Origin of the sequence: Shewanella sp. 10N.286.52.B9, assembly GCF_002873635.1 — a bacterium.
Taxonomy (GTDB): domain Bacteria; phylum Pseudomonadota; class Gammaproteobacteria; order Enterobacterales; family Shewanellaceae; genus Shewanella.
Map to the genome: position 1 here is coordinate 1 of NZ_MCTY01000157.1, position 80,830 is coordinate 80,830.

67 protein-coding genes and 1 pseudogene are annotated in these 80,830 nt (G+C 42.7%); 29 read left to right on the forward strand and 39 right to left on the reverse strand.

Annotated elements, in window-relative coordinates; all coding sequences use genetic code 11:
* The first annotated feature begins 205 nt into the window (after positions 1–205).
* Both BCU91_RS08290 and BCU91_RS08295 read left to right on the forward strand, forming a co-directional pair.
* The gene (locus BCU91_RS08290; protein ID WP_102531268.1) at positions 206–2,059 is read left to right on the forward strand and encodes a hypothetical protein; all 1,854 of its coding nucleotides are present in this window, start codon (positions 206–208) and stop codon (positions 2,057–2,059) included.
* A gap of 52 nt (positions 2,060–2,111) precedes the next feature.
* Positions 2,112–3,587 (forward strand): OmpA family protein, encoded by a 1,476-nt coding sequence (locus BCU91_RS08295; RefSeq protein WP_102531269.1) that lies wholly within the window; start codon positions 2,112–2,114, stop codon positions 3,585–3,587.
* Between the two features lie 351 nt (positions 3,588–3,938).
* Here BCU91_RS08295 and BCU91_RS08300 read toward each other — a convergent pair whose 3' ends face one another.
* The 3 genes from BCU91_RS08300 to pyrC form a co-directional block, all read right to left on the reverse strand.
* A complete protein-coding gene (locus tag BCU91_RS08300; RefSeq protein WP_102531270.1) occupies positions 3,939–5,444 on the reverse strand; it encodes an OmpA family protein in 1,506 nt (501 codons plus the stop codon).
* Between the two features lie 201 nt (positions 5,445–5,645).
* On the reverse strand, positions 5,646–6,089 hold the full coding sequence (locus BCU91_RS08305; protein WP_102531271.1) for a hypothetical protein: 444 nt from the start codon (positions 6,087–6,089) through the stop codon (positions 5,646–5,648).
* A gap of 266 nt (positions 6,090–6,355) precedes the next feature.
* Positions 6,356–7,393 (reverse strand): dihydroorotase, encoded by a 1,038-nt coding sequence (gene pyrC / locus BCU91_RS08310; RefSeq protein WP_102531272.1) that lies wholly within the window; start codon positions 7,391–7,393, stop codon positions 6,356–6,358.
* A gap of 346 nt (positions 7,394–7,739) precedes the next feature.
* Between pyrC and BCU91_RS08315 the strand changes: the two are divergent.
* The 3 genes and pseudogenes from BCU91_RS08315 (at position 7,740) to BCU91_RS08325 (ending at position 10,449) form a co-directional block, all read left to right on the forward strand.
* Positions 7,740–8,801 (forward strand): annotated as a pseudogene (locus BCU91_RS08315) (PQQ-dependent sugar dehydrogenase).
* 225 nt (positions 8,802–9,026) lie between these two features.
* On the forward strand, positions 9,027–9,986 hold the full coding sequence (locus tag BCU91_RS08320) for a hypothetical protein (RefSeq protein WP_206747621.1): 960 nt from the start codon (positions 9,027–9,029) through the stop codon (positions 9,984–9,986).
* Positions 9,976–10,449, forward strand: coding sequence for a hypothetical protein (locus tag BCU91_RS08325; RefSeq protein ID WP_102531274.1), 474 nt, complete (start codon positions 9,976–9,978; stop codon positions 10,447–10,449). Before BCU91_RS08320 ends, BCU91_RS08325 begins: the two co-directional genes overlap by 11 nt.
* A gap of 837 nt (positions 10,450–11,286) precedes the next feature.
* On the opposite strand, the gene lysS is transcribed toward BCU91_RS08325, so the two are convergent.
* Positions 11,287–12,789, reverse strand: coding sequence for a lysine--tRNA ligase (gene lysS, locus BCU91_RS08330; protein WP_102435746.1), 1,503 nt, complete (start codon positions 12,787–12,789; stop codon positions 11,287–11,289).
* 12 nt (positions 12,790–12,801) lie between these two features.
* Positions 12,802–13,900 (reverse strand): peptide chain release factor 2 gene (prfB, locus tag BCU91_RS08335; protein WP_198589352.1). Its coding sequence is split into 2 segments (ribosomal slippage): positions 12,802–13,824 and positions 13,826–13,900, totalling 1,098 coding nucleotides; the frame shifts between segments, so codons are not numbered across the junction.
* Between prfB and BCU91_RS08340 the strand changes: the two genes are divergently transcribed.
* Both BCU91_RS08340 and fdhF read left to right on the forward strand, forming a co-directional pair.
* Entirely contained in the window at positions 13,899–14,090 is a 192-nt protein-coding gene (locus tag BCU91_RS08340) for a hypothetical protein (protein WP_102435742.1), read from the forward strand. The two genes, prfB and BCU91_RS08340, sit on opposite strands and share 2 nt — an antisense overlap.
* Before the next feature lie 435 nt (positions 14,091–14,525).
* Positions 14,526–18,758: a formate dehydrogenase subunit alpha gene (gene fdhF / locus BCU91_RS08345; RefSeq protein WP_102531275.1), complete on the forward strand. Its 4,233-nt coding sequence runs from the start codon at positions 14,526–14,528 to the stop codon at positions 18,756–18,758.
* A 102-nt stretch (positions 18,759–18,860) separates the two neighbouring features.
* On the opposite strand, the gene chrA is transcribed toward fdhF, so the two are convergent.
* The gene (chrA, locus tag BCU91_RS08350; RefSeq protein WP_102531276.1) at positions 18,861–20,012 is read right to left on the reverse strand and encodes a chromate efflux transporter; all 1,152 of its coding nucleotides are present in this window, start codon (positions 20,010–20,012) and stop codon (positions 18,861–18,863) included.
* A 241-nt stretch (positions 20,013–20,253) separates the two neighbouring features.
* On the reverse strand, positions 20,254–20,691 hold the full coding sequence (locus BCU91_RS08355) for a MarR family transcriptional regulator (RefSeq protein ID WP_241901103.1): 438 nt from the start codon (positions 20,689–20,691) through the stop codon (positions 20,254–20,256).
* A 275-nt stretch (positions 20,692–20,966) separates the two neighbouring features.
* On the opposite strand from BCU91_RS08355, the gene BCU91_RS08360 reads away from it, so the two are divergent.
* The gene (locus BCU91_RS08360) at positions 20,967–21,152 is read left to right on the forward strand and encodes a cytoplasmic protein (RefSeq protein WP_076543161.1); all 186 of its coding nucleotides are present in this window, start codon (positions 20,967–20,969) and stop codon (positions 21,150–21,152) included.
* A gap of 112 nt (positions 21,153–21,264) precedes the next feature.
* Entirely contained in the window at positions 21,265–21,981 is a 717-nt protein-coding gene (locus BCU91_RS08365; RefSeq protein ID WP_102435734.1) for an MliC family protein, read from the forward strand.
* 83 nt (positions 21,982–22,064) lie between these two features.
* Here the strand turns inward: BCU91_RS08365 and BCU91_RS08370 are convergent, their stop codons facing one another.
* Together BCU91_RS08370 and BCU91_RS08375 are read right to left on the reverse strand one after the other, a co-directional pair.
* A complete protein-coding gene (locus tag BCU91_RS08370) occupies positions 22,065–22,451 on the reverse strand; it encodes an RNA polymerase subunit sigma (RefSeq protein ID WP_076543163.1) in 387 nt (128 codons plus the stop codon).
* Between the two features lie 130 nt (positions 22,452–22,581).
* Positions 22,582–23,280: a DUF3581 domain-containing protein gene (locus BCU91_RS08375; protein WP_102475926.1), complete on the reverse strand. Its 699-nt coding sequence runs from the start codon at positions 23,278–23,280 to the stop codon at positions 22,582–22,584.
* 312 nt (positions 23,281–23,592) lie between these two features.
* On the opposite strand from BCU91_RS08375, the gene BCU91_RS08380 reads away from it, so the two are divergent.
* Positions 23,593–25,782 carry a TonB-dependent receptor gene (locus tag BCU91_RS08380; RefSeq protein WP_102531277.1) on the forward strand — a complete coding sequence of 730 codons (2,190 nt, stop codon included), beginning with the start codon at positions 23,593–23,595 and terminating at the stop codon, positions 25,780–25,782.
* A gap of 164 nt (positions 25,783–25,946) precedes the next feature.
* On the opposite strand, the gene mrcB is transcribed toward BCU91_RS08380, so the two are convergent.
* From mrcB to BCU91_RS08395, 3 genes are all read right to left on the reverse strand, one after another.
* On the reverse strand, positions 25,947–28,190 hold the full coding sequence (gene mrcB, locus BCU91_RS08385) for a penicillin-binding protein 1B (protein WP_102475942.1): 2,244 nt from the start codon (positions 28,188–28,190) through the stop codon (positions 25,947–25,949).
* A 227-nt stretch (positions 28,191–28,417) separates the two neighbouring features.
* Positions 28,418–31,027 (reverse strand): ATP-dependent helicase HrpB, encoded by a 2,610-nt coding sequence (gene hrpB / locus BCU91_RS08390; protein ID WP_102531278.1) that lies wholly within the window; start codon positions 31,025–31,027, stop codon positions 28,418–28,420.
* Between the two features lie 159 nt (positions 31,028–31,186).
* Positions 31,187–33,427, reverse strand: coding sequence for an EAL domain-containing protein (locus BCU91_RS08395; protein WP_241904055.1), 2,241 nt, complete (start codon positions 33,425–33,427; stop codon positions 31,187–31,189).
* A gap of 199 nt (positions 33,428–33,626) precedes the next feature.
* Here BCU91_RS08395 and thpR point away from each other — a divergent pair, with 199 nt between their 5' ends.
* Entirely contained in the window at positions 33,627–34,178 is a 552-nt protein-coding gene (thpR, locus tag BCU91_RS08400) for an RNA 2',3'-cyclic phosphodiesterase (RefSeq protein ID WP_157936280.1), read from the forward strand.
* A gap of 68 nt (positions 34,179–34,246) precedes the next feature.
* Here the strand turns inward: thpR and pepB are convergent, their stop codons facing one another.
* Entirely contained in the window at positions 34,247–35,521 is a 1,275-nt protein-coding gene (gene pepB, locus BCU91_RS08405; RefSeq protein ID WP_102531280.1) for an aminopeptidase PepB, read from the reverse strand.
* 142 nt (positions 35,522–35,663) lie between these two features.
* On the opposite strand from pepB, the gene sfsA reads away from it, so the two are divergent.
* The 8 genes from sfsA to BCU91_RS08445 all read left to right on the forward strand — a co-directional run bounded on the left by sfsA (position 35,664) and on the right by BCU91_RS08445 (position 43,033).
* Complete coding sequence (gene sfsA / locus BCU91_RS08410; protein ID WP_102435722.1) at positions 35,664–36,368, forward strand: DNA/RNA nuclease SfsA; 705 nt, start codon at positions 35,664–35,666, stop codon at positions 36,366–36,368.
* 118 nt (positions 36,369–36,486) lie between these two features.
* Positions 36,487–36,930: an RNA polymerase-binding protein DksA gene (gene dksA / locus BCU91_RS08415; protein WP_102435720.1), complete on the forward strand. Its 444-nt coding sequence runs from the start codon at positions 36,487–36,489 to the stop codon at positions 36,928–36,930.
* 201 nt (positions 36,931–37,131) lie between these two features.
* Positions 37,132–38,010 carry a tRNA glutamyl-Q(34) synthetase GluQRS gene (gluQRS, locus tag BCU91_RS08420; protein ID WP_102435718.1) on the forward strand — a complete coding sequence of 293 codons (879 nt, stop codon included), beginning with the start codon at positions 37,132–37,134 and terminating at the stop codon, positions 38,008–38,010.
* 167 nt (positions 38,011–38,177) lie between these two features.
* Complete coding sequence (locus tag BCU91_RS08425; protein WP_241903440.1) at positions 38,178–39,515, forward strand: polynucleotide adenylyltransferase PcnB; 1,338 nt, start codon at positions 38,178–38,180, stop codon at positions 39,513–39,515.
* Between the two features lie 2 nt (positions 39,516–39,517).
* Positions 39,518–40,048 (forward strand): 2-amino-4-hydroxy-6-hydroxymethyldihydropteridine diphosphokinase, encoded by a 531-nt coding sequence (gene folK / locus BCU91_RS08430; RefSeq protein ID WP_102435714.1) that lies wholly within the window; start codon positions 39,518–39,520, stop codon positions 40,046–40,048.
* Positions 40,049–40,114: 66 nt separating this feature from the next.
* Positions 40,115–40,909, forward strand: a complete 795-nt coding sequence (gene panB / locus BCU91_RS08435; RefSeq protein WP_102435750.1) for a 3-methyl-2-oxobutanoate hydroxymethyltransferase — start codon at positions 40,115–40,117, stop codon at positions 40,907–40,909.
* 111 nt (positions 40,910–41,020) lie between these two features.
* Positions 41,021–41,866 carry a pantoate--beta-alanine ligase gene (gene panC, locus BCU91_RS08440; RefSeq protein WP_102475920.1) on the forward strand — a complete coding sequence of 282 codons (846 nt, stop codon included), beginning with the start codon at positions 41,021–41,023 and terminating at the stop codon, positions 41,864–41,866.
* Between the two features lie 630 nt (positions 41,867–42,496).
* On the forward strand, positions 42,497–43,033 hold the full coding sequence (locus BCU91_RS08445; RefSeq protein ID WP_102475919.1) for a DUF4124 domain-containing protein: 537 nt from the start codon (positions 42,497–42,499) through the stop codon (positions 43,031–43,033).
* A gap of 151 nt (positions 43,034–43,184) precedes the next feature.
* On the opposite strand, the gene BCU91_RS08450 is transcribed toward BCU91_RS08445, so the two are convergent.
* The gene (locus BCU91_RS08450) at positions 43,185–43,382 is read right to left on the reverse strand and encodes a YheV family putative zinc ribbon protein (RefSeq protein WP_198589351.1); all 198 of its coding nucleotides are present in this window, start codon (positions 43,380–43,382) and stop codon (positions 43,185–43,187) included.
* Positions 43,383–43,546: 164 nt separating this feature from the next.
* On the opposite strand from BCU91_RS08450, the gene BCU91_RS08455 reads away from it, so the two are divergent.
* Both BCU91_RS08455 and BCU91_RS08460 read left to right on the forward strand, forming a co-directional pair.
* On the forward strand, positions 43,547–45,457 hold the full coding sequence (locus tag BCU91_RS08455) for an ABC transporter ATP-binding protein (protein WP_102531281.1): 1,911 nt from the start codon (positions 43,547–43,549) through the stop codon (positions 45,455–45,457).
* 31 nt (positions 45,458–45,488) lie between these two features.
* A complete protein-coding gene (locus tag BCU91_RS08460) occupies positions 45,489–45,938 on the forward strand; it encodes a TIGR02444 family protein (protein WP_241901101.1) in 450 nt (149 codons plus the stop codon).
* 31 nt (positions 45,939–45,969) lie between these two features.
* Here the strand turns inward: BCU91_RS08460 and BCU91_RS08465 are convergent, their stop codons facing one another.
* Complete coding sequence (locus BCU91_RS08465) at positions 45,970–47,565, reverse strand: GMC family oxidoreductase (RefSeq protein WP_102531282.1); 1,596 nt, start codon at positions 47,563–47,565, stop codon at positions 45,970–45,972.
* Positions 47,566–47,600: 35 nt separating this feature from the next.
* Positions 47,601–48,101: a TAT leader-containing periplasmic protein gene (locus BCU91_RS08470; RefSeq protein ID WP_102531283.1), complete on the reverse strand. Its 501-nt coding sequence runs from the start codon at positions 48,099–48,101 to the stop codon at positions 47,601–47,603.
* A gap of 98 nt (positions 48,102–48,199) precedes the next feature.
* Here BCU91_RS08470 and BCU91_RS08475 point away from each other — a divergent pair, with 98 nt between their 5' ends.
* The 3 genes from BCU91_RS08475 (at position 48,200) to BCU91_RS08485 (ending at position 50,488) form a co-directional block, all read left to right on the forward strand.
* Positions 48,200–49,162: a hydrolase gene (locus BCU91_RS08475; protein WP_102531284.1), complete on the forward strand. Its 963-nt coding sequence runs from the start codon at positions 48,200–48,202 to the stop codon at positions 49,160–49,162.
* 2 nt (positions 49,163–49,164) lie between these two features.
* Positions 49,165–49,431, forward strand: a complete 267-nt coding sequence (locus tag BCU91_RS08480; RefSeq protein WP_102439914.1) for a YheU family protein — start codon at positions 49,165–49,167, stop codon at positions 49,429–49,431.
* 148 nt (positions 49,432–49,579) lie between these two features.
* Positions 49,580–50,488 (forward strand): phosphoribulokinase, encoded by a 909-nt coding sequence (locus tag BCU91_RS08485; RefSeq protein WP_102531285.1) that lies wholly within the window; start codon positions 49,580–49,582, stop codon positions 50,486–50,488.
* Between the two features lie 284 nt (positions 50,489–50,772).
* On the opposite strand, the gene BCU91_RS08490 is transcribed toward BCU91_RS08485, so the two are convergent.
* Entirely contained in the window at positions 50,773–51,204 is a 432-nt protein-coding gene (locus tag BCU91_RS08490) for a hypothetical protein (protein ID WP_102475916.1), read from the reverse strand.
* A 134-nt stretch (positions 51,205–51,338) separates the two neighbouring features.
* A complete protein-coding gene (locus BCU91_RS08495; RefSeq protein ID WP_102439961.1) occupies positions 51,339–52,130 on the reverse strand; it encodes a tetratricopeptide repeat protein in 792 nt (263 codons plus the stop codon).
* Positions 52,131–52,505: 375 nt separating this feature from the next.
* On the opposite strand from BCU91_RS08495, the gene crp reads away from it, so the two are divergent.
* The 4 genes from crp (at position 52,506) to BCU91_RS08515 (ending at position 55,582) form a co-directional block, all read left to right on the forward strand.
* The gene (crp, locus tag BCU91_RS08500) at positions 52,506–53,141 is read left to right on the forward strand and encodes a cAMP-activated global transcriptional regulator CRP (RefSeq protein WP_076538973.1); all 636 of its coding nucleotides are present in this window, start codon (positions 52,506–52,508) and stop codon (positions 53,139–53,141) included.
* Positions 53,142–53,227: 86 nt separating this feature from the next.
* The gene (locus BCU91_RS08505) at positions 53,228–53,572 is read left to right on the forward strand and encodes a hypothetical protein (protein WP_076538976.1); all 345 of its coding nucleotides are present in this window, start codon (positions 53,228–53,230) and stop codon (positions 53,570–53,572) included.
* Positions 53,553–54,227, forward strand: coding sequence for a response regulator transcription factor (locus tag BCU91_RS08510; RefSeq protein ID WP_102439917.1), 675 nt, complete (start codon positions 53,553–53,555; stop codon positions 54,225–54,227). The genes BCU91_RS08505 and BCU91_RS08510 overlap by 20 nt, the downstream gene beginning before the upstream one ends.
* Entirely contained in the window at positions 54,224–55,582 is a 1,359-nt protein-coding gene (locus tag BCU91_RS08515) for an ATP-binding protein (protein ID WP_102475915.1), read from the forward strand. Before BCU91_RS08510 ends, BCU91_RS08515 begins: the two co-directional genes overlap by 4 nt.
* Before the next feature lie 120 nt (positions 55,583–55,702).
* Here the strand turns inward: BCU91_RS08515 and BCU91_RS08520 are convergent, their stop codons facing one another.
* From BCU91_RS08520 to BCU91_RS08550, 7 genes are all read right to left on the reverse strand, one after another.
* Complete coding sequence (locus BCU91_RS08520) at positions 55,703–56,503, reverse strand: DUF1338 domain-containing protein (RefSeq protein WP_102531286.1); 801 nt, start codon at positions 56,501–56,503, stop codon at positions 55,703–55,705.
* A gap of 66 nt (positions 56,504–56,569) precedes the next feature.
* Positions 56,570–58,030 carry a succinylglutamate-semialdehyde dehydrogenase gene (gene astD, locus BCU91_RS08525; protein WP_102531287.1) on the reverse strand — a complete coding sequence of 487 codons (1,461 nt, stop codon included), beginning with the start codon at positions 58,028–58,030 and terminating at the stop codon, positions 56,570–56,572.
* 10 nt (positions 58,031–58,040) lie between these two features.
* Positions 58,041–59,060, reverse strand: coding sequence for an arginine N-succinyltransferase (gene astA, locus BCU91_RS08530; RefSeq protein WP_102439921.1), 1,020 nt, complete (start codon positions 59,058–59,060; stop codon positions 58,041–58,043).
* Between the two features lie 110 nt (positions 59,061–59,170).
* Positions 59,171–60,388 carry an aspartate aminotransferase family protein gene (locus BCU91_RS08535; RefSeq protein ID WP_102439922.1) on the reverse strand — a complete coding sequence of 406 codons (1,218 nt, stop codon included), beginning with the start codon at positions 60,386–60,388 and terminating at the stop codon, positions 59,171–59,173.
* 338 nt (positions 60,389–60,726) lie between these two features.
* Positions 60,727–61,869, reverse strand: coding sequence for an HDOD domain-containing protein (locus BCU91_RS08540; protein WP_102439923.1), 1,143 nt, complete (start codon positions 61,867–61,869; stop codon positions 60,727–60,729).
* A 125-nt stretch (positions 61,870–61,994) separates the two neighbouring features.
* Positions 61,995–64,481, reverse strand: a complete 2,487-nt coding sequence (locus BCU91_RS08545; RefSeq protein WP_102531288.1) for a prolyl oligopeptidase family serine peptidase — start codon at positions 64,479–64,481, stop codon at positions 61,995–61,997.
* A 233-nt stretch (positions 64,482–64,714) separates the two neighbouring features.
* Positions 64,715–65,284, reverse strand: a complete 570-nt coding sequence (locus tag BCU91_RS08550; protein WP_102475911.1) for an aminodeoxychorismate/anthranilate synthase component II — start codon at positions 65,282–65,284, stop codon at positions 64,715–64,717.
* Positions 65,285–65,490: 206 nt separating this feature from the next.
* On the opposite strand from BCU91_RS08550, the gene BCU91_RS08555 reads away from it, so the two are divergent.
* Positions 65,491–66,774 (forward strand): hypothetical protein, encoded by a 1,284-nt coding sequence (locus tag BCU91_RS08555; RefSeq protein WP_102531289.1) that lies wholly within the window; start codon positions 65,491–65,493, stop codon positions 66,772–66,774.
* A gap of 157 nt (positions 66,775–66,931) precedes the next feature.
* On the opposite strand, the gene BCU91_RS08560 is transcribed toward BCU91_RS08555, so the two are convergent.
* The 14 genes from BCU91_RS08560 to BCU91_RS08625 form a co-directional block, all read right to left on the reverse strand.
* Positions 66,932–67,420 (reverse strand): ClpXP protease specificity-enhancing factor, encoded by a 489-nt coding sequence (locus BCU91_RS08560; protein ID WP_102439927.1) that lies wholly within the window; start codon positions 67,418–67,420, stop codon positions 66,932–66,934.
* Positions 67,420–68,049 carry a stringent starvation protein SspA gene (sspA, locus tag BCU91_RS08565; RefSeq protein WP_102531290.1) on the reverse strand — a complete coding sequence of 210 codons (630 nt, stop codon included), beginning with the start codon at positions 68,047–68,049 and terminating at the stop codon, positions 67,420–67,422. The genes BCU91_RS08560 and sspA overlap by 1 nt, the downstream gene beginning before the upstream one ends.
* A 93-nt stretch (positions 68,050–68,142) precedes the next feature.
* Complete coding sequence (locus BCU91_RS08570; RefSeq protein WP_102439928.1) at positions 68,143–68,847, reverse strand: cytochrome c1; 705 nt, start codon at positions 68,845–68,847, stop codon at positions 68,143–68,145.
* Positions 68,847–70,061 (reverse strand): cytochrome bc complex cytochrome b subunit, encoded by a 1,215-nt coding sequence (locus BCU91_RS08575; protein WP_102439929.1) that lies wholly within the window; start codon positions 70,059–70,061, stop codon positions 68,847–68,849. Before BCU91_RS08575 ends, BCU91_RS08570 begins: the two co-directional genes overlap by 1 nt.
* Positions 70,061–70,651, reverse strand: a complete 591-nt coding sequence (gene petA / locus BCU91_RS08580) for a ubiquinol-cytochrome c reductase iron-sulfur subunit (RefSeq protein ID WP_076539021.1) — start codon at positions 70,649–70,651, stop codon at positions 70,061–70,063. Before petA ends, BCU91_RS08575 begins: the two co-directional genes overlap by 1 nt.
* A gap of 415 nt (positions 70,652–71,066) precedes the next feature.
* Entirely contained in the window at positions 71,067–71,957 is an 891-nt protein-coding gene (gene hflC, locus BCU91_RS08585) for a protease modulator HflC (protein WP_102439930.1), read from the reverse strand.
* A gap of 3 nt (positions 71,958–71,960) precedes the next feature.
* Positions 71,961–73,112, reverse strand: coding sequence for an FtsH protease activity modulator HflK (gene hflK, locus BCU91_RS08590; RefSeq protein WP_102439931.1), 1,152 nt, complete (start codon positions 73,110–73,112; stop codon positions 71,961–71,963).
* Positions 73,113–73,145: 33 nt separating this feature from the next.
* The gene (gene hflX, locus BCU91_RS08595) at positions 73,146–74,465 is read right to left on the reverse strand and encodes a ribosome rescue GTPase HflX (RefSeq protein WP_102520637.1); all 1,320 of its coding nucleotides are present in this window, start codon (positions 74,463–74,465) and stop codon (positions 73,146–73,148) included.
* A gap of 19 nt (positions 74,466–74,484) precedes the next feature.
* Entirely contained in the window at positions 74,485–74,751 is a 267-nt protein-coding gene (gene hfq, locus BCU91_RS08600) for an RNA chaperone Hfq (protein WP_102439933.1), read from the reverse strand.
* Positions 74,752–74,847: 96 nt separating this feature from the next.
* Positions 74,848–75,774 carry a tRNA (adenosine(37)-N6)-dimethylallyltransferase MiaA gene (gene miaA, locus BCU91_RS08605; protein WP_102475908.1) on the reverse strand — a complete coding sequence of 309 codons (927 nt, stop codon included), beginning with the start codon at positions 75,772–75,774 and terminating at the stop codon, positions 74,848–74,850.
* Position 75,775: 1 nt separating this feature from the next.
* Positions 75,776–77,701 (reverse strand): DNA mismatch repair endonuclease MutL, encoded by a 1,926-nt coding sequence (mutL, locus tag BCU91_RS08610; protein ID WP_102439935.1) that lies wholly within the window; start codon positions 77,699–77,701, stop codon positions 75,776–75,778.
* 3 nt (positions 77,702–77,704) lie between these two features.
* Positions 77,705–79,009: an N-acetylmuramoyl-L-alanine amidase gene (locus tag BCU91_RS08615; protein ID WP_102531293.1), complete on the reverse strand. Its 1,305-nt coding sequence runs from the start codon at positions 79,007–79,009 to the stop codon at positions 77,705–77,707.
* Between the two features lie 78 nt (positions 79,010–79,087).
* Positions 79,088–79,549 (reverse strand): tRNA (adenosine(37)-N6)-threonylcarbamoyltransferase complex ATPase subunit type 1 TsaE, encoded by a 462-nt coding sequence (gene tsaE / locus BCU91_RS08620; RefSeq protein ID WP_102439936.1) that lies wholly within the window; start codon positions 79,547–79,549, stop codon positions 79,088–79,090.
* A gap of 168 nt (positions 79,550–79,717) precedes the next feature.
* Positions 79,718–80,173, reverse strand: a complete 456-nt coding sequence (locus tag BCU91_RS08625; RefSeq protein WP_102439937.1) for a hypothetical protein — start codon at positions 80,171–80,173, stop codon at positions 79,718–79,720.
* Positions 80,174–80,830: the final 657 nt, after the last annotated feature.

Below are 80,830 nucleotides of genomic sequence, written 5' to 3' on the forward strand. Positions count from 1 at the left end.
CAAAATTAGTTACAGTCTCAATAAAAACAATTATCATTAAGGATGTATTTTATAAAGTGATACATCCTTTATAATTAGGTCGTTTCACGTTGAATCTATTAAAATTTTACAGTGATACTTTTATCTTTATTTAGGCTAGTTTATTTATGGATAATTATGTTTAAATGCCCACTCAGTTAACCTCAATGCTTTGTAAGGACACAAAATGCATTCAAAAAGTATTATTTCTGTTTTAGTTACTGCTTCATTATTATTGGGTTGTGGTTCATCAGATTCTGATAGCCCTGAACCCACTACACCTGAAGTGACTCCTCCTGATACTTCAACGCCACCAGATACCACCACACCTCCTGAAGTTACAGAATACGACCACCAAGTGACTGGTTTGGCAGTATTTCAAGGTGCATTAGCTGGTGCAGACATCTGTGTAGATTTAAATTTGAATCGAACATGTGATAGTAATGAACCCATCACAACAACGGATGTCGATGGTAATTACCAAGTCGATTGGACAAGTGAAGAGGAAAGCCCAGAATACTATCTATTAGCAGATTGGATAGCCGCTCCAAATAGTAATAACCCAGCACAAGCGATTAAACTGAATTTTAAGAATGCTATTGAAGTTCAAAATATCAATCGTGTTATTTCTCCAGATGGCCAAGGTCAATTAATCGCTTTGCCTGAACACAGCGGGGCCATTAATTCATTAACTAATATTCAATTCTCTAGAATGTTAGAAATGACTGATTTAGGCTTAGCAGAAAGTAAAATCAACTCCCTAATGAGTGAGCTCAGTGTTTTACTTGCTGCGGTATATAAACAAGATGCATTAAACCCATATCAGGTGACAGTAGCTAATTCTCAGTCTGATGATTTTTTAGCTGCTGATGCGTTTCATCGTTACTTGGACGAAGTGATTGCAGGACAAGTGCCAGAGTTATTAGCACTAGAAAATATTTTAGGAATTAGTTATTCCGACCTTCAATTAATGCTTCAAGAGAGCAACTTAACTTTAGAAGAATTCATTGCGTTAGATCCTCTTGCTGCAAGAATTATTATTAGTAATGCCGCTATATACCTAGGTTATACTGACACTCCTATTGATAAGCGCATTATGGGCCAAGTGGATTGGGATATTGTGCTAGACAATCTACTGAACGAATCAGGTTTTAAACATACATTCTCGCTTCAATCTAATGTTGATTTTTCAAGTTTCAGTTTGCTCAATAAAAGCCTTGATAAAAGACTTGCTGGGTTTGTAATGAATGATCAAGTTTCAGGCTTTGAGTTTTCCTTTTCATCCGATTCAGGTAATGAAATAACCACTAAATGTTGGAATAATGAAGTTAACACTTGGCTTGAGCCTGATGAAATACCTGAAGGGTATGAACGACCGACTCCTTATGCCGACGGCAATCAATATGTTCTCCATTACTCAGGAACGACTACACCAATTAACTTCCACTTTAGTAAGTATTTTACCGCTGATAATGAGTGGGACAATGTTTTAGACACAACAGCCAGTGCATTGACACTAAATCAGCTGACGTGGCCAGAAACTTTATACAGAGTAAAGATGGAACAAACTGAAGATGTTATTTGTCGCCGCACTGACGGAAATGATCAAAGTTTTGCTATGCCTGAATACAGTTCTACAGACGATATCAGTACTACCGATATCGTGATGGCTTTTTTCAGCTCTGAATACCCTGATTTAACAGATATAGATAATGAAAATAAAACCTTTACGACTAAAGATTATCAAGGTGAATTAACTGCATCTTATCAATGGAAAATAATCACTAGTCCAAATGATAAAGATATGATTGAAGTCGTTAAAGTACCACTTGTAGTTGGCGCTCCGGCTATTATGGAAAGTACATATTATCTATTAGAAAACACCGCTGAGGAGCAGCTTGCTATTGAAGTGAGTTTTTATCCAGCGACTTCTGAAGAGTCTTTAAATGCTCCGTTAATCGTCACCTATGATGAGGAAACATATGAATTTACCGACGCTTTATATCAACATCTTTTAGGATTAATGAGCACACAACCATAATCCTTTAACAAACGCCCGCATGAAGTGGGCGTTATTTCAATGGACGATAAACATGATTTTCCTTTCTTCTCAAGTCACAAAATTAGCTGTAAAAACCTTCCCTATGACACTTTTTGTGGTCATGCTATCTGTCTCCAATCCTTTATTAGCAAAAATTAAAGCGCCACTATTTAATCCACCTGAAGAGGTAAAAAAAACGGAAAGTTTAGTCCGTAACTACAGTCCTTATTCGTTGATTAATCAAACGGTGAAGTCGATTAACGCTTTACCAGTAGAAGGCAGATTGACACGAATTAATTATCGCTTAGACCCGAAATTTACATCTCATAATTTACACAATAATTATCTTGAACAAATTAAGGGCTTAGGTGGTGAGATCATTTTTAGCTGCATTAATAACGCCTGTGGCAAAGAGTCGAAACTTAAGAACTTTATTAAGCCAATTGACAATGTCGGTGGTCGTAACCCTGCCTTAACCACCACAAAAATAACACTTGAAAGCCGTGATGTGTACGTATCGATATACATCAGTGACAGGAAAAAAGCCACTAATATTCAATTAGATATCATTGAAGTTATTGATGAGCCCTTAGATATAATTGCTATTGATAAAGACTATCTAAAAGCTGAAGTGAGCGAAATTACCGTAAAGGATAACAGTAGCAAGGATGAAAGAGGCGCAAGTGATCATCCTATGCTCACTCGAATTCCTGGGGCTTACATTCAAGACTATAAAACCTTTCAATTTGGCCAAACCACTGTCGCTTCTAAAAAAGTCGGAAAGAAATTCACCACAGAAGTCATTGAAGGGAAAATTACCGATATTGCTTATCGATTACCTCGTAGCTATTCAGAATACGAAGTGGATGCAAACTATCAAGCTGCACTTAACAAGCTAGGGTTTATCGAGACTTTTAGCTGTATTGCAAAAGAATGTGGAACCGATAGCAAGTTCCAAAGACACTTCAATGCACTCGCCACAAACGGCACCACAGAAAGCCAATTCTATCGCCTCTATTCACTAAAAAAACCAACAGGCAATGTGTATGTGATGACGTACGTAATTGGTTTTATTAAGGGCCTTTCGAGCGAATTACGGATCATTGAAGAAAATACATTAAACACTGAACGCTTAACCATTGATTTAGATGGCCTAACAGACAAAATAGCGCAAACAGGCCATGTTGCGCTTGATGGCCTATTGTTTGAATTCGACAGTGACAAGCTGATGCCAGAGGCAATGGAGGTTGTAAAAGTGGTTGCAGAGTATCTTACAAATCACCCTAAACAAGGTTTCTATGTTGTTGGCCACACTGACGATCAAGGCGGGCAAAGTTATAATAAAGCGCTGTCAGAAAAACGCGCCAAAGCGGTTAGGAATACATTAATAAACAACTTTAATATTAAGCCTTCGCAAGTTGAATCAGCAGGGCTTGGTGAATATGCGCCTGTTGCTAGCAATATGAATGATGCTGGTAAAACACAAAATCGCCGAGTCGAGCTGGTGCTGAGATCAGATAGTAAATAAGCTCTATACCCATGTTACCTCAAGATGCTTTGTCAGGCACAAGCTCGGATAACAATGCAAGGCGTAAGCTGAGGTAATTGTTATTCACTTTTCAAAGCTTACAACGTAGCAGTGGTTTTCGAGCTTGCGCCCCGTAGGGCAAGTCAAATAGCACCAATCTGCGTTGTTATAAAATATCGATGTAGAAAACTATACTTCAATTTTATGCCTAGCATCTTGGCACTATTTGCCTTGCTGACTTTGCATTTTGAAGTATCATGGGTATATATTAAATCGCAGGATTACAGACACAAAAAACCAGCATCTCTGCTGGTTTTTTATTTAATACGCAAACAAACTTTATCGCCTCATTTATTGAAGCACTAGCTCAACTCGTCTATTTTCAGCTTTATTAGCGTCACTGCTGTTGGCTATTTTCGGTGATACAGGGCCTATACCAATCGGAGTAAGCCTTGATTTGTCGACCTTCAACTTGATTAATTCTTCGATAACGGTTTGAGCTCGCGCTTTGGATAATTGAGTATTAATCTCGTAACTACCCACATTATCGGTATGACCAACCACATAGAAACGTTGCTGTGGGTGTTGTGCTAAATACTGGGTAATGGCCGTTAGTGAGGCTTTAGATGAAGCCAGCAACTTCGCCTGATTAAAGTCAAAATTAAGCCCATGTAATACCACTCGACCTTTTTGTGTGATTTCGTCATTCAAATACTCTGGATCTATGGTCACTTTAGCCGTATTCATCTCACTTTTTTCAACAATATCGACGACAATTTTATTAATACCATTACTGGTTAGCGCACCTTCTATAGCCACCAATAAGAAGATGGGATTACTCGAAGTGGCTAACTTGGCGCTAATAAACCTAAAGTCACTATCAGAATCATTATTTGTTTCTACAGGATTAAAACGGTATTGATTAGCCTCTGAGCTATATAAGTCATCAAGTAACGCATTACCACAAGCTGCCAAGTTGCAGGTGTATAAAATTTCAAAGTCAGCCGCTTTTAGCGCCGATAAATAGTTTTGATAAATCTGCAGTGTTGACTGGCTATTACTTAAGTTATAACCGATGGTTGTGCCTTTGCCTTCAACGGTAATAACTGGGGCAACTTGGTTAACTGCCACCCCTGTTGGGATAAACACTTTTTCAAATTCACGTTGTCGATAGTCAGTAATATAAGCCCCTTGATAACGGCTTATTACAGGATGGTCTTGACTGCCATCAATATCCTCTTTCTCCGCACGTAAAGGAGTTTGAACTGCTGAAATTGTTATATTGCTGTTGACTGTCACTTGGTCTAACAGTAATGCTTCAGGCTCAATGATTGTCTGCTCAATACCGATTATCCCGTCGTAGACATTAGTAATAATCCATTGATAATAAATATCACCTTTATCAGTGGCTCGCTTAGCCACTAAAAATCGAGTCTCATCATCATTATCATCTGCAATTAAACTATTGTAATTAGCCCAACTCTGCCAATAAAAATCCAATGGTTGATAACCGCAGAGTTTATCAACACAATCAATCAATAATTCAGCGCCTAACTTTTCGATCACTTGCTTATAGTTTAGGCCAACTTCAAGGGGTGATTTATTTCCTTCCAGCCTATAGCCATGAGCGGTTATCTTGCCAATGACTTCAATCAACTCAGTATCTTCGGTGCCAGGCACTACATTGACGGGGACTAATATTTTTTGGTAATGAATAACCCCAGTATTCTTGATCGTTGCGCCTTCAAATCGTGACACTGCAGGGTGATCTTCTTTAGAAGCATAGGCTTGTTGGGCACCCAAAATAGCCAAAGAGCTGATAAAAAAGATTATCCCTCTTAAAATCGTTGAAAACATTATTACATCCTTGTGGTTAAATAAAATCGAGTGTATCTCGATGATTATATTTATTATTTAGTGTTTACTTTAAGCTTTATTTACAATTTAAAGGAGAATTGTGATGCTATATATATCCATGATACTTCAAGATGCAAAGTCAGCAATAAGACACCTTAATCACTGAATATAATCCCTCTATATAAACAATTAAGATACTTATTAATACACAGCAAAATGTTCAGGTTCTTGGGCGATGCACCAATCCCAGGCAGCATGGGCCACAACAGAATCATCACTGCTTTTATCACCGTCAGCTAAATCTGCCATTTCAAACGCCATATCCATTATCTTTTGATTAATCACATCTCTAAAATCACCATTATCCATGGGATGAAAATCAAGGATGATATTTCGGATAAATTCAGGTCTTTCTTTATTTATTTGAACCCCTACAGCCATTTGATCAGTATTTCGAGCCATCGTTCCACATACATCGAATTGGGTGCTTTTATTAAGTAGCATCTCATCATCACTGTTTTGTAACAGCTCTAGATATATATTATTGTCATAATCCCATGGCGGTTTTTCAGCCGCTATACTTTGAGCGAAAAAAAATAGTGAGACAAACACTAAAGAGGATTTGAAGTTAAATGGTATTTTCATTGGAATAAGTTTCTCTATTTTTAATTAATATTTTTGCTACGACATCTGGTGCTGCAGTTACTATTAAAATCACAATGTTAACCGCATATTCTCCTTATATTTAGTGCCTTAGCAATTATCAAAAAGAGTGTAAACTATTGTTAAAAAACAACAATAACACCTTTTATAACTACTTCACTCCGACATAATTTAATAGTCACAATTTAATGCAGACACAAAAAAACCAGCATCTCTGCTGGTTTTTTTATTGGACAAGAAAAAAAGCATTAAGCTGTTTTCACTTTCCAGTTAACCGTTTCACCGGCAAAGAAAGGCACGATTGGGTTCTGATTTGGCAAGATGATTTGCTCAGGAACAACCCACTCTTCTTTAACTAAAGTCACTGTACCTGTATTGCGCGGCAGGCCATAAAAGTCTGCACCATGTAAGCTGGCAAAGCCTTCTAACTTATCTAACGCACCTAAGTCATCAAATACTTGGGCGTAAAGCTCTAATGCAGACCATGCGCTGTAACAACCCGCACAGCCACAGGCTGACTCTTTACGGTGTTTTTCATGGGGCGCTGAATCTGTGCCTAAAAAGAACTTACTTGAACCCGTTGCCACAGCCGCTTGCAATGCTTGCTGATGAATATTGCGCTTCAGCACCGGTAAGCAAAAGTTATGTGGACGTACGCCGCCAACCAATAAGTCATTACGGTTTAACAATAAATGCTGCGGGGTAATCGTTGCTGCAATATTGCTTGGCGCTGATGCCACAAACTCAGCAGCATCTTTAGTGGTGATATGTTCAAACACGATTTTAAGCGTTGGCATGGCTTCAACAATGCGCGCCATATAGCGATCGATAAACTCTTTTTCGCGATCAAAAATATCAATGTGCGATTCAGTCACTTCACCATGCACCAGCAATAACATGCCTTGCTCTGCCATCACTTCAAAGATTGGAAATAATGCATCTAATGCTTTAACTGCAGCATCAGAGTTAGTGGTGGCTCCTGCTGGGTATAATTTTGCTGCAACAACGCCTGCCGTTTTGGCATCAATGATGTCTTGCGCAGTGGTATTGTTGGTCAAAAATAGCGTCATTAATGGCTCGAACGAGCTACCTTGCGGGCGCGCAGCTAAAATGCGCTCACGGTAAGCTGACACCATAGCTGCATCGGTAACAGGCGGTACTAGGTTAGGCATCACAATCGCACGTTGGAATAAACGCGCAGTGGCAGGTACGGTTTCAGCTAGCATATCTCCATCACGGAAATGTAAGTGCCAATCGTCCGGCGTAGTAATTGTCAGTTGCGTCATTGTGAGCCCTTAATATCAATAGCAATAATTTGGCGCTATTGTGCCTGAAAAGGGCTTTTTTTGATAGGTGCTAAACTTAAACGCTGACTTTGCTACAGCAAAAAATATAGCGGCAATTACAATGATAAATTGCCGCGCAAAACGGGGAAATAGCCCCAACAAGCAGCACATCCAACTGAGGTTAAGCTGTCGTTTCAACTCAAGTGCATTAGCAAGTATGATAACCACTCAGCATTAGTCGCCACGGCATAATCAATAAAAAACTAACAAGGACATGTTTGTGATCAAATCCATTCCCCTATTCTTAGGGCAGCAGCTAAAACACACTGCGGCCATATCATCAGCGATGCTGGTATCCCTTAGCGTAAATGCGCTGCCGATAGAAAAGATTAAGCTACCACCCAATTTTACTATCGAGGTGTATGCCGATAATGTCGAAAACGCCCGTCAAATGGCGTTAGGCGATAACGGCACCTTGTTTGTCGGTAGCCGCCGCGCGGGCAACCTCTATGCGCTAATTGATAGCAATAATGACATGAAAGCTGACAAACAAATTGTATTAGCCAAGGACTTATTTATGCCATCAGGCATCGCTTTTCATGATGGCAGTTTGTATGTGGCTGAAGTGGATAAAATCTGGCGCTATAGTGATATCGAAAAACACTTACCTGATGTGCCAAAACCTGAGCTGGTTTACGATAAGTTGCCCAATAAAGCGCATCACGGCTGGAAGTTCATCAAATTTGGCCCAGATGGCAAATTATATATCCCAGTGGGTGCGCCCTGTAATGTCTGCGAAAGCGAACTGCCTTTTGCATCGATTTTAAAGCTCGATGTAGAGACTAAACAAACCACTATCGTCGCCAAAGGTGTGCGTAACAGTGTCGGTTTTGACTTTCACCCTGAAACCGGTGAGTTATGGTTTACCGATAATGGCCGCGACATGATGGGCGATGATTTACCGGATGACGAGCTTAATCATGTCACTGAAATTGGCCAGCACTTTGGTTTCCCTTATGTGCATAACGCTGACATCGCCGATCCTGAATTTTCTAATAACGAATTAGCCAAGTTAAATACCCCACCCGTGTTAAACCTCGGCGCCCATGTGGCAGCGTTAGGCATGGAGTTTTACCAAGGCGAGCAGTTTCCTGCTGAATATAAAGGCCGTATTTTCATTGCCCAGCATGGTTCATGGAATCGTAGCAGCAAGGTCGGCTATCGCATAATGCAAGTGACGTTAGACGGCAATAAAGTAAGTGATTACTAACCGTTTGCCACCGGCTGGCTGCAGGGTGAACAAAGTTGGGGCAGACCTGTCGCGGTGCTCACCATGGCAGATGGTTCGCTACTGGTTTCTGATGATGCCGCTAATGCGGTTTATCGGATTAGTTATTCTGGTGAATAACGTGTATCCATAAATAGCGAATAAAACATATTAAACTAATGGCAATTACAGCAAAGGCCATTGCTAGTTAGCTTACCTATTGTGCAAGAGTATCAGCCCGTCGGTGGTTTAGTTTCCATTGACAGCCCTTCTGATGCAGTTAGATAAACCCAGTTAACAGCAATAATATGTATGTTACCTCTACACATCCTAACAATACACGCGTATATTATCTGTCTCTAACCAATGGATGGTTCGGAAATAATCAAAGGAATGATGATGACTAATGCTTTATTTCGCTCACCTTTATACGAGCAAAAAGAACAAAACCTAAAAACACGTCTGCAGTTATCTCTAGATACCAACAAGATATTTAAAGCACTTGATGCTGACCCGAATACAACAGGGGCAGCAGTGGTGTTTATAGACAATGAATTTACTATTGTGACATTACGCCCTTTCGTTCCAATTTGCCGTAAATACCCTATCCGATTAATTTTACGTGAGCCACCCAAAGATTATTCTGCTGCTGATTATGCAAGTCAACTGAAAAATTCACATAGAGAAAGTAAGCTTTCAGGGGAGTTACTTAATACAGGGTTAAGTTGTGGAGCAGCTGTATTAAGCTGGGTTGTTATCATTGGTTCTACTGCTGCAATTCCAATTACAGGTGGAACAAGTTCTGCGGTGACCTATCTTGGTTATGCTGCAGCTACAGCTTCTGGACTCCAATGTCTAAATGGGGTAGCTAGATCTGCCATGGAAATAAATTCACCTGATAATTTAAATTGGTTAGACGGTCAACAATGGTATAACTCAGCAAATACTGCATTGGATATTATCTCACTCGGCGGTGCAGCCGCCGCAGGTGCTACCACAATAAAAATGGTAAAAACACTCAAACTCACGACGCCTAAATCTTTAACGGAAATTTTAAAAGGATTAAGCAGGCCTGAAAGAAAGCGTTTAACAATGGAAATTCAGCGGTTAAACCAACCCGGTATTAGTGCTCAAGTAATGAAGTCACTGACAAACTCCGGTCAATTAACTAAACGTTATAGTAGTCAGGCTTTAATCAATGCAGTTTCACTTAACCTTAAAGATGCAATTGGAGCAAGTTTGAGTTTTACGGGAAGTTCTCTAAATGGATCAATAAAGAATTTAGCTATCGGAATATATGAGGAGCTAGGTCCCGATGAACGGTAACTTTTTTGAAGAGCATGATTTTTCCCTGTGGATTTTTGCTGTAGGAATTACAGTCATCATGTTAATGATGATTGGAGCTGGTATTGCAGCAGCTATATTTGTTTTTTCACTTGAATACTTGTTCGGAGACTTTACTCCAGAAAAACTTTGGGGGATTCTTATACCCATTGAGGTCATTTTAAGCCTGAGTATTACCTTTACTAATATCATAATTACACGGGGATACCCGAAAGCAGCTAAAGCTAATAAGGCAATTATATACATTATCTTGGCATGCTTTTTATTTGGCTTATTATTTTTTGATCATGAGCTTAAGTGGTTTTATCTAAGCTTTATTGCTCTGCCCACTACTGCATATTGGCTGATAAATACCACCAAATACAAAGCATACCTCGCTTACTTTGAAGCATTACACAAAGACCCTGAAGCGTTTAGGTTACAAATGGAAAAAAGGGTTAGCTGATTCCTGAAGCTTCCAATAATGGGCGGCTTGTTGGTATTTTCAAACTTCGTTTGAATTAATGTCATGGATTGAGCCTTAATTTGCCAAAGGGTAGCAATCACATTTCCAAACTTCATTTGTTGAATCAACGTCGTGGTGCTTCGCCCACACCAGACCAAAAGGGAGTGAACGGCAACTCCCTCTTGCATCACCCTCGCCGCTCCGGCGAAATTTAAACAGCAAAATTTCCAACGGAGAATCATCCAGCTTTTAACTTCGTTTGTAGGCTGCTTCGGTAATCTTCAAAAATCACTAACGCATTCGATGGGGCGTCCCTTCCCCTCGAAAGCTAGCCAGACATCCATGTCTGGACTCACGTAATTTTTTTGCTTACCTCAATTCAAATTGAACATTCAGATAAGAGCAAAAACACCAAAAGCACCAAAAGCTATATTGTTTCTAATTTTAACCTAGTTAAGCCAAACGAACCTGCAGGCACAATAATCTCCGTTGGAAGTGTCCGAATGCGTTGAGCTAATTTGCGTGATGGAGGCAGGACGCCGACATAGCCTCAGATTGAGCCATGGATGGCGAATCTGAGGCGATAGCAAATTCGCTCTATAGCATGAGGGTCAACACTTCGTCGGAGCGGCAAGGGATGTCGAGAAGGGAAATGCTGTTGTTTCCCTTTCGTCGGGTGTGGGCGAAGCGCCACGACTTTGATCTACTTATTAACTAACCTAATAAAATGACTTTTATTGATAAAACCTAGCAAAGTCACCCACAAAAAAACCAGCCACTTTTTCAAGTAGGCTGGTTTTTAAATCGTGATTGTTAAGCCAACGGCTTAACCAACAATTACCCTTGTGGGCGCATCGCTGGGAACAAGATCACGTCACGAATAGTGTGTGTGTTAGTGAATAACATCACTAAACGATCGATACCAATACCTTGACCTGCAGTTGGTGGTAAACCGTGCTCTAGTGCGCGAATATAATCGGCATCGTAGAACATCGCTTCATCGTCACCGGCATCTTTAGCATCAACTTGTGCTTTAAAGCGATTGTCTTGATCTTGTGCATCGTTAAGCTCAGAGAAACCGTTAGCCACTTCACGGCCGCCAATGAAGAACTCGAAACGGTCGGTGATGAAATGGTTGTCGTCGTTACGACGTGCAAGTGGTGAAATGTCAGCTGGGTAACCAGTAATGAACGTAGGTTGCATTAACTGAGGCTCAGCGGTTTCACCAAAGATTTCTTCAAGTAGTTGACCACAAGTCCAGAACTTCTCGATTGTCATGCCAAGGCTCTTAGCCAAGTCACGCATGAACTCAACGTCTTTAACTTCTTCGTAAGTCATAGACTGAATGGTTGCGTTGTCAGGGTTGTATTTTTTGATAGCGTCTAACATGCTTAAACGTGCATATGGGCCACCAAAATCAACAGTATGCTCACCGTATGGTAGCTTGGTAGAACCACAAAGCTCAGTAGCGATCGAACTTAGCATTTCTTCAGTAAGATCCATTAGATCTTTGTAATCAGCGTACGCCATATAGAATTCCATCATAGTGAATTCTGGGTTATGACGAGGCGATAAGCCTTCGTTACGGAAGTTACGGTTAACTTCAAATACTCGCTCAAAACCACCAACCACTAGACGCTTAAGGTATAGCTCTGGTGCGATACGCAAGTACATCGCCATATCAAGTGCATTGTGGTGCGTTTCAAAAGGACGCGCGCTAGCGCCACCAGGAATGCTGTGCATCATTGGGGTTTCAACTTCCATGAACTCTTTTTTGATCATGAAGTTACGGATAGCTGAAACCACTTTAGAACGCATAATAAATGCATTACGTGACTCTTCGTTAACGATTAAGTCAACGTAACGTTGACGGTAACGCGTTTCTTGGTCTGATAAACCGTGGAACTTTTCAGGCAGTGGACGCAATGCTTTAGTGAGCAATTGGTACTGCTCCATGTTCACATATAAATCGCCTTTACCAGAAAGGTGTAACTTACCGGTCACACCGATGATGTCACCAATGTCTAAACCTTGGAATGTGGCTTTAAGATCTTTTTGAACATCTTTACCCGCGTAGGCTTGAATGCGACCAGATACATCTTGGATTACCAAGAATGGGCCACGTTTAGCCATAATACGCCCAGCAATTGAACGGTTAACGTCCATGCCTTCAAGCTCTTCTTTAGTGAAGTGACCATATTCAGCTTGAATATCGGCAGCTTTGTGTTTGCGATCGAAGTTATTTGGGTGACCATTTGCAGGGCAGTTTTCGCGGATGTGATCTAGTTTCGCGCGACGTTCTGCAATTAACTTGTTTTCGTCTTGGGTTTGTTCAGTCATCTTCTTCTCTCGTTAAAGGCCAGATTTAAGGCTAGCTTCAATAAACTTGTCCAAGTCGCCATCTAAGACGCTTTGGGTATTTCGGTTTTCAACACCGGTACGTAAATCTTTAATACGGGCATCATCAAGCACGTATGAACGGATTTGGCTGCCCCAACCAATATCTGATTTGGCATCTTCCGCGGCTTGCTTATCAGCGTTCTGTTTGAGCATTTCTAACTCGTACAGTTTCGCTTTTAATTGTTTCATTGCAGCGTCACGGTTCTTATGTTGCGAACGGTCATTTTGACACTGCACCACAGTATTAGTGGGTAAATGGGTAATACGTATTGCTGATTCGGTTTTGTTGACGTGCTGACCACCTGCACCTGAGGCGCGGTAGGTATCAATACGTAAATCAGATGGATTGATATCAATCTCAATTGAATCGTCAATTTCTGGGTAAACGAATACCGAACAGAAAGAAGTATGACGCTTACCTGACGAATCAAACGGTGACTTACGCACTAAACGGTGAACACCGGTTTCTGTACGCAGCGAACCAAAGGCATATTCACCATTAAACTTGATGGTTGCGCCTTTAATACCAGCGACATCGCCGTCGGTGACTTCCATTAGTTCAGGTTTGTAATCGTGGGCTTCACCCCAACGTAAATACATACGCAGTACCATATTGGCCCAATCTTGTGCCTCGGTACCACCAGAACCTGATTGAATGTCTAAGTAGCAGTCTGCAGCATCATGTGGGCCCGAGAACATACGGCGGAATTCAAGTTCTTCCAAACGTTTCTCAAGATCATCTAATTCTGTGCTGGCATCGTTAAAGGTTTCTTCATCATCTTCTTCGATGGCAAGTTCAACCAGTCCTTCAATATCTTCAAGGCCGCTATCCATATCGTCGATCGTTTTCACGACGGCTTCTAGGGCGCTGCGCTCTTTACCTAGGGCTTGGGCATTATCTGGATCATTCCAAACTTCCGCACTTTCGAGCTCTCTACTGACTTCTTCTAAACGCTCACTTTTGGCAGCGTAGTCAAAGATACCCCCGAAGAAGTTCGGTGCGGTCAGCGAGTTCCTTGATTTTGAATTTAACTGGATTTACTTCAAACATGAATTTTCTACTTAATTTAGCGGTAAACAATACAATTAACCGCGCATTTTACCCCATGACTGCGACTAAACCTAGCGCTCAGAGGCGATTATTAACAAACATTAGTGGAATTGTTGATAACCAGGAAAAAACCGCCCATCAGCAAGCTGAACCACAAGCTGTGTTATTGGCTAAAAATGTCAGCAAATAGCCCAAAACCATGGCATTACTATAGCTAAAAATGGTTCATCAAGCCGCTGACTGGTAATGTAACCGGCTTAGAATTAATTGCTAAAAAAACGTTAACCTGCGACATAATCGGGCCTTTTATTCAGCACATCTACAACAATCTCTTTCAAATCTGCACGTTACTCCCCTTAGCTTTAAACTTTTATCAGCACTCGAATATGGCAGCGATCAACTACCAATAGCACCAAGATCAATTTAACCCCAAATTTGCGACCTAATCCCACTTAAAGCTAGAGCAAAACAGATTAAGTCACAAAACCACACCCAAGCGTGATGGCGGTTACAAAAGCTTATTCCACTTACTCAGCTTGATTCTGTTCATCTAAAAATAGGTATATTTTGTAGAGCTAATAAAGGGCGAAAATTTAGCCTGTAATAACCCCTACAAGGCCTAGTGATGATTACTCTCAAAATAGATGGCATTGCGTTAACTGTCAGTGCTGATAAAAATATTCTTCAAGCCGCTCGCGATGGCGGGATAAACATTCCTAGCTTATGCGATCCTGCAAACGGCAATACCCAGCACAGCGATGGTAAACACAGTCATGGCAAACAAGCCTGTAATCTTTGTGTGGTTGATATCAAAAATCACGATGGCAGCTGCCGCAAAGTAAAAGCCTGTGAAACCCCTGTTGCCAGTGACATGCACATTACCACTCAAACCGCTGAGTTAAGCAAGTTACGCCAAGCAGCGTTAACCACTATTTTGTCTGATCACTTTGCTGACTGTGAAGCGCCCTGTCAGCAAGCCTGCCCTGCAGGGGTGGATATTCAAAGTTACCTGTTTCATATCGCCCAAGGTAATCACACCGAAGCGGTAAAAGTCATTAAGCAAACCTTACCTTTGCCGCTGTCTATTGGCCGTGTTTGCCCGGCCTTTTGTGAAGCCGAATGTCGCCGAGGCTTGGTTGATGAGCCAGTGGCTATTAGACAATTAAAGCGCCACGCCGCCGATTTAGACCTTGCCGATGAGCACAGCTATCAAATTGAAAAGCTGCCAGCTACTGGTAAAAAAGTCGCCATTATTGGTAGTGGCCCTGCTGGTTTAAGCGCCGGTTACTTTTTATCAAACCAAGGCCATCAGGTGCGCATTTTTGAGTCTATGCCCAAAGCGGGTGGCTGGCTGCGCTATGGCATTCCTGAGTATCGCTTACCTAAAGATATTCTTGATAAAGAAATTGATTTACTTAGCCAAAATGGCCTAGACATTGTCACTAATACTCGCCTTGGTGAAGATGTTCATCTAAAACAACTTACCGATGATTACGATGCTGTGTGTTTAGCCATTGGCGCCCAAAAAGCAGTGGCGATGAACTACCCGGGCAGTGATCTAACAGGCTGTTACTTAGGGGTCGATTACTTACGAGATTACTGCACCGAGCAAAGCTATCAAATCGGTCATAAAGTCGCGGTGATTGGCGGCGGTAATACTGCCATTGATTGCGCCCGCACCGCCGTGCGCGCAGGCCATGATGTCACCTTAATTTATCGCCGTACCCGTGCTGATATGCCAGCTGAGCCTTATGAAATTCATGAAGCTGAAGTTGAAGGGGTTAAGTTTCACTTTTTAACTAATCCGCTTAACAATATCGCTAATGAAGACGGCCAAGTCAGCGCCATTGAACTGGCGAAAATGGCCTTGGGCGAACCTGATGCATCAGGGCGGCGCTCACCAAAAGCCACTGGCGAAAGCTTTATTGAAGCCTTTGATACTGTCATTGCTGCGGTGTCGCAAACCCCAGATATGAGCTTTATGGAAGATCCAGCCAGTCACCTCACCACAGGTGAACTGGCGCTAACTCGCTGGAATACTTTTATCGGCTGTGAGCACACTATGTCTGCAGGGGTTGATAAACTGTTTGTAATTGGTGACTCTCGCCGCGGCCCAGCGACAGCAGTAGCGGCCATTGGTGATGGCCGTAAAGCCGCTGTAGCCATTAATAAATTGCTACACGAGGGGCTCAATTGCGACTTAACCCCAAAACCATTTAATGCAACGAAAGCGCCTAAAACCGCTGAATTATCAGCCGAGTTATACCCCAGCATTGCAGCAAAACCTCGCTACAAAATGGCTGAGCTTAGCGCCATTGAGCGTCAGCTAAATTTCAATGAAGTGGAGTTAGGCTATGCGCCCGATGAAGCAATGCAAGAAGCCGCCCGCTGTTTAGAGTGTGCTTGTCAGGCCAATACCGATTGTAAATTACGTGATTATGCCACTGAGTATCATGTGCAAGCGGAGCAATTAGACAGCACCAATGCGCGCCAATTTGCGGTGGATAAAACCAGCCCGTTTATTCAGTTTGATGCCAACCGCTGTATTAGCTGCGGCAAATGCGTCGATATTTGTGGTCAGCAAAGTGGTCACAATGCCATTAAGTTCACTAAAGACAGCTTCCAAGCATTACCGAATCAATTAACCGATGAGCGCCAAGCACCTCGGGTTGGCTTTAGTGCCAGCATGGCCGACAGTGATTGTGTGCAATGTGGTAACTGCGTGCAAGTGTGCCCAACTGGCGCGCTGGTTGATGCCCGTGATAAACGCCAAGGCGATGAAGAGCAGTTAACGACCACCTCGACCATTTGTACATACTGTGGTGTGGGTTGTCGTATCGAAGTCAGCGTGTCACCGACCACAGGCAAAATTTGCCATGTTGAAGGCAGTAAACACTCTAATGTTAACGATGGCATGTTGTGCGTTAAGGGCCGTTTTGGGTTTGACTTTATTCAAAGCGAGCAACGCTTAACCACGCCGCTTATTCGTAAAATGGGCGAGCTGATCCCCTGCAGTTGGGATGAAGCGCTAGATACCATCGCCGATAATTTTGCCAAGGTTAAAGCTGAAGCAGGCGCTGATGCCATTGCCACTTTAGCCTCAGCCAAAGCCACCAATGAAGATAACTACCTCATTCAAAAGTTTGTTCGCAGCGTATTAGGCACCAATAATATCGACCATTGTGCCCGTTTGTGTCATGCCAGTACTGTGTCAGCCCTGCAACTAAGTTTGGGTAGCGGCGCAATGACCAATGATATTCCGGGGATCAAAGAGTCTGACTTAATCTTTATCTTAGGCTCAGATACCTGCAATGCGCACCCGATAATTGCCTCAAGAATTAAACAAGCGATTCGCTCCCATGGCGCCCGCTTGATCGTTGCCGACCCAAAACGTGTCTCCATTGCTGATGATGCCTGTTTATACGTAGCGCAAAAGCCCGGCTCTGATGTGGTGCTGCTCAATGCGATTATGGCTGAGATCATTCGTCATGATTGGCATGACAAAGACTATATCAACGCCCATACCCAAGGCTTTGATGCAGTGATGCAAGAAGTGCTTAAGCCTGAATATCAGTTGCAAAATGCCACCAAGATTTGTGGGGTTAGCGCTGAGGATATTGCCCAAATGGCGCGTTATATTGGCACAGCGGAGAAAACCGCAGTCTACTACGCTATGGGCATAACCCAGCACACCTCAGGCCATGACAATGTCACTGCTATCGCTAACCTGCAAATGCTCTGTGGCAATTTAGGTAAAGTGGGTGCAGGCATTAATCCACTGCGTGGCCAAAGTAATGTCCAAGGTGCGTGTGATATGGGCGCGCTGCCAAATTACTACACTGGCTATCAGCGGGTTGATAACCCAGTGGTGCGTGAGAAATTTGAGCAGCAGTGGCAAACGCCGCTGTCAGCCACCGAGGGCTTAACGGCCACTGAAGTGATGCATGCCATTACCGAAGATAAAGTTAAAGCCTTATACGTTATGGGCGAAAACCCTGTGCTGAGCGACCCAGATCAAGCCCATGTGCTTGAAGCTTTGGAGAAGCTGCCGTTTTTAGTGGTGCAAGATATCTTCTTAACTGAAACCGCCAAGTATGCAGATGTGGTGCTACCTGCGGCATCATTTGCTGAAAAACAGGGCCACTTTACCAATACAGAGCGCCGAGTGCAGCGCCTAGAAGCAGTATTAACCCCGCCGGGACAAGCCCGCGCTGACTGGCAAATCATTCAAGATATTGCCAATAAACTGGGCGCTAACTGGCACTACGCTAACGAGCAAGCGATCACTAACGAGATCAATCAAGTGACCCCGCAATATCAAGGGATCACTTGGGATCGTTTAAGTGCTGATAAACATGGCACGCCAAGTAAAGGGCTGCAGTGGCCTTGCCGTGATGAGCAACATACGGGAACGCCCGTGCTGCATCATGAGCAGCCCATTAAAGGCAAAGGTATATTCACCGCCGTGAGCTATCGCGCCCCAGCCGAATCTACCTGTGATGAGTATCCATTGGTATTGTCTACAGGTCGCTTATTAGAGCAGTTTCACACCGGTACCTTAAGCCGAAAAACCAGCGGTTTAGATACTTTAGGTACCCCAAGAGTGATGATGTCGGTGTTTGATGCTGAGCGTCTTGGGGTGAGTAATGGCGATAATTTAAAACTGAGTTCACGCCGCGGCGAAATTGAAATTGCCGCCTTTGTCACTAAGCGAGCGCAAGCGGGCGTTTTATTCTTACCGTTCCACTTTGCTGAAGCGGCGGCGAATAAGTTAACCAATAACGCCGTCGATCCGGTGGCCAAAATACCTGAGTTTAAAGTCTGCGCCGTTAAAGCGGAGTTAGCCACAGCGGTGTAATTTCACGCTTAACTGAAGTAAAACTGACGTAAAAACTGATAAAAAAGGCAAGCTTAGGTATATCACCAAGCTTGCCTTTTTTTATCGCGATATCGTATTTAGTTAAAGCACGGCTAACAAAGCCCCTGTCGCGGCAAACCCTGCTACTAACAAAACAATGTTGGGCTTAAAGATTTTCAGCACGCCAAAGCCTAATAACACCAATGCCATATCAATAGGTAATAGCACCGCTGAGGTAAACACTGGCGAATAAAGTGCGGCAAACAGTAACCCCACCACAGCGGCATTCACTCCAGCAATCGCCCCTGATATAACCGGTCGCTCACTGATAGCATGCCAGCTTTTTAGCCCCACCAGCATCAGTAAAAATCCCGGTACAAAAATGGCAATGGTCGCCACAATCGCGCCTAAAATGGGTTGCTCTAACCATAAATCGGCCCCTAAAAAGGTCGCCAAGGTGAACATAGGCCCAGGAATCGCCTGCGCTAGTGCATAACCTGTTAGAAATCGATCTGGGCTTACCAGCTCACCGACATTGGCTTCCAGCAGTGGTAGCACTACATGGCCGCCGCCAAACACTAAGCTGCCCACCTGATAAAATTGTGCAAATACTTGGCCTAGGGTGCCAGTTTGATTAATAAAGTAAAACGTCGACACTATGCCAACGATAAATAACGCTAGCCAGCCATAGTTAAGCTTAATAGGGCTATTTTCTGGGGTAATATTTTCGCCTTTGGTGAGCAATACCACGCCCATTATCGCCGCCAGCAATAATACGATAATTTGGGTCAGCATTGAGGGGAGTAACATCAAGCAAGCTGCGGTAAGCAACATAATAACCCGGGCGGTTTTGCGCTGACAAAATTGGCTAAACATTCCCAATGTCGCATCAGCCACTACCACTACTGCCAGCAATTTTAAGCCATGGATCATGCCGACTACGGCATCGGCTTCAAGCCACTTGGCACTGGTTACCGCAAGTAAGAACAGCAACATAAAAGACGGTAAGGTGAAACCCAAAAATGCGGCTATTGCGCCTGCTAAGCCGCTGCGATGATAACCAATGGCAAAGCCAACCTGACTCGAACCCGGCCCTGGCATAAACTGACTTAACGCCACAAAGCTGCCATAGCGTTTTTCATCGAGCCAATTAAGCTCGCTAACAAAGGTCTGCCTAAAATAACCAATATGCGCTGCGGGGCCGCCAAAACTGACTAAACCTAAGGCTAAAAAACGGGTAAATATTTGCCACATAAGCTGTCCAATTCCGTTTAGAGATAAGCTGGCGATAGCATCACTGGCTTAAGTTTAAATAATGAGGTTTAAATAATTAGTTTTAAATAATAAGAGTTTGATACGAGATCATTAATACCAGCTTGCTATCAACCCCGTCACTAGATTAATTATATGACGCTTTGGTGTCGTTTTTATGACAGCGTACTTTTTCTGACCGCACAGTTTGATGACAATAGGCTCGATAGCTCATTGAGTCTAGTTAGGCTTGTAATTGCGCTAACACTTTCTCGCTGAGTAACTTTAATTGCTGTAATTCATCTGCGCTGCCACCGACTTTACAGCGCATCAATTGTGGAATTTGGCTCGCTTGCCGTTTTAAAGCCAGTCCTTGGGGCGTTAACTGTAATACCCTAACCCGCTCGTCTTCTTTACTGCGATCTCGGATAACCAGTTGCTTTGTTTCCAGTCTTTTTAGTAACGGTGTTAAGGTGCCTGAGTCCAAATGTAATTTTTCACCTAAGGTTTTAACGCTAATCCCGGGCTCTTTCCACAGCACCATCATCACTAAATATTGCGGATAGGTTAGTGATAGCTCATCAAGTAGTGGCCGATAAGCGCGCACGACCGCATTGGTGGCACTATAAAGCGCAAAACATACTTGGTTTTCTAATGCCAATGCATCAAACTTTTCACTCATAATCATTCCTTAAATCCTAGTCACAGGCTTACTTTCTCGCAAAATTCTAATATCTATGGCGCTCAGTATTTGATGTGCAGCTTAATCACAACTACTGCATAGCCAAAGCGATTATCAGTTTATCACACTTAAATTGCGCACAATACAATATACTGATAGACCATTAGCCATTACTGCGCTGATACAGATTAATACAAAAATATTATCTACCTTTCCTTATTTTGGCCGATAAATCATTAACCCATTTAGGTTTCGCTAATTAGAGTAATAATATTATGGCACTTTCCATCAATGCTCCATCATCAATGCCGACCAATATCGATTCAGGTAGTAGCCTCAAAGTTGCTGTAATTGCAAAAGATCAGCAAAAAATTGAAGGTGAAATGGCCCTTCAATTAATTGAAGCCGCGCTGCCACCACCGGTTGGTAACTCAGGCCATAACATTAATATCAAAGCCTAAAGCTGTTACTGCTGAGTTGAGCTGTTGGATTAAGCTCATGCTCGATTAAGCTAAATTAGCCAGATAGGTTATGATTTATTTTTAAGCACCTTTAAAAATAGGATTATCTATCATGGCTATAAGAGCATTACTGTTATTGCTGAGTTACTGCGCGAGCACTCAGGCCATTGCACTGAGTGATCATGAGGTATTAGCTAATACTCAAGCCACTGAAGCTGATAAGTTAGCGCCTGCTTTTGATTGCCAGCAAGCAAGTGGCGAAGTGGAGCAGCTTATTTGCCAAGATAGTCAATTGGCACAGCTTGATATACAGCTCAATCAAGTGTTCAAAAAGTCAATTTCCCAGCTAGGCGCAGATGCTGATTTAGATGTAGATGCATTAGCGCAACTTAAAGCTTTTCAGCGAGGCTGGATAAAAGGCCGTAATGAGTGTTGGAAGGCTGACGATATTAAACAGTGCGTGATTTACGCCTATACTTCACGGCTAACCGAATTACAGATCGCCGCTGCGGTATTTGACGTACCTAAGGCGGTACAATATCAATGTGATCCCCCATCGAACAACAATCTGATGAGTATTAGGGTTTATTTTTATAACCAAACTGCGATACCTGCAGCAATATTGAACCTAAGCTTAGCTCCAACTGCTGATCCAATTGCAGATTCAAGAGCTGTCACGGTAGCGCAGCAAAATCCGCTATTAACATTACTGACGCTAAGTGCATCTGGGGCGAAATACCAAGGGCAGAATGTTAGTTTCTGGACTCACCAGCAACAAGCCGTGCTAAGCCAATTTGGGCAAGCGGATATAGATTGCCGAGTAAAATAGGGTAAAAGTCCAATAAAAAAACCATGCTAAAAAGCATGGTTTATTGTTTACTAACGCTAAGTACTAAGCGCTAGCGGTTTAGATTAGTTTAAAATGCTGTAGCCGCGATTTGCCATGCAGTTACGCACTACTGTTTCTTTCTCTGCTTCGTAATTGGCTTCATTGGCTCTTCTATCTTTCGCGCCACCTAGCAAGCCTACAGCAACACCAATACCGGCGCCGGTTTTAGCACCATGTGAACCACTACCACCAGCAATGGCACTGCCCGCTGCGCCTACTGCCGCACCTTTAAGGCCACTACTAATGGCACCACGAGATTCAGTATTTTTATGAACTTGCTGTGACATTTCTTGGCATTGATATTGATCGAAAACAAAATCTTTTTCATTCACGCCCGTTTTATCATAAATAATATTCGCGCTAGCTGAAAATGCTAAAAAAGAAAGCGAAACCAGTAATAATTTTTTCATATAAACCTCAAGCGATAATCAACTTATGGACGTATCCTACCTAAAGCATAATGTAAAAACGGAATATCGCATTTTTAAAATGGAATAATGCTAATTTACTACTGGCTAACTAAAACTTAACTTTCAGAAGTTAAGCTAATTTACTGCTTTCATAGCTATGACACATTTGCTGCGCTTGCAGCTCATCGTATTCGCGTAAACCGCTTAACACTAGGGTTTTGATACCTGAGCCTATGACTTTACCTGCGCTTTTTAAGGCAAACTGCAAGGTCACATCACCGCGTTTGCCATTGATTTGCATATCCTGCTCAACCAATTCAAGGTTCATATCAGTGAAATCGAAAGTATCTAATTGAAAAGACATACTTTCATAAATAACCAAAGGTCTGGCTGGGTTAATCATCATGCCGTACTGTTTCATCATCGGCACTAGTACATGAATAAAATTAAGCCCAGAAAACGCCACATAACTTTTGATGAATGCCGCTTTTTGTACATCACATTGACAAAGCGCCCCTTCACGTTCGATATGCAGGTATTCTTTGCCTTTGTTGTCACAAATACTAAATTGTTCACCGGCTTGCTGATCCAGAATTAACTCAACGCCATCACCGACCATGCCAGCAAACTTAAACTTCATTTTTTTGCTCAAGCCGAACTCTGTGAGCACTAAAGCAAACAGTAAGTCACCAGGAACACAGAAGCGTTTAGCGCCAACATTATGAATAGGATTAAAGTCTTCAGCGACGTGCTTGGCGAAATTGCTCGCTTGCAAAGCAGAAATAAACACACTTTGGTCTTGCTTAGCGTAATAAGGTGACAAAAACATATACATCCATTCTTATTCGTTAAAGATATCCATCTCTTATTGAGTTGGGTTTATTGTGAATCGAGTTTACAGCAAAAATTCACATAAACTCAGCCGATGACTTAATCGCTGTCACGACTGCAGCACTATGCTCTTACCTCACTATTTGTGAAGCGAACCACATCATACTAATCCAACTCCAACATTTGAGTTAACATTATTAACTCAAATGTTGATTTTAGTAATTAATTAAGTAAACTCCATCACAATACGGATACAAATGATAACAATTACCATTTTCATTATATTTGCAATTCGCCTTTGGAGATTTACATGACTCAACACAGCCTTCGAATTAGTCTTTTAGCCACTGCCCTATTCAGCGCTTTTTCAGCATCTGCTGCCGATACAGATCCTGCAACCAATGCCACCATGGAGCAAATCTCAATTTTTGGCAGTGCCAATCCGGTTAATAATGTTCCCGGTAGTGCTCATGTTATCGGTGACGCTGAAATTGAAAACTTCAAATACACCGACATTATGCGCACCCTAGCGTCTGTGCCTGGGGTGTATCTGCAAGAAGAAGATGGTTATGGCTTACGTCCAAATATTGGTATGCGTGGCACGGGTCAAAATCGTTCTGAAAAAATCACCATTATGGAAGACGGAGTATTAGCGGCGCCTGCGCCTTATGCTTCTCCTGCGGCTTACTACTTTCCAACCTCTGGTAGAATGCAAACCGTTGAGATCATGAAAGGCGGCTCGACCCTTAAATACGGCCCTCGCACCACTGGTGGTATTATCAATATGCTTTCTCGTCAAATCCCAGTGGAAGAACTGGCTGGCGGTATTGATGTGGCCGCAGGACAAGACGGCTTTGCTAAAGTACATGCCCATGCAGGCGGTCAAGGCGAACGCGTTGGCGCGGTAGCAGAAATTTACCGTTATCAAGCTGATGGCTTTCGCGACATTAATGGTGTTGGTGGTGATACTGGTTTTGTGAAAAACGATGCCTTAGCGAAAATCAGTATTGATAGTAGCGACGATGCAAAGTATCAGCAACGCCTTGAATTAAAATTAAAGTACTCAGATGAAGTGTCTAACGAAACTTACATGGGCTTAACTGAAGATGATTATAACGCTTCACCTTATATGCGTTACTCTGCCTCTCAAAAAGATGAAATGAGCACTGATCACAAGCAAATTCAGTTAAACCATATCATCGACTTTAGCTCGACTGTATCACTTGCGACCACGGCTTATTACAACAACTTCCACCGCAACTGGTATAAAACCAATAAAGTGGCGGGTCAAAGTTTAAGTAGTGGTGGTATTGAAGCTGCGGCTGATTTTGATCGCGATCCTGCTTCAGCAGCTGCGATTGATGTTGAAGTGAAAGCCAATAACCGTGACTACCTATCCCAAGGTATTCAAACTGAGCTAAATTGGCTAGTGGGCGACCATGACTTAGCCATTGGCGCTCGTTACCATGAAGATGAAATGGATCGCTTCCAGTGGGTTGATACCTATGAGTTAGGGGCTAGCCAAGTAATGTCACTGACTAATAGCGGCACTCCTGGTTCTGATTCAAACCGTATTGATAGTGCTGAAGCGTTTGCTTTTTATGTTCAAGATAAGATGACCTTCGGTGATTTAGCCATTACTGCCGGTCTACGTTATGAAGATGTCACCACCCAGCGTCGTGATTGGGGTAAAACTAACGTCGGCCGTGAAGGCGCACCAGATAAAGATATCAGCAACAGCTTTGATGTGGTTTTACCTTCAGTTGCAGCAACTTACCAAATAACCGATAACTTAATTGTGCTCGCAGGCATTCAGCAAGGTTTTGCCCCTAGCGCCCCCGGTAATGATGACGGTAAAGAAGAAAAAAGCTGGAACTATGAAGCAGGTGTTCGTTACAACACTGGTGCATTAAACTCTGAAGCTATCGCCTTTTACAGTGATTACAGCAATATGCATGGTAACTGCACCGCGGCTCAAGGTTGTGATGATGACAATATCGGTAATCAATACAATGCTGGTGAAGTTGAAGTGAGCGGCGTAGAACTGAGCTTAGGTTATGAGTTTAATCAAACCAATGACATTAGCTTCCCAGTCAAAATGGCTTACACCTTCAGCAATGCTGAATTCCAAAACGCATTCATCTCTGACTTTGAGTCATGGGGCGACGTTGAAAAAGGTGATGAACTGCCTTATTTACCTGATAACCAACTGTTCTTATCTGCAGGCGTTCAAGCACAAGCATGGCAAGTCACTATTGCAGGTCGTTATACCTCTGATATGCGCACCGTCGCCGATCAAGGTGGTATCCCTGCAGAAGAATTAATTGCCAATAAAACCGTTGTGGATTTATCGGCTCGTTACTTCATTAATGATGCATCTGAAGTCTACTTAACCGTTGATAACTTATTGGATGAAACCTATATGACCACCCGCATTCATGGTTCTATCTTTGCTGGTAAGCCGCAAACGGCAACACTCGGTTATCACTATAAGTTTTAATCGCTTAGGTTAAGATTTAGCTAAGCTTTAGTTAAGCGATATAAACTTAAGCCAAAGGTAAGCTCGCTAAATACCGACACAATAAAAATGGCTACTCAAACGAGTAGCCATTTTTTATTCTGCCTAATTAATCATTAAGATTATAAAGCTGACTCAGCTGAGTGTTAATTGATGATTTTTTGCCACCAAGACAAGGGCTCACCACAGTTTGCAGCAGGCTTGTAGCTGTCACGTGTGGCAGGCAGCGCCATCACATTGTCACAATCGGCTTGTTTTGCCACGCCAGTGTCTTTATCAAAATAACCTTGGGTTATGCCATCTGCCGGCGTCATTCTTAAACCTAACGGCGGACGCTGCTTTAAAAATGCTTGGTACACTGCCATTGCGCCGCTTGAGCCATATAAACCCGTTTTACTGTTATCGTCTTGACCAACCCAAATAGCTGCCACGTTACGCTCATCAAAGCCTGCAAACCAAGAGTCACGACTATCATTACTGGTGCCGGTTTTACCCGCTAGAGCTACATTAGGGAATGCTTGACCCAAGCGTTTAGCTGTGCCGGTTTTGACCACTTGATTCATCGCATATTGCACCAAGAAATCGGTTGCAGGATCCATTCCTTGAACGGCACTTTCACGCGTTACCTTCAATGGTTGATTATTAGTATCAAGCACCGCAGTTATTGATGTTAATGGTCGATAACGGCCATTATTGGCAATGGTTTGATAAGCCTGCGCCACCATATAAGGTGAGCCATTAATGGCCCCTAACAACATTGATGGATAGCGAGGTATAGCATCGGACCAACCCGCATTAGCCATGGTTTTAGCGACATTATCAACGCCTAATTCAATACCAATATTCACCGTTGGTACATTCATTGAGTTTTTAAATGCATCTAATAATGGCACCTGTTGACGGAATTTTCGATCCACATTTTGTGGCGACCAGGTTTTACCTTGACCATTTTGTAAGGTGATCGGTTTGTCAGCTATTGGGGTCGCCAAATTATATTTACTGCCTTGTTGCAATGCAGTGGCATACACAAATGGTTTCACTAACGAGCCAATCGGGCGGCGAATTTCCACTGCGCGGTTAAAGCCGTCAAAGCTTGGCACTCTATCCCCTACCATGGCGGCAATGCCATCGGTGTATTTGTCAGTTACCACCATCCCTACTTGCACGTTTTTAGTGCGTTCATCCAGTGACTTCATGGTGCTAACGACTGCTTTTTCGGCGGCATCTTGAGCCATAGGATCTAAGGTGGTGTATACCTTGACCCCTGATTGCTGCAGTAAGCTATCACCATAACGCGTTCGTAACTCTTGTTTTACCACCGCAAAGAAAGCTGGCAGTTTTTGATGTACTGATTTATTAAAATCACGCAGCCCGAGTGGTGATTCTACCGCCGCTTTGTATTGCTCAACGGTTAAGCGATCATCTTCCATCAGTAATCGCAGCACCAAGTCGCGGCGATTTTGCGCCCGCTCAGGTGAGCGCCAAGGGTTGTAGTATGATGGCCCTTTAATGGCGGCAATTAAAAAGGCTTGTTGGGATACTGTTAGCTCCGCGATAGGACGGCCGAAGTAAAACTGCGACGCCAAGCCCATACCATGAACGCCACGCGCCTTGTCTTGCCCCATATACACTTCATTTAAATAAGCCTCGAGTATCTCTTCTTTGCTGTATCGAAAATCAATGATGATTGCCATTAAGGCTTCACGGATTTTACGCACAATTGAGCGCTCACTGGTTAAAAAGAAGTTTTTGGCTAATTGCTGAGTTAAGGTTGAACCACCTTGAACTGTGCGCCCGGCGGTCACATTGACGATAGCGGCGCGGAGAATGGCAAATGGATTAACCCCATGATGCTGATAAAAACTGCGATCTTCGACCAAAATCAGGGCATCGACAATAGCTTGGGGCATTTCTGTGGTAGGCACAAATAATCGGTCTTCAGCGCCAGAAGCCAAAATGCGATCCAGCAATACTGGCTCTAAATGAAATACTGCTAATTGACGCTTATCACTCATGCGCTGCACTGAGTTGACCCCTTGAGAGTCAAATGAAATCATCACCCGCTGAGCTGCTTGATCGCCTTCTGGGTGTAAAAATGGTCGACGCCAAAGCTCAATTTTACTACTGGATGCTGAAAACTCGCCCACTTGACGAGGGTTGGCCACTTTACGATAACCAAGCAGTTTTAGCTCCGCCATTAGCTGCGGATGGTTTATGGCTGCGCCGGGATAAATGGCCATTGAACGGCTAAACACTTGTGCGGGTAAGTGCCATTTTTGCCCTTCAAATTTACGGGCAATAATTTGATCTAAATAGATGCCGTAAGAGCTCACCACCACGATGCCAATCAAGCCGAGTTTCCAGCCGATTGACCACAGTTTTTTCCACATTGACGGCTTAGCTTTAGCAACGACCCTTTTTACTCTAGGCTTTTTAGTCGCCGCTTTTTTGCTGGCGTTTTTTTTCGTCGCAGCAGTTTTGGTCGCTGGCGTTTTAGGCGCTGCTGTTTTAGGAACCGATTGCTTTTCTGCAGGCTTTTTCGCTACATTTTTTTTAGGCGCTTGAGGAGCCATCATCTTTGTCGTTTCTGTCATCTTTTTTTAATTCTTTATCGCCATTAGCAATTTAAGCCTGGCGTCTTCTTTTTAGTAAATTTAGTGGCGGTTGTATTAACCGGATCGTCAGGCCATAAATGGCGGGGATAACGGCCACGCATTTCTTTTTTTACTTCAATATATGGGCCTTGCCAAAAACTGGCTAAATCTGCGGTTACAGCAATAGGTCGCTGGGCTGGCGACAATAATTCCATGGTGACAGTGAGCTTACCATGAAGTAATAGCGGACTTTGTGATAAACCTAAAGCCTCTTGCAGGCGTACTTTTAATAGCGCTCTACCGCTGACGGCCTTATTGCTGTCGGCGGCATCATTTTCCATGCTTTGCTTATCACTATCGCTGCCATCGGCTTCACTTTCTACGGCCTGAGCAGCGACCACTTGATACTCAATCGGTGCTCGGGTGCCGGTAGCCATTTGCCAATGAGTGGGAAGCAATTCATTCAATGTTTGCTGTTGCTGCCATGTCAGCAGATTTTTCACATGGCCAAAGGTATCAAGTTTTTGTAATTTGGCAATGGAATTCACCTCAGCTAAATATGGCGCTAACCACTGCTCTAAGCTTGCTAGCAAGCTGGCATCATCAAGGTTTGGCCAATCATGTTGCGGCGCAAATTGCTGGGCTAACTTCAGTCGATATTGTAATTGCAAAAAACTTTCGCCCAAATCCAGCACAGTTAAGCCTTTCGCGCGGATGTGACTCAATAACGCTTGCTGGATTAATTTATTATCTACCTGAGTTTCTTGAGCGCGCTGTATAATAACCTCACCCACTCGGGTTTGCTTTTCAGCAAAAAAGCGCCCTTTGGTTTCATCCCACTGACAAATTTTAACCTCATGGGTTAAAAATTTAAGCTCTTGCTGGAAATGCTCAGGGTTGATTGCCGCAGCAAGATAGACTCCTCCTGCATTGCGGCCTTGGGTTTCTTGAAAATCGGCCACCACTAACCAAGCTTGATTAGCCATAGCATCTTCAGCATCAATAGTAACCCCAGTGCCGTTACTGAGGGCAAAACCTAGTTTCCCGCGGGCTTTGGCAATTCTGTCGGGGTATGCCAGCGCCAATAATAAACTAATATCACGACTGGCGGCGTCGCGAGCCACTTGCTTGATATCGCCTTTAGCAGATAGCGCCCGCTGCCATTTATTCACTTGGGTTGCCATTTGTCCTTGGGTCGCTAAACCCAGGTACTGACTGATATCAGCGCCTTTTTTAGGTAAGCCTCGTGCTTCGAGTACCGCAGCAAGTAAACATGCCAGTAACACTAAGTCGGCCTGTTGCTGGGATTTAGCAAGGGCTTGCGAAGTCAGCAACATGTGCGCTAAACGCGGGTGACAACCTAGCTCATAGGCCGCTTGGCCTTGCGCGGTGATTTTATGTTGCTCATCCACCAGCTCAAGCTTGGCGAGTAATTGCCACGCCACCTGTTGATGAATCGCTGGCGGCTTAGTTAATAGCGGTAAGGACTCAATATCACTCACGCCCCAATAGGCACAATCAAACGCCATTGACGTCAGCTCGCTTTGGGTGATTTCAGGCGCATCAGCCACCATCATTCGACTTTGTTCTTCTTGGCCCCACAATCTCACGCAGCAGCCTTTTTGTAAGCGCCCTGCACGGCCTGCACGCTGAATACTCGAGGCTTGGCTTATACGCCTTAACGATAATCGACTAACACCTGTGCGTGGGTTAAAGCTTGCCTCACGCTTATACCCACTGTCTATCACAATAGTGATGCCATCGATGGTTAAGCTCGACTCAGCAACATTAGTGGCAATGACGATTTTACGTTTGCCACTAGGGGCGGGAGAAATGGCTTTATCTTGCTCAGCAGGAGATAAATCACCGTATAAGGGACACAATAAAAATTCATTTGGGTCTAGTCGCTGACTTAATAATCGCTGCAGTTGATTAATTTCCCCTTTGCCGGGTAAAAACACCAACACCGAGCCATGTTGGTAGTCGCTTGGGACTGTGTTGCTACTGCTGACACTGTCGATAACCACTTGGCTTAAATGACTTAGCCACTGCACTTGCCCCATTACCGGTCGGTAAAGCGTTTCAACATCAAAGCTTCGACCTTGGCTTACTAATGTGGCAGCGTCAGGCATTAATTGGCTTAAGGGTAAGCCCGATAGGGTTGCCGACATGGCAATAATTTTAAGATCTTCGCGCAGCGAGTCTTGCACTTCTAGCGCCAGCGCTAAACCCAGATCTGTGGGTAAATGACGCTCATGGATTTCATCGAAAATAATGACCTCTATGCCTTCAAGCTCTGGGTCTTGCTGGATCATCCGCGTTAAAATACCCTCTGTGACAATTTCTAAGCGGGTATTAGCCCCGACTCGGCTCTCACCTCTGACCCGATAGCCCACTCGCTCACCGACTTTTTCCCCTAGGGATTTAGCAATAAATTGCGCCACACTGCGAGCAGCAACCCGCCTTGGTTCCAGCATGAGGATTTTGCCGCTAATTTGCGGCCACTGCAGCATTGCCAGAGGTAGTGCGGTGGATTTACCGGCACCCGTGGGCGCTTCGAGGATAATTTGCGAATGATCGCCCAGCGCCTGTTGTAATGGCGCAAATAAGGCTTGAATAGGTAATGAGCTCAAAGGAGATACTTTAACGGCGAAAATCTGGCTTCAGTTTACTCATAAACGATTATTGATGCTACGGCTCTATGCAGATCGAAGCGGGGGCAGATTAAAGCATATGCAAATCGAAGCATGCACACATTGACAATTAACGACTGAAACGAAAAAGCTAATCGCCTATAAATCGATTAACCACGGCGTTCTGATCCCTGAGGATAAATCCTGCAAGCGGGTAGGTTTTCCAATCGCGTAGCCTTGGCCATAGCTAACACCAAGCTGTTTTAATTGCCGCCCAATGTCAGCGCTTTCAACAAATTCGCCTATCACTTCAAAGTCCATATCTTTACCCAGCTGGCAAATAGCCGAGACAATGGCTTTATCACTGCGGTCGTCACAGACATTAACCACAAACTGACCGTCAATTTTGACATAGTCCACATCTAAGCATTTCAAATAAGCAAAACTTGAAAAGCCCGATCCGAAATCGTCCAAAGCCAGCTTGCAACCTAAAGGTTTTAATAGCTCAATCAAGGTGGTGGCCTGTTCGAGTTGACTAATAGCGGCGGTTTCTGTGATTTCAAAACACAACTTAGACACCAGTTCGGGCTCAACCATCAAGCGTATTTCTAACCAGTCCATAAACTTACTATCGGATAATGACAGCGCTGACAAATTTAGCGACACCATTGATAATTGTGACCAAATTTCGCTATTGCGTGCGCCCCACTTTAAAAGGTTGTCGATAACCCAGCTATCAATTTTTGATGCTAGGTTATAGCGCTCTGCTGCAGGTAAAAACACCCCTGGTGATACAAAACGGCCATCCTCTTGCACCATGCGCAATAAGATTTCCATGTGAATGCCACGGTCGTCAGAATTTAGCGGTTCTATGAGTTGATAAAATAATTCAAACTGATTAAGCGCCAGTGCCGAGACTATATCAACGGAGGCCAGCATTTGATTATATAAATGATGTACTTGGGGATCGTTTTTACTGTAAAAATGCCAGCGATTACGGCCATCTTCTTTGGCGATACGACACGCCGCATCTGCCTGACTCATAATGCGGTAAATGTCTTCTGACTTCGCATCCAGTTGAGTCATACCCATACTAACGCCAATATTATGGCTGACTTCGCCCCAAATAAATTCATGTTCGGATAATTGCTGGCAAATGCGGTTGCCCACTTGCTCGGCTGACTCTTTATCCGCTTGGAACATTAAAATGCCAAATTCATCGCCGCCTAAACGGGCAACGACATCGCCATGACGCAGTAAGTAGCTCAGACGCTTAGACACCTGACGTAACAATTCATCCCCAGCTTGATGACCACTGATATCATTAACCACTTGAAATTGATCAAGATCCATAAAGGCAACACACACAGGCAAGCGATCTTTATGCTCAATTAATTCTTCAAGCATTGCCTCAAACTGTAACCGATTCGGCAGACCTGTGAGCGGATCATAGTTGGATTGAAATGACAGCTCATCGGCTAAACGGTAGCGTTCTGACACATCTTCAATCATCATCAATAATTGCTGCTCTATGTCTAATGCGCGGCAAAAGCTAAGTTTATACCAGTGAGTCACACCCGCTTTAACCAGTGGAACTTCACACCATGACTGATGCAGTGCTCCATCTCTGACAATGTGTAGGCAATCATCCAACAATATGTGGTCATCTGCATTGATTAATGAATATAAACTTTGATTACTGATTGACGAAAAAATTTGGCTAGCCACTTGATTTTTACTGCTAATACAGTTGTCCTTATCAATGAGCGAACAGGCTACCGGCAGTTGCTGAAAAAGCTCAAGGTATTGGGCTTCTTTGTTTGTTAATAATTGCGATACGCGAGCCAGCTCAGCTTCAGATGCCAGCTTTAGGCTAGCCTCGTTAAGCTTTGTCATAGGACAATTGACACCATCCGAGGCCTCAAGTTGCCAATTTAATTGATATTTTAGTGGTAAAAAAATCAACCTGGTATTGCCTATTTGCACCGCTTCACTCAAAGAGAGTGAAAACACCTCGGACCGTGACTGAACAAAATCAGTTATTTGACGCTGCAAAAGACTTGTTGTGGCATTGATATCAGCACTATCTTGTGCGAGTAATTGTTCACATAAATCAGGCAAGGCAGCGAGTGATTGGCCTATTCGTGCGTTATTAGGTTGGCGCTGAAGATGCTGTTGAAATTGATCTTGATGCTGATAAGCTTGCAACGCCTTGGCATGGTAAACTTTACCACTGGTTAGACTTTCAGTTGTTTGGGATAGTAAAACCACGATTTCATCGACGCCTAATTGCAGTTGCAATGCATCAATCTCAGCCATAACCTTATCACAGCACAGGTAGTGATTTAATTCAGCAGACTGCGGGCTAGCCCATACTGATTTCAGTTCACTATTGTTCATTCAATGACTCATTCATTCGCAGCATTTTTGCTGTCATTATACAGTATCCCTCTAAACGGAGCTTCACTGGTCTTGCTGTTAATTTACCTAACCGTAAACTGTTGCCGTCGATTAAGCTAACATGTCTTTGACGATAAACGTCATAATAATAAAAAATAATGCTAACAACAGATAAGGATCAATGGCGTTAAGGAGACCCATGACTAAAAATCACCATAAACGTTGTTTTATTGCCATTGCATTATCAGAGTCAAACCGCACTCAATTGAGCCAATATCAGCAGCAATTAATGCCGCATCTGAGTATACAGGTTAGCGCCGTTAAGCGGGAGAATTTACATCTAACCGCTGCATTTTTAGGCAAAATTAGTTCTAATCAGATGCTGCAGATTGATCGGTATATCACCGAGCAGCATTTCAGCGCTTTTGAACAACCACTGCAACAACTTGCTTACTGGCCTAAAGCGAAAGTCTTGTGCATTCAGGGTGATGCCGAAAAAGCGTTGGCGCATATTGCCCACAGCTTAAAATTAATGACATCACACTTAAACCTTTATCAAACTCAGCATGAATTTAGACCCCATATCAGCTTATTTAGAGCTGTGTCAGAGCCTGCAGCCCTTATAGATAAGTTACCTGCACTCACTGAAGCTATAAACACAAAAGCCCGCAATTTAACCCTCTATGAATCCATTAGCAGTACTCAAGGGCTTATATATAAACCACTGCAACAGTGGCCTTTACAGCCATAACGAAAAAAAGCTGCCTAGGCAGCTTTCGTTTCTCGAATCTATAGCTAAAACCTGAAGAGTTATAGGCTTTATCGCTCTAACATTGCCGCGATGGTCAATACTCCATGAGCTGTTGCGCCAGCGCTCCATAATGGCGTAGCCGATGATGCATATGCACCAGCTAAATCCATGTGCAACCAGTTAACCCCTGGGCTTACAAAGCGCCACAAGAAGCCTGCTGCATTTGATGCGCCGCCTGCACCGCCACCTTTCATTGCACGACTATTGGCAGTATCGGCATAAGGAGAAGGACACATATCTTTATGCCAAGCATCCAATGGCAGTGGCCAGACATTTTCAGCGACTGTAGCCGCTTTTTGTTGTGCTAATTGCAGGGTTTCCATTTGCGGTGAAAAAATCGCGTTGTAATTTGTCCCTACAGCCGCCATAGCCGCGCCTGTCAGTGTTGCCGCATCAATAATTAATTCAGCACCGGTATCTGATGCTGCCTGCAGTCCGTCAGCTAACACTAAACGCCCTTCAGCATCGGTATTAACCACTTCAACGGTAACGCCATTTTTGTAGGTTAAAATATCACCTAACTTGTAAGCGTTGCCACTGATGAGGTTTTCGGCGCAACACAGAAACAATTTAACCCGCTTATTCAGACCGGCTTTCATGGCTAGACCCAGCGCTGCTGTCACTGTTGCCGCGCCGCCCATATCGCATTTCATATCCAGCATGCCCTCTGAAGGCTTAATGCTGTAACCGCCAGAGTCAAAGGTAATGCCCTTGCCCACAAGAGCGGTGGATACTTTGGCATCGGCTGCGAGTGGATTAAAATCAAGCACTAGCATCGCTGGCGGACGCTCACTGCCACGGCCAACCGCATGTAAACCAATCCATTGTTTTTCGAGTAATTCTTGGCCTTCAAAAATATCAAAACTGACCTTGTCGCCACCAATGTCTTTGAGCCAGTTTGCTGCGTGCTCGGCAAGAATAACCGGAGACAATTCTTCAGGGGTTTCGTTAACTAATTTGCGCGCGAAACTTGCCGCTTCAAAGCGATGAGATAAAGTGGCTTGAGTGCTCACGTCACCACACCAGAGTACTTCAAATGGGCCTTTGGCCGTGGTAAAACCTTGAGAAAAAGCCCATTGCGAATCAAGGCTCCATAACTCACCGTCAAGCTGCACCTTGCTAATACCCTGACTACGAATTTTTCTAGCCGCCATTTGTACTTGACGTAATTCATCTGCTGCAGATAAATGGATCAGCGCTTGATGGCCTTGAAAGCTCACATCTGCTTTACCCCAAAGGCTCTGTGGCGCTTCTCGTGTTAGGGTAATCGTCATAATTTCCATTGTAATGTCCTTGTTATGCTTGCGTTGTAACTTAGATAACCAATAAGCTAAGTGTACTGTAAATCACTAAATGAACGTGACTAATTCAGCATCATTTAGTAAAAATAATTGTTAATAAATAATTTTAGGAGCATTCTTTTTAATGGACTTTAGCCCTCCCTTACAACAAGGTACTTTATTGAGGCGTTACAAACGTTTTCTGGCCGATGTGCAACTTGATGATGGTAGCGAAATCACCATTCACTGCCCCAATACTGGTTCGATGAAAAACTGTTTGTTTCCCGGTGAAACAGTTTGGTTTTCCAGCTCAGATAACCCCAAAAGAAAATACCCAAATACTTGGGAGCTCAGTGCCACCCCCGACAATCATTTAATTGGCATTAATACCGGCCGCGCCAATGCATTAGCCGAAGAGGCGATTAGTAATGGTGTCATTACTGAACTTAGCGGTTATGCATCACTAAAAAGAGAAGTGAAATATGGTGATGAAAATAGTCGTATCGACATTTTACTCAGTGATGAAACTAAACCTTTATGTTACGTTGAGATAAAGAGCTGTACATTATTAGAGCAAGCAGTAGGCTACTTTCCTGACTCAGTTACCACTCGTGGACAAAAGCATTTGCGTGAGTTAATGCATATGGCTAGTCTAGGTCACAGAGCGGTATTACTTTTTGTCGTCCAACATAGCGGCATTAATCTCGTTCAAGCTGCTGCGCATATCGATCCACAATATGCACAATTATTAAAGCAAGCAGTTAACAGTGGGGTTGAAGTGTTAGCATATCAAACCGAACTGTCGGCGCTATCCAGCAAAATTACTCGTAAGTGCAAAGTCATTGTTTAGTTCAAAAAAGTATAACTTACTAATCAAATAATTTGCCACGCTCTAGAGTTTCTGCTATAGATAGCGGCCATAAATTTTAGACGCACATAAAATCACTAATTATTACAGGAGATGCGTTATGCCTGAAGGCACCAAAAAACTTGGCGTACTCGCTATCGCAGGTGTAGAACCTTACCAGGAGAAAGCTGGCGAGGAGTATATGGGTGAAGAGCAACGCTCTCATTTTAAGATCATCTTAGACGCTTGGCGTAATCAGTTACGCGAAGAAGTTGATCGCACCTTGAACCATATGCAAGATGAAGCTGCTAATTTTCCAGATCCTGTTGACCGTGCAGCTCAAGAAGAAGAATTTAGCTTAGAGCTTCGAGCACGCGACAGAGAACGTAAGCTGATCAAGAAAATTGAAAAAACACTACAAAAAATTGAAGAAGACGATTTCGGTTTCTGTGATTCATGTGGTGTTGAAATCGGTATTCGCCGTTTAGAAGCACGTCCAACAGCTGATCAATGTATCGATTGTAAGACGCTTGCAGAAATAAAAGAAAGACAAATGGCTGGCTAATATAGCCCATGCATTTGTCACACAGCAAAACTGCTAGCTTGCTATTTATGAGGCGGGGCAGTATTGATACCAAAAGGCGAGATTATTCTCGCCTTTTGTATTTTTTGATTTTTACTTTTAGGATTAACAGAACTTGTTTATCGGCTATGGCATAAAAGTAGTAACCTTTTAGGTCGACACCAATAAATCGAGGCAAAAGCTATGTCGCTGAACTCATCCGCTTATATTGGTCGCTTTGCTCCGTCCCCATCTGGCCCGTTACATTTTGGATCCCTTATTGCAGCCCTTGGCAGTTACCTGCGGGCAAAACAGCAACAGGGTAAATGGCTCGTCAGGATTGAAGATATAGATCCACCAAGAGAAGTGGCTGGTGCAAGCAGTGATATATTGACCACCTTAGAGGCTTATGGCCTGCATTGGGATGATACAGAGCTATTTCAAAGCCATCGGCTTGATATCTATCAGCAGCATATTGAGCAGCTCTTAAAAGAAGATCTTAGCTATTTTTGCCATTGCACTCGAAAAAAAATTCAACAAATGGGCGGCGTTTATGACAGCCGCTGTGGTCAGCTACGCCCTCGATTAACCCAAGGCGCCGTTCGTATCAGAAATAGCGCCCAGGTTGAACATTTTACTGATTTAGTGATGGGAAGTGTCACGGTAAAGCACAGCTTTGCGGCTGAAGACTTTATCATCAAACGCAGTGATGGCCTTTACGCCTATCAATTAGCTGTGGTGTTAGATGATGCCTTTCAACAGATCACTGAAATAGTCAGAGGCTGCGATCTACTGGAAACCAGCTGCCGCCAAATAAGCATGAATAATATTTTGGGCTTTAACTCCCCCAATTGGCTGCATCTACCTTTAGCCTGCACCAAGCCAGGGTTTAAATTATCAAAGCAAAATTATGCTAATGCCATTGATCGAAAACGTCCCCAAGCCAGCATCAATGCCGCATTGCGCTTTCTTGGGCAACAACAAGTTGATATTGATGATGTCGATGTCATGCTAAAACAGGCCGCAGAGCAATTTGCGATTAGCCAAATTCCACAACTATCTGAGATTCTGATTGAGCAGTGATATACTCATTCAGTAACATTTGGTATATCATAGCCGCCAGATTTTTAACCATTTAATAATGTCGTTCGAGGTGTATTATTTTTCGCCGTATAAGTCAATTCTGCAAACAGCTGTTTGAAGACAATAAAACCACTCCTGTCATTGAGCCACAAAGCCAAGATGACGGCCTGCGTTTGGACATTGTCACCAGAGATGCCCATACTATTTCTCGACGCCAAATAAGTGAAAATGCGTTAAAAGTACTCTATAGACTCAGTAAATCTGGCTATAAAGCTTACCTAGTTGGCGGTGGTGTTCGTGACATTCTATTAGGTATGGAGCCGAAAGATTTTGATGTGGTCACCAATGCGACCCCTGAAGAAATTAAAAAGCTCTTTAGAAATTCACGCTTAGTGGGCCGCAGATTTAGATTGGCACACATTGTTTTTGGCCGTGATGTTATCGAAGTCGCCACCTTCCGTGGTCATCACAATGAAAATGATGACAAAATTTCCAAATCCAATGCTGAAGGTCGTCTACTTCGTGACAATGTCTACGGTGAAATAGATGAAGACGCTGAACGTCGCGACTTTACTATTAACGCCCTGTATTACGACATTAGCGACTACTCTATCCACAGCTACGGCGGTGGTATTCATGATATCGATGCTAGAGTCATCAAGCTGATTGGCGATCCTGAAACTCGTTACCGTGAAGATCCGGTGCGGATGTTACGTGCGGTGCGCTTTGCTACCAAACTGGATATGACCATTGAGCCGGTAACGGCTGCGCCAATAAAAGAATTAGCGCCATTATTAAAAGATATCCCTGCAGCGCGTATGTACGAAGAAGTGCTAAAGTTATTTTTTGCTGGCAAAGCAGAAGCTAACTACAACATGATGCAAGATTTTGGTTTATTTGCGCCGCTATTTCCGCAAATTGCTGCGTTAATCAAAGAGCAACCCAGTGGCAATACCGCTAAAATGCTAACGGCAGTCATGGCCAGTACCGACTTACGCGTCAGCCAAGATAAACCGGTAACGCCCGCCTTCTTTTATGCGGCATTATTGTGGTATCCACTCAAGCAACGTGCTGATGATATTGCCTTAGAAAGTGGCTTAAGTCATTACGATGCTCATGTTGCCGCTATGGGTGATGTGATGGAGCAGCAATGTCGCACCATTAGCATTCCACGCCGCTTCAGTACTCCGGCAAAAGATATTTGGCAGCTACAATTGCGTCTAGAACGTAGCCAAGGCACCCGTGCCTTCAAATTATTAGAGCACCCTAAATTCCGCGCTGCTTATGATTTATTATTACTGCGCGGCGAAGCCGAAGCGGGCAATATTGGTAAAATTGCCAATTGGTGGCAGTCATTTGTTGAAGCCGATGAGCAACAACGTACTGATATCGCCAAAAGCGGTAACAAGAATGGCCCAAGCAGAAATCGTAACGCCCAGCAGCGTAAACGTAGACGCCCTAATAAGCCTAAGTCAGCTCCAAAGCCTGCTAATACTCAAGAATAACAATGAGTCATAAACCACTTAAGGTTCACACTAGGGCGACCAAAGCCGCTGAAAAGGCAACAAGGGTATTTGTTGCCCTTGGCGCTAACCTTGAAAACCCAGAGCAGCAATTAGATAATGCAGTTACTGCAATAAAAAGCTTAGGGCAAGATCATCATATAAAGGTCTCTCATTATTATCGCTCACGACCAATGGGCGATGTAAAGCAACCTGACTATGTCAATGCCGTAGTTAGCTTTAGCACCACTCTTAGCCCTATCGATTTACTTGATGCCCTTCAGGCCATTGAGAATGAGCAAGGTAGAGTGAGAGATTTGCGCTGGGGACCAAGAACATTAGATCTCGATATTTTATTATATGGCGAGCTAATGGTTGATTTACCGAGATTAACAGTCCCCCATTACGGCATGAAACAACGCAGTTTTGTGCTAATACCACTGGCAGATATTGCTGCCGATTTAGTGCTACCATGTAACACTAAATTACAACACCTTATTACCACTGAAATGCGAGCTGAGTTAATTCAAATTTAACCCATTGTAATGGTAGCTCAGAGTGTATTTCCATTATTTGAATATGATTTCTTTGCAGAGTTTATTATGTCAAAAGTCACTAGCTCAACCCTGATAAAATTCAAACAAGAAGGTAAAAAATTTACCGCCCTTACCGCTTATGATGCCAGCTTTGCCGGCGCATTTGATAGCGAAGGTGTCGATGTGCTTCTTGTTGGCGACTCCTTAGGCATGGTGCTCCAAGGCCACAATGACACCTTACCTGTGACCGTTGATGACATTGCTTATCACACCGCCAGCGTCAGCCGCGGTTGTAAACGCGCCCTACTTATCGCAGATATGCCTTTTATGAGTTACGCCACACCGGAACAAACCATGCGCAATGCCAGCACCCTAATGCAAGCAGGTGCAACCATGGTAAAAATGGAAGGTGGTGAATGGCTACTTGAAAGCGTTAAAATGCTCACTGAACGCGGTATTCCTGTCTGTGCTCACCTTGGGTTAACTCCGCAATCAGTACACGTATTTGGTGGCTTTAAAATTCAGGGCCGAGAAGAAGATAAAGCCCAACGTATGATTGATGATGCCAAAGCTTTAGAAGCCGCTGGCGCGCAATTATTAGTAGTTGAATGCATTCCAACTGCACTCGCGAAAAAAATCTCTGAAGCGCTTACCATACCGGTAATTGGTATTGGTGCAGGTCCTGATACTGATGGCCAAATTTTGGTCATGCATGATGTACTGGGGATCTCCAGTGGTTACATTCCAAAGTTTTCTAAAAACTACCTCAAGCAAACTGGCGAAATACGCGCGGCAATAAGAGCCTATATCGAAGAAGTTGCCAATGGCAGTTTCCCTGCTGATGAACACTCATTTAATTAATAGTGAACCAATTAATAGTGAACCAATTAATTAATAGTGAACCAATTAATTAATAGTGAACCAATTAATTAAATCGATAGATATTTTGGATAAATAGTTTAGGTAAAAATGATGATCACCACCGCGAATATTGCTGAGATTAGAAAGCAAGTAAAGCAATGGCATATGCAAGGTGAAACCGTTGCGTTTGTGCCAACCATGGGCAATTTACACCAAGGTCACATTAGATTAGTTACTGAAGCGCTTAAAAGAGCCGATCATGTGGTGGTGTCTATTTTTGTTAATCCAATGCAGTTTGGACAACATGAAGATTTAGCAGCTTACCCGCGCACCCTAGCAGATGATCAGAATGCACTGATTAATGCGGGTGCAGAGCTACTATTCACACCGACACCAGAGATTATTTACCCTAAAGGCTTAGAGAATCAGACCTTTGTTGAAGTACCTAAAATAGGCGAAGAGTTTTGCGGCGCCAGTCGTCCCGGACACTTCCGCGGTGTGGCAACCATAGTTTGTAAACTATTTAATATTGTTCAAGCGGATATCGCCCTATTTGGTCGTAAAGATTATCAACAGTTGATGGTCATCACCGCCATGGTTGAAGACTTATCTCTGCCTATCGACATCATCGGCATCGACACTGTTCGAGAAGCATCAGGGCTCGCTATGAGCTCTAGAAATGGCTATTTATCTGCCCAGCAAAAAATCCAAGCCACAAGCATAAAGAAGGTAATGGATTATGTTGCCGCTCAAGTGACCGCTGGAGAAACCATTGAGCTAGCCATTGAAGTAGCTAAACAACAGCTCATTGATGCAGGTTTTAAAATGGACTTTTTAGCGGTAAGAAACGCAGCGACTTTAGCCCCAGTGACAGCTGAAGATAACCATTTTGTTATACTTGTCGCGGCCTATCTGGGCAATACTCGCCTAATCGACAATCTAACTTTTAGTCGTTAAACCATTGGCTTGTTCGTTAGTAAGACTTAGAAGAGAATTCACTAAGTCTTACTAGTCTAATTGCTGACTCTGATTATGATTATGATTTTTAATCCAAATAGATAGTTATTTTGAAATTCGCTTTACTGCCCTTTTTAGCCAATATTCGCCTAATCGACAACCTGAGTTTTAGCCGTTAAGTCATTCGCTAGTTGGCTTGTTCGATAGTAATACTTAGAAGAGGATTCACTAAGCCTTACGATCGTAATTGCTAAATCAGAAACATATCATCACTTTGTAATACTTATTACTGAATTTTGGCGAAAACCTCACCGAATCAATAACCTTACTTTTAGTCGTTAAGCCATTCGCCATTGACAGTGTAAGACTTAACCCACTGTCTACTAAGTATTACAAATTTATAGTGATTTTTTACTATTACATTATAAAACCAGCGTCAAAAAACTGGCATTCTCACCAAAATTAAGCCATAGTTAAAAAGTATGCTAAAGCATTACAGCAATAACCGACTATAATAATTAACAACCAGCGGAACTCAATGGATATTGAGCCTCCAAGCGGTAACCTTCTGATATAAACCCAACACCTAAGTTGATACGATATCGGTTAGACAAAAGGATCTGTGGCCGCATGCCAAGTAGACTATTACAAACATTCATTTTGCTAGCGTTGATTGCAAGCCCTATCGCATCAGCCAATGGCATTTATAAATGCATGAAAGATGAACGCGTCGTCTTTAGTCAAACTGTCTGCCCGAAAGAGTATCGTCAGCACAAAATTGAATTTCAATTAGGGATCACTACCGAAATCGACTCTGATAAAGTTGTCCTTAAAGAAGACCCGCTCAAAGCCCTACTGAAGAAAAAAACCATTTCAAAAGAGAAGTTAATTCAGCTGCTTGATAGTGAAGTGTATCGATTGAAGCAAGAAAACAGCTACTTCGAAATTCTGCGCGCCAGTGAAATCCAAAAACTTGATCGTAATCGCTATTGGCATAAAAAAGAAAAAGATGACCCTGATTACATTAAAGATTTGAAAGAAATCAATTCACGCTTTGACGAGCTTATGAGCAATAATCGTCAAGTTATCATCGTATTAACTGATCATAAAAAGAAAATCATCGAAGAAAGTGATGCGCCAACATCACTGGCACAAAAAGAAGGCTAGCCGCGACTAAAAGTGATTTTTAGTCGCTTTCATTTTAGCTAAGTACTGATTATCGACCTCACCAGCTAGCCTCAACTTAAACAGCCTGTATCAACTTAAACACTAGGCCAAACTCAATATTCTTGAGAAGCAAAGCCAGTTACTCCAGCCGCTAATCTGGCTTAAATACTCCGATCATATTGCCATTGGCTTTTTCAGCCACTTTAGCTTCCGTTTGTTGCTCTCGGTAATCACAATCAGTACATTCCACAGTTTCAATACCATTTTCTTTGAATAATACGATACTGTCTTGGGCGTGACATTTAGGACATTTTGCTCCTGCAACGAAGCGCTTTTTAATTTTTGGCATAATGTTGTTATTTTTCTAATGTAATTGTGCAATTCCTGTGACGCTATTTTGCCATGATTTCAGCCAAAGCGTCTCACTATTTCACAGAAATAAAATGTCATTCAGCATTGGGATACGTTATTATCACTGCACTTTACGTATTCACTCCAATCAAGTTGCTATTCATGATCAACATCAGCCAAGCTCAGCTCATTCGCGGAACTAAAACCTTACTCGATGATGCCAACCTTACCGTTTACCCGGGCCATAAAGTGGGACTGGTCGGGGCCAATGGAACCGGAAAATCAACCCTGTTAGCGTTGATTTTGGGGCAGTTACAACTTGACAAGGGTGAGTTTAGCCTTCCTGCTGGTTGGCAAATAGCCACTGTAGCCCAAGAAACGCCTGCGCTAGAGGTGTCTGCACTGGAATATGTGCTTGATGGTGATAGTGAATTTCGAGAGCTTGAAGTTCAATTAAACAAAGCTCAAGATGAAGATGACGGCCATAAAATTGCCCTCATCCACGGTAAAATTGATGCGATTGGCGGCTATGCGATTAAATCTCGCACCGGCTCATTGTTGGCAGGCCTAGGCTTTAGCGAAGCGGAGCAAAGCAATCCTGTAAAGAGCTTTTCAGGTGGTTGGCGAATGCGACTCAACCTTGCTCAAGCACTGTTGTGCCGCTCAGACTTACTGCTGCTGGATGAGCCCACCAACCATTTAGATTTAGACACCATGTACTGGCTAGAAGGCTGGATTAAGGCCTATCAAGGTACCCTGATCTTAATCAGCCATGACCGCGATTTTATTGATGGTATCGTGGATGAAATTGTTCACGTTGAACATACTAAGCTTAATTACTACAAAGGCAACTACAGCTCCTTTGAGCGGATCCGCGCCGAACGTATGGCGCAGCAGCAAGTGGCCTATGAGCGTCAACAAAAAGAACGGGCACATATGCAGAGCTTTGTTGACCGCTTCCGCTACAAAGCCAGTAAAGCTAAACAAGCCCAAAGCCGCTTAAAAGCGCTGGAGAAAATGGCTAACTTACTGCCATCCCATGCAGACAGTCCATTTCACATGGCATTTCGTGAGCCTGAAGCCTTGCCTAACCCATTAGTGACTATGGAGAAAGTCTCTATTGGCTATGATGATAAAACCATCCTTAGCGAAGTGGAGCTTAACTTAGTACCAGGTGCACGTATTGGCTTGCTGGGCCGAAATGGCGCGGGTAAATCAACCTTAATTAAGTTGCTATCGGGTCAATTACAACCCAAAACGGGTAGATACCAACCTAATCCAGGAATGAATATTGGTTATTTTGCTCAGCATCAAATTGAATTTTTAAGTCTTGATGATACCCCGTTACAGCACATGGTGCGATTAGCGCCTAACGCAAAAGAGCTAGAACTTAGAAACTTTCTCGGCGGTTTTGGTTTTAATGGCGATATGGCACTTGCCCCCGTTAGACCGTTCTCTGGTGGCGAAAAAGCGCGCTTAGTGTTGGCGCTATTAGTTTGGCAGCGTCCTAACGTACTGTTACTCGATGAGCCCACCAACCACTTGGATTTAGAAATGCGTCACGCATTGACCATGGCGCTGCAAACATTTGAAGGTGCGATGGTGATTGTGTCACATGATCGACATCTTTTACGTTTAAGCTGTAGCGATTACTACTTAGTAGACCAAGGCGCTGTTAAACCATTCCAAGGTGATTTAGATGACTATCATCAATGGTTATTAGATGCGGCTAAAGCGGCTCAGTCCAATAGCAGTAAAGATAGCTCGGCAACTCCAAGTATTGATAAAAAGCAGCAAAAACGCATTGAAGCAGAGCTAAGACAAAAAGTATCGCCACTGCGTAAAAAACAAATAAAGTTAGAAACTGAGCAACAAAAAATCACTGCCAGATTAGCAGAATTAGAAATAGAGTTAGCTGATGGTTCACTTTATGAAGCTGAAAATAAAGCTAAAATGACCAAAGTACTCAATGAAAGAACCACGCTCACCCAATCAATGGACGAAAGTGAAATGAACTGGTTTGAGCTACAAGAAGAAATTGAAATCATCGAACAAGAGTTTGGTATCGGTTAATTCATAATGCAGATAACAAGGGATAGGATCAGTGCAGCAGTTTAATTCATTACTATGGCGAGAATGTGAAAGCCAATACGCTATTGAACCTAAGCGCTACATCAGCCTTCAGGATGCTTACCAAGTGAATGTTAACATGCTGCTACTGGCGCAATACCTTGATAAAAAAGGCTATCTACTGCCCTTAGTCCAATGGCAAGCGTTAGCGGCTACCATAAACGATTGGGACACCAAGGTCGTTAACCCTTATCGCACCTTGCGCCGTTTAGCGAAAGAGCATATTAAAGCTAATGAATATCAGCAGATGCTCGACATTGAGTTAATGCTGGAACGTAAATCCCAGCAAATGCTACTAACAAAACTCAACACTGTTACCCCAGAGATTAAAGCGAATCAGCATTGCGCAAATGAAAATACCGATAACTACTTATCATTATTCGGGATTAACCATGATGATTTTAAAAATTTACACGCAATTTAATACCGCTGCAGACTAACAAAATCACATAGCATTAAACCTTAACTGACGGCTTTAAACGCTCTGCCAATAAGGTCGCATTTCGGGCCACAATCGCGTAAATCGATAGCTGCGGATTAGCACCTAAACTAGTTGGAAACATGGAGCCATCCATAACTGACAAGTTTTCAAAATAATGGGAGCTCCCCTCACTATTGACCATCGATAGGGTTTTATCTTCTCCCATAGCGCAACCGCCCATTACATGGGCAGAGGCTACAATGGTTTTTAATAAACCAATATCCATAGTGGCAATGGTTTGCTTGGCTTGTTGCCAGTTAAGCTGCTTGCCAACACCATCATTAATGGGCAACACGGCATTAGCACCTGCAGCAAATTGCAGCTCTGCCATAGTGGCAAACGCCCTTCTCGCCGCATCCCAAAAAGGTTTTTGTAGCGGATAATCTAACGCAAAGCCGGTATCAGTTAAGCGTACTTGCCCACCTGGAGACTGAGCCGAATAGCCATCACGCACTAAGGCAATCATCACCTGTAAATTGTTAAACTGGGTCATTAACTCGGCATGACTACGACCATAACCAATGGTTTTTGATGCGATTAATACTGGATGGATCGGGGGCACTTCTAATTTATAACCCAGCTCTCCAGCAGCGCCATCACGCCATACAAATTCATCGGAATATATCGATTGCGGCGCGCCGCTATGGCCATCAATTTGCTTATCAAAAATGCTGCCTGATAACAAAGTAGGATGAAGAAAAGTTTTACCTAAAAGCTGATAAGGATCTGGGGTATTAGCACGCATTAAAATCGTCGGCGTATGAAAAGCACCCGCACTAAGGATGTAGTGTTTCGCCTTAAAAGTGAGCGTCACACCATGACCTGAAGCAACTTGCGCTTTGGCCATTAAACCAGTCACTTTATCGGCTTTATGCTGTAGATCAGTAATTTTAGCGTTTGATATTAACTGAGCGCCTTGCTCTAAGGCACTCGGTATGGTGGTGACCAGCATAGACTGCTTAGCGTTAACCGGGCACCCCATACCGCAATAACCTGTATTCCAGCAACCTTTAACATTACGTTTGATCACCGTATATTCCCAACCGAGTTTTTCACAGCCTTCTTTTAAGGCCGCATTATTACGGTTAGGTTGAAATTGCCACTCGCTGATATTTAGCCGCGTTTCCATTTTTTCAAACCATGGCAATAAGCTTTCTGACGATAGGCCTTTAACTGACTTTTCTTGGGCCCAAAATGCTAAGGCTTGCTCAGGTGTACGAATTGAGGTGGTCCAATTAACCGTCGTTGAGCCGCCCACACTGCGACCTTGAAAAATACCAATACCTTTGTCAGCGGTTTTCATCGCTGCTGCTTGCTGATATAGATCAGGGTAAGCACGGCGCTCTTCCATATTAAAATCACTGGACGATTTAAGTGGTCCAGCTTCAACCATGATGACCTTAAGACCCGCTTGAGTGAGGATTTCAGCTGCCGTTCCGCCCCCCGCGCCCGTGCCGACAATCACTACGTCTGCTTCAAAATGCTGATCGTTTTCAAGTTTACTCGCATCAATATGTTGCCAGCCGGCTTTTAAACCTTCTGTAATGGGGTCAATAATATTAGCGGCCACGTCTCACTCCTAAACACGGTTTACATCAAAGAAAATTAGGCGGTCAAAAAAGTGGGTTTAGCGTAATGTAACCGTCCCCAATGCTCTGGGCAGGCATAATAACTGGATAGCACTAATTCCCGTAAGCCAAGATAGGCAGTTTGCAGCATTTGCAGAAAATGATGGCGCCACTCTTCTAGCATCAACACTAACTCATCAGCAGAGCGAAGCATCAATGGCGTCAGGCTACTCGTTAGCAGCAATAAACCCATCCGGCTCTCAAGTAGATTTAATAGCTGATTAATCTCGCTTTTTTGATCATCAGACAGCACACTGATGGTTTGATTAATCGCGACTATGGTACGATTAATAAAGGCTTCGCGATAATTAGCAACTTCTGGCAAAGTGCCATCCATAAAAATAGGGATTAGCACATTAAAAAGTAAACGATGATTTTCATCAGGATGATCGGTAATGTCTGGGGTGTATAAACTCACACCCAAGGCCAGCGCAGCGGTACCGGTAAAGGCGCCAGCCAAAAAGGTTCTTCGTTTCATAGTTATCCCTTGCTGCAAACATCTGTGATAAAGTGGTCGCTAACAACATTTAAACATACGTTTGAACATTCACAAACTATTGCACTATACATACCCTTATGAAAAAGATTTTCACTCCACCATGGTGGGCAGTAAGTCCTCATATTCAAACGATTTTACCTGTTTTATTTAAGGTGGCCAAACCAGACACCCACAGACAGCGCCAAGAGCTGACTGACGGTGATTTTATTGATTTGGATTGGTTAGGCAAGCCGCAAAATGGCCAGCCAATTTTAGTGATCCTCCATGGACTTGAAGGCAGTAGTGAATCACACTACGTCAGGCGTATGCTACAAACCGCCCAAAACCATGGCTTATGCGCTGTTGTCCATCATCACCGTAGTTGCTCAGGCGAGCCAAATCGGTTAGCCAGAAGTTACCATAGTGGCGACACCGAAGATATTCACTTTACCCTAACTCAGTTACATCAGCAGTACCCAGAATCACCACTGTATGCCGTCGGCTACAGCCTAGGCGGCAATGTACTGGCAAAATATCAAGGTGAACAAGGCGAGCAAAGCTTGCTAGAAAAAACCATAATTGTTTCAGCGCCTTTGTGGCTCGCAGCCTGTGCTAAAAAATTAGAAAAGGGCTTTTCAAAAATTTATCAGCAGCATTTAATAAAGCAACTGCAAGCCAAAATGCACAGCAAAGTACTGCAAAGCAATTTGGTTGAGAAAATGCCCGTCACTGAAGCGCAAATTCAGCAATTAAGCACCTTTTATTTATTCGATGATAAAGTGACGGCTCCTTTACACGGTTTTGCTGACGTTAATGATTACTACCAAAGAGCCAGTGGTAAGCCTTTTTTAAAAAATGTCAGCAAGTCGACCTTAGTTATCCATGCTCAAGACGATCCTTTCATGACCGATGATGTCATTCCTGCGGCAGTAGAATTATCAGAACATGTGGAATACGAGTTACACCCTAAGGGCGGCCATGTTGGCTTTATCAGCGGCGGCGTTCCTTGGAAGCCACGTTTTTACCTTGAATCAAGAATTATCCATTTTTTAAAGAGCTAATTATGCTTATTCCTTATGATGCCTTGCTACAACTGCCACCAGCAACATTAGACAATTTAATTAAAGAGTACTTGTTTACCCAAATTGAAGATGGCTCTTTTGGCCAAACCGATGACGCTCAGTTACAAAATGCCATAAATCAATGTAAACAAGCTTTAAAACAAGGCGAACTCATCGTTGAATTTAGCGAAGAAGATGAATCCATTGCCATTAGACAAAAACAGCAGATCATTCATCCAAACAGTGATGACAAAGAGCCATTCTTTTAATGCAAGATTGACCTAACCCGTTTCAAGCCGTATAAATAGAGTCTGTTTTTCTTCAGGTTGAAACATGTGAATGTGAATGACTAACGGATTATAAAATACTGAATTGTCATCATAATTAACTTCTTCACGTTTGATCTAGGTAGGATAAATGTCTATTAAACACCCCATTATTGCTGTTACTGGCTCATCTGGCGCAGGCACAACAACAACGACCACAGCATTTACTCATATCTTCCGCCAGCTGGGCATTAATGCAGCGTTTATTGAAGGGGATAGTTTCCATAACTTCACCCGTGCAGAGATGGAAGTATTAATTCGAAAATCACAGGCTGAAAATAACAACCTCAGTTACTTTGGCCCTGAAGCCAATAATTTCGTCAAACTTGAAGAGTGCTTTAAAAGCTATGCCGAAACAGGCCAAGGCCAAACCCGTAGCTACTTACATACTTTTGATGAAGCGGTGCCATTTAACCAAATGCCCGGCACATTTACCCAGTGGCACCCATTACCTGAAAAAACCGATATGCTGTATTACGAGGGTTTGCATGGCGGCGTCGTCACTGAAGATGCTGATGTTGCCAAGCACGTAGATTTATTGATTGGTATGGTGCCCATTGTCAATTTAGAGTGGATTCAAAAAATTATTCGCGATACCTCAGACAGAGGCCATAGCCGTGAAAAAGTCATGGGCTCGATTGTGCGCAGTATGGATGATTATATTAAGCATATGACGCCACAATTTTCTCGCACCCATATCAACTTTCAACGAGTTCCTACAGTTGATACCTCCAATCCATTTAGCGCTAAAGACATCCCCAGCTTAGACGAAAGTTTTGTGGTGATCCGCTTTAGAGATATTGACAATGTTGATTTTCCTTATTACTTAAGAATGATTGACGGCTCGTTTATGTCACGCATCAATACTTTAGTCGTGCCTGGTGGCAAGATGTCATTAGCAATGGAGTTAATATTAACCCCACTGATTAAAGATATTATGCAGAAAAAAGCAGCTGCCGATGAAGTACAACAGCTCGATGATGCTAGCTCAGCAGAATAAGCAACGACTAATACAAGTAATACAAGTAATACAAGTAAACTTGGCAGGTTAAGCTTAATTTAAGCCTAAACCATTATCATTCTCGCTGTCGGGACTTCAGGCGAAAGAACGATAGTTGATGTGCTCTTGGGTGTTAATTCCCCCTTATTTATCTGTTAGCGCACTTGGGCATATCAGCAAACCTGCTTCTATTATTCGCTGTTCCTGTCACTTGCTCTTTGAAGCGCCCTTATAAGCCGCGTTCAATTAAGACTAAAAACATTTCAACTCGCCCTGTTAAACCGTTAATTTAACGAGACCAGTAAGCGTTTTATCTCAGCCCGAACCAAATCAATTTTAGCGGTAATCTCCATACTTGCAGCTTCGCTCTCTAGCATCTGTTGCCATTGTTCTGACCAAACCAAGGTTAAATTTTGTGCTTTAAGCCTGACTTGATCATTGGTTAATGAACTTAAATCTTCAATTAAGCCCACTTTGACCCATCCCACCCTAGGGTTACCTAATTCAGTATCATTATCGTAATGCGCCGCATAGACCAATTGCTCTAATTGCGCTAGCTCTAGCAGCATTTCAAAACTTGCTGTTCTAACATTGCTATTATGCTCTGTTATCTCCATACGCCAGACGTTATATGAGAATCCCATTAGCGAAAACAGTAAGCTAAATATCACCGTAAGCTGATAGAGCTTTAATTTATTATCTACAATTCCATTCATTGTGATCGCCTAGTCGTGATGAATAAACTGACTCTAATCATCAGCTAATAATAGCTATGATTTGTCCACGCGCACTAAAATTTAGCCACAAAAAAACGGCCTTGTTGGCCGTTTCAATTCAAACAAAACATTGCTTAATTCATTAATGGAATGATTTCACGATAAGCCCTGCCTTGCTGATACTGTTCAAGTCGCATGATAAATTCATCGCTCTGGGCAACTTCTGGGTTTTGCTTTAATGCTTCAATGGCTTTTTGTTGGGTATCAACAGCCAGTTCAAACTCACCCATTTCGGCATAAGCAGCAGCAAGGTTATCTAAGTTGGTCGGATCGTTAGCGTTACTTTCAAGCAATTGCAGTGCAAGCTGCACCGCTTTTGACCCATTACGATACTCTTCTTCAGGGCAGGTCGCTAAAATCCACGCCACATTCCCCAGCGCAATTTCGTCACCTGCTTGGGTGAATTGCTCTAAAGCTTTGCCGCAACTGCGGGTTACACCATCGCCACCAGCAGAGTAAATAAAGCCTAATCGAAAGTGAGCTCGTGGATCGCCATGCTTAGCTAAAGACTGGTACCATTTTTCTGCTACCGCTAAATCCCGCGGTAATAACTTTCCTTCAAAGGTTAAATCTGCCAAAGTTTGCTGCGCTTTAATATGATCTTGTAGCGCCGCTTGCTCGACCCAATAAATGCCTTGATCAATATCTTGGTCGACAAATCGCCCCGCTAAACTCATTAGCCCTAATAAAAATTGTGCGTCGGCATTGCCTTCCGCCGCCCGCAATTGGATATGAACTAATTTACTAGCCGCTTGAGATGCTTTCGATTGAGGAATTGAAAAGGCACTGACTGGCGCACTGACACTCGTCAATAAACCTAATGAGCAGGCTAAGCCAACACTTAATAATTTCTGCGAATATTTCAAACTAACCTCGTACTGCAGCGATTCAACTTTGATAATCAAATTAACAATAACCACCAATGGGGATTTTTACAATAAACCAATCCCTATTAATCATAATAAATCGTTCATCTTCAATCTAAAGCTTGATAAAAATCTGATAAAACAATGCTTTTAAAGAAACATCAACTTGCCATTTAAAACAGACAAGGCTAAATTAGATAATAATGTGGCGTGCAGCTGCAAAAATAAATTTCTAATTTAATAACTTAATACCGTACTTGACTGTTTTTTCATAATGTTAAACTCGATCTTCATCAAAGTTTTACACGATTAACTCAAGTACAATTACTTTATTAGATAGTCCTTACTTTCATTTTATCAATCGAGGAAATACACATGGCTCTGATTGGCAAGCCTAAACCTGATCCAACTTTGGAATGGTTTCTTTCACACTGTCACATCCATAAATACCCAGCGAAAAGCACCTTGATACACGCAGGTGAAGAGTCTGATACCTTGTATTACATCGTTAAAGGTTCAGTCGCTGTATTGATTAAAGATGAAGAAGGGAAAGAAATGATCCTTTCATACCTTAATCAAGGTGACTTTATTGGTGAACTTGGTTTATTCGAAGAACAAGCTGAACGTACAGCTTGGGTTCGTGCCAAACAACCTTGTGAAATCGCAGAAATTTCTTACAAGAAATTCAAGCAACTGATTCAGGTTAATCCTGAAATTCTAATGAAGTTAACTGCGCAAATGGCTTACCGTTTGCACAGCACTAGCCAAAAAGTCGGCGATTTAGCTTTCTTAGACGTTGCTGGACGCATCGCACAAACATTATTACACCTTGCTAAGCAACCAGATGCAATGACTCACCCTGATGGCATGCAAATTAAGATCACTCGTCAAGAGATTGGTCAAATTGTAGGTTGTTCACGTGAGACTGTTGGCCGTATATTAAAAATGCTTGAAGAACAAAATCTTATTCAAGCTCACGGTAAAACTATTGTGGTATATGGCACTCGTTAAGTTAAGCTTCAGCTTGATTTAAGGGTGATTAATTAAAGTGATAATTAGCAATTCTAATTATCACTTTTTTTATGGGAGTCTGTCTGATGAGGCTGCTGACTGCATTACTACTCAGTCTACTTATATCGACTCTAACACCAGCATCACAAGCAATGACTGCAGAGCTACCACATGATGAAGTTCAACGCTTAGTTACATCCGGTAGCATTCGTTCGCTTGATTATTCCCTCACTTTACTTGCACAATACTGTCAGGGTGAATTAATTGATGCCAGCCTCTATCAAGAGGATGACAAATGGCGTTATGATTTACAGTTAAAGATAAAAAAAGGGCATATCATCCATTTATTTCTCGATGCTACAAATGGGATGCCAGAGTCAATTGACCAACTACCAAGTGAATGCCAAATAAATGAAACTGCTACTCGTTGAAGATAACACCCTCTTAGTTGCTGAGCTTGAAAAACAACTAAAACAAGCCGGCTACGTTACTGATGTAACCGATAAAGCTGTTGAAGCAGATTACCTCATCAAAGAAACTCAATACGATTGTGTGATTTTGGATATTGGCTTGCCTGACGGTAATGGCTTAACACTCGTCGAGTCTTGGCGTGAAAAAGGCATTGATACGCCGGTGATTATGCTCACTGCGCGCAGTCAGTGGCACGAGAAGGTCGAAGGCTTTAATGCGGGGGCTGATGACTACCTTGGTAAGCCTTTTCATGCTCAAGAGCTGTTAGCGCGAGTTCAGGCACTTATTCATCGTGCCCATGGCCGTCTTAATACCTCATCAAAGCAGTTGAGTTATGGTGGCATTACCCTTGATGAGTCAGAGCAACGAGTGCATATCGGTGACAAGCATTACGAATTAACCGCCATGGAATTTAGACTATTAAAAATATTTTTAATGTCGCCAAAGAAATTACTCTCAAAAGCACAACTTACCGATAAGCTTTATCAATTTGACGATGAAAAAGAATCAAATGTGGTTGAAGTATACGTTACCCATTTACGTAAAAAACTTGGTAAAACCGCCATTGAAACCCGCCGTGGCCAAGGGTATATTTTTCACGGCATTGTTGAATGATATCAATCCGCAGTAAGCTAAGTTTATGGCTTAGCGGTTTAATCATTATTGCCACCGTCATCGGACTCATATTATTTGAGTCCATGTTAAGACAAGCGTTTCATGACTCTATCATCAATCGTCTCGAAGAAGATTTAGAACACATCATTATCGCCAGCCATATCAATGCTGGTGAAATTATCATCGACCAAAACCAACTCTCCAGCTTTTACAAACCAGCCTATTCAGGTCGATACTTTCAATTTAACTCCGATGATCAAGTGATCCGCTCCCGTTCTCTATGGGATGTGCAATTAGATATCGAATTATTGCAGCATGATCAAACCCGGGTATGGCAAGCCAAAGGGCCAAAAAATAATGACATGCAGTTATTATCGATTGGTATAGGCTCAATCAATGGCGATAAAGTTGCCACCCTTACGGTTGCTCAAGACTTAAGTATTGGCCGGCGGGTCTTTAGTGAAGTGTTTGGCACTAAGTTGGCGATTAATATCGCCATGCTACTGGCAATGATTGGCGGTATTTTTATCATTCTACGCCAATCATTTAAGCCAGTTAAACACATTCAAGATTCACTGGCCAAATTACGCCAAGGTGAAATCGATGCCCTAGAAGTCACCAAGATTCCAGTTGAAATAAAACCTTTAGCTGAAACCTATAACGAATTATTAGATTACACCGCTAATCAAATTGAGCGCAGTAGAAATAATTTAGGTAATTTAAGCCACGGCCTAAAAACCCCATTAGCCGTGATGCAGCAACAAGTTGAAGTATTGGGTTTATCAAACCCGCAAGCGGCTGAAGCCATGCAGCAGCAATTAGACCTGATCCGCAACATGATCGAACGTAAGCTCACTGCAGCTAGAATTACTGGTGATATGCTGCCAGCAGCGCAAATGGTGGTGCCACGTGATTTTGAGGCGCTCATTAGCACTCTAGATAAAGTACATCACCATAAAAACATTCATTGCAGCATTGATGTCAGCGATGACATAAGTCGCCTGCCGATACACCGTGAAGATGGTATGGAGCTGTTTGGTAATTTATTAGATAACGCTTACAAGTGGGCAAATTCAGCGGTCAATTTGACGGTATCTCAGCAGCAACAAACATTAACCCTGTGTATCGAAGATGATGGCCCCGGCGTCAATGACGATCAAATCAGCCAACTGACCAATCGCGGTAAACGTTTAGATGAAGCCGTGTTAGGCCATGGGCTGGGGTTATCCATTGTAAAAGAAATTGTTGAGCAATATGGTTATCAACTCAAGTTCGAGCGTGGTGATGTGTTAAAAGGCTTACATGTTTGCATTATATTTGCCAATACCACCCCAGATGGTAGCGCCGTAACATAATCCCTTAATGGCGTACTAAAACCTTGCAACTTAACAATGAAAAATGCCAGATAAACTGACTTACTTGGCATTTTCATTAGCGTTAAAATTAAATTAATTTTAACGACTTAGCTCGTAGCATTATTTGGCAGCATTAGTACTTTCAAAGATTTTGTCAGCAGACGCGGCGACAAAACCGGTATACAAGTTACCGTCAGCCATCGGATAACGACGGGCAAATTCATAAAAACACGTTGGGATCACCAGCTCACCATCTGCAAAGCTGACCGCCATGCGATCTGCCATCGTTGATGACTGCTCTAATAGCACTTCAGCTGAACCTTTAATCTCACCACCAGCGGTGTTTAAGGTAAAGCCAGCAGCTTTTAGGGTTTCATTGACTGATTCAATGGTTTCAAAATCAGGCAGCTCATTAATGGAAACCGTAAAATGGTTAGCGCGATAACCAATGGCCGCAACCCAAGCTGCGTACTCGCTTTCTGCCAATAAGGTTTTGTAAGTGGCGATATCGACACGCCAATGACAGCCTGAATATAAAAAATTATCCGCAGTTGTCGCCGCAGCATCCACTTGATCAACTAAACCATGGATAATGCTTTGCACTTCAGGGCTAAATTCTTCCACTAACAGCTCAGAGATAAACACCTTAGGCTGATGCGGATCGGGATGCTCGAAATGCTTGGCAACCAACTTTTTCTGCTCAAAGTGATAATCACCACTGGCAACATAACCAAGCGACTCAAAATGAGCCGCCAATACAGCAAGGTTAACTTTTTCAATATTAAAGGTACGCAGGGCAATATGATCGTTAATGATCGGTTTTCCCTGCCCTAACAGTTGCTGAATGTTTGCCGCCGAGGGCGTCATATTGATGTAGTCTTGCCATAAAGCGGCGAATAAAGCGTTAACGTCGGTGTGCATGATAAAATCCTTCTTTAAAAAAAGGCAATGACTCAAGAGTCATTGCCTTAGTTGCAAAATGAGTGACTAGATAGATAAACCAGGGCTCAATTTAGCAGGTAGGCTGACACTATCAGCTTCAACTGAAGCTACAGGGTAAGCACAGTAATCAGCAGCATAGAATGCACTTGCACGATGATTACCTGATGCGCCAACACCACCAAATGGTGCTGCGCCAGATGCGCCTGTGATTTGCTTATTCCAGTTAACGATACCAGCACGAATGCGTGCTAAGAAGTAATCATAATCTTCTCGGCTATCCGCCAACAAACCAGCAGAAAGTCCATAACGAGTGTTGTTTGCCATATCGATAGCATCATCAAAGGCTTGGTATCTAACTAATTGCAGCAATGGACCAAAGTATTCTTCATCTGGCAGCTCTGAAATTGCAGTCACATCAATTAACCCAGGAGAGACAAGACCAGTACCCGCTTCTACGTGAGTAAGCTCAATTAGTGATTCTGCACCTAATGCCAATAAGTTAGCCTGCGCGGCAACCATGCCTTTAGCCGCGGCTTCAGAAATCATCGAACCCATAAATGGCTGCGGCTGCGCATTCCAGCTACCGACTTTAATTTGCTTAATCGCAGTAACAAGCTCAGCAATTAATGCATCGCCAGCAACGCCTTGTTGAATGTACAAACGACGTGCACAAGTACAACGTTGACCTGATGAGATATAAGCAGACTGAATAATGTCATGTACAGCAGCCTTAGTCTCTTTAACGTCTTTGATGATTAATGGGTTATTACCACCCATTTCAAGGGCTAGAATTTTACCTGGATGACCAGCGTATTGCTGATGTAACAAGTGACCAGTACGAGAACTACCGGTAAAGAATAATCCATCAATTTGCGGGTGAGACGCTAAAGCTTTACCGGTTTCAAGCTCGCCTTGAACCAAGTTAATCACACCTTGGGGTAAACCTGCTTTGCCCCAAAGTTTTAGCATTTCTTCAGCGACTTTCGGAGTTAACTCTGATGGCTTAAATACCACAGTATTACCAGCAAGTAAGGCTGGAACTATATGGCCATTGGGTAAATGACCAGGGAAATTATAAGGGCCAAATACCGCAACAACGCCGTGCGGCTTATGACGTAAAACGGCGCGACCTGCGGGAATGTCATTAGTTTCAGTACCAGTACGCTTATCATGCGCTGCAGCTGATAAGCCAATTTTGCCTATCATAGCGCCCACTTCTGTGGCGGTTTCCCACTGAGGTTTACCGGTTTCTTGGGCTATCACTTCAGCAAGCTCAGCTTTGTGCGCTTCAAGTTCGCTGCGGTACGCTTCAACAATGGCTAAACGCGCCTCATAGCCAAGCATAAACCAGTCAAACTGCGCACTTCTTGCGGCATCAATGGCGCTATTAACTTGGGCTTCTGTCGCCGTTTTACCGCTCCAGATCACCTCACCATTTGCTGGGTTGAGTGATGTAATTTCATGACCTTCGCCATTAGACCATTGGCCTTTGATAAATTGTGTCATTTGCTGTTTCCTACAGTTCTAATACGCGAATTTGCTGGCCTTGCTCAACCATTAGCGCTTCAGCTAATTGTGGGCTTAAGGTGACGTTATCATGCTCTTGTGAAACTAAAATTCTTGCCGCTGTTGCGCGGTAATCCGCTAACAAGGTATTGGCGACAAGATATTGATGATCGGCATGAGGCATCTTTCCAATAGTGACCGTGAGTAGACGGCTTTGACTCACGGCGCGGATGTCGCTTAGCGCACACTCCACTGTTGGACCACCATCGAAAATATCGACGTAATTTCTAAATTTAAAGCCTTCAGCCTGCAATAGCTTCAGCGCAGGTTTAGTATTTCTATGCACCTCGCCAATCACTTTTTGTGCTTTTTTTGGCAATAGGCATACATGTATCGGGCTTCTTGGCATCATTTCAGCCATAAAGGCCTTTTTACCTAACCCCGATAAATAATCGGCTTCGACAAAATCAATGCCTAAGAAATGATCTTGTAACCACTCATAAAAAGGTGAATCACCCTTTTCATCGCTTACGCCGCGCATTTCAGCAATTACAGTGCTGCCAAAACGTTGCTCATGTTGAGCGAGGAATAAAAAACGCGAGCGAGAAAGCATGCGGCCGTTATAGCCTCTGCGATATTCTTTATTTAAAAACAGCGTACATAACTCTGCAGCGCCAGTGTAGTCATGGCAAAGCGTCAGTGTTTCCACTTCGTTACGAACTGAGATTTGTTTAGAATGATAGACTTCAGTGCCTAAACGGTAATGATAAAAGGCATCTTCCATCCCGACAGCGGCTTCAATACCGCAGGTACCGACAACTTGATTGGTTTTTAAATCTTCAAGCACCATCAAATAACCTTCATCGAAAGGTTTCTCAACTTGCTTGGAAAAAGAAGCTTCAGCTCTAGCGATTTTAGAGCGTAATAGCTCTTCGTTGACTGGCAGGGAAGTGAACCCATGACCCGATTCAACGGCGACCTTGTAAAGTGCTTCGTAATCACTGCCACGAATAGGTCGTATGATTAGCATCTGACTCTCCTTGATAATCCAGTAATAAAAAGTCACCAACAAACAGACTTTTCATTACCGATAACCCAATAAAAAAGCGCAAGGTTTTACCCTTACGCTTTACTTATCTATTAACCTGCAACCACTTTAGCTACAGCACGTTCGAAACGTGCTAAACCTTCAGCGATATCAGCTTCTGGGATAACAAGAGATGGAGCAAAACGCACGACGTTAGCGCCAGCAATCAAGCTCATTAAGCCTTCTGCAACCGATGCAACTAAGAAGTCACGGCTACGGCCTGCATATTGCTCGTTAAGTACTGCGCCTAATAACATGCCTTTACCACGCACTTCTGAGAACACATTATATTTGGCATTGATTGCCGCTAAACCATCACGGAATAACTGTTCGCGATGCTTAACACCATTCAGTACTTCAGGCGTATTCACCACATCCATAACAGCATTACCAATAGCGCACGCTAATGGGTTGCCGCCATAAGTCGAACCATGAGTACCAATTTTAAGATGTGCGGCAATTTTAGCAGTGGTTAGCATTGCAGCAATTGGGAAACCGCCGCCTAGGGCTTTGGCGCTGGTTAAAATATCAGGCACAATATCGGTGCCCATGTAGGCAAATAACTCACCGGTACGGCCAACACCTGTTTGCACTTCATCAAAAATAACTAATGCGTCATGCTTATCAGCAAGTGCGCGCACAGCTTTTAAGAATTCTGGGTCACCATTGATAATACCGCCTTCACCTTGAAGTGGTTCAAGCATGATGGCACAAGTGTTATCAGAAATTACCGCTTCTAGAGCGGCAATATCATTAAATGGTACATGAGTAACGCTTTGTGGTTTAGGCCCGAAACCATCAGAGTAAGCCGCTTGACCACCCACAGTAACAGTAAAGAAGGTACGACCATGGAATGCTTTATCAAAGGCGATGATTTGATCTTTTTGTGGGCCGTGATTATCTAATGCGTAACGACGGGCAAGTTTTAGTGCAGCTTCATTGGCTTCAGCACCTGAGTTAGCAAAGTAAACACGCTCAGCAAACGTGGCGTTAACCAGTTTCGTCGCCAGCTCTAATGCTGGCTCATTGGTCATTACGTTTGATAAATGCCACAGCTTTTCACCTTGTTCTTTTAGGGCGCCAACAAGTGCTGGGTGACAATGACCTAAACAATTCACTGCAATACCACCAGCAAAGTCAATAAACTCATTACCTTGTTGATCCCAAACTCGACTGCCTTCTCCGCGAACTGGGATTACGGCTGCTGGCGCATAGTTAGGCACCATGACTTCATCAAATTGGGCACGTGTTAAGTTCATTTCAACGCTCATTGCTTTTCGTTCCTTAAAGTTATTAGCGACACTTAAGTCACTCTATTCCGCTTGCTGTATTGATTTTGGTTTAAGTTGACTGCGGATGTTTGTATAGCTTGCAGGTCATTATTAGCTAAAACGTGATCAAAATACCAGTTTTTAGCGGTTAACTATTCATAACTTAAATGAATAATGCATAAAGAGTTAACAAACTTCACATACAAAGTGCTATTACAGCTTATTTTTAGCATAAATAGTCATAAAAAAAGTTATTTGGCCTCAAATAAGCTAGCTATTCATCATAAATGCATAACTAAACAAGATTTAGTCATACTTAAGGGGGATAAAGCCTGACTTTAAACTAAATTAAGCTTGCGGTAATTTTGCGATTTTAAACGGATCAGCTCTTGCTCGGTAAATTCATAATAATCAAATAACACTCGCTTCTCTTGCGGCTCAATTAAACGCGATTGCTCTAATATTAATACCTTGGCATAACAACTGGCTTTGGCAACGATAGCGCTTTCTGTGGAAAACTCGCTAAAGTGATAATTTAAATCGAGCTCTTTTAGCACTTGGGTTAGCTGGCTCTGGTTAAAATCCATTAAGTCCAATAATTGCCAATTAAGCTGCTCACCATAGGACATCACTTGCTCAAACACTTCCTCAGCTGGAAATGCTGAGGCCATTACCGCATCGTATAAGGTTTTATCCCCTTTGGCGCTGGTCTCACGTAGCCAGGTTCCCCATGTGTTTTCAAATTGTCTGGCGCTGGCATTTAATATAGTCGCTGCGCCTAATTGCTTCATCAAAGCTGCGCTATAAACCAATGCCACATCCTTTTGATGCAGCGCTGCCAATGCTTTGGCCGCTATGGCGGTGATCATGCTGTAACGCCATAACTTACGACTAGCCCAAATCAGGTTAGTATTGCCCGATGGCAGCCAATGCCGTAAACAAAAGTAAGGGATCACAGCTTGCAAATTTTCAATGCCAATATAATTAAGCACTAACTTAATGTCGGTTACTTTGACTTCTGATCGCTGCGGTCTGCGGTGACTCGAGGCTGGGCTATTGATTAAATTGATAAGATCGGTCGATAGCCAGCTGATATTTTCAACAAGCGATCGCACTCGGCGCAGATCAGGTTCTTTGTTAAGCAGTAAATCCAATAATAAAATATGGGACTCTTTTAAACCCGATTGCGCTAACATCTGCTGAGGTGAATTGAGCTGATGCTCAAGGGAGCTTATGACAGTGTTAGTCAATTGCTCTGATATGCGCTGTAACACCAACTGAGCCCGCGCTTGCTCTTCTAAACGTGCTTTAATGGCTAAACGTTCAACTTCAAGTTTATTGGCGTCATCTTCTAACTGCTTATCTAAGTCATCAAGCTGCGAGGGTAACTTTTCCTTACCCATAATCAGTTGCTTATACAGCCTGCGCTCAACTTCAATGACTTTTCCTGGCCTTACGCCACCTGCTACCGACACTGCCACAAATAAACTGCCTTTAATTCTGTGTTAGTTATATGAAAATTATATTTCAACTGCTGCTTATCGTTACAAATAAGGCCTCCAAATGGAAGCCTTATGGTTTAAATCAGCTTAAGTAAAACGCATCATTACTTTAGCTCTTGCTCAAACAATTTGTAGATACGACGATATTCATCTAACCAGCTTGATGCCTGTCTAAAGCCATGTGGCTCAACAGGGTAAATCGCGGTTTCAAACATCGGCTTTTCTAACTCAATCAAGCGTTGTACTAAGCGCACACTATCTTGGAAGAACACATTGTCATCGAGCACACCGCTCATGATCAGCAATGGTTTTTGTAAACCCTGTGCGTGTTCAATTGGTGAACTCTTTTCATAGGCAATGGGGTCAACATCTGGGGTATTTAAGATGTTAGAGGTATACGGTGCATTGTAATGAGCCCAATCGGTGACCGGACGAAGTGCTGCGCCCGCTTGGAATAACTCAGGCTCATTAAATAACGCCATGAACGTTAAGAAGCCGCCATAAGAGCCGCCATAGGTACCTACTTTAGCGCCGTCAACATGACTGTTAGCCGCCATCCAGCTAACGCCGTCTTTTAAATCTTCAACTTCAGGATGACCCATATTGCGATACACAGCGGTGCGCCAATCGCGGCCATAACCTTTAGAACCACGGTAATCCATATCCATGACGACATAACCCTGTTGTGTTAATAAGTTATGGAACATGAACTCTCTGAAATAGCCAGAAAAACCATTATGGGCATTTTGCAGGTAACCCGCACCATGGTTAAAAATTACAGCAGGATATTTTTCAGCATTATTAGCATCATAGCCCTGAGGTAAATAGACTCTAGCGTAAATGTCTTTCGCACCATGAGTTGATGGTACTTTTACTACTTGAGGGGCTTGCCATGCATAATCTGCAAACGCTTTACTGGTGTAATGAGTTAACTGCTTAAGCTCGCCGCCAATTGGCTGCACATACAGCTCATTAGGTTGGGTGGCTGTTGATGCCGTTAATAGCAACGATTGACCATTAGGGCTTAACTCATAATCAAGGGTACCTGTCCACTGGGTCAGCTGCTCAGTTTTACCGCTAGCAATCTCAACCCGATAAACATTATAAGTTCCAGGGTGGTCTTTGTTAGCACGATAATAAAGATGCGTCGCATCGGGTGATAAGGTCACTTGATCAACCACATATTCGCCATTGGTAAGTGCGCTGGTCTTGCCATTTTCACCTTTAACATAAAGCTGTGAATAACCAGACTCTTCAGATAAGTAATAGAATGACTCAGATGTTCCCACCCAACCAAATTGATTAAAGGTGTAGTTAACCCAAGCATCATCATGTAAACGGTGCTCTGTTTTTAGCTTGCCGGTTTCAAGGTTGACACTGGCGATCCAGCGATCTTTATTATCAACCGCTTCAATCATAACCAGCAATTTATTTTCAGATTCATGCCACTGCATCGGACTTTGACTCCAAGTCCAATCTTGCATCAGTTGCAATACCCGTGGCGATTTTTCGCTGTTATAACGCTCGCCTTTGGCTTTGGCATTTTCAGCTTTTACACTGGCTAACACGTCGGCATCGTAACCATCAAGACCTTCAATAGTGATATCTTTCTTAACGTGATCGACCAAGTCTAGGACCACCAATCGTTCACCTGGGTAACTGTCTTCAGCCACACGCGCCCTTGCAGGTACTGCATCAACATAGCCATCTTTACCTAGATAATTTGGCATGATGTCGTGCTCGCTGCGCCAGCTATAGTCTTTATCAACTAAGTTAACCACTAAGTAACGGCCATCAGCGGAAAGACTCATATCAGAGACTTTTTCATCATCGCCTAAATACCAAGTTTTAGCCGCAAAAGTCGGGTCTTGCGCCGCTAACTGCTCGGCATATTCAGCGCGGGTTTTACTCTTGTTATGCTGCAAAGCAACATAGGCAATCAAACGATGCTGTTGTTTGGCAATGTAAGATTCTGGATCGCTAACCCCTTTAGGGGCATTGGCCATTTGCACATCTGCTAGCTGCTCAGTTAACCCAGTCTGCAGATGTATCTTGAAGACACTATTACCTTGAAAATAAGCCAAATCGCCGCTACTAAGGAACTTAACCTCATCAATGGCAGTATTCACGCGGGTAAGCTGTTTTACGTCCCCTGACGCTAATTGCTTAACGAATATATTACCCTGATAGATATAGGCTTTTTGCGATTTATCTGCACTCAACACACCGTGCTTTTGATCAGTTAAATGCAACTGATTCAAGCTAATAAGACTTGCCTGAGTTTGACTCACGCCTTGCTGATAAACCTCAGCAAGTGGCGCCTGATGTGCTTGTCGATTAAAATAAATTGACTGACTATCATCGCCCCAATAAGCATTTTTAGCTAACACACCCATCCAATCAGGATTGGCCATGATCTGATTTAAGGTTAAAGGCTGTTCAACTTGAGGAGGTGTCGCAAGCGGCACTGTGTAACTTGAAGCTGCGTTAGAAATGCTTGGGGTGTTATTGCTAGTTGCGGTCGCGCTGCAACCAGAAATGATCGCTAAAGAAAGCGCACTAAGCGCAGTATTGCGCAGTAGCCTTGTCATATTGAATCCTTTGTCATCAAAGATGTTTGGTATATTCTCGCCTAAACGTTAACCACTGTTTGGCAAGTGCTTTTATTATTGCTCTTTTATATCATAAAAAAGGAGTAAACTTGTGAGCTTTTTTGGTCAAAGTTGTAACGGAAATTATTGATTATTGGAGAGGAAAGTAAGGTTAGCCGTTTAGAAGATGATAAAGGGATCCAAATGCGACTCATTGGCCCCAAATGAGCAAGTTAATAATTTAAAAAATTCTGTAGTAACTCAAGACCTTGTTCGGTCAAAATAGCTTCTGGATGAAATTGCACCCCAAATATAGGCAAACTATTATGGCGCATCGCCATGATCTCACGGCCATGAATTGGATCATCAAACCATGCATCAAGTTGAAAACCATCAGGTAAACTTTCAACTAGTAAAGAATGATAACGGGTAACTGTAAGTGGCTGATTAAGCTGTTTAAACAAGCCAGCTTCATGGTGATTTATCTTGCTGGTTTTACCATGCATCACTCTTTTAGCACGAACAACATTAGCGCCGAACACCTGTGCAATGGCTTGATGACCTAGACATACCCCTAAAATTGGCAGTTTACCGGCAAAGTATTCGATTGCTTGTAATGAGATCCCCGCTTCATTAGGCGAGCAAGGGCCTGGAGAAATAACCAAATGAGTTGGATTTAAGGCTTGGATTTCTGCAATGCTGATCTCGTCATTACGCTTTACCATAATCTCAAAACCTAGCTGCTGAAAATATTGCACTAAGTTAAAAGTAAACGAATCGTAGTTATCAATCATTAACAGCATTAAGGACCCTAAGTACAAGATTGCTTTATAAGAATAATTAATCAGGAAAGCTAAAATACCTGAATGGTGGCGGATAATAGCATAGCTTTGCTCAGTGCTTAAGCGTTTAGACCTATCGCTGGTTTTGTTGACTGTAACGTTTAATTGCTAGGTTATACTATAGCTCTATATCAGTGGCTCCTACCGCCATCTTAGGAAGGTAAACTATGGGAATGCAATTTTTAAATACACAAGTTTCAGGAACACAAGTCACACAGGTGGGAAATGTCAGTCTTTATTTTATTGGTGATATTTATGGTCGCTTAGACAAGTTAACCGATTTATTAGCCGAAATTGATTTTGATATCGATGATCCACAATCGAGTATTCAATTTGTTAAGTTAGTTTTTTGTGGCAACTTAATTGCGTCACACCAGCCTGCTCAAACCGATGCAGCCGCTATTGAGCACATCGCCTTACTCAACTTTATAAAACGGCTGGTTGATGAAGGTTATGCTTATTGTTTGCTTGGCATAAATGAGTTTAACGCCATAGGTTGGAGTAAACACCACCCGATCACAGACGAGCCTTTAGTTAGCGCGAGCAAGCTAGCACTCAATTCAGATAGCCTAAGCCAACAAGGCCCCTTTTTCCTATCGTTATTTGATCCCGCTGACGAATCAATTTATCAATGGATAGATTGGTTTATGTCATTGCCACTGTTTTTGGATTTTGGTCATATTCGCGCAGTGCATGCTTGTTGGGATCAACAAACAATCACAGCGTTAGCGCCGTATATAGAGCCAAGTCATGCTTTATCACAGCAATATTGGCCCTGCGCGTTTGATAAAGATCACTCGCTCAATCATGCACTAAATATTATTTTGAATTACCCAACATTTGAGTTAACCGAGCAACACCCTCACAATCTGTTAACAGTTCCGGTAATAGTGGCTCATTATCCCTTAGACAGTTTCCCAGATATTCAAAATGAATACCTGGCTTGTGTTAATTACAACGCAGCGGTTGCCAACTACCCACTCGTGAGTTTTGCTTGGCATCAAGGTCGCAAAAAACAGCTTGAGGACGCCTGCGTATCTGATAATGCACAACTCAGCCTTGGCGAGTTTTGTTTTATTGACCAACCCACCCCAGAAGAACAGATTGCCAGTGGTGTTGAAGCATTGTTAGCGATGATGATAAAGCAACTGCCTAAGGTGGATATAAGCCCTGAAGCCTTATGCCAATTTCAACAGCAAGTGGATCTTTGCCTATGGCAAGACTGGGACCCTAGTGAGCAATTTCCTAATGCTCGCTATCGAAATCAGTACCAAACCTTTATCGAACCAATCGCCCAATTAGCATTAGCCATGGATAGCGAGCAGCTCTGTGCTTATCTGGCTATTTTGGCGCGATACCAGCTAGAAATTGAAAATGATAATTTGGAAAACCGTTGTTTAAAAGTCGCTTTCAAACTAACAAGATTAGCAGCCCATGCGCTTAAGCACTAGGACAGTTCAGTGGAGTGGAAGTAAAACTAGCAAGATAAGTTTAAGATGTTACTGAGACTTCAATAGCTGCACACTATGCCACTCAGTAAATAACAGACAATAAAAAACCAGTTACTAATCTAGGACTAATAACTGGTTTTTTTATGATTTGAGCCGACTATTTAACAACCGTTAAATGAGCACGTCCTTTAGTTTTTTCAGAATCACCAGTTGGCTTTTCTTCAGTTGATACAGCAGTGTCAACAGTAGCATCTACGGTCGATTCTACTGTAGAAAATGCTCTTGTAGCAGGTGATAAATCTTCAGATTCATCTTCTGCCATATAAGCATCTTCCATATCAAACACGGTACCAGCACCATTTTCACGGGCATAAATTGCCACGATAGCAGCCATCGGTAAAACGACTTGCTGCGGTACACCACCAAAACGAGCATTAAACTCGACAAATTCATTGGTCATTTGCAAATTTCCCACAGCACCGCCAGCTATGTTAAGTACGATTTGACCGTCTTTAACAAACTCTTGAGGTACTTGAGTCCCTTTCACAAATGCATCCACGACAACATGTGGGGTAAAGTGATTATCCATCAACCACTCATAGTAAGCCCGCAACAAATATGGACGATTAGGGGTAATTGCTTTCATTACATGCCCATGCGCATTTCGCGCTCAACCTCAGTTAACGATGCTTTAAATGATTCACGTTCAAAAATACGTGTCATGTAAGCATGGATATCTTTAGAAGTACGGGCATCAAGGTTAATACCTAGTTCAGGTAAACGCCATAATAGCGGCCCTAAGTAACAATCAGAAAGACCAAATTCTTCGCTCATAAAGTATGGCATTTCAGCAAATACTGGCGCTAAAGCAACCAAGCTTTCAGTTAACTCTTTACGAGCAGCATCAGCTTTGTCGCCACGGCGAATACGGGCAACCAATTCATACCAGTCAGTATCAATACGGTGCATCATTAGACGACTTTGTCCGCGAGCAACTGGATATACTGGCATCAATGGTGGATGTGGAAAGCGTTCATCCAGGTATTCCATGATAATGCGAGACTCATACAATACTAATTCACGATCAACTAAAGTCGGAACTGAGTTGTAAGGATTTACGTCAAGTAACTCCTGAGGCTTCTCGCTAGGGTCTACCTGTAATACATCAACAGTTACCCCTTTCTCAGCCAGTACGATACGTACTTGGTGGCTATATAAATCATCGGCACCTGAAAACAGTGTCATGATAGAGCGTTTGTTGGCAGCTACAGCCATTGATATCCTCCAGAAACGGAAAAACAAAACAAACGAGGGGCTAAGCCCCTCGTTTAGAGTATGCGAATAATGTATTTTACCCGTTATTCGTGTCTAGTGCACATCTTTCCAGTATTCTTTCTTCAACAAATAGGCAATGATGAAGAAAAAGAATAGAAATCCGAGTACCCACCAGCCTAAAGCTTCACGTTCAAGCTTCACTGGATCGGCTGAATATACAAGGAAACCGGTGATATCTCGCACCGCTTGATCGTACTCTTCTGCGTTCATAGAGCCACCAGTCGCAACTAGCGTTCCATCTTCTTGTTTTACAGAAATACCTTGTAAATCTTCAAGAACATGGGGCATACCCACCAATGGGAAAACAGTATTGTTTACCCCAAATGGACGACTTTCATCTTTATAAAAGCCTTTAAGGTATGAATAAACCCAATCGGCACCACGCACGCGAGCCACTAAAGTTAAGTCTGGTGGCGCTGCACCAAACCACTTAGCTGCGTCAGCTTCAGGGATAGAGTTTTCCATTAGCTCACCCACTTTAGCATCGGTGAACATATACTTGTTACGCATGTCATCAACTGAAATACCTAAATCTTCAGCAACACGGCCATAGCGTTGGTACTGGGTACTATGACAACCTGAACAGTATTGTTGAAATAAGTCTAAACCACGCTCTAATGACTCATTGTCATGTAGGTTGATTTCCGGATCAGGACTCTTAACAAATTCATTGTTGCCACCAGCCGCTATTGCTAGCGTTGGTAACAATGTAACTAATGCGATTAATAGCTTTTTCATTAGTGCGTCACCCTCGTAGGAACTGGTTTTGTCTTTTCGTTTTTACTGTAAACCCACAGCGCCACGAAGAAGGCAAAATAAGTAAGTGTAAAGATACGCGCTGCAATAGTTAATGTAGGCGTAGCTGGAACCGCACCTAAATAACCTAGGATCAAGAATGAAACGGTAAACTGCGCAATGTTAATCTTATGAACAAGTCCACGATAACGAATCGACTTCACTTTACAGCGATCTAACCAAGGTAATACGAACAGTACCGCAATCGCGAGCCCCATACCGACAACACCTAAAAGCTTGTCAGGAATAGCACGCAAAATTGCATAGAATGGCGTGAAATACCATACTGGAGCGATATGCTCAGGGGTTTTCATTGGGTTAGCCGCTTCAAAGTTTGGCTTTTCAAGGAAGTAACCGCCACCTTCAGGCATAAAGAACAACACGTAACAGAAGACGATTAAGAAACCGGCGACGCCCATGATATCTTTTACTGTGTAATAAGGGTGGAAAGGGATAGCATCAACTGGCCAGCCATTTTCATCTTTATTCTTTTTAACTTCGACACCGTCAGGGTTGTTTGAGCCTACTTCGTGTAAAGCAATCAAGTGAAGGAAAACTAATACAACTAAAACTAGAGGCAGTGCAATAACATGTAATGCAAAGAAACGGTTTAGTGTCGCACCAGAAACTACATAGTCACCACGGATCCACAATGTGAGGTCATCACCAATAAATGGAATCGCACCAAATAATGAGATAATAACCTGTGCACCCCAGTAAGACATTTGTCCCCAAGGTAGCAAGTAACCCATGAAGGCTTCAGCCATTAGCACGAGGAAAATCAACATACCAAATAACCAAAGTAGCTCTCTAGGTTTTTGATAAGAACCGTAGATTAAGCCACGGAACATATGCAGATAAACCACCACGAAGAATGCCGAGGCACCCGTGGAGTGCATATAACGAAGTAACCAGCCGTACTCTACATCACGCATGATGTATTCAACTGAAGCAAAAGCGCCTTCAGCTGTTGGTACGTAGTTCATGGTTAACCAAATGCCCGTTAATAGCTGGTTAACTAAAACAAGTAATGCTAATGAACCAAAGAAATACCAAAAGTTAAAGTTCTTTGGTGTTGGATATTGACCAACATGGCGATTATAGGTCGCCGTCATTGGGATGCGAGCATCAATCCAATCAACGATATTCTTAACCATTATGCAGCTCCTGTGTCGACACCGATGAGTACAGTTCCATCATCGACATATTGATGCGGAGGTACAACTAGGTTCAATGGTGCTGGTACGCCCTGAAATACACGTCCAGCCATATCAAACTTAGAGCCATGACATGGACAGAAGAAACCAGCAGATACACCTTCTACTTGCTCACCAAAGCTATCTGGTAAATAAGTTGGTGAACAACCTAAATGTGTACAAATCCCGACAGCAATAAAGAACTCAGGCTTAATTGAACGTGCAGGATTAGCTGCATACGCGGGCTGTTGTAATTCTTCTGAAGCAGGATCGCGTAATTGACCATCTAATGAACTTAACTCATTTAAAATGGTTTCGGTACGACGAACAACCCATACAGGTTTACCACGCCATTCAACTCGAATTAATTGACCTGGTTCTACTTTACTAATGTTAACTTCTACCGGTGCACCTGCAGCTTTCGCTTTAGCGCTCGGATTCCATGACTTAATAAAAGGCACCGCTACAGCGACGGCACCAGCTCCACCAACTACGGCGGTTGCGGCTGTCAGGAATCTGCGGCGTCCGGTATCGACTGGCGCTTTGCTCATCCACTTATCTCCCAGAGGGTGTTGGAATTCTTATATTTTAATAACTTAGCAACATTAGAATCACTAACGGCTAAATCTATACTTTGAGGCGGGGCTCATTATAGCGAAAAATTAGAACCAGATCATAGTAATTCACACAACTAAGTTACGGGATTTGCGTGTTTTTTTTGCAATGAGCAAAAAATAAGCTACCGATTTCTTCAGTTGTTATGAAGATAAGAACAAACAAAATAGTTAAATTGCTGTAAATAAACAATATTTAATGAAACATACGCTATCTAAATTAGTCACAGCTGATTAATGGTATCAACTGGCAGAAATTCAATTTATTTCGCTGCACAATCTCAAAACGCAAAAAACCCGGTATAAACCGGGTTTTAAATTAACGCTAAATTTCAATTAATGAAATGTTGGCTTATTTACCATCGATAGATTTCATGTATTTGAAGAAATCACTGTCAGGTTCTAAAACCATAACATCACTATTGCCAGCGAAACTCGCCTTGTAAGCTTCAAGACTTCTTAAGAAACCATAAAACTCAGCATCTTTGTTATAAGCATCAGCATAAATCTTCGCAGATAATGCATCACCTTCACCACGAACCGTTAATGCTTTACGTTCTGCTTCAGCCACTTTAACTGTCACGTTAGCATCAATAGTTGCACGGATGATTTCAGATTGCTCTTTACCCTGTGCACGATGCTCTTTTGCTACAGCTTGACGTTCAGCACGCATACGCTGGAAGATACTGCTACTTACGTTGGCAGGTAAGTTGATTTGCTTAACGCGCACATCAACCACATCGATACCAAGATCTTGTGAGCTTTCAGATGCGTTTTCAAGTGCATTAATCTGCAACTCATCACGTTCACCTGAAACAATTTCTTTAATAGTACGACGACCAAACTCTGTGCGTAAGTCATTGTTGATTTTACGCTGTAACAGGCTTTCAGCTGTTGCAACATTACCGCCACCAGTGGACAGGTAAAACTTTTCAAAATCGCTAATACGCCACTTAACATAAGAGTCAACCATAAGGTCTTTTTTCTCTGAAGTAACAAAACGATCTGCAGCGCCATCTAAGGTCTGAATTCGCGCATCTAGATATTTTACTTTATCTATTGCTGGAATTTTAAAGTGTAAACCTGGTGCAAATACACGCGTGACAGGTTGACCTTCAACGTTATCTTTTAAGATCTCACCAAAGCGAGAAACGATAGCACGTTCACCTTCGTTAACGACCATAACAGATGAAAAACCAACACCTAAAATGATTACCAGAACAATCAGTCCTATTCTACCCATGAGTTAGTCCCTCCCTTGGCGTGAACGAGACTCACGAGTCTGACGTCCATCAACTGGCATAGAAGACGTAAGCGAATTATTTGAAGGCGTGTTCACATGCGTTTCAACAACTGGCTCTGCAGGCATAGTTTTAGCTTGATTACCCATCATTTTGTCTAATGGTAAATACATTAAATTACCATTGTTTTTAGTATCAATTAGTACCTTGTTAGTATCTGCCATGACCTCTTGCATCGCATTAAGGTATAAACGTTTACGGGTCACTTCTGGTGCCATTTGATACTCAGGCAAAAGTTTTTCGAAACGAGCAACCTTACCTTGAGCTTCTAAGACTTCACGTTGCTTATACGCGCTAGCCTGTTGCGCCATACGCTCAACCTGACCACGTGCTTTAGGCTCAATTTCACGCGCATAAGCTTCTGCTTCGCGAATGAAACGCTGTTCATCTTCTTGTGCAGAAATAGCATCATCAAATGCATCTTTCACTTCTTCAGGCGGACGCGCTGGTAAGAAGTTGACATCTTGAATTGATAAACCAAGCTTATACGGCTCAAGAATACGCTCAAGTTCAGCCCAAGTATCACGACGAATAGCATCACGACCAGTAGTCAAAATGTCATCCATAGTGTTATGCCCAATCACATAACGAAGCGCACTGTCTGTTGCCTCACTCAAACTCTCATTTGCATCAACTGCACTAAACAAGTAAGAATAAGCATCATCCACTCGATACTGAACATCAAGTTCCACTTTCACTAAGTTTTCATCAGCCGTTAACATGCTGCCTGATGCAGGAATAGAGCGCACTGCTTTAATGTTTACCGGAAACACTTCATCAATAAAAGTTGCTTTCCAATGTAAACCAGGACCAACTTCACCAGAATGCTGACCAAAACGTAAGGTTACGCCTCGCTCTGCCTCTTTAATGGTATAAAAGCCTGAACCACCCCAAATAATTAAACCAATCACCAAAACTACAATAAGGCTCATTGGGTTAAAAGAAGGGCTAGAAGATCCACCTGAACCACCTTTACCACCGCCGAAGCGCTTTGAAAGGTTACGAAATACTTCGTCTAGATCTGGTGGGCCTTTGTCGTTACTGTTTTTGTTTCCCCAAGGGTCTTTTCCCTTGTTACCGGGCTCATTCCAAGCCATTTAGCACTCCATAAGTGGATGAAATAAATGATATTAGCAAATAACGTCTACGTCTGATTCTTCAGAAGAATCCTCAAATATAAACGTCTCTAATTCGCCTTGACTCTGTTTTGTTAATCGGCGCCAATTGGCATCCGATAAACGAACAGACAAAATACAGTTCCCCAGATCGTCGTACTCTTTCTGCTGTATCGCGTCCAGTCGATAAAACTGGCCAAGATAATGTCCAGCCGTAGCTGGAATTTTCAATGTCTGCTCTATAATGACTTCACCGATTAACTCGTTGATAGCCTGCAAGAGCAATTCAAATCCAATTTGTTTTTGTGCAGATACCCAGACTCGCTCTGGCTTACCTTCATCGTCGTAATCGATGCGAGGCACAAAATCTTCCAATAAGTCGATTTTATTACAAACGACCAATTGTGGAATAGTATCTGCTTCAATTTCTTCAAGCACATTTTGAACTTGATCAAAATTCTCCGTCATATTCTCATCAGCACAATCAACAATATGCAATAACAGATCAGCTTGACGTGTTTCTTGCAAGGTTGCTTTAAATGCTGCGACTAAGTCGTGAGGTAAATGACGAATAAACCCAACTGTATCAGCTAAAATAACTGCTCCGTCAGGTAAATTCAATTTACGCAGAGTAGGATCAAGTGTGGCGAACAATTGATCTGCGGCATAAACTTCTGAGGCGGTTAACGCATTAAACAAGGTCGATTTTCCCGCATTGGTGTAACCCACCAATGACACAGTGGATAAGTCACTGCGCTTTCGTGAACGTCGACTTTGTTCACGTTGTTTGTCTACTTTATCAAGTCGGCGATTAATACTTTTAATCCGTCCACGAAGTAAACGTCTATCGGTTTCGAGCTGGGTTTCACCCGGGCCACGCATACCAATACCACCTTTTTGTCTCTCCAAGTGAGTCCAACCACGAATAAGGCGCGTCGACATGTGGCGCAATTGCGCTAGCTCCACTTGTAACTTACCTTCGTGTGTTCTCGCTCTTTGAGCAAAAATATCTAAAATCAGCGTTGTTCTGTCTAACACTCGGCATTGACAGATCTGTTCTAAATTTCTTTCCTGAGCTGGACTCAGTGCATGATTAAAAATCACCACTTTAGCTTCTGTAGCTGCAACCATAGCTGCAAGCTCTTCTACTTTCCCTGACCCAACAAAAAACTTTCGATCTGGTGAACGCCGACTTCCAGTAATAACACCAACAGAGCGTACTCCTGCTGATTCGACTAATAATTGTAACTCTGTAATGTCTTCTCTACGCTCGTCGTCAGAAAAGTCAATGTGAACAAGTACTGCGGTTTCACCCGCTTCATAGCGATCAAACAAGTAGTAAACTCCTTAAATATTATTCTGATGCAGGTGCTTCATCATTTGGGGTATAGCTCTGAGTACCTTGTGCAGCCACATTAAATGGGCGTGCTGGTACAACAGTTGAAATAGCGTGCTTGTAAACCATTTGGCTTACTGTATTTTTTAACAAGATAACGAATTGGTCGAATGACTCAACTTGACCTTGTAGTTTAATACCATTCACTAAATAGATAGAGACTGGTACACGTTCACGACGCAAAGCGTTTAAAAATGGGTCTTGTAAAGATTGCCCCTTAGCCATTTCAATTTCCTTTTTTTATTTTCAAAATAAATTTTTTGAATTTTTGAAGAATGTTTTATTGTTTAGTTTTAGTATTATACAGCAACAGCTAATTAGCTAGCTAGAATGTTGCATAAGTGTAACTAAATTTCCTTCGGCGCCACTTTCAAGCCAATGTAACTCGGGCCAACTTCTTAACCATGTTAATTGACGTTTGGCTAATTGCCTAGTGGCAGCGGTGCCTTTTTCTATTAAAGTCTCGTAGTCAAATTCACCATCGAGGTACTGCCAACACTGTCGGTAGCCGACACAACGCATAGATGGCATATCTAAATGTAAGTCTTTGCGATCTTTTAATCGTTGAACTTCGTCGATAAAACCATTTTGCATCATTAGTTTAAATCTTTTTGCGATCAATTCATGTAATACTTTTCTCTCATGTGGCGCTATCGCAAATTGCATCACATCATAGGGTAACGGCGCTGACTTTGTTGCCGTTAGCTCAGTCATCGATTTACCCGTAATTCTGTATACTTCTAGAGCGCGAGATAGCCGCTGGGGATCATTAGGATGAATTCTTGCCCCTGCTGTAGCATCAACTTGGCAAAGTTGTTGATGTAATGCATCCCAACCTTGCTCTTCTGCCTCTTGCATAATTTGCGCTCTGATCTGCTCATCTGCAGCAGGTAACGGTGACAAGCCTTCAAGCAATGCCTTAAAGTACATCATAGTCCCCCCTACCAATAAAGGGGTCTTACCACGATTAATTATATCTTCTATTTCAATTAATGCATCGCGACGAAAATCTGCCGCAGAGTAACTTTCACTGGGGTCGAGAATGTCAATTAAACGATGAGGCGCTAAGGCTAGCTCATCGGCATCAGGTTTGGCTGAGCCAATATCCATTTGACGATAGATTAATGCCGAATCAACAGAGATAATTTCACAATTATGCTGCTGGGCCATTTCAATTGCTAAAGCCGTTTTTCCTGAAGCGGTTGGCCCCATTAAAAACAATACTTTGGGCTGTTTGAGTTGGTTCACATTAATTCTCTTCTAACCAGGATTGCCATGGCAATGATTTCGCCTTTGATAACTGCATTTGCTGCTGCTCTGCGGTTAATTGGCTATATTGAAGCCACACTTCAGCTGCGGCTGAAAAATGATTTGCTTGCTGTTTTGCCATCCACAACGCCAACGCTTCATCCGATGGCTGCTCTAATTTAATCCAATCTAATAATTCTGGGATCAACACAGCTAATTGGGTATCTCTGAGATATGGGGGCACATTCTTAATTATCAACTGTTGGTAGCGGATTGAAAGGGTTAATCCTAACCTACGTAATAACTGCTCTCGCTCTTCAAGGATAATTTTCCAGTCAACATCGGCTTCAATTGAAACCGGCATTAATAATGGCTGACCCACAAGTCCTGTTGTTATTTTAGTCTGTATCTCTAATTTTGTAACAAAAATAGAAACTTGCGCGATATCAACTAATAAAATCTGCTGACCTGTAACCATCACCCAGAAGCGACCATCAACAATAGACGGCATAGTGATATGCGCAGACAGATTTGTCTCATTAATTTGCGTTAATGAAGAATTTCCAGCTTGGGTTTGCAGTAATTGTCCATAATTAGCGATAGCCGTTGGGGTTATTTCTACCGTGTCAGCTGTTCTACCACCGCTATAGGGATTATTGCCACTGCTTGTAGCTCCTGTGCTTCCGGTAGCTGCATTATGCTGTGGTTGATGGCTTTGGTGTTGATAGCCCTGCGCTGGCACCGACATGCTGCCAAAGCGGCTGCTCGATAACTCTCTAGGTTGATGTAATTGAGTGGCAGATCCCCGACTTTGCGGCATGTCTTGACTTACTTGCTGCCAATTGCTTATTTCTGCCTCTGATGAATGACCAATTTCCTCGCCAATACCAGTTTGCGCGCCTGTAGGTTTGTTAGCTATACCGAGATCTAATTCAGGTATTTGCGCTAAAACAGACTGCAATGCCTGTAAAATAAAGTCATGCACTAATCGGCTTTGATGAAAACGCACTTCATGCTTTGCTGGATGTACATTGACATCAACCTGATGCGGATCCAGCTCAAGCATCAACACATAACCCGGTTGATGCTGAACTTGAAACTGACCAAATGCCTGCTTTACCGCATGGTTAACTAATCGGTCTCGCACTAAACGGCCATTGACATAAAAATAGCAGCTATCAGTCGGTTGTAAGTCATTAGGTGACTGCAAATAACCCGATAATATCAAGCCATCATGCTGGCATTCTAGGTGCAGAGCATGCTCGGCAAAAGCCCGACCACAAATTTGCCCAAGACGCTGTTTGTATTGAATTTCAGTATTGGCCGCTCGATATTGACGCGCTAACTTACCATTATGGGTTAAGGTAAAATGCACATCGGTTCTGGCGATGGCAATGCGTTTTAACCATTCATCAATATGGGTGAATTCGGTTTTATCACTTTTCAAAAAGCGTCGTCTGGCAGGGGTATTAAAGAATAAATCCACCACTTCAATGGTAGTGCCCTTAGGGTGCGCAGCGGGCGTCACTTTAACGTCCATTTGCGAGCCTGCAGCGTAGGCTTGCCACGCTTCAGTTTGCTCAGCAGGTTTTGATGTTAGGCTTAAACGGGAGACAGAGCTAATACTGGCTAAGGCCTCGCCTCTAAAACCAAAACTTAAAATGGCTTCTAAGTCATCAAGGGAGTGTACTTTTGAGGTCGCGTGACGAGATAAGGCTAAGGCTAACTCTTCCTTTGAAATGCCTTTACCATTGTCCCTAATTTTAATGAGCTTACTGCCACCTTTGTCGATTTCGATATCCACCCGGGTTGCGCCAGCATCAAGGCTATTTTCAACCAACTCTTTAACTACAGATGCAGGACGCTCAACCACTTCGCCGGCAGCAATTTGGTTAGCAAGCTGTGGTGGTAAAATTTGAATAGCCATAATTTACGCTCTTGGAATAACCAGCTTTTGGCCTATCCGTAGGACATCTGATTTAAGGTTGTTGGTTTTTCGAATACTGGCTATGCTGACTTTATATCGCTGGGCAATAACCGATAAAGATTCGCCACTTCTTACTGTATGCTTAGTGTTACTCTGTTTCGCCAATAAGGTGCCTGAAGGTGGGTTAGCGGCAAAATATTTCAGCACACCTTTATGGATCGCATTAGCTAACTTTTGTTGATGGTTACCATTTAACAATAACCCTTCTTCTCTAGGGTTAGAGATAAAACCAGTTTCCACCAAAATAGAGGGAATATCAGTCGACTTTAAAACAGCAAAGCTCGCATGCTCTGGTTTACTCTTATGTAGTTTAGTCACTTTACCTAAACCTGATAATACATCACTGGCAATATGATGACTTTCAGCCAGAGAATGGTCCATCGACATATCGATTAGGGTCATCACAAGATACTGTTCACTATCGGAGTTTTGAATTATGTCTCCAACGCCACCTAATAGCTCGGAATGCTTTTCTTTATCCTCAAATACGCGACCAATTTCGGTATTGGCACGGCGCTTTGATAATACCCATACCGATGCCCCATTAGGTTGTGGTGACGTAAATGCATCTGCATGAATAGAAATCAGTAAATCAGCTCGACTATTTCTAGCCAGTTCCGAGCGTTGATTTAAATTGACAAAATAATCGCCAGTGCGGGTCATCACCGCTTTCATTCCTGGTGTTTTATTAATTTCTCGTGCAAGACGTTTGGAGATCTCAAGTACAATCTTTTTCTCATAGGTGCCTTTGGGGCCGATTGAACCAGGATCTTCGCCGCCATGGCCTGCATCGATAGCGACAATCACATCGGTAGAGCGCTTGCTAGTGTGCACCACCGACTGTACCGCTGCACTTTTACTGGCAGAGTTATCTAAATCGACCACTAAACGATTACCGTAAGGGGCTGTCGGTGTCAGGGCAAACAAATTCGGCTTTGCTGGTGAGTTTAAATCAAGCACCACACGTAAAGTGCCTTTTTTGGGAGGGGAACTAATACGCACTTTTTTGATCAACTTGCTGTCTTTAGCAATATCAGCAAGCTTCACATTGGTTGAAGCTTGTTTTAAGTCGATAACCAAACGCTGGGGGGTTGTTAGCACAAAATAGCTATAATCAGGTGCCGAAGACAAATCAAATACCACTCGGGTTGATTGCGGGGCATCCCAAATTCGCACACTTTCAAGTTTATTAGCTGCAACCTGTAAGGAGCAGAATAATAAACATATGAAGATTATAAATCGTGTCATTTTTTCTAGGGTCATTATTATTTTAGTTAATTGACTTATGCTTACTAGCGTTTGTTTTTAAAGCTTATTATGAACTAATTAGTTATAAAGCTTAGCGACAAGCTGATTACCAGCTCCTGTCATGCCAGTGAGCTCCACCTGTCGTTGCTCTCCGTCATAGCTTAAATGAATGGCAACATCGGCTTCAGGTAATAAGCCATGCCCTCTATCTGGCCACTCGATAATACTAATAGTGTTATCAGTAAAGTAATCGCGGATCCCCATAAATTCAAGCTCTTCAGGATCAAGCAAACGATATAAGTCAAAATGATAAATTTGCATTCCCTTGAGCTCATAGGGCTCAACTAGGGTATAGGTTGGACTCTTTACATTGCCATCATGACCTAAACTTTGGATCAAACCACGGCTTAAGGTGGTTTTACCTGCACCGAGATCACCAGTTAAATAAATCACTAATGGGGCTGAAACCCACAAAGATAATTCAACACCAAGATCAATCGTTGCTTGCTCATCTTTAAGATATTTTTTAATCGAAGTCATGTTAACTTACCAGCACTTGGGAGATTAATCATATAAAACTGCAATATAGCTGAGAATACTAACCTCTTAGCCTATTGCGCTATTTGATGGCCTAAAAAAATAAAGCCAGCTTGATAGCTGGCTCTATATATAAATATTAACATAAAATTGACGCTGGAAAACCGGATTTTAGATATCTTCCATCCGTAATGCGCTATGTACCATACGTTTCTGCTGGGTTTTCTCCACTCGAACTAAATCTAATAAAGCATCTTTGATTTCAGTGACCTCAGTGCTGTTAGCGGTTTTTTCTAAAAAACCAATCAAACGGTTTTCTAAATCAAGATGCATCTCGAGTACATCATCTTCACTCATATTGGCTGCTAGAGTCGAGTCTTGGCAGCGTTTTTCAAAGTCTTCGAAGGTGATGTCTTTATACCAAGTTTCAAGCATACGCTTTGGTGCTTCATCAATATAATTTTCAATACTGTCATGCACATGCTGTTGGTGTTGCTGTAGATATTCCAACATCATTTTTACTCTTGTAGAGTCTGCATTGCGGTGTAGTCGGCCATAAAGCTGACCCATGTCTAAGCGTGACTTGGCAATGAACTCAAGCACTTCACTTAATTGTTGGATACGCATAATAAACACTCCATCTGTCACCGCCCTTTGGCGGTCAGTAAAAATAAGATTGTAAAAGCTTGTATTTATTATGGTTGAAAAAAAGTTGAGAATATTTGAGCGAGTTCATATTTTGCATATAAAAAACAAGTAATTTAGCAACAATGAAACAACACCCAGCTACAGCACCCTAAACAATGCATAAATATTGTGCAAGCGGGGGGGGGGGTAAACCGAGACATTTTGAACGCAGGGAGAAACTGCAGCGACCTGTCTGTTCATAAAAAGTGGTTCGAACTGATGACCTATACCTTGGCAATAAAAAAGGTATCACTATTTCTAAAAGCACAACTGAGCTAAGAGTGGGTTTATTTTTTTATTTGAAAGGAATGATTTTCTTAAGATGAGAAATTGGAGTGACCTGTCTGTTCATAAAAAGTGGTTCGAACTAATGACCTATACCTTGGCAATAAAAAAGGTATCACTATTTCTAAGAGCGCAACTGAGCTAAGAGCGGGTTTATTTGAAAGGAATGATTTTCTTAAGATGAGAAATTGGAGCGACCTGTCTGTTCATAAAAAGTGGTTCGAACTAATGACCTATACCTTGGCAATAAAAAAGGTATCACTATTTCTAAGAGCGCAACTGAGCTAAGAGCGGGTTTATTTTTTTATTTGA

Excerpts from the sequence above, each read along its gene's own strand:
- BCU91_RS08535 (WP_102439922.1), bottom strand. The coding sequence starts at position 60,388 with ATGAGCGTTGAAATGAACTTAACACGTGCCCAATTTGATGAAGTCATG.
- hflC (WP_102439930.1), bottom strand. The coding sequence starts at position 71,957 with ATGGGTAGAATAGGACTGATTGTTCTGGTAATCATTTTAGGTGTTGGT.
- BCU91_RS08300 (WP_102531270.1), bottom strand. The coding sequence starts at position 5,444 with ATGTTTTCAACGATTTTAAGAGGGATAATCTTTTTTATCAGCTCTTTG.
- BCU91_RS08480 (WP_102439914.1), top strand. The coding sequence starts at position 49,165 with ATGCTTATTCCTTATGATGCCTTGCTACAACTGCCACCAGCAACATTA.
- BCU91_RS08475 (WP_102531284.1), top strand. The coding sequence starts at position 48,200 with ATGAAAAAGATTTTCACTCCACCATGGTGGGCAGTAAGTCCTCATATT.
- BCU91_RS08295 (WP_102531269.1), top strand. The coding sequence starts at position 2,112 with ATGATTTTCCTTTCTTCTCAAGTCACAAAATTAGCTGTAAAAACCTTC.
- pyrC (WP_102531272.1), bottom strand. The coding sequence starts at position 7,393 with ATGACGCAACTGACAATTACTACGCCGGACGATTGGCACTTACATTTC.
- BCU91_RS08520 (WP_102531286.1), bottom strand. The coding sequence starts at position 56,503 with ATGCACACCGACGTTAACGCTTTATTCGCCGCTTTATGGCAAGACTAC.
- BCU91_RS08615 (WP_102531293.1), bottom strand. The coding sequence starts at position 79,009 with ATGACACGATTTATAATCTTCATATGTTTATTATTCTGCTCCTTACAG.
- BCU91_RS08455 (WP_102531281.1), top strand. The coding sequence starts at position 43,547 with ATGATCAACATCAGCCAAGCTCAGCTCATTCGCGGAACTAAAACCTTA.
- BCU91_RS08365 (WP_102435734.1), top strand. The coding sequence starts at position 21,265 with ATGGCTATAAGAGCATTACTGTTATTGCTGAGTTACTGCGCGAGCACT.
- BCU91_RS08445 (WP_102475919.1), top strand. The coding sequence starts at position 42,497 with ATGCCAAGTAGACTATTACAAACATTCATTTTGCTAGCGTTGATTGCA.
- BCU91_RS08570 (WP_102439928.1), bottom strand. The coding sequence starts at position 68,847 with ATGAAAAAGCTATTAATCGCATTAGTTACATTGTTACCAACGCTAGCA.
- BCU91_RS08395 (WP_241904055.1), bottom strand. The coding sequence starts at position 33,427 with ATGAACAATAGTGAACTGAAATCAGTATGGGCTAGCCCGCAGTCTGCT.
- panC (WP_102475920.1), top strand. The coding sequence starts at position 41,021 with ATGATCACCACCGCGAATATTGCTGAGATTAGAAAGCAAGTAAAGCAA.
- BCU91_RS08340 (WP_102435742.1), top strand. The coding sequence starts at position 13,899 with ATGAATTTTCTACTTAATTTAGCGGTAAACAATACAATTAACCGCGCA.
- BCU91_RS08555 (WP_102531289.1), top strand. The coding sequence starts at position 65,491 with ATGGGAATGCAATTTTTAAATACACAAGTTTCAGGAACACAAGTCACA.
- BCU91_RS08375 (WP_102475926.1), bottom strand. The coding sequence starts at position 23,280 with ATGTTTTTGTCACCTTATTACGCTAAGCAAGACCAAAGTGTGTTTATT.
- BCU91_RS08355 (WP_241901103.1), bottom strand. The coding sequence starts at position 20,691 with ATGAGTGAAAAGTTTGATGCATTGGCATTAGAAAACCAAGTATGTTTT.
- BCU91_RS08510 (WP_102439917.1), top strand. The coding sequence starts at position 53,553 with ATGAAACTGCTACTCGTTGAAGATAACACCCTCTTAGTTGCTGAGCTT.
- BCU91_RS08505 (WP_076538976.1), top strand. The coding sequence starts at position 53,228 with ATGAGGCTGCTGACTGCATTACTACTCAGTCTACTTATATCGACTCTA.
- BCU91_RS08560 (WP_102439927.1), bottom strand. The coding sequence starts at position 67,420 with ATGAAAGCAATTACCCCTAATCGTCCATATTTGTTGCGGGCTTACTAT.
- BCU91_RS08320 (WP_206747621.1), top strand. The coding sequence starts at position 9,027 with ATGGATGGTTCGGAAATAATCAAAGGAATGATGATGACTAATGCTTTA.
- BCU91_RS08515 (WP_102475915.1), top strand. The coding sequence starts at position 54,224 with ATGATATCAATCCGCAGTAAGCTAAGTTTATGGCTTAGCGGTTTAATC.
- chrA (WP_102531276.1), bottom strand. The coding sequence starts at position 20,012 with ATGTGGCAAATATTTACCCGTTTTTTAGCCTTAGGTTTAGTCAGTTTT.
- thpR (WP_157936280.1), top strand. The coding sequence starts at position 33,627 with ATGACTAAAAATCACCATAAACGTTGTTTTATTGCCATTGCATTATCA.
- BCU91_RS08450 (WP_198589351.1), bottom strand. The coding sequence starts at position 43,382 with ATGCCAAAAATTAAAAAGCGCTTCGTTGCAGGAGCAAAATGTCCTAAA.
- BCU91_RS08550 (WP_102475911.1), bottom strand. The coding sequence starts at position 65,284 with ATGCTGTTAATGATTGATAACTACGATTCGTTTACTTTTAACTTAGTG.
- astA (WP_102439921.1), bottom strand. The coding sequence starts at position 59,060 with ATGCTAATCATACGACCTATTCGTGGCAGTGATTACGAAGCACTTTAC.
- folK (WP_102435714.1), top strand. The coding sequence starts at position 39,518 with ATGAGTCATAAACCACTTAAGGTTCACACTAGGGCGACCAAAGCCGCT.
- BCU91_RS08545 (WP_102531288.1), bottom strand. The coding sequence starts at position 64,481 with ATGACAAGGCTACTGCGCAATACTGCGCTTAGTGCGCTTTCTTTAGCG.
- gluQRS (WP_102435718.1), top strand. The coding sequence starts at position 37,132 with ATGTCGCTGAACTCATCCGCTTATATTGGTCGCTTTGCTCCGTCCCCA.
- hflK (WP_102439931.1), bottom strand. The coding sequence starts at position 73,112 with ATGGCTTGGAATGAGCCCGGTAACAAGGGAAAAGACCCTTGGGGAAAC.
- BCU91_RS08370 (WP_076543163.1), bottom strand. The coding sequence starts at position 22,451 with ATGAAAAAATTATTACTGGTTTCGCTTTCTTTTTTAGCATTTTCAGCT.
- dksA (WP_102435720.1), top strand. The coding sequence starts at position 36,487 with ATGCCTGAAGGCACCAAAAAACTTGGCGTACTCGCTATCGCAGGTGTA.
- BCU91_RS08625 (WP_102439937.1), bottom strand. The coding sequence starts at position 80,173 with ATGCGTATCCAACAATTAAGTGAAGTGCTTGAGTTCATTGCCAAGTCA.
- petA (WP_076539021.1), bottom strand. The coding sequence starts at position 70,651 with ATGAGCAAAGCGCCAGTCGATACCGGACGCCGCAGATTCCTGACAGCC.
- BCU91_RS08380 (WP_102531277.1), top strand. The coding sequence starts at position 23,593 with ATGACTCAACACAGCCTTCGAATTAGTCTTTTAGCCACTGCCCTATTC.
- BCU91_RS08290 (WP_102531268.1), top strand. The coding sequence starts at position 206 with ATGCATTCAAAAAGTATTATTTCTGTTTTAGTTACTGCTTCATTATTA.
- mrcB (WP_102475942.1), bottom strand. The coding sequence starts at position 28,190 with ATGTGGAAAAAACTGTGGTCAATCGGCTGGAAACTCGGCTTGATTGGC.
- BCU91_RS08360 (WP_076543161.1), top strand. The coding sequence starts at position 20,967 with ATGGCACTTTCCATCAATGCTCCATCATCAATGCCGACCAATATCGAT.
- astD (WP_102531287.1), bottom strand. The coding sequence starts at position 58,030 with ATGACACAATTTATCAAAGGCCAATGGTCTAATGGCGAAGGTCATGAA.
- BCU91_RS08485 (WP_102531285.1), top strand. The coding sequence starts at position 49,580 with ATGTCTATTAAACACCCCATTATTGCTGTTACTGGCTCATCTGGCGCA.
- BCU91_RS08325 (WP_102531274.1), top strand. The coding sequence starts at position 9,976 with ATGAACGGTAACTTTTTTGAAGAGCATGATTTTTCCCTGTGGATTTTT.
- BCU91_RS08490 (WP_102475916.1), bottom strand. The coding sequence starts at position 51,204 with ATGAATGGAATTGTAGATAATAAATTAAAGCTCTATCAGCTTACGGTG.
- BCU91_RS08305 (WP_102531271.1), bottom strand. The coding sequence starts at position 6,089 with ATGAAAATACCATTTAACTTCAAATCCTCTTTAGTGTTTGTCTCACTA.
- tsaE (WP_102439936.1), bottom strand. The coding sequence starts at position 79,549 with ATGACTTCGATTAAAAAATATCTTAAAGATGAGCAAGCAACGATTGAT.
- mutL (WP_102439935.1), bottom strand. The coding sequence starts at position 77,701 with ATGGCTATTCAAATTTTACCACCACAGCTTGCTAACCAAATTGCTGCC.
- sspA (WP_102531290.1), bottom strand. The coding sequence starts at position 68,049 with ATGGCTGTAGCTGCCAACAAACGCTCTATCATGACACTGTTTTCAGGT.
- BCU91_RS08470 (WP_102531283.1), bottom strand. The coding sequence starts at position 48,101 with ATGAAACGAAGAACCTTTTTGGCTGGCGCCTTTACCGGTACCGCTGCG.
- fdhF (WP_102531275.1), top strand. The coding sequence starts at position 14,526 with ATGATTACTCTCAAAATAGATGGCATTGCGTTAACTGTCAGTGCTGAT.
- BCU91_RS08575 (WP_102439929.1), bottom strand. The coding sequence starts at position 70,061 with ATGGTTAAGAATATCGTTGATTGGATTGATGCTCGCATCCCAATGACG.
- crp (WP_076538973.1), top strand. The coding sequence starts at position 52,506 with ATGGCTCTGATTGGCAAGCCTAAACCTGATCCAACTTTGGAATGGTTT.
- lysS (WP_102435746.1), bottom strand. The coding sequence starts at position 12,789 with ATGACTGAACAAACCCAAGACGAAAACAAGTTAATTGCAGAACGTCGC.
- pepB (WP_102531280.1), bottom strand. The coding sequence starts at position 35,521 with ATGGAAATTATGACGATTACCCTAACACGAGAAGCGCCACAGAGCCTT.
- sfsA (WP_102435722.1), top strand. The coding sequence starts at position 35,664 with ATGGACTTTAGCCCTCCCTTACAACAAGGTACTTTATTGAGGCGTTAC.
- panB (WP_102435750.1), top strand. The coding sequence starts at position 40,115 with ATGTCAAAAGTCACTAGCTCAACCCTGATAAAATTCAAACAAGAAGGT.
- hfq (WP_102439933.1), bottom strand. The coding sequence starts at position 74,751 with ATGGCTAAGGGGCAATCTTTACAAGACCCATTTTTAAACGCTTTGCGT.